Raw genomic sequence first — 113,281 nt, 5'->3', positions numbered from 1 at the left:
ATATACACGCCAACACTTTGATTTATCGGTTGAAGCGGATTGAAGACATTACGGGTCGTTCCCTGACAAAAGTGGAAGATCTATTAGCCCTCCATACAGCTCTTGAATTCTTTCAAGACTCTATAGAGGCACGAATGTAAACTTGATTATATACCAAAAAGCATGCATGCCCTCGGGCACGCATGCTTTTCTTCTTTTTTATACAGAGACACGATTTAGCAGATGGACAATGATCCAGCCCGCCGCAAACGTCACTAAACTTAGCATCCATTGCAAGCCGCTTTCCGGTAACCCAGGAAATACCACAGCAAGAGAGCCTAAAACCAAACCGATGATCACAGCAAACGTAATTCCCGGTTTATGCGTGAGCAAATAACGAATAATTTTACTACTTACAATAAATCCTACTCCCACTCCGGCTCCAATGATGAGAATAAGCGGAATGTTCAACTCGGATAGTGCACGAATTGCAGTCGGATAAACGCCGATTAACAATAAGATGAATGAACCACTGATTCCAGGTAACAACATCGCCATACTCGCTAACCAACCTGAAAAGAACAGTAAGGCCATTGTCGCTGGCGATAAATTTGTGATGATATCTGCTTCAGCCGGGCGAATAAACGCCATACTTGCCACCAAAATTGTTCCAATAACAATGGCAATCCAGTACGAAGACTTGAAGCTTTCTCTAGAATCTAATTCTTTAAATAACATCGGAATTATCCCAATGATTAGTCCTAAAAAGAAAAATTGTGTAGGTGCAAAGTAATTTTCTAACAAAAAGTCAATCACTCGACTTAACGATAAGATGGTGATGACCATACCAAGACCAAGCGGAATCAAGAATAGTGCATGACGCTTCCATTCCTTACTAAAAAATCCACTAATCGCTGCAATGAGGCGATCATAAATGCCTAAAATAACAGCAATCGTCCCACCACTGACACCCGGAATTAAATCAGCAATCCCTATTGCAAAACCACGTAAAATATTTTTCCATTCCATGAAACGTACCGCTCCTTTTTTTACAACTCGCATTGTTCTAGTATAGCGGAACTCATCGAACTTGCACAATGCAAAAAGGCAATGCCTTTTGAGACATTGCCTTTTCTAGACTAATTGATAAGTTTGGCATAGACGACTAGTCGTTCCTCGCGCGTCCCCCATTCTCGGTTGTAGGTACCGGAACAAGTAATCAACACGAGTTCAGGTGAAGAGGTGTACCCGAACACTTCAGAAACATCTGCTAGGGCAAGGGGTATTGACTCTAGCTTATAAATCTCAAATGTCAGTGTCTCATCTTCCCCTGCGACTTCAATGACGTCACCTGCTTGTACATCTGCAAGATCCCAAAAGATGGCCGGACCTTCTAATCCATCTACGTGACCCGCGATGACAGCACGTCCATTTTGCCCTGGATTATATCCAGGTTCAAACCAGCTCACTTCATTGATTTCATCCGGTACTGCCATTTCACCCTTATCATTCACACCTAAGTGTTGAACAGGCGCTTCCACTCCAATAGAAGGGATGCGTATAGTTTGTGGCGATATACCTTTAGATAAAGCAGCATTTATAGGATTTTCAGTAGGTTGCACTGCTGATTTAACAGCTGGTGCCACACGCTCACTTGGAGCTTCTGCTTCAAATCCAATAGTCTCTGTTTTCACTGCCACCTCATCTACAGGCGCGCAGCCTGCAAAGAGGAGCAGTGAGAGAAGAAAAACACTAGTTTTGAAAACGACTGCGGAATGCAAATGCTCCACCCATTACTAGCACTAATCCACCAGCAAGTAATAAGTACATCATTGTGTTTTGCTCAGGAGTTCCAAGACCTGTAGCTGGCATTTCTTCAGGAGATCCAGCACCTTGGTAGTCTACTAAAGCAAGTACTTCTAAAGAGTCTGCAGTGTTGATTGCAAACACACTATATACTGTGTTAGCAGCTAATTCAGTTCCTTCTAAAGGAAGAACTTGAGTGCCATCTGGAGTGCGGATTTCAAGATCATACGTACCCGCTTCTAATTCCATGTAATCTGTGATTCCAGGGAAAGTAGCGCCAGCAAATACTGCGTCTCCACCGATTAGACCGACATCAACAGTTGGTGCATCTGGTGATAAGTGTCCTACGCGGATTTTTGTCATACCTTCAGATACTTCCATAGAATCTTCAGCTACAACGAATTCAAGAGATTCAACTAGGTTAGCAGCAGCTACAGTGTAAGCTTTACCAGCTTCAACTGTTAGGTCAGCTTGTAATACTGCGTCACCTTCCATGTATTCACTACCAGCAGCAAATACTTCCACATTGTGTGTCCCAGCAGGTACATCTAAATAGCCAGAGTCTGCTTTGAATGGTACATCTTCAAGTGTCAATTCACCGTTTACATAAACATCAACATTTGGAGCATCTGGGGATGCGTGGACAACTCGTACTTTCGCGCCTTCATGGCTATCAGCGAAAGCAGTTGCTCCTAGTGAAAATACCATGGACAAGACGACTGCAAGTGTTACCAAGATTTTTTTCATCTTCTTCTCTCCTCTGCTTGTTTAATGTTTGTACACCTTTTGTACAACTTAGTTATACCGCATATACAAAGATTGTACAAGTTAAAAGGCTACCAAAATGTCTCCAACAAGTGAAAATAAATATAATCTACTATTTAAATCATAATTACATCATTTTTTAACTAAATGTTTGACAATTGCTATACAAAAAAAGAAAAACCTTATACAAGTTGATTTGCATCGTCTTGTATAAGGTCTTCATCAAACTCTTGCTTTACGATTTTGAAAATTAACTGTTGGGTAATAAGCATCTTTGACCAGAAGATTTGGCCCGAGGCAAGAAACCGCTGGACAATGGCAATTCATAGATTGCGCTGTTTGTGTTTCTAACCAAGAATTATAAATTGCAGGTAAGGAGGATTCTAGTAGGTTTCCAACTTTCGCCGCTTCACCAAAGTCTGTAACCGCTACTTCTCCCGTAAAGATATTGATATTGAGCCGTGATCGTCCATCCGGGTCATTTCGCATGGTGACGTTCGGTTGTTTGCGAAGTTCTTTTAGCAGATCAATATCTTCTTGTACGGAACTGCAAGCATAAAACGGAAGTGTTCCAAACAACATCCAAACAGATGGGTCTCGCACATCAAGTAATCGTGAAATCGCTTGTCGGGTTTCTTCTAATGATAGAACATCCAAGTTGGAAGCAAAACTAACCGGATACATTGGATGAACTTCATGACGGCTACACTTCATTTCTTCTACAACTTGTCGATGAATTTCTTCTATATAAGAAAACGTACGTTTATTCAGCATTGTTTCTGCCGATACAAACACGCCCATTTCGGAAAGTCGACGGCTGTTTTCAATCATTACATCGTACTGTTTACGACGAACAGAAACAGGGGGCGGTGTTGGCATGTTCGCAAATCCACCTTCGATAAAGTCTTCCGGCGTTCCCCAATTGTGAGAGATGTGAAGAACATCTAAGTAGGGGGCAATTGCCTCATAGCGTTCAAACGGCATCGTAAGGTTGGAGTTGATTTGGGTGCGAACGTCTCGTGCTTTGGCATATTTTAAAAGGGGTAGAATCACTTGTTCGAGAGACTTCTTCGAGAACAAAGGTTCTCCACCTGTTAAACTGAGTGTTCGCAAGTGAGGAATCTCATCCAACTTAGCGAAGAGTTTATCCATCGCAATCGGATTTGGGTCTTTAAGTGCAAGAATGTCACCCACCGCACAATGTTCGCAACGCATGTTGCATAAGTAGGTTGTAGTCAGTTCAATACTTGATAGTGTAAGTTTCCCGTGGCGGCTGATATCAAAATAGGCTTCCCAATCGTCTTGAGTGGGTGTTTGATGCGGTGTTGTATGTAAAACCATTAGGTGTACTGCCCTCTCTCTAGTAAATTTCCATGTTCTATTGTACATGCTTTAGGCCAAAGAAAAAAGAGCAGCCTTCGCTACTCTTTACGAACTCATCAACATTCCACCGTTAACATGGATACATTGACCTGTCATATACGCGCCGTCTTCAGAAGCCAATAACACATATGCGCCGACCAAATCACGCGGTTGTCCAGGTCGGCCTAAAGGTGTCCCTACTCCAAACTCCTCCACATGCTCTTTATCAAATGTTGCAGGAATCAGTGGTGTCCAAATCGGCCCAGGAGCTACCATGTTCACCCGTATGCCTTTTGGTGCCACATTTTGAGCCAGGCTACGCGTAAAGCCGACGATTGCCCCTTTTGTTGAAGCATAATCAATCAACTCTTCGTTCCCCATATACGTTGTCACAGATGTTGTGTTTATAATTGAGCTGCCCTGTTTCAAATGAGGGAGTGCGAATTTCGATAGATAAAAAATCGGATAGATATTTGTCTTATACGTAAGATCCCATTGCTCAGCTGTTATATCTTCTAGCGACTTCTGCGGGAATTGTTTTGCCGCGTTATTCACAAGAATATCGAGCTGTCCAAACTCATCGACAGCTTTCTGAACGAGCGTCTTACAGAAGTCTTCGCTTGAAACGTCACCTTTCATAAGGAGCGCTTTTCCTCCCCGTTCTTCTACAAGTGCTTTTGTCTCTTCTGCATCTTCATCCTCATCTAAATAATTGATAATAATATGCGCACCCTCTGCCGCGAAAGCTATGGCGACGGCTTTTCCAATCCCACTGTCGCCCCCTGTAATAAGCGCGACTTTGCCTTTGAGTTTTCCAGCCCCGATATAGTCCGTCGGATGGACAGGTGCCGGATCCATTTTTGACTCTACCCCTGGTTGTGTACTTTGCGTCTGAGGTGGTTGACCATCTTGTTGACGTTCATGAATATTCATCGAATTCCTCCTCCATGTTTGCTCTTTTACTTGTTTTCCCTAGCATCGGCATTTAAAACGTTTAGTTTTCTAGTAATTGGGCATAAAACAAGTAACGAGAAGGAGGCACCAGAATGTTGACAACTACAGTAAATGATATTCAACTCACTTTCACAGAAAAAGGTTCCGGACCCGCTGTGTTGCTACTTCACGGACTAACAGGAAATCGACATATGTTTGATGAGGAAGTAAAAGTCTTACAAAAATATGTACGTGTCATCGCACCTGACCTTCGTGGACACGGCGATTCAACACGCCCCGCGACTTATACTCTTGATTCAATGATAGAGGATTGCGTGGCACTGATCGAGGAACTCGGTTTATCTCGCCTCTCTATCATCGGCGTTTCAATGGGCAGTTATATCGCACAAGCTCTTGCTATTCGATTAGGTGAAAGAGTAGAGAAACTTGTATTGGTTGCAACAAAATCTTCTGGAAAAACCTCTTCCATGCAAGCTCTATTTGAGTCTCACAGTGAGGAACTTGAGGGGTTAACCCACAACGCGAAAATCTTAAAAGCGTCCAAATACATGTACCATGATTTGCAGGCTGTTGGACAATGGAGCAAAGAAGCAGCGAAAAAGTCAGATTCCATGACAGCTGACCAGATTCAAGCTGCAAACGATGCACTTCTTGGATTTGATTTCAAAGATGAACTACAGAGAATTTCAGCAAAAACTCTCGTCATCAGTGGGGACCATGACCAATTAAATCCGGCAGAAGAAGGACGAGAGACCGCTCGACTCATCCCACATGCAACGTTTGCCGAATTCAATGAGTCTGGACATGCACCAAATGTCGAGCAGCGGCTCTTGTATTTGGACTTTATTCTCGAGTTTTTAGAAATCGAGCGTAGACAAACTCCTTAATCAAAAAGCACCTTCTTTAGATTCATACCTAAAGAAAGTGCTTTTTTTTACTACTCCAAATGCGCTGCGTATTTTTCAAATTGCTCTTTCGTTGAAATATCTCGAGCAAAAAATGGAATTCTGATTTTCCTCTGCTTCGGAAAGCGCTTGTCAATCGTCGCGAGATATGGTGCTTCTGCTTCTTTACGCTCAATCATAAACGCACCCTCCACTTCATCAGGTAACACTTTATTTACAATCAATGTGCGAACATGGATGCCATAATTGTGAAGAAGATCGACGGCTTTCTGAGTCTCTAAAATGGGCAATCGCTCAGGATTCAAAACAAAGATGTATCCTGTCATCGTCTCATCTAATAAAACCTCCCGTACCGCTTTAAATCGACGTTGCCGTTCTCGCAACACATCATAAATCGGGTCTTCTCTCGGTTTTCCGTCATTTAAAAGTTGTGCATAATTCTCATTCGTCTTTTCGCGCTTCTGTAACAACCCTTCAATCCATACACCCATTAGCTCCGGTAACGTCAGCAAGCGGATCGTATGACCTGTCGGAGCCGTATCAAAGACAATCTTGTCATAGGTCGCGCGCTCATCCAACACAATCGATACAATCTTATCGAACAGCGCGGCTTCATCTGCTCCTGGAGAAGCTTTAGCTGTATCAAGCTGTCTGTATACTTCTTGCATCATGGTCGGATTGACGGTTCCTTTTACATTCACCTTCACTTGGTCAATATATTTGGTCGTTTCGGTCTCCGGGTCAATTTCTAGCGCAAACAAGTTCGGCGAGACCTCTTTCCCTTCCCCGCCGATCTGGGTGTCAAAGATATCTCCTACATTGTGCGCGGGGTCTGTAGAGACAAGTAACGTTTTCAACCCATCAGCTGCAAACTTCCACGCAATCGCAGCCGCTGATGTCGACTTTCCAACCCCGCCTTTTCCTCCTACAAATACAATCTGCTGTGTCGTCATGGTGTATCCCCCTAACAACAACGGAATCCCGTCATTGGTGATTTATCCATCCCCATCCGGAGATGCCAGTCATGAAATTGTTCCATCATATATGGATATAATTCCAATGTGTAATAGTAGGCCGGATTTGGAATTCCAAGCATCTCGGAGTACAACATGAATAAAAACATATCGTCTTGGTCTCTGAGTTCCCGTACGATTTCAGATCGGTGTGGCATCGATAAGACCTCTTCATAAAATGCCACCAATGCCTTCATCTTCTCAAAGAGTGACATGTCTCTTCCTCCTTCATAGAAAAGAACCGCCTTGCAGCGGCCCTAGTTTTACTCGTCGAAATTGTAATTCGGATCGATTCCTTTACGGAGAGCAGATGCAGCTGTCAACAAGATCCACAGTGTGAATCCGAAAATGATAGCTCCGAATACGAACAATAGGGTATTCGGGTTACTTCCCCATATCGCCCATTGGAAGAAGACTTGTTGCGCCATCGCATACATCGTCATGAAAATCAGGAAGATCATCGGGATGAGTGCAACCCAATAATTACGGCCGAGCCATTTCAACCAGATTGTCAGAAGCAATAACGAAATTCCTGCAAGTAACTGGTTCGATGTTCCAAACAGCGGCCATAATAAGTAACCACCAGAACCAAAACCGTTTGGTCCTTCTGGAATCAAGACTAGTGCCGCAGAAGAAGCAACCGCAATACTTGTTGCAACATGCGTCTTCGTCAGAACAGGTAGGTTGTATTCTTGACCAAGTTCCGCGATGATATAGCGCATCAAACGAACAGATGTGTCAAGTGTTGTCGCTGCGAAACTAATAACAATGATGGACACAATGGTCGTCGCAATGTTTGCTGGAATGAAAAGACCTTCTGCGAGTTGGGCAGCCCCTTGTACGAAGTTTCCTAATCCACCACCACTTGCAGCGGCAAAGCTTGAATAACTCTCGCGGAACGCATCTGCAGTCGGGAAGAATGTAATGACGGCAATGATGGATACAAGTGCTAGCACACCTTCTCCAACCGCTCCGGCATACCCTACAAAGCGCGCATCTGTCTCTTTATAAAGTTGCTTAGACGATGTCCCGGAAGAAACCAGTCCGTGGAATCCAGAAATCGCGCCACATGCGATTGTGATGAAGAGTAATGGCAACCAAGAAACATCGTTTGTTTCATTCGTCATTGGTGCTGTAATCTGCGGGTTTGAGAATAACAACCCTGCATAAAGAATAAACAAACCAACAACTAATTGATGCGAGTTGATAAAGTCACGTGGCTGTAAAAGTTGCCACACCGGTAATGTGGAAGCTATGTAGACATACACCATCAAAAATACAATCCAAATAAAGAACGCTGTAGAAATAGCGCCTAATCCAAACAATCCAGCGCCTTCTTCGCCGCCCATGTAACGGACAAGGTCAATCTGCAACCAGTCAACACTACTTGCGATGACAGCTGTCGCATACATTACAACTAAAGCGATCAAACTTGGAATCAACATCTTGCCTTGCTTTTTATACACCGAATATCCGATCCAAATCGCGAGCGGAATTTGAATCATGACTGGTAAAACAGCCGCCGGGAAGGAAATAAAGAGATTCGCGATTACCCAAGCAAACACTGCGTTTACCATTAATACTAAAATTAAAATAATGAATAAGAACAAAATCTTTCCGCGCTGGCCAATTAGACGGTGAGCAAGCGTACCGACAGATTGTCCTTTATTTCGCACGGACAATACAAGTGTTCCGAAATCATGGAACCCTGCTGCAAAAACTGTACCTAAAACAACCCATAAGAAGGCTGGTAGCCATCCCCAGTAAACAGCAATTGCAGGACCTAAGATTGGTGCAGCTCCTGCTACAGATGTAAAGTGATGCCCCCATAGTACCCATTTGTTTGTCGGCACGAAGTCTACCCCATCTTCAAAACGATGAGCAGGTGTCACGTAATTCGGGTCAAGCTTGAAGATTTTCTCTGCTAAAAACTTTGAATAAAACCGGTAACCTAAAATAAAAACAAACAACCCTATCGAGGCAAGTGCAATCGCATTCATTTCCAAATCCCCTCCCATTTTCCAGTAGTGATTACTACCTCATCATAATATAAGGCAATAATTATTTCAATATTTGAAATACACTAATTATTGTGGGATATTTGGAACTTCTCTTTCTTAACGTAAGAAAAAAGGCCTGTCGCATTTTGCGAGAGGCCTTAGTAGTATCAAAATACAGAGAGGTCCCATTGTTCTGAGAGCTTTTTTAACAATTGGATTCCCTTCACGCTATTCCCTCTAGAATCAAGTGGTGGAGATAAAATACCAATCCCCATCCGGTCACTGACAACAGCTAAAATACTTCCGGAAACACCACTTTTTGCAGGAAATCCAACTTTGATGGTGAAGCGTGAAGACGCATCATACATTCCACTAAGCAGCATGTAGGCATTTGCTGTTTTCACATTGGCATCTTGCAGAATTCGTTCGTTTGAAAAAGGATCAATTCCTTTATTGGCAAGAAGCGCACCCATTCGGGCAATGTCTTCGACAGTTACAGCGATGGAACACATTTGGAAGTATAAGTCGAGCGAGTCTTCTGTATCATGGATAGATCCCGATGCCTGCAAGAAGTAAGCAATCGCTTTATTCCGAAGGGCTGTGGACTTTTCAGAGTCAAAGACTTCGACATCGACGTAGATGCCATCATCTCCTGTAAGTGTCCGAGTGAACTCCAGCATATTTCGCAAAGCTTCCGGACCTTCTTTTTCTGCAATCATCGAACTCAGCACGATGGCACCAGAATTAATCATCGGGTTGTGCACGTTCCCCTCTGATGTACTTTGAATCCCCATGATGGTGTTGAAGGGGTCCCCTGTCGGATCTAGAGTTATTCGTTCAAAGACGGCTTCCTCTCCGTAATTTTCTAAGGCATATAAGAAAATCACGACTTTTGAAATACTCTGCATCGTAAATTTGAAGTCGATGTCTCCACTCGAAATGGAACGTCCTTGTGTGTCCATAATGCTGACGGCAAAGATATCAGGGTCTACGCGTTCGAGGGCAGGTATATAAGAAGCAACCTTTCCATTGTTTTCACAGTTTCTCTCACAGTCAATGAAGAGTTCTTCTAGTTGTTTTTCATATTCTTTAAGTGTCATCGAGTCTCCTCTTTTCCTTTAAGATTCTGGTTTTAGTTTACCAGGTATCCAAGGGGGACAAAACAAGTTTTTATATGCATACAAAATAGTTCTTGCACTCTTGTTTGAAAGAGGTATAATAATCTTTGTCAGTAAAAAATAGATCCTGTAGCTCAGCCGGGAGAGCGCCACCTTGACAGGGTGGAGGTCGCTGGTTCGAACCCAGTCGGGATCATTGGGTGCCAAACCCACGTGGAAGCTGTCGGAACACGGCTTTCACATGAAAGAGTCCTAGTAGACCGTATGTCTAGGGGCTCTTTTTTTATATAAAAATAAGAATCAAACTGTACACTACTGCCCCTAAAAAGAATGCACGAAAACTACTTTCACTTTCTTCTGGCAATTCTTCCTTCATAACATTCAAAATAATTCCACCTGCCAATAAAGCGACTAAATAAGATAGAATAAATGGATGCAAATCTGTAAATGTGGCGGCTGCCCATCCTACGGCAATTGCAGTAGCAAGAAGCCATCTTCCGTAGCGCGCATAATCACGGTCATGTTGTTCATCTAAACTGATATCATTTGTGACAAAGTGAACGCCAAGCGCGATAAAAAATGCGAGCGGCCCAAGAGATTCCGTAAATTCTTCGCGAACAAGTAAATAACCAATACTGAAGTTATACAAAGTGAAAATTCCAATATGTACCCAGAATACACCTGGATTGTGTGTAAGGGAAGAACCCTCACGCCGTCCTTTATGCGAAGACTTTACATATTTCTCTAAGCCATAAAAAAGCACGAGCCCCAGTAGAGCAAGTAAATAAATATGATGTTCAATAAACCCTAAGATCCCCTCACCCTTCAAGCTCTCTTGGAAGTCTGCTAATTCAGGAAGTAAATGAAGAAATACGTAAGCAACAGAGATTCCTCCTGCTATCGATAAAAAATGACTGCGTGGTCGTTTTCGTAAAAACTTTAAATGACGCGCGAATAAATGGATAAGTACAAAACCAATCATACAAAGTACACTCGCAACAAAGCCCATAGTTTTCACCTCCTGTCCTACTATTCCCTTTTCCTATTTGATTTGAACCGCTTCCCAAACAAAAAACGAGCATACTGCAGTATGCCCGTCGCGCTAAAATTGAAAATGCTTTTTTATTTCTCGTGCTGTCTCTTCAGCAGTTTTTGTCATCGTATCTAGTCGAAGATAATTCGAGAACGAAATCTCATCAGGTAGAGAATTCAGCCGGAACCTCTCAGCCGTTGTGATGACATCGTTTCGAGACCATTCTAGATTCCGCTTAAATGGTTTGTGTTCTAAACGGTTCGGTGTGCTATTGCGTGCAAGGCGCTCTTCAAGATCTGCTTCTAATTCAACATAATAAATTTCAGCATTCTCCGCTTCGAAAGTATCCACTACATTTTGTACATAGTCCCAATCGAGTTGTTTATCAAATCGCCATACGAATGTGAAAATGAGGCCCTCTAAATCACTCTTTGCGACTTCTTCAAAGATTTGGTTTCTGAATGAATTTACAAGATCTTGCCCTTTTTTCGTACTATAATCAAAAAAATGCGAGACCAAATCAATGGTCATATGATTGTGAAACAATTTTAATTCCGTGATTTTGGCAAGTTCTTGCCCGACAGTCATCTTCCCAACAGCTTGAGGTCCAAATAGTAATACTAATTTCATTTCAACATCCCCTGACATCTATCCACTAAAGAAAGTTTTTCCTAGTGTACCATAGACAAGCTGTCAGAAAATGCATTTTATAAAATAGCACGCTCTTTATGGAGGACGGGCTGACATGCGAGCACATGATGGACTAAAAAAGTTCGTTTCGCTTGTTTCGCAGTATCCCAAATCCACATTTTTTCACCGTTCAACTTCAACACTCTGATTCGTCTTTTCGTTAATTTCCCAGCTTTGTCCATGTACACTACATCCATCAACTGATTGTATTTCATCGCTTTTACAAACTGCTCACGCATCTTTTCCGACCTCCTTTGTTCTCATTATAAACGAACACTTGTTCTTTTTACAACAAAAAAGACTCGGCATCTCTGGATTCGAAATGCCGAGAAAACTCTTTATAAAAGCCACTCAATAAACAGACCGATCGTCAGTAAAATTCCAACAAACGTATTCGTAAGAGCCGTTGATTTCATCGCGGGTCCCATCATCATCGGCTTCGTTTTTCCCAAACGGAAGCTCTTAATCGCTGTGATGGATTTTGGCACTGCGAGTAAAACTAGTAGTGCCCATGGCGTAACAATCTGTAAAACGACTAGCGCAACAATCCACACATACGACACGATAAATGCGATAGCAAGACCAGTAATTGCTCGTTCGCGTCCTAGTAAAATCGGCAATGTCTTACGCCCACCAATCGTATCTTCTTGGATATCCCGAATGTTGTTCGACATATTGATTGCCCCAACTAAGATCCCAAATGGGAAGGACAACAAAAATGCCCACATCGTCACTTCGAGCGTTTGAAGGTAATACGCAATCAAGATAAATCCAATCCCCATGAACACGCCAGCGAATAATTCACCAAATGGTGTGTAGGCAATCGGAAGAGGTCCTCCTGTATAGAAATAGCCCACAGCCATTCCCACAACGCCAATCACAATCAACCAGAAGCTTGTTGACGCCGCGATATAAATCCCAATAAACCCAGCGATTACGTATAAAATCAGAGCGACCGAAAGAACCATGCTTGGCTTTAAGCCGTGACGAACAATTCCGCCACCGATCCCAACAGACTCTGCCGTATCAAGACCTTTTTTAAAATCATAGTATTCATTAAATAAATTTGTAGCAATCTGTAAACAAAGTCCCGCTGCCATCATCGCAAGGAACAGTCCCCAGTGAATCGATGTTTCAAAAAGCGCCATCACGGTCCCTAAAATGACCGGTACAAACGTTGCCGTCAATGTATGCGGACGCGTCATCTGCCACATCAATTTACCGCGCGAAATCGGCGCAGTCGAATCAAGTGCTGTCATGATGAAAATCTCCTTTATTCCTAAACTACATAGCACTTTATTATAGCATTATTCATACAAAAGTTTGTAGACAGTCGCCACTTTCTCCGCGACATACCCACTCCCTCCATTATCTTCAACATCTTCAATCATCATGGCTATGATAAATGCTTCTGTCTCTACAGGATAGCTGACAAAGAAGCCGTTTTCTTGTCCTTCAGCATCTAGACTTACCTTCAGTTCAGCTGTCCCCGTCTTGCCAGCTACCGGTATCCCTGGAAGGTTGACAGCTTGCGCGAATCCATCGACGACCATACTGCGCATACCCGCTTGTAACTCCGTAATCGTTTCAGGAGATGCGAGTCCTTCTTTCCATACCACTTGATCTTCCTCTTCTAAAAGAAGGGTCGGTTGCCACATCGTACCGCCCGTCAAAAACGGTTGGTACGTTGTTGCGAGGTGTAAAATATTTGCGAGCATTTGTCCTTGTCCAAACGATGTATCCGCCAGTTGCCCTTCAGATGAAATCGTACCGTCATTTGATACTTGAGACGATTGCAAATTTAAAAAGAATGGAATGTCTTCACCAAATCCGAATGCCTCAAGTCCTGTGATGAACGTCTCGCGCCCCATTGCAAGTGCTTGCTGCGCGTAGTAGATATTGTCTGAGTAGACCAGTGACTTTTCTAGGTCGATTGGGTTCGGCGCTTCCGGGTGAAGGCGCGTCACACGATAGTCTCCCCACGACGCATCTTTTTGCCAAGTCGCCCCCTCAATCACAATGCCTTCGTTTGGATTTAAAGTGCCTGCTTCCATACCAATCGCCGCTGTAATCGGCTTCAATGTTGAACCTGGAGCGTAGGATGCAGCAAACCGGTTAAACAGAGGTTGGAGCGGGTCTTCGCTCAACTCTTGATAACGACTCTGCGTCATACCGAGCATGAACTCAGATGGCTCAAATCCTGGAGAACTAAGAAGTGTTAACACTTCTCCTGTTTTCGGGTCTACTGTTGCTGCTGTTCCAGGCTCCCCGTCCATTGCGTCGTACGTTACGCGTTGTAATTCTGCGTCGAGGGTCAAATCGATACGCTCCCCGTCCACTGGCGCAATTTCCGCGAGTGTCACATCTTCCGCACCCTCCGCTGCTTTATCGATAAAAATACGTTTGCCACTTTCCCCACGCAACCGCTCTTCTAAGAAACGCTCAAGTCCTTGACGCCCAATCTGATCAAACTCTGTGTAACCGTCTTCTTCACGCTCTGCCAATTGTTCCGCTGTGATAGGTCCAATATAACCCACTAGATGAGAAGTCGCGGCTCCGTATGGATACTCGCGCATTCCCGTCTCTTGGAGCAACACACCTGGAATTTCAAGTAGAGCTGCACGGCTATCATCCACTTGTGAAATTTTATCAAGTGGGACAAAGACATCATCTGTTACCCAGCTCTGTCCTAGTTGTTGATCGATGTAATCGACAGAAATTCCAAGTAGTTCTGCAAGACGGGGCTGTAAGGTGTCATCTGTAAACTTACCAGGTACAAGTCCTACTTCAAAACCGGTCCCATTGATGGCTAATGCATTTCCGTTCCGGTCATAAATTTCTCCACGTGCAAAATTCTGCGTCGTCACACGTACTTGGTCCTCTGGCTCTAGCCCTGGCAAAATAAATCCCGTATCCCATTCCGCCATCCATGTCAGTTCCTCTTCTTCAACAGGCTGCCACGTCATCTCTTGTTCCCACTCAATCGGACCTGCACTCGTCTCGACTTGAATTTGCACCCGGAAAGTTGCTGGTTCAGTCGACTCCCACTCTGTATCTTCCGATGGAGCTGTAAATGTGATGTCTCTTTCTGTAATCTCCAGCGCTTCGTCTAAAGCCACTTGACGTTCAATAAATGCTGCTTCATCAAACTGCTGTTTCGTTTCATCGGATAAAAATTCTGTATAAAGTGTTTCATAATCTCCTTCGTCCCACGCGGCTATATACGCTTCTAACCGTTCTTGTGGCGTCACTTCATCCGTACAGCCGACGAGTAACAGACCGCTCATCGCCACAACGCCAAATCCCCACTTTTTCATCTCGCCCACTCCTATCTTTTCCTAATCGTACCATATCAGTTTATAAAGCGTTTATATACAGGTTGTATCATTCAAAATGTTACCACTTCCCTTTACTACAGCTCTCGGAATTGGTATATTCGCAGTGGAAGATGACAGACCACTTCTGCACAGGAAACTAGGAGGTTCTTATGGAAAAGAAATGGAGTATTCGTTTAATACAAATCTCAGCAATTTTTGGCTTTATCGGCACGTATTTAGGCTCACATATGGCAGGTGCTATGGATTACGCACTGAGCCCTGTACACGCACACATCTTGTTAGTTGGTTGGTTATCCGTATTTGCATGGGGAATTTTTTATCAGCTGTTCGAAATCAAGTATAAAAAATTGGTCACAATCCATGGCATCACAGCAATTATTGGCGCTATCGGATTGACTGCAGGTATGTGGATGTACAATTTAAATCCGTTTAACTTGAACGAGACATTTATCCTGGTGTTCTTTATTGTCGGCGGGACGATTTTATTGATTGCGTTCTTCTTGTTTGCTGTCATTACGTTCTTCACAGTCCCATCTACTTCACGTAAATAAAAAATCAGCACCTTCTCTAGCTTTCATCTAAGAGAAGGTGCTGATTTTATTTTGATACAAGTTCAATCTCCGCAGCTACAGGAATTCCTTTTAAGGCCTGAGTTGCCAAACGATTGGCTTCGTTATTTTTATGACGTGGTATCTGATGATACTCTGGCTGTAACTTCATCTTATCAAGCTTTTGATCAACACGCCGCCCCCAAGAAGCAAGGGTCGGGTCCATAATCTCCCAGTCTTCAATCATATGCTGCAACACCACTTGGGAATCTCCGCGAATCTCAACCGGCACACCTTTCGCTCCCAAAAACTCTAGCTCCTGAAGAGCCAAATGAAGTGCTGCGAATTCCGCTTCATTATTTGATGTAAAGCCTTCGACAAATGCATTTTGACGCAGTCTGTAGGACTTTCCATTTTGTTCATAATAAATGACGCAACCAAGGCCTGCTTCCGCAGTCTCACGTTTATAGCCGCCATCAAAATAGACACGGATAGTGTGTGGTTCCACTTCCACTTCTTTCATATAGCGCTTTGCTTCTTTGACTGTCCATAACGTACCACGGCTGTCGATCAAATCGACTTGTTTCACACGTCCTGTACGCTCCATATCCTCAATAAACAATAGGGCTCTTTCGAGTGGCATTTCCCCCGATTCAAAGCGTGCTTCTTGATTTCTAGGTGTTTTATAAAGCCAACGAATCGATACATTCATCATCAAGACCCCCTAAGACAAGGATTAATTCGAGTGATGCCCGTCCAGTTCCTTGTAGGCATTCATATATTTGCCGCTATCCGCGACTTCAGAATGATACAGCGCCTTTAAAGCATGCGCCTTCCCTAAATCATGTTCTTTCATCAGACCTTTTAACTTTTTCTGCAACTCACGGTCTGATTTCACTAATTGACTCATTTGTGCTTGTAAATACTTCATCTCATTCGTCTCCTTTCTTTTCTATAGAACTAGTTCTCGGATAGGTTTGCATCTTGTTCTGCTTCACGCTTCACACGCTTAACGAATTCTTCGACGACTGGACCACCATTCTCCTGCTTCTTGCCTAACTTCAGCATCGTCTTAGCTACAAAATTGATGCCTATATTTGAACCGATATATCGGAATTCTGTTCGGTCTTCTGCAAGTTTGTGTAGTTCGAATGTTAAAGTCGTCTCAAATAACTTAGCTAAAATAAATTGTATAGCTTTCTTCTTAAACGCTGGTTCATCCACAAACTCTGTAATCGTAACATGATAACTCTCTGTACGCGTGCCTTCTCGGTAGGTTTGTTTGTACGATGAGCCTGGTAACGGGTCGTTTTGCACAATCCATTCATTGCTCTCTACTTTCGGCATAATACGCTGCGGATTTGCTTCATCAAAAAGCGCCCATACTGTTTCAATCGGGGCTTCTATCTCAATTCGTTGATCCCACTTCATTCTGGATACCTCTCTTTAACTGCTGTGACGGTCCGACGAATCATTTCACGTAAAACGGCTTCATCGATATCAGCGATTTTATTGATGTATACACAACTCTTTCCAGATTTGTGTTTCCCAAGTTTTGAAAGCAATTCTTCTCTGCGATCGTCTCCTGGATCTAAGTAAAGAGCGTGAGCGGTCTTACGAGGCGAGAAACCTGTAATCGTTGCGTCCCCCTCGTGACCTGTTGCGTATTTATAATGATACGCGCCGTATCCAATAATGCTCGGGCCCCAGAGTACAGGCTCATACCCTGTTTCTTCATAGAATATGTCCAGTAAACGATACGCGTCCTGTTTTTTGGAAGGTTTCTCGATTTGTTCGATAAATTCATTGACACTAGCATCTGTCGGCTTTGTTTTTTGTTCATACACCATCGTTTCCCAGTCCCTTCTCTAACTATTTCGCAAAGCGAATTTTTCACGTATACTGAATGAAGTGAATTGAATTAACTGAGGTGAAAACTATGAAGCATCCACTCTACCTAGTGATGGGTGGCGTATTTGCACTGTTTATCGCAATGAGTATCGGACGTTTTGCGTATACTCCTATCTTACCATTTATGCAGCTAGAAAAGGGATTTTCAACTGTTTTTGCAGGCACCCTTGCATCCGCCAATTATGCAGGGTACTTGGCCGGAGCGATAGCCGGAAGTATATTACCCATTCAAACTTATCGTCGGAAACTGTTGCTCCTAAGTTTAGCCAGTAGTATCTCGTTGACATTCGCGATGGGACTTGTAGAATCACCTACCGTATGGATTTTGTTCCGTTTTGTGTCCGGAGTGACGAGTGCATTTGTTTTCGTGTTGACATCAAGTATTATTTTGGACCGCCTCGCAGCTATTGGAAGGATTGGCTTATCCGGTGTGATGTATGCTGGGGTAGGTCTTGGCATTTTCGTGTCGGGTCTAGTAGTTGCTCCACTTGTCGAACGCTATTCTAGTGACGGCGCTTGGATCGGTCTTGGTTTTATTGCACTTCTTCTAGCTATGTATGTAGTGGCTGTCGTGAAAGAACCCGAGAGTTCACCTCCCTCTCAAGCACCCCCCTCATCCAAACGCCGATTTGAACCTTGGCTGATTTGGTTGTTAGTTGCATACGGGTTGGAAGGGCTTGGCTACATCATCACTGGCACATTCATCGTAGCGATTGCCGAGCAGTCCAGTGTATTTGCCGGGAGCGGGACGAATGTCTGGGCGATTGTCGGTCTGGCAGCAGTGCCTTCCACGATGATTTGGGCATTCGTCGGAAATCGATTCGGCTGGATGAAATCGTTCGCTGCACTCCTGACTATTCAAGCAACAGGCGTTGTATTGCCAGCTATATCGCAGAGTCCCGTCAGTTTTTATTTAAGTGCAATTTTGTTTGGCGCTACGTTTATGGGCGTGACGGTCCTCGTCGCTTCGTATGCACGGGAAAAGTTCCCACACGCGAGCGCACGGATTTTGTCTGTTTTAACAGTTACCTATGCACTTGGTCAGATGATGGGTCCTATTTTGGCTTCAGCTCTTGCGGAACAGACCGGTTCGTATTCACTGGCTCTTGTAGGAGCAGCCGCTGTCATTGCCCTCGGCGCATTGTGTACGCTCCCTATTATCTATCTAGAACGACAAAAGACATCCTGAATCGGATGTCTTTTCTTCGTCAATCGAAAAATATTCCGGAAGTCTCTTGTAAATTTCGGTTTCCGGAGTATAATTCAGGTAACGAATGATGGATGGAGAACAACTATGCTAAAAATGGATCGCCCCTATAATGAACGCATTAGTATTTATAACGGAATGGCCTCTACTATGGCCGTTAATATTACCAACACCTTTTTCCCGCTCTTTATGATTACGATTTTAGGTGCGAGCAACTACCAAGTAGGACTATTGAGCTCGCTCCCTCCTTTGATTGCTTTACTCATGACCATTCCAGCAGCTATCTTGTTGAACAAAAGTAGTACGCATAAACGAATCGTCGGTACAGCCATTATCACAGCGAGGCTGTTTTTTCTTGCCATCGTCTTTGTCGTCTATCTCCCGTTGGAGTGGCAGGCCTGGGCATTTCTTGTCATCATCGGAATGATGCATGTCCCAACTGCTCTGGCAACAATCGGCTGGCAGACGCTTATCAGTGGGTTAGTGGATGAACATCGTCGTGCACAGTTTTTCAGTGACCGGAACCGAATGTTAACAGTCGTCGGTTTATTCACGACTCTATTCGTTGGAATCGTATTGCGAGACGCGACGGAGAGTGTGATGTCGTATCAGATTTTATTCGCAGTCGCACTTTGTTTTGGTTTACTTGAAGGGTTTCTAGTATTTCGCCATAAGGAAAACGATCCCGTCGTGACAGATACGAAACCAAAATTAATGGACTGGTCCATCTTCAAAGACCAGGGCTATAGATGGTTCTTAGTGGCCGCCCTCTTCTTCAATTTTACGTGGCAAATGGCTTGGGGACTTTTTAACATCTATCACGTGCGAATTGCCGAAGCGACAATTTTTTGGTTTAGTATGTTCTCTGCAGGAAACATGTTGATGCAGTTCTTTACCTATCCCCTGTGGAAAAAGTGGTCCGAGAAGTATTCCAACACGCTCGTGTTTATTGTCTTAGCAATCGGGATGGCTTCCGCGCCATTCTTTACCGTATTGACGACAAACTTCTTTTTACTGTTCTTAGTTCAAACGACTTCTGGTTTCTTCCTGTCCGGGGTTATCTTAGTCCTCTTCAATATGCTACTCGAACATAGTCCAGCGGATAAACGTACGTATTGTATCACGACATATAACGTCTTACTTTCTCTCATGGCATTTATTGCACCGCAGATCGGGATTTTGTTTCTTGAACTGTTTGGCATTGTTGAAGCTATGCACATCAATGCGTTCTTACGACTTTCAAGCAGTCTTGTGTTCTTCGCCATGTTTTGGTTCTATTCGCGACATAAAAAGCGGCCTGAAGTTGCAGTATAACGATCAAAAAAGGTGGAGATTCGCATAAACGCGAATCTCTACCTTTTTCTTTAGAGATTAAAGTTTTCTCCCCAATCGCGCCGCTGCTTGAGCAAGCGCCTCATACGGCTTGGACAATGCTTGTTCCACCGTACATTCCCTTGACACAATGGCTTCTACATACGAAAAATGAGGAACGAGCAAACTCTTCTCCTGAGACGGAATCATACCAGACAACAACGCGACCTTTACCCCAACTCGTCGCGCACGTTCTGCCACCCCAAGAGGTGCTTTACCGGATAGAGTCTGAACATCCGACTTCCCTTCTCCCGTAATTACCAGGTCCGCTTCTCGCAAATACTGGTCATACTCGATAGCATCTAAAACTGAATCAATTCCTCGTTCGAGATGCGCTGGAAAAAAAGCAAGCAAGGCCATCCCTAAACCACCTGCTGCTCCTGCCCCTGCTCTCAAGTGATGCGCTTGTCCTGTCAATTTGTACACAACGTCTGCATACCTCTGGAGCACATTTTCAAGAATAGACGCAAGTTCAGGGGTGACACCCTTTTGTGGCCCGAAAACAGCCGTCGCTCCACGTTCGCCTAGTAGTGGATTGTCCACATCGCAAGCGATTGAAAAATCACAAGAGGCGATACGTGAATCAAAATCTGAAAGGTCAATTTCTCCTAACTGTAGATAGTCCGGCAAGTGCGTTCTGAGTTCCATACCAGAAGTATCATAAAAACGTATCCCCAGTGCTCGGAGTGCCCCAATCCCACCATCGTTTGTCGCACTTCCCCCAATTGCCACGATGAACTTGCGGCATCCCTCATCCAGTGCATGCCGAATGAGTTGACCCGTACCGAATGTCGATGCCCGAAGCGGATTGCGGTCAGTTGGGGTTATGTGCGTAATTCCAGAGGCTTCCGCCATTTCAATGACAGCTGTTACGCCGTCTCCAAGAATGCCATAGTGAGCTACGATTTCTCGACTTAAAGGATCTAAGACAGACACATCAATCAGCCGACCAGCTGTGGCATCCACTAAAGCTTCAAGTGTGCCTTCTCCTCCGTCGGCAATCGGAACAACCGTACAGTTGATGTCTGGACGAACAGATTGAATCCCTTCTCGAATAGCCATTCCTGCTTCTTTCGCGCTAAGAGTTCCTTTAAACGAATCTGGACTGATGATGATGTTCATGTTCCTCACCCCATTTCATAAACGCTTACAAAAAGCCTAGCAGGTACTCTCACCCGCTAGGCTTTCGTTTATTCTCCGCGTTTCGCTGCGTACCAGCGCGCTACCGCTTGTCGTAACACCTCTTCAGGCTTTTCTAGCGCTTGCTCTACTTCTTTCTCTGAAGTAGCAAGCACCACGACTTCATTGAAAACCTCGTTAGCTTCTTCAGCCACATCGATATCGCCACTTCCAGCAAACAATGTCACCGGCAAGCCTTTGTCCCCTGCAAATTTCGCCACGCCATGCGGTCCTTTTCCTTCTAAGAACGTATGCGCATCAAGGCGTCCTTCTCCAGTAATTACGTGTGTAACACCAGACAATGCATTTTCCCATCCTGATCGCTTCAGCACAAAATCGATCCCGTGATACCACTTGGTCGGGAAAAATGCTTGGACGGCTCCGCCTAAGCCTCCTCCAGAACCCGCTCCTGCTCGGTCATGTAGACGAACCCCGGTATGTGCCTCGATGACGTCTGCTAGCTGTTGGAGTGCCGCTTCCACTTCTTCCGACTCTTCTGCTTGCAGGCCTTTCGTCTCCCCATATAGACGCGTTGCACCTTGAGGCCCTATATATGGAATCTGTACATCACTCACTACTGCGAATGTACATTCTTGAAGACGTTTATCAAACTCTGCATCATCTAACCGATCAAGATTTTTAAGTTGTACCAAATCTCCTGACATTTCCTGACCCTCTGTGTCTAAAAACTTCAATCCAAGAGCCCGCAACATACCTGCTCCTCCGTCATTTGTTGCACTGCTCCCAATTGCCAAAATAAAATTGCGATGCCCTTCATCAAGTGCTGCACGAATCAGTTCACCGGTGCCAAACGTAGACGCGAGTCGTGGGTTCTGTTCATGCTTTTTGACATAGGAGAAACCGGAAGCTTGCGCCATCTCAATCACACATGTATGACGCGAAAGCCCTGTGACACCATACTTCGCCTCAACCGGACGACCAAGCGGGTCATGAACAGTGGCCGTTTTGTATGTGCCTCTCGTTGCATTCATAAGCGCATCCAAAGTTCCTTCCCCTCCATCTGCAATCGGGAACTCTACAATTTCAAGCGTCGGATCGACAGACTGCAAGCCTTGTGCAATAGCACGGGTTGCTTGTTTAGATGTTAACGTTGTTTTCCAAGCATCTGAGCTGATGATGAATTTCATGGCTGTTCCCCCTAAAATAGTCGTTTGACGGATGGACCGAATAAGTAGAAATGTAAATCCTGTTTCTTTTCTTCTATACTTCGTGATAGTCGCGCAATCTCCTGCTCAAGTGCTGTAATTTCTTCGATCGCCTCATCGACTCGCTGGCGAGATATCTCTTCCCCAAGCTCCAAGTAGTGCAACTGCGCTTCTAGTGCTTTGACCTGTTGATGACGCTGCATAGCCCCCGCATAGCTTTTGACTTCTTTCGTCTTTAATTCATACAACTGCTTTTCAAGTGCTTCTTTTCCCATGTGAATCGCCTCCTAAAATTGTGCCAAACAAAAAACTCTTCCCCACGAGAGAGAAGAGTTGCAAGTGCACAATTTCTCCTCATCGTTCAGGTATCCCCTGTTGGATGGAGCACCTTACCGCGCGGGCAGGTTGCTGAGACTTCGTAGGGCCAATTCCCTCCGTCTCTCTTGATAAGAAAAGAGTTCATGTTCAGTTAAGTCAAGTATAGCAGAAAGAGGGGGAATTTCCCAGCCTCATTTCGATCGGATATCATCTTCATCAGCATTTTTATGGTTATACAGTTCGTTCTCGCCATCTTTATCCGCAGGGTCTTCCCGATAGAAGAACGGATCACTATCGATTTTTTCTTCTTCAGTCAATGATTTTTCATCGCTTGGCATTGGAATCTTCCCACTATTTACTTTCTCTTTATCTTTGTCCTTTTCAAACATTGTGCATCCCTCCACTTATTCTGAATTAGTAAAGTATTCCCTCCAAGCACCTGTTTAAAACGACTCGAGCAGGGAAATAGGAATTCAAGGAGGCGATTTGAAATGCCATGGACAAAAACGGACTATCCCGATTCCATGAAAAATTTAGACGCTAGTGTACGGAATAAAGCGATTGAGATGGCAAATGCGATGGTGGATGACGGTATGGAAGAAGGCCGCGCCATTTCTATTGCAACGGCGAAAGCACGTGACTATGTTAGCGGGAGTGACAATTCTTCACGCCCTCATTATGTAGTGAAAGCACATGAAGACGACTGGATACTTATGAAACAGGACGGAGAAAGGGCCATTAAGACAGCTACTACAAAAGAATCGCTTCTTCAAGAAGCAAAAACATATGTCAATGATAAAGATGGCATTTTAAAAGTGTATAAACAAGATGGATCCGTTGAAGATACCTATTATGAATGAGGAGGAATGGTGATGAGCGAAAAATTAAAGGTAGGTATTATTTTAGGGAGTACGCGTGATGGTCGGGTCAGTCCACAAGTTGGAGAATGGCTCGTCGAAAAAGCAAAAGGTCGTGAAGACGCCAATTATGAACTGGTAGATATCAAGGATTTTGACCTTCCACTACTTGGGACAGCTGAATCAGAAGGTGTAAAACGATGGAATGAAAAGCTCGACTCCCTCGATGCCTTTGTATTTGTTGTCGCAGAATACAATCACAGCATGACGGGAGCTTTAAAAAATGCATTTGATAGTGCGAAAGAGTCATGGCACAACAAAGCAGCTGGAATTGTCAGTTACGGATCTGCAGGCGGTACACGTGCAGCTGAGCATGTTCGACAAGTATGCGCTGAGCTTATGATTGCAGATGTACGTGTACATCCTGTCTTATCCTTATTCTTAGATTTTGAAAAAGGACAAACATTTACACCTCGTGACCTTCACGACAAAAACGTCAACGACATGTTTGACCAAGTACTCGCATGGGGCGGGGCATTGAAACCACTACGTACAAACAAAGCCTGAGGAGACTTCCTCAGGCTTTTGGCATGATGGAATATGGTTCCCCTAGCCAGTCCATTAATTCGCCAAACCCATCTCGCCCACTTTTTAAGCCGAATTCATATAACGCAGACAACCGCTGTGGATTGCGTTCTGCTCGACTGATTTTAAACGTTTCTTGTGGACGAATAACAAATGCATCGCCTTGCGTTTCTAATTCATCCAGCCAATCCAGCGTTTCATTGTAATGCTTCCATCGTGTTTCCATCTGTTCGACCAAACCGGGGTATTGTTTATACATAAACTTACTGACGCCTGAAAACCGGGAAGCTGCTTTGCGATACCCCTTTGGACGTGTCAAAACGACAACGGGGCGCTCTACTCCATCCTCAAGTGCTTTCTTTAATGGAATTGGATCAGCAATGCCACCGTCCATTAACTTTAGCCCCTTATACTCAACGGGTGCAGCCATGAAAGGTAAAGAACTAGAGGCCCGAACCACCTTCAAAATCTCATCCCGAGGTGCTCCCTTTTCAAAATAGATTGGTTTTCCACTATAGCAATCAGTCGTTCCAATGACAAAACGTTCGGGAGATGCAGAAAACGTTTCGTAATCGAATGGGACGAGTTCATTCGGCAACTTATCAAAGAGCAAGTCCATCCCAAACAATTCTCGTTTTGTCACTAAATTTTTTAAAGAAATATAATCCGGATGCGTCACATAGTCAATGGATACTTTTCGATTTCTATCTCGTTGTCTAGCTGCATAGGAAGACCCGTGACATGCCCCTGCCGAAACTCCTATGACATATGGAAAATAATAGTCCTGCTCCATAAATGATTCTAAAATACCTCCAGTAAAAACGCCTCGCATGCCTCCGCCTTCTAAAATTAATCCAGCTCCGTTCATCGCGATCTCTCCTTTTTACTTCTCTCATTCTAGTATTTCGCAAAAGCAATCAGGAAGCAACTGGAATCTCGAAATTAAATCCTATCAAAGCACTTTGAATTGGAATTTAAATACCTGACTTGGTATACTGTTTGAACAAGAAACAACATGAAAGTAGGGAAAAAAATGACGATTTACCAAAGTATAACTGAATTGATAGGCGATACTCCTGCCGTCAAATTAAACCGCGTTGTCCCAGAAGGTGCAGCGGATGTTTATGTGAAACTTGAAATGCACAATCCTTCAAAAAGCGTGAAAGACCGCGCAGCGAATAATATGATCAAAGCAGCGGAAGAACAGGGTCTGATTCGTCCAGGTGACACAATTATTGAACCAACAAGTGGGAATACAGGTATAGGTCTTGCCATGGTTGCAGCAGCACGTGGGTACCGTGCACTATTAGTTCTTCCTGATAATAGTACACAGGAACGAATCAATCTCTTGAAAGCCTTTGGTGCTGAAGTGGTTCTCACACCGCAAGACGAAAAAATGCCGGGGGCGATCGGAAAAGCACTGGAATTGAAAGAATCGATTCCCAATGCATTCATTCCACAGCAATTTGAAAACTCCGCAAATGCTGATGCACATCGTGGCACTACGGCTCTTGAAATCCTAGAACAAATGGATGGTGAGTTGGATGCGTTTGTAGCGACTGCTGGAACGGGTGGTACGATCACAGGAACTGGCGAGACCCTAAAAGCTCACCTTCCAAATCTGTATATCGGCGTTGTAGAACCAAAAGGCTCACCTGTATTATCTGGAGGAAAGCCTGGTCGCCACAAGCTTGTCGGAACGAGCCCTGGATTTATTCCGCCAATTTTGAATACATCAATTTACGATGAAATTTTCCAAATTGAAGATGACCAAGCCATTGACCTCTTCCGTCGCCTTGCGCGTGAGGAAGGTATATTTGTTGGGCCTTCTGCCGGGGCCGCTGTTTATGCAGCCATTGAAATTGCAAAACGCTTAGGTCCTGGAAAAAAGGTTCTTTGCATTGCTCCGGATACAGGTGAACGCTACTTATCAATGGGACTGATTGAATAAAGAAAAAGCGGGTATATAAAAGAGGTATGTTCATATTGAAAGGAGACCAAAAGTATGTCAAAACGTATTCTAATGGTATTAACCAATCACTCCGAACTACCGAACGGAAAAAAAACTGGTGTCTGGCTATCTGAATTTGGAGAAGCTTACCTCGCCTTTCAAAAAGAAGGATATGATGTAACAGTCGCGAGTCCGAAAGGCGGCGAGATTCCGATTGACCCTACGAGTTTGGAAGGCGAAGTATCCGATGAAATGCTCGCTACTAAACAATTTATTGAAAACACCGAACACCTAGATCATCAAGATGCTAGCCAGTTCGACGGCATCTTTTTACCAGGAGGTCATGGCACGATGTTTGACCTTCCGGATAATACAAAACTACAAGAGCTGATTCGCTCTATCTATGAAGCTGATAAACCTGTCGCTGCTGTATGTCATGGTCCAGCTGGTTTAGTCGGTGTCACACTTTCAAACGGCGATCCACTCGTCAAAGGAAAAAAAGTAAGTGCGTTCACAGATGCTGAAGAGAAAGATACAGGCCTTCAAGATGACATGCCATTCTTACTAGCTTCAAAGCTTGAAGAATTGGGCGCACACCACGAAGCTGCAGATAACTGGAGCGAAAAGGTAGTACGTGACGGTTTCTTAGTTACTGGACAAAATCCACAGTCAACGGAAGCTGTTGCCCATGCATTTATCGACACATTAAAAGAGTAGGCGATTGCCTACTCTTTTCTTATGTCCAGCGCCCTTTTAAATCCAGTGCTTGGCGAATCTGATTAAAATGATACAAGTATCCCCTTTTCTCACCGGAAAACTCTCATAAAGAAGAATGCAGTGACTATGCTTTAAGATCGAGGAACATGCACGAGGATTTGATCGTCAATTAGCATAGGGGTGGAACTAGCGGATAATACTTCTGGCTTTCCAAAAAAATACCCTTGAAAATAAGCGTACCCTGAGTCTAAAGCTCGCTTATACTCCTCAAGTGTTTCAATTTTTTCAGCAATCAGCCGCTTTCCAGATCGTTTTGCTAATTGTTCTGTACATTTTTGTCGATCAAATGGTGCTTGAAAGTCAATTTTAATGAAATCTGCCACGCGAATGATTTCAGGAATACCTGCAACAGAAAGATTGCAATTAAAATCATCCAATCCAATTTGATAACCCGCCTTTTTCAAGTGTTTCAACGCTTTTAACAGTTCTTGATCAAACTCAATCGTCTCTACCACTTCAATAATCAACTGACCTGGTGCGATGTTCCATTGTTGATGTTGAATAAGCAAATCACGAGTAAAGTTTACAAAGACGGGGAGATTTTGACTAACTACATCTAATCCCATAACATGATAGGCAGTTTCGAGTACTTGTCGTGTAGCGTTATTTGGGTCTTGCGCAGTGTAGACGTTTTCTTCACTATTCCTATACAATAATTCATAAGCAATGACATGTCCGTTTCGATCCACTATAGGTTGCCTTGCAAGGTAGTGATTCAACTTTTTCACCTCCATTTATTCAGATTAATTAGTACTATTATACTCATTATTTTCTGAATAATCAAACAATAAATGACTTTTGGTTGTAAAATAAAAAGGATAAAAGTCTTGGTTTCGAATTATTTTAAATAATCCTAAGGTTATAGAGGGATTGAAAACGGATATGTCGAATAGAAAAGAAAAGGGGAGGCCACACCATGTCATACGAAGTGAAACAAATTACCGATTTAAATGAAGTTTCAGTACAACACCTTGTTGAAGAAAGCGAAAATGAAGGGTATCGATTTTTGACAAGACTGGTTAAACAATATGCAGATGGATCGGAACTATTTAAAAAGCCAGGAGAAGCTTTATATGGGGTATGGAGAGACGGACATCTTGTAGGAATCGGAGGCATTTTACAAAACTCCTATGCAGATGACCCTGCTACTGGACGACTTCGCAGATTTTATGTGACAGCTGACGAACGTCGAAACGGTGTTGGGACAATGTTGCTAGATGCTTGTCTTGAAAAAGCAAAAGAAACATTCAAGAGTGTCACGTGTCGCACAGATTCTGCGAAAGCGGATGCCTTCTATCGTCAAAATGGTTTCGTCCCTGTTCATCATTCACCTGATACAACTCACAGAATCACCTTCTAAACAGACAAAAGACTCTTCTCGCATCTCGCGAAAAGAGTCTTTTTTAGTTCTAGCACTATAGTCGTTTACGCTCTAACTGTAGTGCTTTAATTGTGGAAATCATCATCAATACCATGATGAACGAGAACGGAAGCGCGGCTATGATCAAGGCATTTTGCAAAGCTGTTAGCCCGTTAGCTGCCAGTAGAATAACCGCAATCAATGACTGTGCTACTCCCCAGATGATCTTGACAGAGTTATCTGGATTCATAGATCCACCCGTCGTCTGCATTCCTAGAACAAACGTCGCCGAGTCGGCACTTGTGATAAAGAACGTGCTGATGAGAACGATCGCAATGATTGACAGGATGGTTGCGAATGGAAGTTCGTTAAATGTTGCAAACAAAACTTCCTCTGTCGCAAGCCCTGACAAGTCGATTCCAGACTTCTGTACGTTGATTGCCGTAGAACCAAACGCTGAGAACCAGAAGAAGCTCACTAAGGATGGCAGTAACAATACACCTGTTAAGAATTCACGAATCGTACGTCCTTTGGAAACACGAGCAATGAAGATCCCAACAAATGGTGCCCATGAAATCCACCAAGCCCAGTAAAAGATCGTCCAACCATTGATCCAGTCGCGACTTTCTCCGTCGAGTGGTGCAGCGCGGAACGTCATTCGAACGATGTTCTGCAAATACGCCCCTAGGCTGTCTGTAAACATGTTGAAAATCAATAATGTCGGTCCAAGAACGACAACACCAATTAATAATGCAATCGCTAATACCATGTTCGTATTCGATAAATATTTAATCCCTTTACTTAGACCTGACCATGCCGAAGCAAGAAAGAGAACGGTTACGACCGCAATAATAATAACCTGCAGAGTATAAGAAACTTCAATTCCTAAGAGATATGCTAGTCCCCCACTAATTTGAACAGCACCGAAGCCAAGAGTAGTTGCAACACCGACAACAGTTGCAAAAACCGCAAATACGTCGACGATAACACCCCATGGTCCAGACATTTTGTCCCCAAAGATTGGCTTAAGTGTTGCAGAAATTAATCCAGGTTCGCCTTTGCGGAACTGGAAGTAAGCGAGTGCTAAAGCTACAATCGCATAAATGGCCCAAGCATGTAGTCCCCAGTGGAAAAATGTATAACGCATCGAATCGCGGAAGGCCTGGTCTGTGCCTGTCTCACCTGTTGGCGAAGAAACAGCATAATGTGATAACGGCTCAGCCGCTCCCCAAAATACAAGTCCGATCCCCATCCCTGCTGAAAATAACATCGCAAACCACGTTGGACGCGAGTATGCAGGACGATCTGTATCTTTTCCTAATCGAATCTTTCCGTACGGGCTAAAAATTAAAAATAGCGTAAAAACAACCATTAGGCCTACAATAATCAAGTAATACCAACCAAAAGTGGTTGTAATAAAGGCTTGCATATTGGCTGTTACTGACTCAAAACCTTCTGGCACAATTGCACCGAAAAGGACGGTCACAATAACGAGCGCAAGCGTAATCCAAAATACATTTGTAACTTTCTTCACATTCTCCCCTTCTTTCTTATAGTTTACACAATTCCCTACCCTACCTTAATTTTATGTAAGGGTCAAGCGATGCACGTTTCTCTCCACATGAAACTTCTCCACCTTTTATTCGTAAAGAATACAAAAAGGGGGAGTTTGATTGGGTTATTCAGATCCTGCATTCGGCTTTATGGATTCGTTCGGAACAGTGTTCATAGCTGTGGTGTTTGTTGTAATTATTTCTGTTATTATTATTGGAATTGGGGGCTCCATTAAAACGTGGTCAAAAAATAACAATTCACCTCAACTCAGTGTACCCGCTTCTGTGAAAACTAAACGCACAGAAACGTCAGGTGGCAGTGGAGAGAGCGCAGCTAACACTTGGTATTATGTAACATTTGAAGTACAAAGTGGTGACCGTATGGAACTACCAGTTCGCGGGCATGAGTTCGGGCAGCTTGCGGAAGGTGATTTAGGTTTACTAACGTTCCAAGGTACACGCTATATTAATTTTGAACGTAAGATAGAACCACAAGTATAAAATAGAATCAGCACCTTCTCTGGAGTCAGCTCAAGAGAAGGAGCTGATTTTTTTGGGTATAGCCGGGTGTTTAGTTTCCATAACATGAGGAAGTGGTGAAACTCAATAAATAACCGTCGAATCTTTCGACTTAGCCAGTGAATCTCTCCATTTATCCATCGAATCTTTCGACACAATTGCCGAACGCTCATATAAAAACGCCACTCTTTATTTAAGAGCGGCGTTCTCCACATCTAACTACTAATACACATTAAAATACCGAGCCTCCGGATGCGCAAACACCATCGCAGAAACCGATGCCTCAGGCTCCATCATGCAACCGTCCGTCAACTCCACCCCAATCCGTTCAGGCTGAAGCAATTTCCATAGCTTCTTCTGATCCTCGAGCTCCGGGCACGCTGGGTACCCGAATGAGAAGCGTTGGCCTTGGTATTTCGTTCGGAACAAATCTTGGATGGATAGTTCGACTGGATCTGGGAAGCCCCATCTCGAGCGCATCATTTCATGCATGCGTTCCGCTAAGCCTTCTGCTGTCTCAAGCGCCAAAGCCTGCAGCGCATGACTTTCTAAAAACTTCCCTTGTTCTTTCAGTTGCTGCGCCCATGTTCGGATACCTTTTCCTGCTGTTACCGTAAAGAATCCTACATAATCCATCTCCCCACCGACTGGTTTTAAATAATCGGCTAGACAAAGATGATCCGGTTTTATCTGACGTGGAAAATGGAAACGCTCAATTTCTCGCGTGTGATTTTTCGGGTCATAGATAATCACATCGTCACCGTCCGATTGCGCCGGGAAGAACTGATAAATGGCCGATGCTTGTAGAATCCCTTCGTTTACTGCCTGTTCGAACAACTGATCCGTTATTTCTTTTAATTTTATCGTTCGCTCGTCTTGTTCAGCTAGCAAGCGAGAGATTTTCCCTTTAATGCCCAAATGATGGCCAAGCAACATCTGCTGATTGATATAGGGATAGACTTGACGTAGAGAGAAGTCTCGCAAAATATGCACATCCAAATCGGCAGGAGTATAGACCTTAACATCTCGACTTACTGTAGAAGTTCCCACTGTTGCCGGCTTTCGAGGAATCTCTTTTTCGGGTGCCTCTAAGCGCTTTTTCTGATCCTCGTCGTATAAGGTCTGAATCTCTAAACGATTTTCAGGATTTTGCAAGTCATTAAAGATTTGAAGTCCGTCCATTGCATCTTTCGCGTATAGCACTAAACCATCGTATTCTTTTGCGATTTTATTTGCCGTAAATTTTCGCGTCAAGGCGGCTCCACCAACGACAACTGGCGTTTCAATGCCTGCTGCTTTCAAATCTTGTGCGGTTACGACCATCTGCTGAGCGGATTTCACAAGCAGTCCTGATAAACCGATGATATCTGGTTTATGCGTCCGTACTTGTTCAATGAGTTCTTGAGGCGTTACTTTAATTCCAAGATCTGTCACGTCATAGCCGTTGTTACTCAGGATAATATCCACTAAGTTTTTCCCGATATCATGTACGTCCCCTTTTACCGTAGCCAAAATGACCTTCCCTTTTGTCGATGACACATCTGATTGCTCCATATGCGGCTCTAAGTAAGCGACCGCTGCTTTCATGACCTCTGCACTTTGCAAAACCTCTGCAACAATCAATTGATTGTCATTGAACAAGCGTCCTACTTCTGCCATACCTGCCATCAGGGGTCCATTGATCACATCTAGCGGTGCGTCATAGCTTGCAAGAGCAGCGTCTAAATCTGGCAGTAACCCTTCTTTCGTCCCTTCGACAATATAGTAGGCCAAGCGTTCTTCTACCGTTTCCGGTAGTGCGATCACTTTCTCTTCTTTTTTCATTCCTCTGTAGAATTCCGTGAACTTCGCGAGGGTCTCATCTGTCGTATCAAACAATAGTTCTTCGGCGAGTTTTACCTCCTCTTCCGGAATCGAAGCAAAACGCTCAAGTTTTTCCGTGTTGACGATGGCGTAATCAAGACCTGCTTGCACGCAGTGATACAAGAACACAGCATTTAGCACTTCGCGACCAACAGGCGGAAGTCCAAATGAGACATTACTCACACCAAGGATCTGCGGACAGTGCGGGAAGCGTTCTTTGATAGCGCGAATCCCCTCAACAGTGGCTTTCGCCGAACCGATATACTGTTCATCTCCCGTGCCGACAGGAAAGACCAGTGCATCAAAAATAATGTCTGATGGCGCTATGCCGTATTTTTCAGTCAACAAGTGATAGGAGCGTTCTGCAATGGCGATTTTTCGTTCTGCAGAGACACCCATTCCCTTTTCGTCGATGGTTCCGACAACTACGGCTGCTCCGAACTGGTGCACAAGCGGCGCTATGGCTTCAAAACGTTCCTCCCCGTCTTCTAAATTGATGGAGTTAATGATGACTTTTCCTTGTGAATAACGCAGGGCCACTTCTAATACCTTTTCATCTGTTGAATCAATCATTAATGGGACCTTCACTTTTTTCACAACTTGTTGGATGAATTGATCCATATCTTCTACTTCTTCACGGTCCGGGTCAGCGAGGCAAATATCGATGATTTGCGCCCCATTTTTAACTTGTGCACGCGCAATTTCAGATGCCTCTTCTAATTTGCCCTCTTGAATGAGACGCTTAAATTTTCGAGACCCAATGACGTTCGTGCGTTCCCCGACTAAGATCGGACGAGTAGACGGGTCGTCGTAAACGAACGGCTCGATACCGGAAACTTTGTGCTCATCATGTGTTGTCGCCGTGCGCGGTTGATACTTTTCAGCAACTGCTGCAAGGGCACGAATATGGTCTGGTGTCGTCCCGCAACACCCTCCTAGTAAGTTCAGCCATCCTTTTTCTAAGAATCCCTCCATTTTGGTAGCGAGGGACTCGGGTGTCTCGTTGTAATTTCCTTCTTCGTCTGGAAGCCCAGCGTTCGGATAACAACTGACGTAGCTAGACGCTAACGTCGATAGAGAACGCAAATGGTCGCGCATAAATTCAGGACCCGTCGCGCAGTTCAGGCCCACAACAAGCGGATTCATATGCTCTAGCGAAATGTAAAACGCCTCGATAGACTGACCAGCAAGTGTGGTTCCCATTGGTTCAATTGTTCCGGAAACGAGAATCGGCAGTTCACGACCGCGGCTTTTGAATGCGTTTTGAATACCTAAGTTCGCCGCTTTCACATTTAGCGCATCTTGGCTTGTTTCAACAAGCAGTACGTCTACGTCACCATCTAGTAATCCTTCTGCCTGTACTTGATAATCCTGAACGAGTGCATCAAACGAGATTCCCCCTGTAACCGATAACGTTTTTGTGGTCGGTCCCATTGCCCCTGCTACAAAACGAGGTCTTTCATCTGTTGCGAATTCCGAGGCGACACGCTTTGCAATTTCTGCTGCTTCTTTGTTCAATTCATACGCTAAGTGGCCAAGGTCATACTCGTCCAACACGACTGGTGTAGCTCCAAATGTGTTGGTCTCTACAATGTCAGCCCCAGCTTCAAAGTAAGCAGCATGAATTGATTCGACGACATCGGGTCGTGTACGAACTAAGTACTCGTTACACCCTTCGTATTCTTCCCCACCAAAGTCTTCAGCCGATAGGTCTGCTTGTTGGATCATGGTTCCCATCGCCCCGTCTAAGACGAGAATTTTCTTCTGGAGTTGCTGTTCAAATGTGGAGCTGGTCATACGATTCCTCCTTGTTGCGTGTCTTGATAAAGTCAATCAATTCAAGTGAGAGCTCATAACGGAGAAATGGTGTAATCAGATAGATTCCGTTAAATAACTTGACCGCTTCTTCTAGCAGTTCTTTTGTAATCGTCATGCCGACTTCAAGTGCTGTTGCAGGGTCTTCTCCCGCTTCTCGCATACGCTGTCTTGTCACTTCTGGAAGACGAATCCCTGGAACTTCGTGATGCAGAAACTCTGCGTTGCGCGACGATAATAAAGGCATGATGCCGACGAAAAACGGTTTATCGACTTGTTTTGCTGCTTCTGCAAGTGCATGTAGCTGATCGATTCCAAAAACCGGTTGCGTAATAAAATAATCCGCTCCTGCTGCGACTTTCTTTTCAAGCCGCTTGATCGAGGCATCCATATGGCGGTAATTCGGATTAAATGCTGCCCCCACCGAAAACCGTGTCGGTCTCTCCAGTGATTTCCCCGAAAATGATAATCCACGATTGTTCTGCTTGATAAGCTCGATTAGTTCTAAACTTGATAAGTCGTAGACAGATGCTGCTCCCGGAAAGTCCCCAATTTTGGCAGGATCTCCTGTGATGGCGAGCAGGTCTTGTACACCAAGCTCATGGAGACCCATTAAGTGCGATTGGAGACCAATCAAATTTCGATCACGGCATGTTAAATGAACAAGTGGCGTGGCATCGTATCGTTCTTTGATGATGGCTGCCACTGCATCATTCCCGACTCTCGGAGAAGCTAGAGGATTGTCAGCGAGTGTTAGTGCATCGGCACCAGCTTCATGGAGAGCTTGAATTCCTTCGTAGAATCGGTCGGTATTTAAATGCTTTGGTGGGTCAAGTTCCACGAGAATTGTCGTTTCCTTCCGCACTTTTTGAAGTAGTGGGGACTCGGCTGAAACTTGCTCGATTTGTGGGTCAGATTTTTTTGCCGTGATTTGTTTGGTCGAAATTGGCGTGCGGTCGCCTAGAGTTTCTGCGATCGCTTGGATATGGCCAGGCGTCGTTCCACAACAGCCTCCGATCAAGTGGACACCTTGCTGTCTCAGCTCCTCCGCAATTTCTGCAAAATAGTGAAACTCTTCTGCGTACGAATAGCGACCTTCTTCCACTTGAGGAAGACTCGCATTCGGATAGACAGAGAGCAGCGCCTTGTTGGGAATCGGAACTTGCTTGAGAGCACTCAGCATGTGGAATGGACCCATTCGACAATTGACACCAATAACATCGGCTCCTGCAGCTTCCAACTCTTCAAATGCTTGTGCAAGTGAATAGCCGTTTTGCAATACACCCACTTCATGCATCGACACTTCTGCGATAATCGGTAACTCACACTCTGCCTTTGCGATTTGCACAACGGCTTTTAGTTCTTCAAAATCGTAGTACGTTTCGAGTAACAGTGCGTCGACGCCTTCCATTAAAAATATATAGAGCTGTTCTCTAAAACTGCGTTTGATTTCATCGAGTGGAATGTCTTGTTTGATTCCACGCAATCCTCCAAATGTTCCAAGGACGTATACCTCGTCCCCCGCAGCTTGTTTGGCAAGTTTTACTGCCGCTGTATTGATGGCTTTCACTTGTTCTTGCAAACCATAACGTGCGAGTTTCACGTAATTCGCTGCGTAGGTGTTTGTCTGAATCACTTCCGCTCCTGCTGCAATATACTGTTCATGTACACGCAGAACGTCTTCCGGGTGAGAAAGGTTTAGCTCTTCATTGCAGTGATCGACGCCGTACGAGTAAAGCAGTGTGCCCATTGCCCCGTCCGCCACTAAAACACGGTCTTGCAGTTGTTCCAAAAACGGTCGTTTCATTCGGCTTCACCTACTAACCCATCTAAAATATGTTGCAGTTCTGCTTTCAAATCGTCCACATGTTCAATGCCTACAGAAAAACGAAGAAGTCTTCCGCAGATTCCGACTCGTTCACGCTCCGCTACCGGAATATCGGCATGGGTTTGTGTTGTCGGGTAGGTGATGAAGCTTTCAACTCCACCAAGACTTTCTGCAAATGCAATGAGTGTAAGACGCTCGAGGAATTGTGGTACCCACTCTTCTTTCTGTAACCGAAACGATAACATTCCGCCTTTCCCTGGATACAAGACGGAATCGATTGCTACGTGTTGTGTTAAGAACTCTGCAAGTTTCTGTGCATTTTGTTGTTGGCGCTCGACTCGGAGACCCAACGTTTTAAGACTTCTCACTAATAGCCAACAGTCTAACGGACTAGGTACGGCCCCGATTGAATTTTGAATGATTGTGAGTTGCTCACCAAGTGCCTGTCCTTTTGTAATAACAGCACCTGCTAACACATCATTGTGGCCACCCAAATACTTCGTCGCACTATGAATGACAATGTCTGCTCCTAGCGTGATCGGTTGCTGCAGAATTGGTGTATAGAAAGTGTTATCGACGATCAGCAGGATTTCGTGTCCTTTTGCCAGTTCGGCAACAGCTTGAATATCTGTTTCTTTCATCAATGGATTCGTTGGAGATTCGATGAACACTGCTTTTGTGCGCTCAGTGATGGCAGCCTCGATTGACTGAAGCTTTGAAGTGTCTACATAACGGAAGTGTAAACCCGTCCGTTCTTCTAACTGATGGAATAACCGGTAGCTCCCTCCGTATAAGTCTTCGGATACCACTAGCTCATCACCCAACTTAAATAACTGAAGTACGGCGTGAACAGCCGCCATTCCTGAACTGAAGGCAAAACCATGATCACCTCTTTCAAGGTCCGCCAGTGTTAGCTCGAGGGCAGTTCGCGTAGGATTAGCAGTTCGCGAGTAATCATACCCCGTTGATTGCCCGATTCCTGGGTGGATGTAGGCTGTTGAGAGATGAATAGGAAGGCTCACTGCTCCGGTTGCTGAGTCACTTCGGTTCCCGGCTTGTGCGAGTTTGGTTTCTAGTTGATGTGTCATATTTACTCCTCCTAAGTAGTGGAGGGCATAGAAAAACGCCCTCTTATTAAAAATAAGAAGGCGTGTAATCAATTCTATCCCTCTTATCTATCAGAACACAATGGTTCTGCTGGAATTAGCACCATACTGCTTTGCAGCTGGTTGCTGAGGTGTCGTAGGGCCAGTCCCTCTACCTCTCGCGATAAGAAATTGCGTATTTAGTTCGGTCTTCAAAGCTTTTTACCACTTTAACGCATTGAAGGAAGATGTGTCAATAGAATTTCAAGGTTTTAGTTGACTTCCCATTTCTCACACAGTAGACTGTAATTAACTACTTTGCATTACCAAGTAGCTATTTTTTCACCCCGCTATCTTGCATTACAAACTAGCAAGGAGGAGCGCTATGACAGTTCGCAGTCAACTACTGAAAGGTTTTCTTGACGGATGTGTTCTTGCAGTTATCGATAAACAGACTGTGTATGGATATGAATTATCCAGGAAGTTACAGGATTCCGGTCTTCCCGATGTCCCAGAAGGCACCATTTATCCGGTCTTGTTACGGTTGCAAAAACAGGGCTTGATCGTCAGTGAAATGCGTCCATCTGAGTCTGGACCAAATCGCAAATACTATTCCATCACACAAAGTGGACAAGCCACATTGGCAACCATTCGCAACGAGTGGCAATTGCTGTCTGTCCCACTACATGCATTATTAAAGGAGGAAAGCGAATGAAAGCACATGAGTTAATCAAACTGAACAATGAAAAACGCGAGTTATTACATGTTCCAAATAAAGTGTATTACGAGCAATTGATGGTTTATATCCGAACGAAGCTTCTATTGTCCGAGCAAAAGAGTGAAGAAGTCTTGATGGATATGCTTGATCACTTGCTTGAAGCACAAGAAGACGGAAAATCTGCAAAAGATGTATTTGGAGAGGATCCAAAGGCTTACGCTGATGACGTCATCGAACAAATTCCGCAAGAAGAGAAACGCGACATGGTGAAGTTTTGGGGACGCATGGCGTTCCAGTTGCTTGCATACTACTTTATCGCGCGCGGGGTTATTATGGCTGCGATTGCCTACTTCGATGAAATGCCAGATGATCGTATATACTTGATTCCATCGTTGATTCAAGTTGGGTTGATGGTGTTCATTGTGTGGCTCTTGATTCGCTTAGTGTTCCGTCAATTGCACAAAACCGCATTTGAAGAGGCAAGCTTGAAATCTCGTTGGAAAGAATATGTCTGCCCAGGTGTTCTAGGCGCTCTTGCCATGGCAGCAATTGGTCTCTCGAATTATTTCTTACCTTATTTCGGACCGTATGCACCCTTTCCACCAGCGTCTTCTATCGGTGTTGGGGCGATTTTCTTGTTAACATCGTGGATATTGAAGCGAACGGAGTGGGGTTCGTAAAGAGTTTGGGTGGGTGAGCGGGCGTTCATCGGACGTAACTAAGATTTATTCTACCCAAATCACGATTTGTTCTACCCAAACCGCAATTTATTCTACCGAAGTCGTATTATGGAAACTAATCACGCACTATACAGCAAAAAAACAGGGTTCGCTCCTCGGAGCGGACCCTGTCCAATTAGCTTTTCTTCAACTTCCCGACCAAAACCGTCAAATCCACAGTAACTGATGGTAACGCCAGTTCGATAAACTCGTTCACTTGCTCAGGTGGTGCATTCCAAGTAAGAGGCGTCATCGCAATGAGGTCGCGCCACTGCTCATCGGTCAACTCGACACTATAGTTCTGTCGACTGACATGAACAGTCTCCAACGTCTTCTCAAACTGCTCTTTTGCGCCTTCGTTTTCATACGTTTCTTTGTCAGTTCCCGCATAAAAGAACTTCCTGAGTTCCTCTAAGTACTGTGCATTTGGAATCACCTTCACCACGTACCCACCAGCTTTCAGTATACGTCTAAACTCTTGATGGTTTGCTGGAGAAAGAATATTCAATACGACATCCACGGAGTGCTCTTGAACAGGAGATTTAGCCAAATCCGCAACGAGCCAGAGTGCATCGACGTCGTGATTCGTTGCTAATTGAATTCCTTCTTTCGCAAGATCTATTCCAATACCCCGACCACTTTTTACTTGTTCTAGAATACCTGCCAGATGTGTCCCTTCCCCGCAGCCCATGTCTACGAGTAGAGGTGATGACAAAGAGGACTCACCTTCTATCCACGTTGCAATCTCAGAAATCACCGGATTGAAAAATCTCGTTTCTGAAAGTAGTGCCTGTCTAGCTCTAAACAATTCTTTTGTGTAACGACTCTTCGCCACAGTCCCCGCCAAGTGAAGGTAGCCTTGTTTGGCCACATCAAACGTATGATGATTCTCACATGTCATACCGGTATCGGTAGCCTGAGCTGCCTTCTGACAATGCGGGCATCGAAGCACAAAGTCTAAACTCTGTAGTTGCGTTAACGCTCGTTGTTTTTTTGAAATCATCTAGTTCTTCCTTCCTGAAGTAATTGGTAACGTTCATTAAAGAGTGTTGGATAGGAAAGGAAACCTTGTGCAATGCTGGTCACTGCAGCAGTCGTTAAAATTAAGAACACGATTAACAACTGGAATTGCACAGCTTGAATCGAGTCTGCCCCTGCAATGATCTGCCCACTCATCATTCCAGGAAGTTGCACGAGACCCATCGTTTTTTGACTTTCAATCGTCGGTATCATACTTGTCTTGATTGCTTGAATCAAACGTGTGTGTATCGCTTGTTTCGGTGTTCCTCCTAAAGATAAAATGAGTTCAATTTGATCTTCGTGACTTTCAATCTCTGAAGTGAATCGGTTCAAAAACAGAATAGCCAGCACCATCGAGTTTCCGATGACCATTCCACTGATAGGAATGACGTACTGAGGAGTGGCTGGTGTGATGGAAAAGCCGATTAAGATTCCCTGCGTTAGTACCTCTACGAAAATAAGCGTCACTGCTACTTTCCACGTGATGCCCGGAATCGACTTTCCTTTTTTCCGAACATTTAGCGTCGCTGCCACAATCATGAGCGCAACCATAAGGAGTATATAAATAAAGCTTTCGGAGTCGAATACGAACTTTAAAATATACCCAATCGCGATTAGTTGAACAATAGAACGGACAGTAGCAATCAACGTATCTCGTTCTAAATCCAAACGTAAGGTTTTGGATAATACTAACGGGATCAAAACAAAAATTAAAGTGAGCGCGAGTGTTCCATATGTCATAAATTAATGCCCCTTACAAATTGCTGTACAGCTGGATCTGTGGATTCGTTTAACAATGAACTCTCGCCTTGTTCGATGAGCTGACCGTCAATCATTACCCATGTATAGTGACCGATTCGTTCTGCTTGCTCTAAGTTGTGCGTAATCCAAATAATCGTTGTACCAAACGTTTTATGAATATGCGCGATCAACTCTTCCACTTCCTGACGAGATACGCGGTCGAGAGCTGATGTGATTTCATCTAACAACAAGATTTCCGGTTCCATCAGAAGTGTCCGTGCAATGGAAACTTTCTGACGCTGACCACCGGAAAGGTCGCGGCTATCGCGCTGCAAATAATCTGGATCAAGACCCACCTCTTGAATCACTTTACGCATCTTTTCAACATCAACTTCTGCTCCTTGCAATGCATAAGGAAGTGTCAAATTCTCCTCGACAGTTCCACTGATCATCGGCGCACTTTGAAGAGCCATGCTGGCACGCGTGCGCAATTCGACTGGTTCCCATTCTTCGACGTTCTTTCCAAGAACAAGAATTTCGCCAGTATTCGGACTAAGTAAACCATTGCACAACTTCAATAAAGTTGATTTTCCAGCACCGGACGGACCTACAAGTGTTGTGATTTTTCCTTTTGGGAAATAGCCGGTAACGCCTTTTAAAACTTCTTGTTCTCCTCGTTTCATGGATACACCTGTAAATTCAATGGCTGCTTCTCGCTCCATAAATTTCCCTTCTTTCCTAAGTCGTTTCTATTAGTCTAGAGGGTCATGCGAATTAATGCCACTCCGGAAACCTTCATGGTATAGTAAGAAAAAATCACTTCGACAGGGGGAACATCGGATGTGCCTGATCGCCTTCCATCTTCAGCAACATCCAACCTATTCACTGATTTTAGCTGCAAACCGAGATGAATTTTATGACCGTCCAACTAAGCCTGCTCGCTTTTGGGAAGAGCATCCTGAACTTCTAGCCGGAAAAGATCTCCATGCCGGAGGGACCTGGCTTGGCGTTACAAAAACAGGACGACTTGCAGCACTGACAAATTATAGAGACCCATTAAGTGTGCAACAGGATTTAATTTCACGTGGTGAGATAGTGAAAGATTTTTTAACGTCTACGGAACACGCTTCAACGTTTATTGATAAACTAGAGGCACAAAAAACGTGTTACAATGGGTTCAACTTGCTCGCAGGAACCATAGACGAACTGCACTACTATAGCAACATGCTTCCTTCAGGACACCCTATTGAAGAAGGCACACATGCTCTTAGCAACAAGTTCTTAAACACACCTTGGCCGAAAGTGGACAAAGCTCGTACACACCTAAACGAATATGTGTCATCTACAACTCTCCTAGACCCTTCTGTGCTTTTTGAGTTGATGCGAACGTCTGAACAGGCACCTGACCATAAACTTCCGGACACTGGAGTCGGCCTTGACCTTGAACGCAAGTTGTCTCCCGCTTTCATTCATATGCCAAATTACGGCACACGTTGTACGACGGTAATCCTCGTAGCGCACGACGGTAACGTCCATTTTGAAGAGCGAACCTATAGCGTTGGTGAATTGACAACAACTGCTATCCATGTATTTCAGCTCCACTAAAAAAGCCACACTGTGCGACCATCGTCACAGTGTGGCTTTTCATCTAATTTTGATAGGCTGTGCCTTTAAAACCTGATACATCATCTTCTAAGATGAATTCAGTTCCCCGTTTCTTATTAGCGTAAAAGAAGAACGCGACTGTGATTAAAATAGCAGCAATCGCTCCTGCACTATACGAAACAGCCAAAGACTGGCCAAAGCCCATGGTTGGCTCGTATACAATATAAACGAATACCATAGCAGTCATGAAAATAGCAGGTACTGTTGCAATCCAGTGATTCTTGTACTGCAAGAACAGATACATTGCTCCTATCCATAATGCGATGACTGCCGTCACTTGGTTTGCCCAAGAGAAATAGCGCCACAACAAGTTGAAATCAATTTGTGTCAACGCATACGAAATCACAAATAGTGGGATGGCAATCCATAAACGCTTTAAAATTTTCGCCTGACCAATTTTGAAATAATCAGCGATGATCATTCGAGCTGCACGGAAAGCTGTATCGCCCGACGTGATCGGTAAGATGATGACACCTAAAATTGCAAGTGTCCCCCCGATTGTTCCCATCATCAGAAGAGAAACTTCACTTACTACTGCTGCTGGTCCACCTGCTGCAAGCATTGCAGATAGGCCACCATAACCATTGAACAGAGCCATTGCCGCTGCCGCCCAGATCATAGCAATGATTCCTTCAGCAATCATCATACCGTAGAAAATTTTACGACCTTGCTTTTCATTTTGTGTCGTACGAGAGATGATTGGTGACTGCGTTGCATGAAATCCAGATAATGCCCCACACGTTATTGTAAAGAACAATAACGGGAAGATTGGTAAGTTATTCGGGTGCATGTTTTGAAGCGTCAGTTCCGGTATCGGTGCACCCGTAACGACCATTCCAATTCCTACTCCTAGCGCTGATATGACCAGAAGAGCTCCGAAAAATGGATAGAAGCGACCAATGATTTTATCAACCGGCAACAGTGTTGCGAGTATATAATAGGCAAAGATCACGAATGTAATAATGACGATACTGAACCGAGCATCCATCAAGTTATAGAGAAGCATAGCAGGTGATGTAACAAATACGGTACCTACTAAGACTAATAATAAAAGTGCGAAAACGTTTACAATATGGCGCATATGTTTTCCTAAAAAACGACTTGCGAGTTCTGGCAAGTGTGCCCCCCGATTTCGAATACTGATCATACCCGTCAAATAATCATGAACAGCACCAGCAAAAATGCAGCCGATGACAATCCAAATAAATGCCACAGGTCCATAGAGGGCTCCTGCAATCGGTCCAAATACTGGGCCTACTCCAGCAATATTTAAAAGTTGGATTAAAGAGTTTCTTGGAGTTGACATGGGAACGTAATCTACCCCATCTGCATTGACATATGCGGGTGTTGGCCGCTCTTCTTTCTCTCCAAAAACTTTCTCGACGTATTTACCATATGTAAAATAGCCGACAATTAATAAAAGAATAGCGACAAAAAATGTTATCATTCTACTCCTCCTTCTATTTTTTTGAACAATTTGAATTCTATCATTTTTTAATCTTCTCTTCATGGTCCTTTAGACCCTTTATAACTATTTACTTAGTACTACTTTGATTTAAATGGTGTAACTACTGTTTGTCGGAACAGTCTGAAGAAACCAAATCTCTTAAATAACAGCTATTTTCTGCTATACTAGACGGAAAATGATTTTACAAGGAGCGTTTAGGTTTGTCACAGACTCGCTATGTTCTAAGCTACGGAGATGCATTTATCGACTACATCGCCAGAAGCCATGAAAATAAAGAATTCGATTTGTACCTTGGAGGGGCAACAGTGAATGTTGCAGCAGGTGCTAGTCGCCTCGGACTTCCTTCACGTTTTATTACGATTACAGGAGACGACGAGGTGTCGGATTTTGTACGTGCTCAGATGGATGAAGAAGGTGTTGACCTTCAACATGCAGTATTTGCTCCTGAGAAACGTGCCACTTCGGTCTATGTTCATTTAACAGAAGAGTCGGATCGGATTTTTGCAAACTATATTGATCCAACTCCAGATATACAAGTAAAACCCGAGCATTTGCAGGAAGAAGCGTTTGAACAGGCCGTCACATTCCACTTTTGTTCAGGCACAATGTTTCATCCAGTAGCTCTGGAAACGACTCGCCGTGCGGTTGAACTGGCACGTGATAAAGGCGTTTTATTGTCCTTTGACGTCAATGTACGTCCACTTCGCTGGGAGTCTGAAGAGCGTTGCCGCGAGACAATCATTGAGTTTATGAATCGTTCTCATATGGTGAAGATGACACGTGAAGAGATGTACTTCTTGATGGAGACAGAGGACTTTGAAGAAGGGATCGAGCGTCTTCAAAAGTATTCGATTCCACTCGTATTTTTAACAGATGGTGAGAATGGAACGATTTGTTTAGTGGATGGGCAACAGATCCATGCACCGGTAACACCAGTAGTCCCTGTTGATACAACAGGCGCTGGGGATGCGTTTATTGCAGGAGTCCTATATCATGTTTTCCACTATGGGTTTCCAGAAACGCACGCGGATGTGTTAGAATGCGCAATGTTTGGAAATAAACTTGGGGCTTTATGCGCAACGAAGCAAGGTGCTTTGACCGCTATGCCTCGACTCGAAGAAATCGAAGACTTGTAAGAATTTGACCCCTGGGGCTGCCTCAATGCCAAGTTCACTTGGTTAGCGAGACAACCCCAGGGGTCAAAAACTCGTTATAGTACTTTCTCTAAGAAATCACGTGCACGGGCAGATTTTGGTGCCGAGAAGAATTCTGCTGGTGCTGCTTCTTCTACTAGTTGCCCATGATCTAGGAATACGATGCGATCCGCTACTTCTCGAGCGAATCCCATCTCATGCGTCACTATGACCATCGTCATTCCCGTATGTGCAAGATCCTTCATTACCATCAATACCTCTTTTACCATCTCTGGATCTAGTGCAGAGGTAGGTTCATCAAACAGCATGACCTCTGGTTCCATAGCCAAGGCACGTGCAATCGCTACACGTTGCTTCTGACCACCTGATAACTGAGACGGATAGGCCTTTTCTTTTTCACTAAGACCGACTTGTTTCAGTAATGCGCGTCCCTTTTCTTCCGCCGCGGCTTTTGAAAGCTTCTTCACTTGCATCGGTGCATACGTCAGATTCTCTAGTACTGTCATATGCGGGAACAAGTGAAAGTGCTGAAATACCATACCGATTTTCGCACGAACAGCGGAAAGATTCTTCGTCTTGGCAAGAGATTCTCCTTTGTATGTGATATCTCCTTCCGAAGGCTTTTCTAACAAGTTGATACAACGAAGAAGCGTCGACTTCCCTGATCCTGAAGGTCCAATTACTGCCACCACTTCTCCGGGCTGAATCATTGTCGAGATGTTGGTCAATACTTGATTCGACCCAAATTTTTTCGAAACGGATTGTATATTAATCACCTTGTCTCAACCTCTTTTCTAGCTTCTTGCCGATTAGTGTAAGGCCCATTACGAGCATGTAGTAAATGAGTCCAACAAATAATAAGGGCTCAAAGTTACGGTAAATATCCGACCCAACAACTTGTGCACGACGCATCAAGTCCATATAACTGATTGTCGAAACAAGCGCTGACTCCTTCGTCAACGTGATGAATTCATTCATAAGAGCCGGGAGAATATTTTTCATCGCTTGCGGAAGAATCAAGTCTTTCATCGCCGGCTTGTACGGAATTCCTAAAGCCATTGCTGCTTCCATCTGTCCTTTATCGACGGCTTGAATACCTGCACGAATGATTTCAGAAATGTAGGCAGCTGAGTTTAAACCAAATGCAAGAACTGCCGCTAGAAATGTCGGAATATCATAGCCCGTCAACTGCGGGACAGCGAAATAAATAATCATTAATTGAAGGATTAAAGGCGTTCCACGGAACACCGATGTATACGCATCTGCCAAAAAGCGCAAGAAGCGATTGTTCATAATTTTTACGAGGGCAATCAATGTCCCTAAAATAAATCCAAAAATAAGTGCAACAATAACGAGTTGCAACGTGACCCATATTCCTTGTAGCATAAAAGGAATATAAGGCACGATTTGGCTAAAGTCCAAATTCATGCCTTACCCCGCCTTTCTATTCTTCTGACAACCACTTGTCTTTTAATTCTTGTAATGTGCCGTTCTCTTCAAGAGTAGCAAGTGCTGCATTTACCTCTTCAACAAGCTCGCTTCCTTTTGGGAAAGCTGCAGCCATTCCTGGTGATGCAGATGTTGGATCATCAAATCCGGCAAGGTCCTGCTCTTTCTGATAGCCAACCCCTACTGCCTTGTCGATATAGATCGCATCCACACGGTTTGAAAGAAGTTCTTGAATCATGATGGATGAGCTATCAATTGGCTTGATTTCAAATCCATACTCTTCTTGGATTTTACGAGCACCTTGTTCTTGGATCGTTCCAAGTTGAACCCCTAACGTTTTTCCTTCTAAATCTTCGATGCTTTCAATCCCAGCGTCTTTCAAAGATAAGAACATTTCACCCGAGCGATGATATTCTGTTGAGAAATCAACGTTTTCTTTACGCTCGTCTGTAGCGGACATCCCTGACATAACAAAGTCGATACGGTCTGATTGAAGAGCACCGATTAATCCGTCAAACTTCATATCGCGTACTTCAAGTTCAACACCAAGTTCTTCTGCGATTGCATTTGCTAGATCAATATCAAATCCAATGATTTCACCTGAAGCATCTACGGATTCAAATGGTGGAAAGTCTGCTGATGTTCCCATTACTAATTTTGTTGTTTCTTCTGAAGAGCCTTCTGAACTTGTAGCCCCCTCTTCTGTTGAACCACATGCTGCTAAAAACAGGACTAAAAGAAGTGCTATACCTGTAAGTATCTTTTTCATAATCTTCATCTCCTAATTTATAATGTATAGTTATTCGATAAAATGTATAATAACACGGTATTTTGCATTTGTATACAGTCCTGTTGAAGTTTTATTATTCAGACTATTCGTCATAAAAAATAGCCTGATACACAATGTATCAGACAGTAGAGATTTTTATTTTTGTGCGAACTCCGCTTTCACTTGGCGCATCAATTCAGCATCTGACAATAAGTCAAACCCTGTCAACGCCATGGATAGTGCTCCGCGACTCAAGACGTGATGAGAGTTATCGGTGATTGTTAAGTCAGCTAGTTCCTGTGTGTGGAATACAAGTCCAGGAGAATCAAGACCGATATACGGATGAATAGACGGGCAGACATGACTGACATTCCCCATATCGAGTGAGCCGTATGAATCTTTCGCCGGATGAACTGTTTCAGTTCCCACTGCTAGTAAATTCTGTGTAAATCGTTTCGATAAAGTATGATTTGTTTGCATATCATCATAGCTCAATTCATAATTATGCATTTCGAGTGTAGCGCCCGTCATTTGTGCAGCACCGTGTGCAATTGCTTTTACCTTTTCTACGACTTCATTTAAATACGCTCGTTCAGATGCGCGAACATAAAACTGAGCAGATGCAAATTCCGGTACAACGTTTGCCGCTTTTCCACCTTCTGTGATAATCCCATGAATGCGTACATCTGATTGTACATGTTGACGGAGTGCGTTGATTCCATTAAACAATTGAAGGACTGCGTCTAATGCGTTAATCCCTTTTTCCGGGGATGCTGCAGCGTGACTTGGACGGCCTGTGTAATCGAACTGAATCGCATCCATTGCAAGAGAGTCGCCACTTTCATAAGATTCATCAGCAGGGTGAAGCATCATTGCTGCATCAATATCTTCAAAGACCCCTTGTTCCGCCATATCGACTTTAGCACCGTTTGTTTCTTCTGCTGGAGTCCCGAGAACATAGATCTTCCCACCCGTATCAGCTACTACTTTGGAGAGCAAAACTCCAGCGCCGACACCCATTGTTCCAATCATATTGTGCCCGCACCCGTGACCAATTCCCGGAAGAGCGTCGTACTCTGCCAAAAATGCAATCGTCGGTCCTGGAAGGCCACTGTCGTAGGTCGCTTTAAAGGCGGTCGGACGGTTGACGATTCCTTTTTCAACTTGGAAATCATGGCGCGCTAAAAAATCAGTTAGTAGTGTCATTGATTCAAATTCTTGATCACCAAGTTCTGGGTTGTGGTACAAGTGGTCGCTCATGCTCCATAGATCTTGTTGGATTTCTTCTAGATGACGTTGCAATTGTTCTTTCATTGTCTGATACTCCTTTTTCTATCATTTCCTGCCGCTACTATAACGGAATTCGAAATAAATCGCAATGCCCAATTAATTCACTGGGGTCTCAGGCTCTTTATTTTGTAAGACTGCCAACAAATTCCGTACAGTTAAGTCGGCCATTTCCATACGGGTTGCAATCGTAGAGCTCCCTATATGCGGAGCCACTTCTACATTTGGAAGTGTGAGAAGAGGATGATCGGTTGGCACAGGCTCTTGCTCAAATACATCAAGCGCTGCTGCACCAAGCTTTCCGTTCTTCAAGGCTTCATATAATGCAGCTTCATCCACTAAGCCCCCACGTGCCGTATTCACAACAATGGCATCTTCTTTCATCAAAGCAAGTTCTTCTGCACCAATTAAATACTTTAATTCCGGTGCAAATGGCAGCATGATGACCAGAAAATCGGCTTGCTTCAGTACGTCTTTGAGTTCATGATAGGTTGCCCCAATGGCTTGTTCCGCTTCTGGCTTCTTAGACCGGTTCCAGTAAATGACGTCCATGTCAAACCCTTTTGCTCGACGTGCCACGGCTTGTCCAATTCGTCCGAATCCTAAAATACCGATCGTCGAACCGCTGAGCTCTTTTCCTGCAAGCTGTAAAAGCGACCAAGACTTCCACTCTCCTTCACGGACCTCTTTACTCGCTGCACTTAACTTTCGTGCAGCTGCAAGTAATAACGCAAACGTCAAATCCGCCGTCGCGTTTGTTAATACGTCAGGTGTGTTCGTGACACGGATACTGCGCTTTGTCGCTTCCTCCACATCGATATTGTTAAAGCCGACTGCAAGCTGGCTGATCACCTTTACGTTTGGTGCCGATTCAAGCACCTCTTTATCTAATGGATCGGACAATACACTGATGATGCCATCTACATCCTTTACAGCATCGACTATTTGCTCTTTCGTCATCGGCTGTTCTGCTGAATGCCACTCGTTGTACTCCACGTGTTGTTCCAACTTCTTCACTATCTCTTCAGGAAGCTTTCTTGTTGCAAATACCTTCATCTCTCCTCACCCTTTCTGCTAAATTCTACTATTTAGCATACCAAACTTCTCGAAATAGAGACAATCAAACAAAAAAACGGACTTCTCCTAAGAGAAATCCGATCCTTCTTATTTCTTTACGATATTCTTACCATAGAAGATTTCATCCATTTCCATCTTCAGCTGGGCTTCGATTTTCTGCTGCTCTTCTGCAGTCAGATCTTCTTTCTTCTTCCCGAACAAGTAATTGTTCAAGTCAAAGTCTTTTAGTTTCGCTTTTGTATGGAAGATGTTTTCTTGGAAGATGTTCACATCAATCATGTTGAACTGCTCCTGTATATCTTCCGGAATATAATTCTGAATCGAATTGATTTCGTGATCGATGAACAATTTGTGCCCCGTTTTGTCACGCGTAAATCCACGGACACGGTAGTCGATCGTCATAATATCTGTATCAAATGAATGAATCATATAGTTCAGCGCTTTTAATGGCGAAATTTCCCCACATGTCGACACATCAATGTCTGCGCGGAACGTACTAATCCCTTCATTCGGGTGGTATTCCGGATACGTATGCACAGTCACGTGAGACTTATCCAAGTGCATAACTACTGTTTCTGGAATCGGTCCTGGCGACTCTTCGAACTGCTCTTTAGGCGCCGATTCAACCGGTCCTTCTGAAACGAGCATCGTCACACTAGCACCTTGCGGAATGTAATCTTGTTTTGCGACGTTCAACACGTGCGCTCCAATGATTTCTGTAACTTTTGTCAAGATCGCTGTTAAACGGTCTGCGTTGTATTGTTCATCGATATACTGGATGTAGCGTTCACGTTCTTCTTTTGTGCCCGTATAACAGATATCGTACATATTAAAACTGAGTGACTTTGTTAAGTTGTTAAATTCATGCAGCTCAATGCGCTGCTCGGGAGTTAACGACACGTTTCCTCATCCCTTCGCGTAAAAAATAAACTTCGGTTACAACTATACCTTTACCCCTGTTATTTGACAAGCAAACGAAGGATTCACAGGGCTTTTGGCGCAAAAAAAGAGAGGAACCAGTCCTCCCTCCTAATTAAGCGTGTTGTGCAATCAAACGTTGTGCGACTGCTTGTACGCGTGTTAGACCTTCTGCAATAATTGCTTCTGCTTGTTGCGGGTTTGCATTGTGTCCTTCGATGATCACGTTCTCGATGATTTCCATACCGAAGACGCCGTTAAAGACGTTTTGCATATAGTTATACGACATTTCCATCGGTGCCATCTCAGGTGCAGAATATAGACCACCGCGTGCGTTCAATAGAATGACTTTCTTCTCTGGCATCAATTGAACAAGATTGCCGGTTGCATCATATTTGAATGTAAATCCTGCAGAGTAGACATAATCAATAAATGTTTGAAGTGCTGCTGGAATCGTTAAGTTCCATAGTGGGAAAGCAAATACTAATACGTCTGCTTCTGACACAGCATCCATTGCTTTTTGCTTTGCAGCTAAAATACGACGCTCAACATCTGACAGCTCTTCTTCATTTTGCATCTTTCCAAATGCGTTGAACAGGTCCTGACCGAAGTACGGCATATCCTCTTCAAATACATCGAATACACGGACGTTCATCTCGTTAGTATCTTTAATCGACTCCATGAACGTGTTATACATTTTAGTTGAAATCCCGTCTGGGCGATTGTTAGCTTTTACAAGTAATACGTTTGTCATACAAGTTCCTCCTAGGTTACAAAAAATAATCACAAAAGCCATCCTACCATGCGTGTAGTTCGAGTTCAAGATATTCGCTCACCGGAAACGAGGATTTGCTATACTGAAGAAAACTCTTGAAGGAGTGCTTGGATGAAGACTCTATTTATTGCCGGTCACGCGCGACTACCTGCTGGGATGGCTGCGCAAAACCTATACGAAACATTAACGATTACTGCAGAAATCGATTCGAAATATAGCGTAATCGTAGCAGCTTCCTGTACCCTCGCCACGCAACACGGGCAAGATTTCGTTCATCATTTGCTACGGGGTCACAGTTTGCGAGACGGTATTGACGAGCCTCTTCGCGCTATCCAGACGCAGTATCTCGGGAAAGCTGGAAGCGCCCTGCAGTCTGCTTTGAAAGATCTTTACAAGCATTCTGAACAGTATCAAACAAAATTGTCAGAGTAGTTCGTTTTTTCATTTACAATCCGGTACGCGTCCGGTAAAGTGAAAGTAATGAGCGCCGAGTCACTCGCCAGTGACCATTCACGCTCTACGGAACACAAACCAATTACAATCTGCCGAATCTGACACCATTCATTCCCGAATGTTTCCTCAGATCATCCGCCAGTCTAGAGAACCTGTACGAGGTTTTTTGGACTGGCTTTTTTTATGGCAAGAAAGGAGTGTCTATGCAAGGAGCTTTAGCAGGTCTTCGCATCCTTGATTTAAGTCGTGTTCTCGCGGGTCCATACTGCACCATGATTTTCGGCGATCTAGGTGCGGAAGTCATCAAAGTGGAAGCACCAGGTGGATCTGATGAGACGCGGCACTGGGGTCCTCCGTTTCAGAACGGGGTCAGTGCCTATTACTTGAGTGCCAATCGCAACAAGGAAAGTATCACACTCGACCTTCGAACGACCGAAGACCAGGAACAGTTCAAAAAACTTGTCGCAACAAGTGACGTCGTCGTGCATAACTTTAAAACGGGTACGATGGAAAAGTTCGGCCTCGACTACGATACACTGACGACGCTCAACCCAAGACTTGTATACTGCAGTATCACTGGATTTGGTGAGACAGGGCCTCTAAAAGACCTACCTGGCTATGATTTTATCTTGCAAGGGATGAGTGGCTTGATGCAGATCACTGGTACGGAAGAATCTGGACCGCAAAAGATGGGTGTCGCGATTGTCGATATACTCACTGGACTTTATGCGTGCATCGGGATTCAAGCAGCACTCCTCGAACGCTCGACTTCCGGCCGTGGGCAACGGCTTGATCTGTCACTCTATGATTGTGCTGTCAGTAGTCTCGTCAATATCGGCAGCAGTTATTTGATGACAGGAGTTGAGCCAAAACGACGAGGCAATACGCATGCCCAAATTGCGCCTTATCAAATGTTCGACACAAAGGATGGCTCAGTCATCGTTGCAGTGGGCACAAACGCACAATTCACAGCTCTTTGTTCACTTGTAAACTGGTCGCCCCCTGAAGAATTTGAAACAAATGCCGGACGGGTAGAAAATCGAGATACTCTCACTGCCGTTCTTTCTTTGTACATGAAAGAGCGAACGACGGCTGCATGGGTCGATGCACTGCGAGAAGTAGGCATTCCCTGCGGCCCCGTTCAGACATTCGAACAACTGACGAACGATCCACAACTTCACGCACGGGACATGTGGATCACTCAACATCACAAACAAGCTGGAACAATCCAGCAAATTGGTAGTCCACTCAAATTGTCGCGCACCCCTGTCACCTACCGCCTTGCTCCACCCGAACCAGGCGACCACCAAACTAAATGGATTCAAAGGAGAGAAAACGGATGAACTTTCATTTTTCAGAAGAACAAAAAATGCTTCGCAAAACTGTACGGGATTTTGTAGACAAAGAAATCATTCCCCATATTCGTGATTGGGACCGCCAAGGGAAATTCGATCCTGCCATCATTCAGCGCCTTTCTGACCTGGGCTTGATGGGGGTTTGTATTCCTGAACAATACGGCGGAAGTGGAATGGATTACAACTCACTTGCAATCGTGTGTGAGGAGTTGGAGCGCGGCGACACAGCGTTCCGTACGGCTGTCTCTGTGCACACTGGCCTCAACAGTATGACAATTCTTCAATGGGGAACGGAAGAGCAAAAGCAAAAATATCTTGTACCACAAGCAAAAGGTGAAAAAATCGGAGCATTCGGTTTGACAGAGCCTGCTGCAGGTTCTGACGTAGCGGCACTTGAAACAACAGCAAAACTTGACGGGGATCATTATATTTTAAATGGACAAAAAGCGTGGATCTCGCTCTGCGATATCGCAGACCACTTCCTCATTTTCGCCTACACAGGAAATAAAGAAGACAAACATAAAGCCATTTCAGCATTTATCGTAGAACGCACGTGGGAAGGTTTCTCGTCGCAAGCGGTGAAAGGAAAGCTTGGCATTCGCGCAGGAAATACTGGAGAGTTGTTCTTTGAAGATGTGAAAGTACCGAAAGAGAACTTGCTCGGCAAAGAAGGCGAAGGGTTTAAAATCGCAATGGCTGCACTCGACAACGGCCGCTTTACAGTGGCTGCTGGAGCAGTCGGACTGATCCAAGCCTGCTTAGAAGCCAGTGTTGACTATTGCCACACACGTGAGACGTTCGGTAAACCAATCGGTCGTCACCAGCTCGTCCAGCAGATGCTTGCGAACATGGAAGCAGGTTATCAAATGAGTCGTTTACTTGTATACCGTGCGGGTCAATTGAAAAACGAAGGTAAGCGCAATACACGTGAAACATCTCTTGCAAAGTGGCAAGCCTGTGATTTTGCGAATAAAGCAGCAGATGATGCTGTACAAATTTTCGGTGCAAACGGCTACTCGGATGAATACCCAGTAGAGCGCTTCTTGCGGAATTCAAAGGCACCTGTAATTTATGAAGGTACACGCGAAATCCACACGTTGATGCAAGCAGACTATGTACTCGGCTATCGGGAAGATAAGACACTTTCACAGATGTTACCTGCTTGGGAAGGTCAAGAATAATCGAAGAGTACACAAAAACCCGCGATGCTTAGTCGCGGGTTTTATAGTTTTTCAGGCTTTCTTCGTGTACTTCTTCACAGCTGGCAAAATCTCGCTTCCAATCAACTCGATGTTGCGCTCGAGATCTTCAAACGGCACACCCCCGAAGTCCATCTGTGCAATATAGCGCTGGTGTCCAAACAACTCGTGCTGATACAAAATCTTCTCTATCACCTGTTGCGGGCTTCCGACATTCAACACGTCTTTTGGATCCTGTGCACTCTGTTCAAATGCAAATTTCGGATACCCGCGTCCATTGCTCTTCATCATACCTTTATCTACATACGTATGATACGTATCTATCGCTTCTTGAGACGTAGGAGCAGTAAAGAACATGCCTGCTGTTGCAATTGGTAATTCGTCTGGATTGTGGCCAGCTTGGCGAGCAGACTGTCTGTACGCTTCAACAGAATATTGGAAGTTTACAGCTTGTCCCCCTAGCATCGCAAGCATCATCGGTACTCCAGCAGCGCCTGCTTTCACTGCACTGGCAGGAGGTCCTCCGACAGCACGCCAGATTGGTAACTTACCATCAACAGGTCGTGGTAACACTTCCGCATCACGGAGTGGCGCACGAAAATCGCCGTCCCACGTGATCCGCTCTTTGTCATTGATTTGCAAAAGCAGATCAAACTTCTCTTCATACAATTCTTCGTAATAGCGAATATCATACCCGAGCAACTCAAATAAGCCAATACGTGAGGCACGACCTGCCACGATTTCGGCGCGTCCTCCTGAAATCAAATCAATCGTTGCAAAATTTTCATAGACGCGGACGGGATCAGACGTGCTGACAATCGTTGACGAGCTACCAATCTTCATCGTGTTTGTCGCTTGGGCGATTGCTGCGAGCACAACTGCATGTGCTTGTGTTGCAAAGTATTCCTGATGACTTTCCCCGACACTGAAAAAATCCATTCCCGCTTGTTCGGCCAATTGCGCCAGTCGGATGATTTCGTCGATGCGCTGTTTTGCGGAGATTCGGTCTCCTGTGTGCGGATTTGGCATGTGGTCACCTAGTGTATAAAGGCCAAACTCAAGGCCGTTGTCTCGTTGAATTCGATACTGTTCCATAAATTCTTCTTCCTCTCTTCCGGTTTCCTGCTTCTCAGTATACGCAGTTCAAGAGTCGTCAGAAAGCACAAACACTTCGAATTCGAGATTTTCAGACTTATGACCGAAATTCTGCTACACTAAAACAGGAAAGGGGCGTCTACTTTGAAATTCTTTCAATACCTTGCAATGTTTCTTGCTGGAACATTATTTCTATACATTTATGCACAAGTCATGCCGCGAGAGGGCCCTGTCTGGTCAGTTCTCTATTTTGTGATTGGGATACCTGCCCTTATCTTTTTGATTTACGGAATCCAAAGCCTATTCAAACGCGCAGCAGGCAATTAAAAAAACCGTTTCCTTGTAGGAATTACCCTACACAGGAAACGGTTTTTATTTGACTCTCTTCTGGAGAGAACCCAAGCAACAAATCGGACTTCTTCGTTTTTGTGTACAGTTGGTTCAGTACACCCGCCCAAACTAGTTGATGCCAATCATACGCGTAATCCCAGGACTCATCGTCTCCGAAGCCTCTGTGGAACAATTTCACACACGTCGTACCATCTAAATTTTGCTTAAAGCGCAGATTCACTGTTGTTTGGGGGACCGGAGCATTCATCAGCTCTGCAAATTGACTTGGCCCCTTCCAAGTAAAGGTAAGATCTTTTTGAGGTGTCATGTGAACAATATGACACCCTTCCGTGTTCTTATTTTGGAGGTTACTAGGCACAAAGAATAATTCATATTGCCCACCTATTTTGGGTTCGATACGTGCAATCGGTGCGAACCACTTTTCTACTTCTGACGCAACCGTCCAGAGCTCCCAAACACGCTCAAGCGGTGCTGGAACAGAAAGTTGATGATAAATCACACGTGTCATGACTCCACCTCCTCATAATTGGTTATTTCCTAGTATATACCAGAAACGACCATTTCCACAATAGGGAATATGAGGGAATCTATAGTTTTACTTTTGAACCGTATGATAAATGGATTCGAAGTCTTTCCGACTCATAATAACGGGAACTGGATAGAGAGGATTTGCCTCTTTGTACGCTTTTTTTGCCATCGCTTTTATATCCTTTTCCTCAATCCCGTCAATTTTTTGTGGGATATCCATCTGCTCATTCATCTTTTCAATTGCATTGACAAACATTACAGCCTTCTCATGAACAGACTGCCCCGGCTGCGCTACTCCTGCAAAGTCCGCCAAATCAGCTAGTCGCTCTTCAGCTGCCGCACCATAAAACTTCAACAGAATCGGCAATAACACCGCGTTCGCCAAACCATGCGGAACGTTGTAATAACCACCTAGCGTATGCGCCACTGCATGAACATTTCCAACATATGCTCGCGTAAAAGCAAGACCCGCGAGATAGGAAGCCTTTTGCATAGCACGACGAGCTTCCATATTATGACCGTCTGCATACGCAATAGGCAACCACTTGAAAATCAACTCCACCGCTTCCTTGCTATAGGCTTCTGTTTCCGGTGTATTGCTTTGGCCTATATATGCTTCTACTGCGTGGGTCAACGCATCCATGCCAGTCGTTGCAGTCAAAGCAGCTGGTAATCCCACAGTCAGCTCTGGATCTAGTACGGCGACGTCCGGAATCAATATCGTATCATTTACCGCATATTTCTCTTTTGATTCAGGATTGGAAATAACTGCAGCGACTGTCCCTTCACTTCCTGTACCAGCAGTTGTAGGGATGGCCATTAAAAATGGAGTCTTCTTACGCACTTTCAACTGTCCCCTCATATCTGGAATCAATTTATTTGGCTGAGCAACACGTGCCGCTACACCTTTTGCACAGTCAATCACAGATCCACCACCAAATGCCACGATTGCTTGACAGTTTTGGTCTTGGAAGAGAGCAAAGGCTTGCTCGATATTGGTGATAGTTGGGTTGGGAACAGTTTGATCATATAGGATGGCTTCTATGTGAAGCTCTGCCGCTTTTTCTATAAATGGCATATACAAACCCAAATTCGACATCGCTTGATCTGTCACTAATAGGAAGCGCGTGATGTTGCGGTGCTTTAACTCGTCTACACTTGTCACAACACTTCCTTCTCCTGCAACAAGTAAAGGCGTGCGCCATGGCACTAGTTTTGAAACGCCTCGGTACGCAGCTTGGTAGGTGCGGGCATACAATTTATTCATAGTAGTTCCTCCCATCTTTCACATTCTCTCCGTGCCTATTTCGCCATGTAACCGGCAAGTTCCTGCTTTTGACTTTCCCCGCTACATAGCGTATGATAAGTCATGCGATGAGCTGCTCTGTGTAAGTCGGACAGACACTCCTTCGGGAACACGTTGTGGAGCGTGGTCTGGCCCGCCTCAGATGAGAGACTAGCATAGGCTAGTCCCACCCCTTTCCTTTCATGGAAAGGGGTTTTTTCTATACAACTTGAAAGGAACGATATCTATGATTCGAAAAGCAACTCCTCAATACGCACCCCATCTAGCTCCTCTTTTATACGATGCCATTCATGAAATCGCCTATACTCTAACGGGTGCATCTTCAACTGCAGAGGCCCTTCCGCTTCTTGACTATTGGATCGCCCAACCTGCAAATCGACTAAGCTATCAAAACATTTGGGTCGAAGAACGTGACAGTTTACCCATCGGCTTGATTTTACTCTATGTGGGTGAGCAGGCTGAAGAACTGGACCACCCCTTACAACAAGCACTGCGTCAACAAAGAAAATCGGATTCATTTGATGTAGAGACAGAAGGAAATGTGCTGTATATCGACACAGTTTCGGTTCGTTCTGATTATGGCGGACAAGGAATCGGTACAAATCTCTTACAAGTGGCGTTTGACGAAGCCAAGCGAAGAGAGGTTGAGGCTGTGACGCTCAATGTAGATTTGACGAATGTTCGTGCTCGCAAGCTGTATGAACGTCTCGGGTTTAAAGAACTCTCGCTACGCACAATTTCTCATGCTGAGTTTGCATATATGGGGAAACAAATGCTTTAAATCCGGAAAATTCGTAACGCACGAAGACCTTTATCACTTCAGGTCTTACTAGTAAGTTCTTGGGTCGCCGAGGTTTTGTGCCCTGAGCGCATGACTTTGTGACCTGCTGAGCTTCTTTTGTGCCTCGAGCAGGTGGTTTTGTGCCCTGAAAACTTCCGTTTATGCCCTCGGTCATATTATGGAAACTAATTACATGATGTGCAGAACGCTACTCAAAAAAACCCCCGTCATAAGTTCGACGGGGGAGCATTACGCTTCAATACATGATTTAATTTTTTCGGGATGATCGATTTTGCCATCATGGACAGACACCTGATGCAATTCATTGCCATCCATGAACTTGAAAATACCATTGTTAAAATCCGTACCTACTTCTTTAAAGAAGATTCCTTCAAGCTGACACTCTTTGCGTTGTGTGAAACTCAGCACATACGAGTCGCCTTCTTTGATCAAGTAGCAACGAACGCCTCGCTCAAACAACTCATCTTCAGAAGCACGGATTGTTCGTGCAACAGACACGACATGCAAATCTACAAAAGGTAGTTCGCGCAATAAAGAATTGATGAAAGACCCTTTAGTGATCTCTTCCCAACGACTTTTGGCGGTTTGGCCGATAATGATTTGCGTCACATCAAAATGATTCGCCACTTCGGCAATCACTTTCGCTGCAGGACGCTTCTCATCATCACGAATTACAAACTCTTCAGCACCGACTTCTTTCGTCAGCTCTTTCCATCTATCTATATAAGCCGTTTTGTCGGCATCAAACTCATCAAAAGGCAGAGGATCTACAGTCAAAATATATAAGGGGCATCCCAACATACTTGACAGTTGATGACCGCGACGAATTAAACGCTCCCCGTTCGGACCATAAAACACACATACCAAAATACGTTCATCCATTTTCCCTCGGATTGCTCCCATTTCTGCAAACCTCCAATAATTCTTGTACTTCCAATTTAAACCTCAAAAGTATATAACACTTTCCTCTACTGTGCAACATTCCTTATCATTTTACAAGTTATCTGCTAGCAGGTAGTATTATAGATGAAGAATTCCGTGTTTTTTTAGGAGGATTTTTGCCCATGCTCTTTTTTTACATAGTGCTCCCTCTCTTTGTGGCAGTTGGGATTACACTCATTTCATCAAAAATTAGGAGGGACTTAATCGGCTGGGTCGCATTTAGTGTCCCGGTGATTTTATTCGCTCTATTTGCGCGTCATATTCCATCGATTGCTTCGTCGGAATCAATTCAGACGACATTTTCTTGGATTCCTACTTACGGCATCGACCTCACGTTTATCTTAGACGGTTTAAGTCTCATCTTTGTACTACTCATCACAGGTGTTGGCGCCCTCGTCATTTTATATTCCATCTTTTATCTGTCTCCTACAGATTCGTTCACTCATTTCTATACATACTTGTTGCTCTTCATGACCGCAATGCTTGGTGTCGTATTGTCTGACAGCATCATCGTTCTGTATGTATTTTGGGAACTCACAAGTATTTCCTCCTTCTTATTGATCGCTTTCTGGTTCCACCGCAAAAATTCACGAAACGGGGCAATCAAATCTTTATTAATTACAATGACTGGCGGATTTGCTATGCTTGCCGGTTTCTTGATGTTGCATGTGATGACGGGGTCATTTAGTGTTCGAACAATCCTCACTGAGCTCCCACAACTGACAGAACACGCTCTGTTCTACCCGGCAATGGCACTCGTTTTACTTGGAGCCTTTACGAAATCTGCGCAATTCCCCTTCCACATCTGGCTTCCGGATGCGATGGAAGCACCGACTCCTGTTAGTGCATATTTGCACTCTGCAACAATGGTCAAAGCAGGAATCTATTTGATTGCACGTTTTACTCCTGGATTTGGTGGCGACATGTATTGGTTCTGGGTAATCACTGCAGTCGGACTTGTCACGCTCTTCTGGGGTTCATTCAATGCCGTTCGTCAAAATGATTTAAAAGCATTACTCGCCTTCTCGACCATCAGCCAGCTTGGTCTCATCATGACTTTATTAGGCATTGGCTCTGCTGCTGCAAACGTGACAGGCGAGGCGAAAGCGCTCTACACCTTTGCACTTTTCACTGCTCTTTTCCATTTAGTGAATCACTCGACATTCAAAGGTGCATTGTTTATGGTCGTCGGAATCGTCGATCACCAGGTCGGTACGCGAGATTTACGTCGCCTCGGTGGCTTGATGCGCTTCTTACCTATCACATTTGGACTTGCGATCATTGGAAGTTTTTCGATGGCAGGCTTGCCTCTGTTCAACGGGTTCTTGAGCAAAGAGATGTTCTTAACGGCTGTGTTGTCTGTCAGTGAACTGCCGATCCCAGGTGGTGCACAGCTAGGTTGGTTCATCGTATTGGTTGCTTGGGCAGCCAGCTTGTTCACATTTGTCTATAGTATGATTTTGGTCTTCCGTACGTTTACTGGCCGACCAATCATCGACGAAGAATACAAGATCCCACAAGAGGCCTCTGTTGGAATGCTAATTCCACCAAGCATTTTAGCTACGCTGGTGATCGGCTTATTCTTTTTCCCAACAATTCTCAGTGACTACTTGCTAAAGCCTGCCATCGATGTGTTAGTCGACGGTGGCTCTGCACTCGCACCTGACATTTACGCCTGGCACGGGTTTAATACTGAACTTTACTTAACAGTTGCTATTATCGCTCTTGGAAGTCTTGCATATTTCTTACTGAAGAAATGGCGACCGTATTATCAGTACATCCCATCAGAATGGTCATTCAACAACTTGTTCCGTAAAACACTTTCAGGGTATGAACGATTAGGAGAACGCGTTACAACACGCTATATGAATGGCAACTTGCCATCGTACTTCCTATATATTTTCAGCTTCTTTATCATCGCTGTAGGAGTAACGTGGTTTGTGGTCGATCCAATCGCCGTCACATTTGATAGCCCCTCTTCTATCACTGTTTATGAAGGGTTGTTAGCTGTGGTTATGGCAGCTGCTGCTGTTGCGATTCTTTTCGCTCAATCTCGATTGACTGCTATTTTATTAAATGGTGTTCTTGGGTTTTCAATCGCTATTTTCTTCGTGTTCTTCCGAGCGCCAGACTTAGCGCTTACTCAGCTGGTCATTGAAGCCGTCACGACTGTGTTGTTTCTCGTCTGTTTCAATTACTTGCCTGAGTGGAAAGTGGAAAAGCTTTCGGTCACGAAAAAAGTGCGCAACGGTCTCATTGCAATTTTGGGAGGCCTCACGGTGACCATTGTTGGTTTAGCCGTAAACAATTATTCAAAATTTGAAAGCATCTCCAGCTATTATGAAGGTTCGTATGAACTTGCTGGAGGACGCAATATCGTCAATGCGATTCTTGGCGATTTCCGAGCATTCGATACGATGCTGGAAGGGCTCGTTCTATTCATTGCGGGGATTGGCGTCTTTACGCTGATTCGTATGCGTCAAAAGAAAGGAGCGGAACCACGTGAAAATCAATGATGTGATTTTGAAAACGGTCGTCAAAGGCGTCGTATTGATCATCTTGACGCTCAGTATCTACTTGTTCCTTTCTGGTCACCACACGCCTGGTGGTGGCTTCATCGGCGGACTCGTCATGGCCTCTGCATTCGTTCTTCTGTTTTTGACGTATGACGTCGAGACAGTCAGTGAAGGGATTCCGATTTCATTTAAAAAGATGTCGGCTGTCGGAGTATTGATTTCTGTCAGTAGTGCTACATTTCCGATTTTTCTTGGACAGCCTTTCTTGAGCCAAAGTTTTGGCTACTTTGATTTACCCATCTTTGGAAAGACGGAACTTGCTACAGTTACCATCTTTGAAGCTGGAATTGCACTGACTGTGGTTGGTGTAGTTGTAAACATTATCTTAAGTATTAGTGAGGGGTCGAATAAATGGAAAGCATAATTATTGTACTTGTCGGCATTTTGACCTCTGTCGCTATTTATCTATTACTAAGTAAAAATCTTATTCGTATCATCCTAGGAACGGCCATCCTTTCTCACGCTGTCCACTTATTGATTCTTACAATGGGCGGTCTTAAATCAGGTACCGTTCCACTTCTCGGAGAAAATGCTGAACGCTATATCGATGCGTTGCCACAAGCACTAATTTTGACGGCTATTGTTATTAGTTTTGCTGTTACAGCATTTGTCCTAGTGCTCGCTTACCGGGTTTACCAAGAATACGGGACAGATCGAATGGATGAGTTAAGGGGGTCCAATGATGAGCAATAGCTTAGTGCTCTTTATGGTGATTCCTATCATCGTCGGAATCATCTTGATTTTCTTCCGTGAAAGCCCAAAACTACAAAGTTGGTTTAGTATCGGTGTATTGACTGGATTGTTTGGTTTAGGTATATACATTTTGCACTACGTCACGAACATTGGAATTCTTCGTCTTGATTTTGGTGGCTGGGAACCCCCTTTTGGAATTCTATTTGTCGCGGACACTTTCTCACTGTTACTTAGTTTGACAACTCTTTTGGTAACAATTATTTGTCTACTTTATGTAGCGCTATCTCCGCGTGACCGAATGATTAATTATTACTTCTACCCACTCGTCTTATTTTTGAATGCAGGAATCATTGGCTCATACATGACAGGTGACATTTTCAATTTATTTGTTTGCTTTGAAGTCATGCTTCTCTCTTCTTACGTACTAATCACACTTGGAGGAAATCGCATTCAATTAAGAGAAGCCATGAAGTATGTCACAATCAACATTGTGTCTTCGTGGTTCTTCCTAGTTGGAATTGCGTTTTTATATGGTTCTGTCGGGACCTTGAACTTTGCACAAATCGCAGAGCGTGTTGCCGAGACAGGAGTCGATCCGCTGTTAACAGTGATCAGCATTGTCTTTTTAACAGTATTCAGCTTAAAAGCCGGTTTACTTCTGTACGTTTGGCTACCAGGCTCGTATAGTTCTACACCGACTGTAACTTCTGCTCTATTCGGTGCACTTTTAACAAAAGTAGGCGTCTATGCATTGTTTCGCGTCTTTACTCTCATCTTCCACGAAGGGGATGTCGTGCCAACGTTTATTGCTGTCATGGCAGGGCTCACATTAATTGGAGGAAGCCTTGGAGCAGTCGCTTATACAGATATTCGAAAGATTGCTGCGTACAACGTGGTCATCGCTGTCGGATTTATGCTTGCTGGACTTGCTATCGGTAACACACTCGCTATTGAAGGAACCATTTATTACATCATTCATGATATGTTTGCGAAAGCTCTGTTGTTCTTGCTCATTGGAACGATGATCTTCTTGACCAATAAAGTACATATCCACGAGATGAGTGGATTATTGAAAAACTACCCTGTCCTTGGCTGGTCATTTTTCATTGTTATTTTATCACTTGCTGGAATTCCCCCTTTCAGTGGATTTATGGGGAAAATTCTCGTGATGGAAGGGGCTCTCGAGAATGGGTCCTACATTCTTCTATTCTTAGCTGTTGCTTCAAGTTTAGCTGTTTTGTATTCTCTGTTACGCATTTTCACACAATGTTTCTGGGGAGAAACCATCATCGGTTCTGATGAACAACGCCCACTACCGGCTATGCGTTTACTGCCTATCCTTGTGTTAGCTGGTATTACACTGGCCCTTGGTCTCGGTGTTGAAGTCCTTGCACCTTATGTGCAAACGGCCGCTACCCTGCTAGACCCTTCTATCTATATAGAGGCTGTATTAGGAGGAAACGAATGATTTTAGAAAGGTGTGACGTCAGTTGCCCGCTCAATTTATATCAAACTTACTAATTGCCGTCTTGTGGACCTTTTTAATGGATGAAGATGCGTTCTACTTCCCAACCTTTTTGACTGGCTATATATTCGGGGCTATCATTGTATTCTTTATGCACCGTTTCTTTGGAAGTAAGTTCTATTTGTTGCGAGTGTATGCACTTATCAAACTTATTTTCATCTTCATTTCTGAATTGTTCCAATCCAGCATCATTGTATTGAAACAAATTTTGAGTCCAACACTAAAGATCAAGCCTGGAATTTTCACTTACGACCACAATATGCAAGGAGATTATGAACTGACAGCGTTAGCCCTATTGTTAACGCTAACTCCCGGCTCTGTTGTGATGGAAGTTTCACCAGATGGGAAAACGTTTTTCATTCATGCAATGGATATGGAAGTCTCACGAGACGCTGTCCTAAAATCCATTCAAACTTTTGAAAAGGCGATTATGGAGGTGACGCGCGCATGATGATTCTGTTGAGCATTTCACTCATTCTTTTCACGTGCGCCATCTTCATTGCACTCTATCGCATTATCGTCGGGCCATCTATGCCGGACCGTGTTGTAGCTCTTGATATGATTGGTGTTAACCTCGTGTCACTAGTCGCGGTATTTTCCATCGTGCTTCACACGCATGCGTACCTTGAAGTTATTCTGATTGTAGGAATTCTAGCCTTCATCAGTACGGTAGGTCTTGCACGATTTGTAGAGAGAGGAGAGATTGTTGAGCATGAGCACGATGATCGAATGGATTAGTGTCATTTTAATTTTTATTGGGAGCATTATGGCTGTAATCAGCGCCTTCGGGATTCTTCGTTTACCCGATGTCTATACGCGCTCACATGCCGCTACAAAAAGCTCAACTCTCGCAGTTCTTTTGTCTCTACTCGGTGCATTTATCTTTTTTTGGGTAGATGAAGGGTTTATTAGTATACGGTTACTTCTTGGTATTATCTTTGTCTTCATCACGGCACCTGTAGCCGGTCATATTATCACGCGTGCAGCTTACCGTTCGAAGGTGAAGTTAGCGGATGCATCTGCAGAAGATGCACTCAAACCATTTCTTGAAAAGACTTCAAAAGAAGACTAAACAAAACCACTTCCTCATGTACAGGAAGTGGTTTTTTGACGACATAGTCAGTCCAGCAAAGTGACATCGATGATATCTTCAAGCGAATAAGCGGTTGTATCGAATGGATCTTCCACATACAAAAGACGTCGCGTCGCATCGACACGCTTGATCTTTCCGCCTCGAATGTGAAATTCCCCATCCCGCCAACACTTGAGTTTGATGTCTGCATTTTGTGCAAGTGCAAGGCCTATCGACTCTTCTAGTTGGCGCAGGTCCCATTCATCGAGTACAGGTCTTTCCACCTTGCCATCGTTTGCGATGTACTCACGAATCATCGCTACATGCTCTGGTAACATCATCGCCGTCCATTTGATCTTTCCCCGATCGCGAATTCGGGAAGGGTCGGGTCTTTCCATCCTCGTCACCTCCTCCAGCATTCACAATCAGTATAGAACAAACGTTCTATTTTATGCAATGGTTATTTTTTCTTGCGCGGGCTTGTTCGAGTTTTCAAGAACCCTTCTACCGTATCCAGTGTAGCAATAACAATGAAGGTGATCAGCAATGTCCACACTGCCCAATTTTTCATGGACTCTGTCTCTGCTTCTGTCTGACCCAGTACCTGCCCAAACTGCAAAAGCGCTTCTTGAGAAAACAGGTCTGGATGGGTTAAGAACAAAATCGTTCCAATCACCCAAAACAAATTAAAGACGAGGTTCCAAAGCGCCATCGGAACCGCCCAATAACTCTTCACCCATTTATAAATCCCAAAACCGACTTCAATGGCAGCGAGCGCAATGACAGCGGGTAGGAAAAACCGTAATGCTTCCTCGTTCAATAACGGCATGGACTGATCTTCCCAATAGAGTCTCAATAAATTGGAGGCATTCAAATAGATACCGACCCAGATGGCTGTCCAAACAAACCCTCCAACAACTGAAGCACGAGAAATTTGACGCTTTGGCGTGGTGAGCGGCTTAAGTTGCGTCGGATCCCACTTAGATAGCGGAAGAGAATCTCGAGATGAACTGTAGCGTTCAATCAAGGCGAAGACTAACCCTACCCAAAATACGGATTGAATGCCAGCTGCCAGCATGGAACCGACTACTTGTAGAATTCCCTGAATGACGGCTTGTCCCCAAGAAAATTCTTCCGAGAAACTCACTAGTACTCCAAGGAGTGCTGTGATTCCGCTGACTAGTAGTGCAATCGGAACAACAATTTTCAATATGGACAAAAATGTTGGATAGAGCGCTGGTCCAATCAAGTGAAGCGGACGCTCTAAATAACGTGAGGCTAAAATAACCGGATCTCCGAGTTGACGCAAGGCATCGAACAGTTCTTCTTGGGACGGGTTATCCGAGGTCATATCAGCAATCGTTGATTCTAGTTCAAGGGCAACATCTTCACGCATGGTCTGTGGCAGCCTTTTTGTGACTTCTGCAATATAGGCGTCTCGGTATATCATACCCCTTCTCCTCCTTCGAGTAAGTTCTGTAAGTTCTCCGACATCTGTTTCCATTCTTGATAAAGCTGTTCAAGTACTTCTTCTCCTAATGCGGTGAGGACATAATATTTGCGTGGTCGGCTTTCTGTTGTATCCCATGTACTAGTGACAAGTTGTTGTTTTTCAAGTCGGCGTAGGAGCGGATAAAGTGTACTTTGATCAATGGAGACGGACGATTGCTCGAGTGCTTGCACGAGTGAATAACCGTATTGCGGGACTTTGAGCTGGCTGAGAACGGCTAATGTCAGTGTTCCCCGGCGCAATTCGGTGAGAAGTGGGCTGACTCTGTCTGTCATCGAATTCCCTCCTTTTGTTTATACTGTATATCATACACTATAGTTCGATGTACATCATTTGTCAATCTAGAAATCATCTAAGAACTTACTAGCAAGATCTTGAGTAATAAAGAAGTTAGCATGTTTGATTAGTTTCCATAAAACGACTTCAGCTCTACAAATAGATTTACTTGTCGTAGAAAGTGAGTTTCTTGGTCTATAAATCGAATCACTTGTTCCAGAACGACCGCTCCCCGCGTACAACTAAAAAAACCGGCACCCACAAAAGAGAAATCTCTTTTGTAAGTGCCGGAGTTTCTGAACAGTCGGCTCCACATCTAAATGGAATCGAGTTGCACCCACAAAGGCTGAAGTACGCCTTCATGGGCACGTCTGATTTCCTCGGAGTTTCTAGAGCGGCGTTCTACACATCTAGAGTCACCTAATATTCTTCACAGTAACACGGTTCCGCCCCTCTTCTTTCGACTGATAGAGTGCTTGGTCTGCACGTTCAATCAATTCTGATTCATTTTCATAGAGACCTGGGACCATCGTGGATACCCCCACACTCACTGTTAGCTTACAAAGAGGATTGTAGCCGGAATGGTCAATCCCTAATGCTAAAACTTCTTTACGAATTTCTTCAGCGAGCTCGCGTGCTTCAGCTGCTGACTCGACCGGCATGACCACCGCGAATTCTTCTCCCCCATAGCGCGCAGGAAGGGCTGGTTCTTTAACTAGTCGTCGCAGCACTTGGGCTACATTTCGCAGACAGGCATCTCCATGCAAATGACCATACGTATCGTTAAACGCTTTGAACGCATCAATATCTACCAAAATAAGAGAAAGTGGCTTGTTCAACTGTCTCGCTTCTCTCCACGCTTCTTCGAGTCGTTCATCGAATGCACGACGGTTTGGAATACCTGTTAGCGCATCATGTAACGACTTATAAATAAGCGCCTTTTGACTTCGCTCGACACGGAAACTGTGAACGAGCGCAAAGAAAATCAAGAATGTTAATGCCGATACAATCAAAATGACCCATCTTGCTGAATTCGCAGCTGCTTCACTTTGCTCAAAAGCCTCTAAAATGATAGCTTGATTGTCTTCTTGGATTTTATCGTTAACAAATCGTAGAATATTTAAATTGGAGCGCTGACTATTCCGTAGTTCATTCGCTTCGTCTACACGCCCCGATTGGATACGTCCAATCTGCTGGCGATGAAACTGTTCCATCTCAGCTATTAAAGGAAGGGCTTCTTCTTCGATGATTTGATTCATAATGGGATGCGAATGATCCAACTCTTCAATTTCGCTTACAACGTCATGCATCCTTATGTTGGCAAGTTCATATTGTTGCAAGGAAGATTCATCCTGCAAATAAACATAATAGCGTATGGAGAGCTCTTGATCGAGCATCAATGGATAGATTTGGCTCGCTGTATTTGAAAGCGGAATGGCTTCATTTGCCACTTTCTCGTTTTGCTGTTCGATATTTAAAAAAGCCGTATAGCTCCAGACACTTGTGAACAAGAGGGCACCCAAAGCAATCAATAAATAGAGTTGTAGTTTTGATAGCTGCCATTTCATACCCTCACGCCCCTTCAAGTAGTCTTGGTCAATTTTATAGTATGAAATTTGTCGAGCTTTGTCAGTCCACAAATTTTACTTTTCTTACTATTCTGACATCTAGAACTATATGAGTTGAGTAGTGATGAGAAAATTCACGTCAAAAGACCAATTCCCACCTCACTGAAAGTATTTTCGCAATAGTCATCGTTTAAAATACCTAAACGAAGTATTTCTATCTACATTAAATAAATTTCATTAATACTTTAGAACTATCTACCCTGTATAAACTTGATCATATGCAAAACGATAATGCCTATTTTTAGGTCGGGCTAGTAAATAAAATAATGTCAGAGGCCCAATTCTTCCTATAAACATTGCAGCACATAGCAATACTTTACCTGTATCTGATAGATCTGCTGTAATTCCCATAGACAAGCCCACTGTACCAAATGCTGAAACTACTTCAAAAATGAGTGGTACTAATTCACTTTTTTCAATCACTGTCATGAAAAACAAGAGAAACCCTATGAGCAGTGAGCTGATTACAGTAATGGCAAATGAACGCATGACCACTTCTTTTTTGATGGTTCTCCCAAAAATAAAGGGCTCTTCATCATTTCGAAAAAACGCTAAAGTGGCGAGAATGAGAACAATAAAAGTTGTCAACTTAATTCCTGATGCCGTTGAGGCTGTTCCTCCTCCAATAAACATAAGAATCACAGTCAATAACAGAGACGAGTCTGTCATTACTGAGTAATCCAAGGTATTGAAGCCTGCTGTTCTTGGAGTGACAGCTGCAAAGTAAGCATTCGTCCATTGGTGTACGGGTGCCAAGTTGGCGAGCGTCTGCGGATTATGAAACTCCAATAGAAAAAAGAGAACCATCGCAAGAGCATTGACAACTAATGTCCCACTGATCATTAGTTTTGTATGGAGACTCCACTCCCGGAATCGTTTCTTCTGAACAACTTCTAACACGACAATAAACCCTATTCCACCAATGATAAACAAGTTGCTAATCAAGAAAAGTGTGAAAGGGTCCTGCTGGAAACCTATCAGATTGTCGGAAAACAGAGAGAACCCTGCATTGTTAAAAGCAGAAATAACGTGAAATGCAGCGAAGTACGCGGCATCTCCTAACTCAAAGCGTTGATTCCAATGCAGCGTCAATAAAACAAACGCTAACGATTGAACACTCACTACAAATAATAAAATAGCTTTTGTGAGTTTTACTAATCCACCAACCGATGCTTGATTATAGGAATCTCGTAAATAAAGGCGTTGCTTCAAGCTAATCTTTTTCTTCAATAAAATTAGAATAGCTACTGAGAACGTCATCAAACCTATTCCACCAAATTGCATCAAAAACATTAACACGACCTCACCAAACGTGGTGAATGTTGTAGCAGTATCTGCTACGCCGAGCCCTGTTACTGTCGTGGCAGACGTAGCAAAGAAAAATGCGTCTATAACGCTTAACTCCCCTATATGTGCAATCGGCAAATTTAACAAAGCAGTGCCTGTAAAAATAGTAACTAAAAAACTCAACGCTATAATAGCCGCAGGTGAATAATTTTCAGGGTTGATATAGTGCCATTTTTTCATGAGATTCGCCTTCTTCTATAGGTTATGAACCGCCCTCATCAAAGTTCTCAATATCATCGTTGTTCCCGATGACCACAATTAAATCGCCTCGTTGCACTTCCTCGTCTTCTGTAAAACTAAGAATTGTTTGTTGTCCGCGTTGGATGGCCACCAAATTTACATTAAATCGTTTTTGCAAGTCAAGCTCCGATAACTTTTTGCCGATAGAACGCTCGGTTACTTTAATTTCGGCAATACTAAACGAATTGGAAAGTTCGATAAAATCGATAATTTTTGACGAATGCAAGTTATGCGTAATTCGTTTGGCCATATCACGCTCTGGGTGAATGACACGATCTGCACCGATTTTCTCAAGAATTTTGCCATGATTTTCATCATGTGCCTTTGCCCATACTTTGGGTACGCCAAGTTCTTTTAATACCATCGTCGTGAGCACGCTCGCTTGGATATCTTCCCCGAACGACACAAATGCATGATCAATATTTCGTACACCAAATGCCCGCAATGTTTTTTCATCGTACCCACTAGCCACCACAGCTTGCGTAGCGTATTGCGAGTAGTAATCGACTCTCTCCGGATTTAAATCGACAGCGAGTATCTCTTGCTTCATTTCTGCAAGTTCTTTCACGAGACTGCCACCAAAACTGCCAAGTCCAAACACAGCAAATGTTAAATCTCTATCCTTCATACCAATTCACCCTCGCTCTTTGAATAGGAATAACGTACTCCTCCAAGTATTCTTTGTCAATCAAAAAAACATTCCTCACAAATGCGAGAAATGTCTAATTTATGCGTAATGTTGTTGTTCTGAGATTTTTGGTCGAACGCGACTATATACTTCGATTCGTTTGTTGTCCCCAGCAATTGTATAGCGTTCAAATAAGGTCGGAAGCTGGTCGTACATCTCCGTCATGATCCAATGATTTTGCATTGTATCATAGATGGTTTCAAGTTTTGTTCCCCGAGTCCCTACAAAATAAGTTCCACCTGGCATTTCGTGAAGGCTGAACTCCTTGTTTACAGGAAAACGGTGAGGCACATGGTACCCAATAATCCACTCTTGATTTAGAGAAGTCAGGGGTGACACAGGACACAATGCAATAATTTCCTCAGTCCCTTGTATCGTCAAATATCTTTGCAAAGAAACGAGTCGCTTCATGACAGTTTTATTAAGTTTAATAGTCTGATTAGTTGAGCGAGGAATCGATACGGAAATTCCCACCATGTAGCTACGTTCACACTTTACTAAACGGGCTTGCATCGAATCACTCCTTCTACAGCGACTTTCGACAAGTTACGATTTTATTTTACCATAAAAAGGAGGTGTCAACCATTAATTACTCTCAGGGCCACCCAATTCGCGCACTGGCAAATTCCAGTTACAACGTTGGGAGAGTAAACGTAGAGCTAATATGCCGGCAAACACTAAATAGAGCCCTATGTCTGAAGTAATCCAGTCCATTCCGATAATAAAGCCTGCCACAATCGCCCATAGTAAATAGACTTCTTTCGTAAACACGCTAGGCCGCTTCTGCGCAAGGACGTCCCGAATAATTCCTCCACCAGCACCAGTAATGGATGCGGCAAACATCACAGCAAGCAAGGGCATATCCATTGATTGAGCAGCCATAGCACCTTGTACAGCAAAAGCCGACAAGCCTATTGCGTCAAATATCGACCATTCTTTCATGTGGAAGATGAAACTCTTCGGCAATAAAATGAACAGGGTCATTGCCACGAGTGCGATAATGAAGAGGGGCGTCTGTTGCCATACATCTGCTACTGGAAGTCCAATCATCAGATTGCGCACAGCTCCCCCGCCAAACGCTGTAATCAACCCTAAAATGTAGATGCCCATGATGTCATATTTTACTTCCATTGCGACAAGTGCTCCACTTATACAAAAGGCTAAAGTGCCAATAACATTTAATACATCCCAAACCACTGGGCATTACTCCTCTATATATCCATTTGCGAATAGGTCAGACCTTTGAATTCACTCGTGTTATCATAGCATAATTTTTTTGATAAAAGAATTGCAGTGTTTCAAATGTCATAAAGACATATCATAGGAAAATCGTTTGAATTTCGTAACTTGCTTAGGAAATTCTTCTATGAAATACTGAAAGCAGATAAAGAAAGAAGGGTTTTAGGTGTTCCAAAATAAACAGTATCTCCCGATTCGTCTATTCCGTTTTTTCGGATTGGTTGATGGAGTATCCTTACTTATCCTATTGGGCATTGCGGTGCCATTAAAATATCTTGCCGACCTGCCGCTCGCAGTGACCTATGTGGGCTCGATTCATGGTGCCATTTTCATTGCATATGTTATGAGCATCGTCATTGTACAAGTGACTGTCGGATGGAAGATCTACTGGAGCTTGCTGGGTATCGGAGCAGCTTTTATTCCATTTGCTAATTTTGTACTTGACCGGGCTGTGAAAAAGCGAGAAGCTGCATTTAAGACACGCGCGTTCCCGGTACTTTGGCTCGTGTATGCCATCATCTTCTTTTCATTCATGGATTTGTTTGCTCAACTCCCTATTATGAGCACGTTTGCCACAAGCTTAGGCGCCTCTACCTTCGTTGCTGGAATCGCTGTAGGGATGTACTCATTTTCTAATACGGGTGGCAATTTACTGGCAGGTCTTTTAACAGATCGCTTTGGACCTTATAGACTTCTTGTGATTGGTCTTACAGGTACATCGATACTACTTGGTACATATTCATTTGTTGACACGCCAGAAGCCTTGTTGATTGTCCGTTTCTTCCACGGATTTATCGGAGGGTTCATCGTTCCAGCAGCATTCACATTTGTAGCAAATCAAAGTAAAGAGGGGCGGGCCGGCAGTGAGAATGCTATTACCGGTGCGTTTGTAGGAGCTGCAGCTATTATCGGCCCGGCGTTTAGTGGGATCATGGCGGCTCAGACGTCCGCTCCTTTTGTGTTGCGAACGGTCGGTTTATTTGGTGGGTTTCTCTTACTTGCCGCTTTTGTGGTTTTGCGAGGGCAATTGTTTAATCGAAGTACCACTCGACCCGCCAGACTTCCCTTTCATCCTGCTCTAGTTGGAGCGTTCGGTGGTGCATTTTTGATGATGTTTTCGCAAGGCGCACTTGCCTATCTACTTCCACTTCGTGTAGAAGAACTTGGATTCAGCTCCAGTGTTAGCGGAACATTATTAAGTGTATTCGGATTGACCGCTGTTTTGATTTTTATTTCACCTGCGCGTCGCCTATTCGATCAATGGCCCGCACTTACAAATTTCCGAATTGGATTGGTGTTAATCGGTGCCGCACAGTTTGCTCTTGGCATGGCGGAATCTCTTGCGGTCTTCTATGGAATTCTTTTCGTTTACGGGATTGGATTTGCTTTTACATTTCCTTCTATTAATGTATTCCTATATAAAGGTACAAGTGAAGGAAATCGTGGTCGGGCGTATGGTTATTTTTATGCCTTTTTCTCATTAGGTGTCGTATTGGGTTCGTCTGGACTCGCATTTATCAGTTCGAACCTGTCGACACTATATACTGTAACGGCTGTTGTTCTTACAGCAGGAGCCGTGTTCAGTGGCTTACTTTCAACCACTAGAAAAGAGCGTTCCGAGTAGGAGCGCTCTTTTTTGTATTTGAAAAAAGCTTGTTGTTTTAAATTTCATATGCTAAGATAGAACAAATGTTCTTATGGAGGAGTGATGACTTTGTTGTACTCAACCGAGCGTGTACACAACCCTGCATTGAAACCCATTGCTCAAGAGCTTCGCCAACTCGCCAACCTATTTGAAAGTTATGCCTATGAAGAATCCCATTTCTCATCCTCCACTTTCCAATGGACAGTCAGTGAAAAAACAAAAGAACTTGCTTTATTGATTCGCCAAGGAACAGATCCTGTCCTCTACGCAGGAGAGGTCGTGCGTGGGTCTGATGGCCGTCTCTACGTGGAAGACACGCCATTTTGTTTAGAGTCTGGGCAATCTCTTGCCTATTGGTCAGAGCATGAACAGCGCCATATCAACTCACGTCTTGCCTATTACAACCGCTTATTTTTAGTGGATCGCCCCCAACTTCAAATAGAAGGATTGCATATCATCATTCGGGAGTAGCTGTACCCTCTTCAGTAAACTTCCAACGATAGTGACCGGCAATCGGTTGTTTATACGAAGACAATTTGATTTCTGCGGCAAACGGCGGCGTATTGTGAATCATATACGGCGTTCCGTCCTTTGCACGACGATCTGAAATAATGCCTGCGTGATCTGTTCCATCCAAGAAGATCACAATATCTCCAGGTTGCCACTCCGCTAGATTATCTAGATCACCCGGTATCAATTCTGTCGTCAAAGATTCTGCGTGACGTTCTAAAAATGCATATTGATTCGGCACACGTCGAAAGTCGATATTAGGGTCAGGCTTACCTTCTGTTCTAGGATACGCCTCTACATTTGCTGCAATATCCGTATCCATTTCATCTTTTAAGCTGATATCTGCACCCAGTAAACCGCGCCAAATAACGTCCGTACAGACTCCTTCATCTTCTGGGGGATAGCCACCGCCATAATAGGCACTTTTATACGTAGTCCGATTCTCCACTTCAACTCGAGCTGCTGCCACGATGTCTAACTGGTCTGCGATACCATTGCCGTTCCGGTCACTCCAAACTGTCCGGTCCTCCACTTCGACAGTTGGTGCAAACGGATTCTCCCATGTAATCCCTAACGTCTGCAAAATCACCCCACCACGAAACACGATGGAAAATACTATACCGGCAACAAGTACACTCATTACTATCCATCTCTTTTTCATCTTTTCACCTCTTAGTAACTAAAACGTTATAACAGTTAAAAAGATAGCAAAAACCGCCAGGAAATTAACAATTCCCAGGCGGCGTCTCTTTAACGTGGTGTATTTTGTTGTTTAAGTAAATCCCGAATCTCAATGAGTAACTCTTCTTTTGAATCAATCGTCGGGCCTTCTTCCGGCTTCACTTCTTCTTTTCGCTTAAAGCGACCAAGCAGACGAACAAACATAAAGATGGCAAATGCAACGATTACGAAATCGATAATCGATTGAATAAACACACCATATTTAACATTTGCGTCACCCACAGAGATTGCAAGACCTGAGAAGTCTACACCGCCCATAATCAATCCGATGATTGGGGTAATGATGTTCTCAACAAGTGAAGACACGATTTTCCCAAATGCCGCTCCAATTACAACTGCAATCGCAAGTTCTAACACGTTGCCTTTAAACGCAAACGCTTTAAAATCATTCCACATCCAAATCCCTACCTTTCACAACCATTTCTTTTGATTATACAAAAGCAGAAAACAAATTGATAGCAACTTTTTCGAATAAAAAAGCAGCCCCTGGAGAGACTGCTCTACTATCCTTACGCTTCTGCCATTTTCTTTTCAATCATCGTAACAAACTTCTTTCTTTGCCATGCTTCGTAACGCTGCTTACTCAACTTCTCACGATTCATACAGCCAATCAACTTTTTCAGTTGTTCGTCGGATTCAATTAACTCTCGCGACTGTTCATCATTCCAATACATTTGAAACCAAATTTTGTTGCGCAGAGCATTTATATTTCTTCGAACTTCTCGGTCCGAAGTATCTTTTAACAATGAAACTGCCACGATCGAAACCAAACTAGCCACATGGACTAAGGTCACCATTGTTTTCACTCCTTTCAGATGCAGAGCCGACTGTTCAGAAATTGTGCGAGATGACAGCGTGGGCTGTGAAGCGCTCTTTGCTTCATAGACCGCGATGGCTTCTTGCGGGATTTCTAGGAGGTGCAACTCGATTTCATTCTAGATGTGTAGAACGCTATTTGTTTCTGCTTTTCTTATAATACTTTGGACGTATGTCCAATTGAAAAGGTTTCATACTTTCTTTTCCTTCTTATATATAAGCTACGTTCTACTGTACGGACAATTTTGAATATGGTAAAGTAGTCTTAATTTGAAAAAATGGGAGGTGCTCTACTTGGGAAGGATATTTTCCGTTCTGGTAAAATGGCGAAATTAACGAATTTGTCTCTTTACCACTCACAAACACACGGCCCCCTTTCAACAGACACCTGCTGTTTACGCACGCAACGCTAGGCGCTGGATTACATAGTTGAAAGAGCCACATTACAACATACATTTACGGAGGTGTCACCCTTTTAGGGGACCTATTGGACAGTAGTATATTATGGCTTAACTTAGGATTGGTAGCTTTATTGATTGCACTCACAGCTTTTTTCGTAGGATCTGAGTTCGCAGTCGTTAAAGTGCGTATGTCACGATTGGATCAATTAATTTCAGAAGGCAATCAAACAGCTGCACTCGCAAAGCGGATTACAACAGACTTGGATTATTATTTGTCTGCATGTCGGCTGGGTATCACCGTCACGGCACTCGGTTTAGGATGGCTCGGGGAACCAACTGTTGAAAAATTGTTGCACCCTACATTTGAAAGTCTCGGTATCGGCGATCCATTCGTTTCTGTACTTTCATTCGGTATCGCTTTTAGCTCAGTAACATTTTTATACGTTGTTATAGGAGAACTAGCACCGAAGACACTCGCTATTCAATTCGCAGAACCGATGACCTTACTTCTTGCAAAACCGCTGTATTGGTTCGGAAAAATCATGTTCCCGTTCATTTGGACGTTAAACGGATCAGCTCGTCTTTTACTTCGTCTATTCGGCGTAAAACCTTCTGCACAAGAACTGGCCCACTCTCAAGAAGAGTTAAAGATTATTATGACCCACAGTTATCAAAGTGGGGAGATCAATCAAACGGAGCTTGCGTTCATGCAAAATGTGTTTTCGTTCGATTCACGCGTTGCAAAAGATTTAATGATTCCACGTACAAAGATTGAAACGGTCTCACTTGAATCCACACGCCAAGAATTAATCGATTTTTTCAGTGAACACCAATTTACTCGTTACCCTGTAACAGAAAATCTCGACAAAGACCATATCATTGGGTATATCAATGTAAAAGAAATGCTCACAGCTCTTGCAACAAAAAAAGAGCATGGGCTTCAACATTTTATTAAAGAAATCCCTGTCATCGTGGAAACGACACCATTAGTTGAAATCTTTGAATTGATGAAGACAAGACAATCTCATATCGCCCTAGTTGTCGATGAATTCGGTGGTACTGCCGGTATCGTGACACTTGAAGATTTACTTGAAGAAATCGTGGGAGAGATACGAGATGAATTTGATGAAGATGAAGTAGATGATATTCAGGAAATTGGCGACAACACTTATATCGTGCAGGGCCGCGTGTTGTTAGATGAGTTGCAAGAAAAATTCAATCTTCAGTTCGAGGACTCTGAAAACATCGATACCCTCTCTGGGTGGATGCAGACACAAAAACTTGAACTCGAGACAGGTGATACTGTAGCGACTGAAACATTTTCAGTAGAAGCTGTTGAAGTAGAGCAACACCATATGGAGTCTGCTCGATTGCAAATCATTCCAAAATTACCTGAGCTATCAGAAGAACTTTAATTTACTCAATTTAATGGAGGTGTCACCCTTTTAGGGGACCATTTGGACATAGAAATAGCATTTAATTTATTTATGATTGTGTTTTTAATTGCAGCAACCGCCTTTTTTGTAGGCTCTGAATTCGCTGTAGTTAAAGTACGTTCATCTCGACTCGACCAGTTGATTGCAGAAGGAAATCAAAGTGCTGTACTTGCAAAAAAAGTGACGTCTGACTTAGATTACTATCTATCTGCCTGCCAGTTAGGTATAACAGTTACCGCTCTTGGCCTTGGATTTTTAGGAAAACCGACTGTAGAATTACTTCTTTACCCAGTGTTTCAACAGTATGATTTGCCAGCTTCTGTGATCTCGGTACTATCATTTCTGCTAGCGTTCTCACTTGTGACATTTTTACACGTTGTAGTAGGTGAACTAGCACCGAAAACGTTGGCTATCCAATTTGCAGAACGCATGACTTTATTGCTATCGCGCCCGCTCTATTGGTTCGGAAAAATCATGTTCCCCTTCATCTGGTTCTTGAATGGATCTGGTCGTCTTTTATTGAGTCTGTTTGGTGTAAAGCCAGCAGGACATGATACAGCACACTCTGAAGAAGAGTTAAAGATTCTCATGGCACGGAGTTTTAAAAGTGGAGAATTGAACCAAACCGAGATTGCTTTTATGCATAATATCTTTGCATTTGATGAGCATGTCGCACGTGATTTGATGGTGCCCCGCACAAAAATGGAAACCATTGATATCACAACAACCCATGAAGAAATGCTTCAAGAATTTGAAGAGCATCAATTTACACGATATGCGATTACAGAAGACTACGACAAAGACAAAATTATTGGGTACATCAATGCGAAAGAAATCTTACTTGAGATCGCTGCAGAAACCCTTCAAGATTTTGCGTCTTATGTGAAGCCTCTTCCTGTTGTCTCTGAAACGACACAGCTTGATAAAACCTTTGCAACAATGAAAGCCAACCATGCGCACATGGTATTGGTTGTCGATGAATACGGTGGTACTGCCGGGATGTTGACACTTGAAGACGTCCTTGAAGAGATTGTCGGAGAAATTCGTGATGAGTTTGATACGGATGAAGTCGATGATATCCATGAGATCGGCCCACGTCAATATGAAGTCGACGGGCGTGTTCTATTGTCCGACTTGACGGAACGTTTCTCTATTCACTTCGAAGAATCTGAAGATATCGAGACGATTGCCGGTTGGATCCATGCACGTTCACTCGATGTCCAACAAGGCGATTCGTTTTCAGAACACAACTTCCAATTACGCGTTATTGAATTCGAGCAAAATCATGTAGAGCGCGTTTTATTAACGCTCCCGGATTTGCCGGAGACATCTAACTCTTTATCTGAAGAAGAATAAAAGAGGCTGTGACAAAACCCAGCAAAGGGAGTTTTTCGTCATGAGAAACTCCCTTTTTGTATGTTCTATTGGGTGTAGGGGAAGCGTTCCGCGGGCGCGGGCTGAGCCTCGGTCTCAGCTTCCGCTTATAATCCCGCTGGAGTCACTCCTACACACTTTTCATTTTGTTATCTTTAACTTCATTTGTGGAATTAACTGAGTTATGTCCCTGCCTCTTTTTGTATAAGGCATCGTAAACGTGCTACACTAATTGTATGAAAAATGCCAAGCTATGAAGATGTTTGGAATAAATAGGTTTGCTATACTAAAAGCACCCTAGTTTAAAGGAAGCGATTTAAAATGACGCAACACGTAAAGAAACAAACGTCTGATAGCTGCGAAGTGGAATGTACGCACCCTGAAGTAGTCGAACGTGTCACACCACTCATCCACCAAGTAGAGGGTGTCGAAACTATATTTAAAGCTTTGTCAGATGCCACACGGATGAAGATCATCTATGCTTTGACACAAGAAGATGAACTATGTGTTTGTGATGTAGCAGCCATTATTGGTACGTCAACCGCAACAGCTTCGCATCACCTGCGCTTGCTACGTACAATGGGGATTGCAAAAAACCGTAAACAAGGCAAGCTTGTCTATTATTCGGTAAAAGACCACCACATCACCGATTTAGTAAAAATCGCAATCGAACATCATAATGAATAATTTCATCTCTAGTTCGCAATGAACTAGAGATTTTTTCATTCAAATGTTTATTTGAATATCATTGACACATCCTAGTAACGAGCATATACTAAAATCAATCAAACGTTCATTTGAATGTAAAGGAAGTGAATGACATGCCTACACAACCTCATATCTACCGATTAGAAGGCTTGTCGTGTACAAACTGCGCGGCTAAATTCGAAAAAAATATCAAAGAAATCGAGACTGTTAAAGACCTCCAATTAAATTTTGGTGCTTCCAAACTCACAATCACTGGAGATGTCACGATTGAGCAGCTTGAAAAAGCAGGTGCTTTTGACGGAATCCGAGTGTATGAGGACTCTAAACGACCTGTACAACGTGAGAAACGTTCTTTTTGGGCTTCATCTGAAAACCGAGCCACAGTTTTTTCATTGTTCTTTTTACTAGCTGCTCTTTTTGTAGACTACGGAACGCCAGCACCGGACTGGACAGCAATCGGACTCTACATCACTGCAATTGTGGTTGGCGGGCTATCTTTGTTCCGTATAGGCTTTTCAAATCTCGTACGCTTTGAGTTTGATATGAAGACATTGATGACGATTGCCATCATTGGGGCAGCCCTCATTGGTGAATGGCAAGAAGGTGCCGTTGTCGTATTACTTTTTGCTTTTAGTGAAGCACTAGAAGGATATTCGATGGATAGAGCTCGTCAGTCCATACGCAGTCTGATGGACATTGCACCAAGCGAAGCAATCATACGACGCAAGGATCAACTGCTCACTTTAGATGTAAACGACATTCAAATTGGGGATACTCTGCTTGTGAAGCCTGGTCAGAAAATTGCGATGGACGGAATTGTAGCGTCTGGTGAATCTGCTATCAATGAAGCGGCCATTACTGGGGAATCTATGCCGAAGTTCAAACAAGTTGGCGATGAAGTCTTTGCAGGCTCTTTAAATGAAGAAGGATTCTTAGAAGTAACCGTAACAAAACGCGTCGAAGATACAACAATTGCTAAGATTATTCATCTCGTAGAAGAAGCACAAGCTGCAAAAGCACCTTCCCAACAGTTTGTCGATCGCTTCGCTGCATATTATACACCCGCAATAGTACTGATCGCGCTCTTTGTTGCCGTCCTCCCTCCTCTTGCATTTTCAGGAGATTGGTCGGAATGGATTTATCGAGGGCTAACAGTTTTAGTCGTAGGATGTCCTTGTGCACTTGTCGTTTCTACTCCCGTTGCAATCGTCACAGCTATTGGCAATGCTGCAAAGAACGGTGTATTGATTAAAGGTGGCGTCTATTTAGAAGAGCTCGGGCGTATTCGTGCTATCGCATTTGATAAGACAGGCACTTTATCGGAAGGGCGCCCTGCCGTGACAGACATTATTCCTTTTCACTCGTATACATCTGAGCAAGTCATTGCACTTGCGGCTGGAATCGAACAGTTTTCGCAGCATCCACTAGCTTCTGCGATTGTACGGTACGGGGAATCTCAAGGAATTCCTGCAGTTCAGGTATCCGAATTTCGTTCTCTAACAGGAAAAGGTGCCCAAGGTATGATTGAAGGGCAACTCGTTCAAATCGGAAGTCCAGAATTATTTATAGACCACAAAGAGTTTACACCTGAACTCGAATGGACTATAGGAAACTTACAACAAAACGGAAAAACGGTGATGGTTCTCGGAGACGATTCACAACTACTTGGTCTAGTAGCTGTAGCCGACCCACTCCGGAGTGTCAGCCCATCAGTCATTGAACGCTTGAAAGAAATTGGTATTGAAAAGCTTGTCATGTTGACTGGAGACAATGCGATCACTGCTAATGCAATCAATCAAAAACTAGGACTTGATGCTGTTGAAGCAAGCTTACTACCCGAGCAAAAGCTTGAAAAAATTCGCGAGCTTCAAGCGAAACATGGTTCTGTCGCAATGGTCGGTGATGGCGTGAATGATGCACCCGCTCTTGCCAGTGCGACCGTTGGAATTGCCATGGGGGGCGCTGGAACAGACACAGCCCTTGAAACCGCAGACATCGCTCTACTTGCAGATGATTTGACGAAGCTCCCTTATACGATGGGACTCAGTCGCAAAACTCTTGCAGTTATCAAACAAAATATCGGATTTGCCCTTGCTATCAAAGTGCTCGCCTTGTTGTTGATCATCCCAGGCTGGTTAACACTCTGGATGGCCGTGTTGGCAGACGTGGGTTCAACTGTACTAGTCGTACTGAACTCCATGCGTCTGTTACGCGTGAAGGAATAAGTACAAAGACCCGAACCAGTTGTGGTTCGGGCCTTTTTATGCTCCTTATTTAGCGACGATTAATTCCATACGTACAGTCTTCAATACATGACCATCAAAATCCTCTTCAAATTCGCGGACTACCTCAAAACCTTTAGCTGCATAGAATGAAAGTCCAGACCAATTCTCTTTCTCTACATTGATCCATACGGACCGCACGCCCGAAAGTTCTTCGATTCCACGCTTTAGTAGAGACGAGCCTATTCCTTTCCCTTGATACTGAGGGTGTAGATAGATCGCTGCGAGTTCGGCGGACCCGTCTTCTTTCACGGTCGAATAGTTTGCAAAACCGACAATGCGCTCCCCTTCTTCCGCCACTAAAAATAACGAATGCTCTAGGCGACGCTGTAATTGCTCAGAGTTATACGCCATCTTCAAAAAGTTTGCCTGAACGTCAAGGGGAATAATATCTTCATATGTGCTGTTCCAAGAGGTTCTCGCCACATCTTGAACACTTTCCACATCGTCTTCTCTCATATGCCGGATTGTAAGTGTCATCGCCATCTGCCTTTCTGCTCATCGGTGCCTTTGTTGTTTAATTATACCATTTCGAGAAAACTAGTTGAGAAGAAAAATAAATCTCGATTTCCGACCTTCTCGCTTCATTTCTGAAGTCTTATTTAGTATAATTATAAAGTGAGAATGATTCTCTTAGGGTCATTCGAATGCAAACCATTTTTCACGATCTGAATTAAAGGAGGAGAATTGAGAATGGAAAACAACAATCAAAACCCAGGACACACAGCTGCTGGTGACGGACAATGCCCGGTTACAGGTATGGGTGCAGGCCATAAAGACAGCGCAATCACGACATCTAAGAAACCTGGTGGCACAAACAACAAAGACTGGTGGCCAAATATGCTCAACCTGAACATTTTGCGCCAGCACGATACGAAAGCAAATCCGTTCGGGACTGACTTCGATTATAAAGAGGAGTTCTCTAAGCTCGATTATGATGCGTTAAAAGAGGATCTTCGCAAACTCATGACAGATAGCCAAGACTGGTGGCCAGCAGATTATGGTCATTACGGCGGTCTATTCATTCGTATGTCATGGCACGCAGCGGGTACATACCGCACTTTCGACGGCCGTGGCGGTGGGAACACAGGAAACCAACGTTTCGCTCCACTAAACAGCTGGCCAGATAACGTCAACTTAGACAAAGCACGTCGTCTACTTTGGCCTATCAAACAAAAGTACGGAAACAAGATCTCTTGGGCTGACCTTCTAGTACTTACTGGAAACGTGGCACTTGAGTCTATGGGCTTCAAAACATTCGGTTTCGCAGCAGGACGCGAAGATATTTGGCATCCAGAAGAAGATGTGTACTGGGGGAACGAAAAAGAGTGGTTGGCAGACAACCGTTACTCCGGTGACCGTGAACTTGAAAATCCACTAGCTGCGGTTCAAATGGGTCTGATCTACGTAAACCCAGAAGGACCAAACGGAAAACCAGATCCACTCGCATCTGCTAAAGACATCCGTGATACATTCGCGCGTATGGGAATGAACGATGAAGAAACAGTTGCACTTATTGCAGGTGGTCACACATTCGGTAAAACGCACGGTGCTGGTGATCCATCTCAAGTTGGAGATGACCCTGAAGCAGCAGATATCGAAAACCTAGGTTTAGGTTGGTTGAGTAGCCATAAGTCTGGTAAGGGACGCGACACGATTTCTTCAGGTCTTGAAGGCGCTTGGACAGCAAACCCTACACAATGGGACAACGGGTTCTGGGTACAACTCTTTGAATACGATTGGGAATTAACAAAAAGCCCAGCCGGTGCATACCAGTGGATTGCGAAAGACTTAAAAGACGAAGACAAAGCTCCAGATGCAGAAGATTCTAGCAAAAAAGTACCGACGATGATGTCAACTGCTGATATGGCTCTAAAAATCGATCCAGATTACGAGAAAATCTCTCGCCGCTTCTACGAAGACCATGCAGCATTCGAAGATGCATTTGCACGCGCTTGGTTCAAACTTCTTCACCGCGACATGGGACCTAAAGATCGTTACTGGGGACCTGAAGTACCAAAAGAGGAATTGATTTGGCAAGATCCAGTTCCAACAGTAGACTATACATTGTCTAACGAAGAAATTGCGGATTTAAAAGAAAAAATCTTGGCTACAGACCTAACAGTAAGCGAACTTGTAAAAGTAGCTTGGGCTTCTGCAAGCACATTCCGCCACACAGATATGCGCGGAGGCGCGAACGGTGCGCGTATCCGTTTTGCTCCACAACGCAGCTGGGAAGCAAACGAGCCACAACTTCTTGAGAAGGCTTTGAAGATCTACGAAGACCTACAAGCTGGACTTGAAAAACATGTGAGCTTGGCTGACCTAATCGTTCTTGGTGGAACAGCAGCAGTTGAAAAAGCAGCACGTGATGCTGGCTTTGATATTGTCGTTCCATTCTCACCAGGCCGCGGTGATGCAACGGAAGAACAAACAGACGCAGAAAGCTTCGAAGTACTCGAGCCAATCTCTGATGGTTTCCGTAACTATCAGAAAGCAGAGTACCCAACAAGCCCTGAAGAAATGCTAGTCGACAAAGCGCATCTACTTGGTCTAACAGCTCCTGAAATGACAGTTCTTGTAGGTGGACTACGTGCTCTTGGTGCAAACCATGGAGATACGAAACACGGCGTATTCGGTGAACAAACTGGCAAGTTGACGAACGACTTCTTCGTAAACTTACTAGATATGAACATCGAATGGAAACCAGCAGGCTTCAACCAATACGAAGGCCGCAACCGTAAGTCTGGCGAAGTAAAACACACAGCTACGCGCTTCGACCTAGTATTCGGTTCAAACTCAATCCTTCGCGCACTTGCAGAAGTGTATGCACAAGACGACAACAAACAGAAATTTGTTAACGACTTTGCAAAAGCTTGGGTAAAAGTGATGGATGCTGACCGTTTCGACTTAAAAAACTAAATGAATGAAAAGAAGCACGTGACTTCCATTTCGGAGGTCACGTGCTTTTTATAATGGAAATTTTAATGTAATGGTCGTTCCTTTTTGAACTTCACTAGTTATGGAGAACGTCCCTTCTAGCTCTCGGACAAGTTGTTGCGTCACACGAAGCCCCTGCCCTGCAATTGAACTGCCCGATCCATAAGTAAGATCCATCAGTCCGACAAGCTGATCTTGAGCAATCCCAATTCCACTGTCATCCACATAGATGTACAGCCAGTTACGCTTGATCATCGCTGAGAGCGTCACTTGTCCTCCTTTAGGAGTGGCATCTAGTGCGTTTTTGACGAGATTGATCAGTACTTGTTTCACTTGTACATATTGAACCTCTACTTCTTCTAATAGATCGATATCCACTGTCATCCGCACACCTTTTTGTTCCGCGTAAGGTCTCAGACTGTCTACCACTTCCTCAGTAAGTATGCTTAGTGATTTTTTATCCGTCCCCATCAAAGCATCTTGTCCCGAGGTGTAGTGATTCAGTGCTTGATTCAATTGTTCTAGCTCCACTTCAATTGCTTCTAATTTCGCATTGTCTGCGGAACTGAATTTTCCTTTTAGCTCTCTCAAGTGTTTTTCCGCCTGCTCAATGTGACCCGTTAATTGATTACCAAGCAACTCGCCCACCTCAGTAATGTAGTTCACCTTCTCTGTCGTCAATGCCTCATTTTTCAGTGTAGTATAGTGACGCATATTTTCGGAGAAATAAATAAACGATACACTCGAGACAATATAAAGGATGAACATGCTGCTAAACACCGGAAACGCAATTTCTCGCAGCTCGGCAACTTGTCCGTTCAGTGTAAAGTGTGTGACGATGCCACCGATCGCCATCCCCCAAGCAATGATGCCTAGTCCTCCACTCGCCAAAATACGGAGCTGGAAAGAGAGCCGTAAAAATCCACGACGTACGAATAAAAATACAAGGATTAACGCTGCGGCTACCCCTACGACAATCAATGCACCTTGAAATCCTCCGAGTGAGAAGCGGAAGAGAATGATCAGCGTAGCTGTGATGCCTCCACTTAAAATTCCTCCGTATACAATCGAAATCAGGAGCGCCACCCACCTCAGGTCCCATAAGAACCCATCTCCTGAAACCATCGGAAAGAGCATACAGAGAATAGCGGCGAGTCCAAGAAGGACACCTAAAAATACACGCGCACCAATGGAATTATAGTTCGAGATAATGAACTGGAAAAAGTAAAGGGGTGTAAGAATCAATAAAAAGTTTAATAAGACATCTGCAAAAAGGACTTCCATGACACCCTCCTATACTTTCAAGATGAAGAGGGTTTGGTCATCTTCCACGGGCAGTGGTTCGAGAGCATTGACTCGATTCAATATGACTTTCGCAAGTTCCGCTGCCGACTGTGAAAAGTCTGCCTCTTCAAGTGCTCGCCGTAAATGTTCCCCATCATCTGATTTATTTTTCTTTCGTTCTGTTAAGCCATCTGTGAATAATACGAGGATATCGCCTTCTTCAAGCTCCAATCGCTTTTCTTGAAAGGTAGCATCTTCTAAAATACCGAGTAGTGGACCGGTAGGCATTAATTCTCGATAAGTCTTTGTTTTATAGTTGTAGAGAATTCCAGGTTCGTGACCCGCAGATCCGTAGCATAAAACACGGGTCTGCTGATTGTAGGAACCTTTGAACATGGTGATAAACCGACTCGCCTCCATGTACGTATGCGAAAATGAATTAATTTTAGACAACACAGCTGCTGGTGACTCACGTAGTTCCATCGCAAATTGCATCATCGTCATCTGAATGGCAGCTGGAATCCCTTTTCCTGAGACATCTGCAACCCCAAACACTATTTCTTCACCGTGCGGAATGACTGTGTAAAAATCCCCGTTCAATTCCTTAAATGCTTTACTTACAACACCCATGTCGAGTGGCAATGCAGTGCGCTCCATGGCGTCGAATAAATCTTGTTGCACTTTTGCGGCAAGACCAATCTCAACTTGAACGGCTTGGTGTTCGCGTTCAAGCGCTCGGAGTTTCAGAGGTTCTGTAATGTCTTTGAATGTGACGAGCACCCCTTGCGTTGCGCCGCGTTCGACGACAGGTTGAACAAAGTATTCAATGGGAAACGATTTACCATCTTTGCGCCAAAACTGATCTTCCGCCACAAAGGAGTATTCTGCAGTTTCTAGAGAGAGATAGATAGGACTGTCTTCCATATAATGAGGTCTACCATTCTTTTTGGTGTGATGGATAATAGGATGAATCAATCGACCAACCAATTCATCTCTTCGGAATCCAAGCATTTTCGAAGCTGCGTCATTGATGAATGTCAGTCTCCCTTGCAAGTCGACTCCGAAAATCCCTTCACCAACGGTATTCAAAAAGCGCTCGTAAGTCTCAGATAATTGTTCAATCTCGCGGTACGGTTTTTCACCAAACTGGATATACAGCAAGATAAATAGATAGACAAGCGCTCCCATTTTCATAAGATGTGCCCCGATATAGGTAATGTGACCGGGCGCTCCCGATAAGAGTACAAGATAGAAAAACATATAGTAGATGGCAATCGGTAAGATGAACGAATTCTCAAATGTCGTCAATTTGAGTTCTTTTCGTCCAAACTTCAACCATAGTACTACACCAATATGACCGACAGCTAAAAGAAACAGTCCAATGCGGATGTAGTAACGTGTCTCCACCTGTTCAGGCAAGACAGCTTGAAGTACGAAAATGAGACTAACAACTGACACAATATAGAAAATCGTGACAAGAATACTTGCTCCTTTAAAGTTTTGCAGTTGAATCGGTTGTCGTCGTTGCAGAATCAAGAGCAACAGCATACCTAGCTCGGTGACTCGAGCAATAAACCAAAAATCTCTGGACATCTCAGGAGTTGTAAAAAAGGATGCTGGCATTCCAGGGAACGTCAGTAGATGAAACAGATCGAAGAGGCCGATTGCCAAGAAAATTCCAGCTAAAATTATATTGTTGTAGGAATCACCAATACGCGTATACAACCATGCCTGTACAGCTATCATTAAAGCAATAAAGGAGCTTGTGACTGTCAAAATGATATAGACAACCAAATATATGGGTGCCTCTGTATTCGAATCTGGAATGCCCAGTAGTGTTTTACCTATAACTACAGCTACAAGCAAAAGACCAAAAAGGAATGCCCCTCGTGCGTGATGGATCAATGGTTGGATAGGTCATTCCTCCTTCGTAAAAAACTTTATACTATGTATTATCACAGATTTGACAAAGATTGTACAACAAGAACTGACAAAATTTGTTTTGAGACAATCCCTGGGTTATCTCAAAACCAAAGATAACTTAAAAAGTGAGACAACCCCTGGGGTTGTCTCACTATTGAAAATAAGCACCTAATTTATCAATCATCACTTGTGCATCCATTGAAAGGTCATGGAACAAGACATGTCCATCTGGGCGTAAGATGAGTGTACTTCCTTTTTCCATACCAATACCAAGATCTAGATGGCGGTGGACATCATAAATGATTGGCAAAGCCTCTTCTTCTAAATGGAGCGTACCGCCACGAGCGACGACAAACACTTTCATCATTCCTGGATACACAGACTCTACCAGTTTCTTGAATGTTTGCGCATAGTCAATCAGCTCGCGTTCATAGCAGTCAATGTAAATCAGGCAAACAAATTCATGTTTTTGTACGAACGGATACAATCGCGCCGTTGATTTGCCTTCAAAGAACAATTTTTGGTCAGGCACACGCTGTCCAGCTTGTATGGCCTTGCGTGACAATCGTTTATCTCTAAACTCTTTGTTACGCTTCACTTTATGGTATTCATGATGAATATGCGAGTAGTAGTTTGCCACGAGTGGCTGTACCCAATTTTGACTGAGTACGGCTTTTCCTGCCCAGTTCCGAAGCTTTCCGATGACCCCAGTCTGTTCAATGGCTTTCAATTCAAGTGTTGTATCCCGAATAACTTCTTTTGCAATCGGATAACGTTCTTCATTGTAACTCGCTAAGAAGGAATCTTTTGCATACCCCTTCAATACGAGATCCATCTTCCAACAAATATTTGAAGCGTCTTCAAGCCCTAGATTCATCCCTTGACCACCAAGTGGATTGTTGACATGCGCAGCATCGCCTAGGAAAAACACGTTGCCAACACGGTAATCGGGTACTTGACGGTGAGCTGTCTCAAATGTACGGATCCACTGTGGGACTTCGACACGATAGGGAACATCGAGAATGCGATCGAGACTTTCTTGCAAGGCTTCGAGTGGCATTTCTTTTGGCGCATTCTTCCCTTGGCGAGCCCGGTCCATCCCTACAACGCGATACGTACCGTCTTTGTATGGGAATAAGGCCACAGCACCTCGATCATTCAAATGCATATTGATGAAAATTTCATTCAGCCCTGGAATCTCGACGTCAGAAGTGAAGAATGTGTATCCTTCATCCGCTCCAATAAAGGGAAAATCCAAGTAGTGACGTACTTGGCTTCGGACGCCATCACAAGCTAACGCATATTTCGCAAAATAACGTTTTTCAACACCATGGTGAATGGCGGTCACAAAGACACCGTCATCGTTCTGTTTGATGTCGACGACTTCATGCTCCATATAAATTTCTGCATCTTGCGCCGCAAGATTCGCCACAAACAGTTCTTCAATTTCATTTTGCGGCAAAATAAAAAGATACGGATAGCGACTCTTAATATGGTTTAGCTCGACGTAAGAGGGATTTCTCCCTGCCAAGTGCATTTTCATTCCTGGTCCCGGGTAGCCTCTTCGTAAAAAGAGTTCGTGGATCCCTAAAAATTCTAATAGCTCGACAGACCGTGCTTGGATGCCGAGTGCTTTGGATAATTGGGTCGGACCGGAGCGTTTTTCTAAGCAGATAAAGTCCACGTTTCGTTTCTGGAACTCATTCGCTGCCATCAGCCCTGCTGGCCCTGCTCCGATAATCAGTACGTCTGTTTTGATCACATCTGTCATGTGCGCCGCTCCTCTCTCGTCCAGTCACTTCTAGTATAGTCGCAACACCGCTCCAAATGCGACTTACGTGTTTCCTATAGTGTACCCATTCTGAGAAAGGACTAACGCATTGGCGTCTGAGAAGTTGTGACGAGTCTTTGACGAACTTACCGTCACAGAGGTATTTTCTGCATATTTATCGCACTACTCTGACAATAATCCTACTATTTTACACGGAATAAGGCGTGGTCTATAATTAGAGGCGTTGTGTAGAAGTATACATACATTTGATAGGAGCATGGAACATGATTGATGTACAGCACATCACAAAGCGTTATGGCGCATTTATAGCGATAGACGACGTGACGCTCACGATTCCAAAAGGAGCCATTTACGGAATCATCGGAGCGAGTGGTGCCGGGAAGTCGACACTATTACGGATGATGAATCTTTTGGAGAAGCCTGATAGTGGTCGTGTGAACGTGGGAGGTCAGAATCTCACTGCACTTTCTAGCAAAGGTCTTCGGGAAGTACGGAAATCCATTGGGATGATTTTTCAACACTTTCATCTTGTGGCGAATAAGACGGTCCGCGACAATGTTCGTGTCGCGCTCGAACTTGCGCGTTATCCAAAACGGGATCAACTCGCTCGTGTTCAGGAATGCCTACAATTTGTAGGTCTTCAGGAGATGGCAGATAAGTACCCTGCTGAACTGAGTGGTGGACAGAAGCAGCGTGTGGCGATTGCACGAGCTCTTGCAACAAACCCATCTGTCCTACTTTGTGACGAACCGACCTCTTCACTTGACCCTCAAACGACAGCAGAAGTGTTGGCCGTCTTAAAGGATATCAACGAGCGCCTGGGGATCACGATTGTGATTGTCAGCCATGAGATGGACGTCATCAAAAGTATTTGTACAGCTGTGACAGTACTTGAGAACGGGCATATTTATGAGTCGTTTACACATGAACCACATGGTATCAAGACGCCTGGAAGCTCGTCTGCATATTTTGTAGAGCAGTTGAAAGGAGTTCCTCGCGATGCCTGATGTTCTTGTGCAGTACCAAGGAGAAATTATCCAGTCAATTGGCGAGACGTTTTATATGGTCGGTGTTTCGATTCTTTTCGCTGTTTTGATCGGACTTCCAGTCGGGACATTCTTATTTTTATGTCGCAAAGGCCAGTTGCTTGAAAACCAAGCGGTGTTCTCGACGCTGAACTTGCTCGTGAATAGTACGCGTTCCTTCCCGTTCTTATTACTCGTCGTCTTTTTGATTCCGTTCACGCGACTCATCATCGGCACAGCTATTGGTACAACGGCGGCAACGGTCCCTCTCGCTATCATTGCGATCGCGCATTACTCGCGGTTAGTAGAGCAATCGTTGCTCGATGTTCCGCGCGGCGTATTAGAAGCGGCGGTTTCAATGGGCGCATCTGTTCGGGAAATCATCACGAAATTCCTGTATGTGGAAGCACGGTCTAGCCTTGTGATGGGGCTCACGACATCCATCATCAGTTTTATCTCGTATTCGACCATCATGGGCGTCGTCGGTGGTGGCGGTATCGGAGACTTTGCAATCCGCTACGGCTACCAACAATTCAAGACAGACCTTATGACGTATATGATCATCATTATGGTCATTCTCGTCCAGCTCATCCAGTTCAGTGGTATGACGCTTGCGAGATGGCTTGATAAACGCTAAATCACCTTAGGAGGAAACACACATGAAGAAATTACTCGCTTTAGTAGCAATCCTTGTACTGTTTCTAGCAGCTTGTGGAAACAATGATGAAGCAGCTCCAGCAGAAGACGCTACAGAAACGAACGAGACTACTACTTTAAAAGTAGCTTCTCTAATCCCGCCAATGACAGAAATCTTAGAACTTGTGAAACCAACACTTGCTGAAGAAGGCATTGAGTTAGAAGTTGTTGTCCTTGGGGACAACGTACAACCAAATGCAGCGCTTGCAGCTGAGGAAGTAGACGCTAACTTCTTCCAACACGTGCCGTACATGGAAGAGTTCAACCGTTCGAATGATGCAAACCTTGTACCGATCACACCGATCTATTTCGCAAACTACGGTGTCTATTCAAAAGAGTTTGCCTCTATTGAAGAATTACCAAAAGGTGCAACTGTAACAATTGCCAATGATATCTCAAATATCGACCGTTCATTGTCACTTCTTGCACAACATGGTGTAATCACGCTTGGTGAGAAGCAAGATAACTACTATACACAAGCAGATATCACTGAAAACCCAAAGAATTTAGTGTTCGAGGAAGTCGATCTCTTGATGCTTGCGCGCACTTATGATGATGCAGATGCTGTTGTGATGACGCCAGCTTATGCAGCACCACTGGGCTTGACACCGAAATCTGATGCGCTTCTAACAGAAGGTACAGATAACGATTTTGCTATCACATTGGTTGCACGTGAAGACAACAAAGAAGACGAAGCAATCCAAAAGCTTGCGGAAGTCATGACAAGCGATGCCGTTCGTGAATTCTTAGAAGAAAACTATGACGAGACGGCGATTCCAGCTTTCGAATAAGACAGCAAAGCACCCAGATCCAGATGGATGGATTGGGTGCTTTTTTTATCTGTCCACTAAGCCTTTTAGTGCTTTGTGGTGTGCTTTTAACTCTTCTTCAAGAAGTATATTGAAATCAGCAGAATTAACGTTTTGTTGGTTCTCATGATTAGAGACTTTACTTATAATCACCTGATCATTTTCTTGAATAATTCGTACTGTTGTCCCTTCTGTCCATTGAAGTTCTTTTAATACATTTGAAGGAATGTTAACTCCTAGAGATTCTCCGATTTTTTCAATACGATGGTGCTTAGAAAACATGATTCATACTCCCTCTCCAAAGTTATTTAATTTCTGGAATAGAATAAAATTGAATGCTGTTTTCAATTAATTGAGTGATTCAAAATACTGTTCAGGATCTGTGATTTTCTTCTCAATAAAGATTTTGGACCAAGTAACAATCTGTTCAATATAGGACTCTTCATCAACATCGGGTAATACATCAAGTACCTTTCGAAGAGATCCTTCTTTATTGACCTGATATATATCCAAATCTGTCACTACTGTCATTTGAACTTCACCATCTAACAAAATCTTTGCAGTGACTTGATTCTTGCCTAAATCAACATGTGTATACTTAATTTTTATACCAGTAGGTTTGAAAGTAGTATATCCTTGATTTTGATCCATTGAGTCATCTCCAAGCGATTTTTTCGTTCTCTATACTGCTATTTATTCTCAAACTAATTGCTAGACACATGAAATGGAAACAACCCCCAAGAGGTACCTGGTACCCAAACAATTCCAACACAATTTATATTTATCCACTTTCTAACGTAAGAATGCGGGTTCAGATTGCATATTCTGTGAATAGTCATGAATGTCTGAATTGTTTTTGGGACAGGTACTTTTGAAGTTACTGAAGAGGTCCATATATATCGAGCAATTTTCCAGAATGTGCATCCATTACCACAGTGATTTCCATAGCGTTATCTATCACCGTAATTTCCCATTCTTTTTTATTCCGGCTTTTGTTCAAGCCGCCGTTGCTTTCAATTAGAGCGAGTTTTATATCTCCACCAAAGTCTTCATCAAACCCTACAAATGAAAAGGAGTTCTCCCATTCTGGCGGAGGAGATTACAGATATTTCTCTGCATACTTGATAGCTTCGTGACTAGTAAGTATGTTTGATTCATAAAGTACACTTCCAAACCCCCATGCCCCGACTACTAAAATCCCTATGATCAATACTAGTTTTTTCAAATAAACCACTCTCCTCCTGTATCCAAATCTTCCATATGCATCTTATACTTGCAATTATTTTAAATCTTAGTCTTGAAATTTCTTATGATAAAATAAGTTGAAAAGTGGTGCACATATTCAAATTTTATGTAGTTTAGCTACTTTTAAAGGAGCATACATATGATCACACTACTCCATACTTGTCCTTGCTGCGGCTATAAGACTTTGGAAGAGCCGCCAGGAAATTTTGAGATTTGCCCAATCTGTTATTGGGAAGATGATACTCTTCAGCGAGAAGATCCATTTTATACAGGTGGTGCAAATGAGGAATCTTTATACGAAGCGCAACAAAACTTCTTAAAGTTTGGGGCTTCATGCGAAAAGTACATAGCATCTGTTCGAAAACCTAATTTTAACGATAGTAAAGATATGAGCTTTCGACTTATTGAGAAAGACAACACGTGAAGAAATAGTTTGTGCGGATGTTTCTTCACGTTTTTTTATCTGTAATCAACTTAGTTATTTCACTACGCCTGTCAAAATCATCGTGCATTTTATTTTGAAGCAGCGAACCAACTTTAGATAAATAACTTCCGTGCATCTTCAAGGCTATGTTCATCCATCCACTCCTGATGCTTTTCATACAGCGGTCGCAGTGTTTCACGATTTGCTGCAATCACTTCGCAACCTCGGTCGTCATAAATGAAGAAGAGTGCATTTCTCGTAAGGTTAACGAAAAACACATCTGGATAATTCCGTCTCTTGCTTGAACGAAAATTCGGCTTTAGTGGAAAATCTTCGTTGCATGCAGCTTGAATGAGATAATCAGAATTCAAATCTCGCGTTCTACATTTCAGATGATACTGAGCGATGTACATTTCATCTTCCTCTTCCTCATCAAGTAAATATGGAAGGTTCTTCACAGTAAGATGATAGAGTAATTCTTTGTTTTTCAACCCTCTTTTGTAAACTTTAAACGGCCTATTCTTATCCTTCGAATCTTTAAGTTTATAGACATTCGTGACCAGCACCATGTCATCTTCTCTCGAGAAAATTTCATTAAAAATGGTATTTGCTTGCGTGTAAACTGTCTCAAAACGAAGCCTATTCAATCTTCCGTTTTGATCAAACTGATAGATGTCTTCCCCAAGTTCAAAATGAAGTCTTGTTTCCCATTGAAAATAAAGGCTCGGTCGCAATTGCAACCCTGGAAACGTCTTCTGCATGTATTTATCTAAATCAAACAGGTCTTTCACTCCCTCAAATTAATGATACTCTTAAAGAATGGAAGCCGCTCCCAAAAGGTACCTGGTACCCAAACAACTTCAACACAATTTATTTTCATCCACTTTCTGACGTAAGAATGCGGGTTCAGATTGCATACTCAGTGAATAGTCATGAATGTCTGAATTGTTTTTGGGACAGGTACTTTCTAAATCCTTTTCGTTTAGACTTAAAGCTTACTCACTTACTAAGGCGTTCCGCTTCACTTTGATTACCACACTGAGTAAAATACCCATCGACAACAGTCCAATAAAACCAAATAGCGCAGTAAACAATTTGAATCCAGGTGTCGGGGAATTACCTAGTAAAAAGAATACAATGAATGAAATGGATGCTAAAACAACTGTTGTTGCTAGTAGCGCATTTCGATTTCTTTTTACTAGTGGATACACGCTTACTAAAATGAAAGCCAAGAATGACACAACCATTAGTAGCGGGAATAACGGCTGGAACTTAGCTGCATAAATAAAGTGATCGAGCATTACAATTTGACCTTCTGTAGTGATTGGATAGCCATTTAAATAGTTTGAGACAAGTGCCGTATTGCCCCATTCCCACGGATTGTCATAGATTTGTGCCCCTTCATACCAGGCGATGAAAGTGGAAACTACTAGAGCTGTGAGGCTTGTAGCCAGAATTACAAAACGTTTTGTACTCACAATGAACCCCTCCATTCTTCATTTGTTACTCTATAAAAACTCACTCTTTCTCTAATACCAATTCCTCTTCTTGCCCATCCCACATAATTGTTAATACAGCATTTTGATTTTTGTCTGGAATAGCGCAATTTTGACAGGAAGAATTACCGAGGTTTACTCTATTCTCATACACATAGCCATCCCCTTCACTAGTAGAAGTCAATCCATGCTGAAGTTTGTAATAGATGATCTCAGGAGGTTCCCCTTCACCAATCCACGCTATGTAGCCAGACATCTGCATATCCCTTTGATTTTGGATATTCAAAACATACTCTGCCTTCCAATTAGAACTCTCTGCGCGTAGAATTCTTTCTTCCAACCCCATACACCCACCTAGTAGTAGTGCTGTAAGAATCACCAGTAAGATCCTCTTCATTCTCCCAACCCCTTTTCCTCCATTTTACAACACCTATAACCAATTATGTAAATTTTTAGAATACTGCTATGGTATAGTAGACGTACTACATTCCAGAGGAGTTTCCACTATGAAAAATATATGGCAAGAAAATAATGAATTTGAGGAGTTGCCACCTTTAACCGACAAAATGATCAAGCAGGCAGAAAAAAAGCTAAAGGTAAAGTTGCCCGAGACATATATCCAACTTCTCAAACAACAAAATGGAGGCTATATCCTCTTTAATGCGTATCCTACTACTGCACCGACCTCTTGGGCAGAGGATCACGTTCAAGTCGACCATCTGCTCGGCATCGATGAAGGGCAAGGAATCCTGCAAAGCGAGTATTTGATTAAAGAGTGGGGATTGCCGAACGATATTGTTTTATTTTCAGGAGATGGCCATGCTTGGGTTGCGTTTGACTACCGAAACACAGAAGAAAATCCGCCAATCATCTATGTCGACCCGGATGCTGAAAAAGTCATAGAGTTAGCACCTGACTTTGATGCCTTCCTCGACGGGCTCTACGTAGAAGATCGAGAAAGTGAAGATACTTATACTGATTTTGATGATGAAATGAAAGAATGGACTCTTGAGGAAATTGAGGAGGCCATTGCTTCTAACAACGAATATGAAGTACAGCTTGGGTTAGAGTATATTCATCAGCACACTAAAGGAAACGAACAGTTCCTTGAACAAAAGCTTATTCAACTCCTCCAAAGTCCTTCGCTTGATTTGAGACAAGTTGCTGCGAATTTAGCTTATCATTTCAATGAAGCTGGAACGCTCTCTACTGAGGCTATAAAGACCATGGTGGCCATCATTCGAAAAGACGAAGAAATTGAGTATTATGCCGATATGTATTTTAGCGGCTATTGAAATAGGCCTATAAGATTAATTACTAAAAAACGGATTGACCCTTTCGCTGCGGTTCAATCCGTTTTCTTATTTCTTCTTCCATCCTACAAACTCTGCGGCCTTAAAGTTATACAGCGGTTTCAAAATATCTTGTACTTCGATGGTGTCTTGCGTGTTCTGGATGATTTCGTGCATCGGCTTGTACGCAAACGGGGACTCATCAATCGTATCTGCGTTTACACTCGTCGTATACACGTCTTTCATCGTCGACTTGAAATCCTCTAACTGGAGCTGTTGCTTTGCTTTTGTACGAGAGAGGATGCGACCTGCACCATGCGGGCCCGATTGGTTCCAATCCTCATTTCCTTTTCCTTTCGCAAGTAAAGAGCCGTCTCGCATATTGATTGGGATCAACACAAGCTCGTCTTTGCGCGCAGAGATTGCGCCTTTTCGGAGAATCATGTGCTCCAGATCAATATAGTTGTGCACGGTATCGATTCGTCCGATTTCTGTAAAGCCCATCGCCTTCATGATTTCATCAACCATCGCTGCCCGGTTCCATTTCGCAAACTCTTGCGCAATCTTCAAATCATGGAAGTAATCCTCCATGCTTGTACCTGTAAGGTAGGACAAGTCTTTCGGTACTGCCGGTTCTTCACTCTTGAATGTTTTGATGGCTTGCTGGATCTCAGATTGTCTTCCTTGCGCTTTTAAAGTGGCAATCAGTTCATCCAAGCGGTCTTTGTCTGTGCTCAAATTTTCAATCGCTTTTTTCTGATGATAGTTCGCTACTTTCACACCTAAGTGACGACTTCCGGAATGCACCACTAAAAACAGCCGGCCGTCTTCTGCTTGGTTGAGTTCGATAAAATGGTTGCCACCACCAAGTGTTCCCATAGACAGCATCGCTTTATTTAAACTGAATCCTGCTTGTACCTGGTCAAAAGCAATATGTTGCGTAAAATCATGGGCATTTGTGCGAAGATCTATTCCGGATGGCACAGTTGATCGAATAGCCTGATCGAGCTTACTGAAATCGACGGCGTCACTTTTTACTTCTACACAAAGCATGCCGCACCCTATATCAACGCCGACAAGGTTCGGAATGACACGGTCTGTCACTTTCATCGTCGTACCGATAACCGCGCCCTTGCCTGCATGACAGTCAGGCATGATCCGAACATTGGCGTTTTTTGTGACTTGTTCATTCAAGAAGCCTTCAATTTGCGCAATTGTCATGTCATCTATGTTTGAGGTGAAGACTTTGGCTTCTCCGTATTTTCCTTTAAGTTGCTTTGTCATTGTTGCCTCTCCTCTCTAAAAGGTCTATCCCATATTTATTGACTTAGAATATTTAATTATTTATATTTGATATATATTTATCGATATTCAATAAATAATTAGAGGTGTTTCGTATGGATATTTCACTCACACAAACGAAAACTACCAATTCGTTGCTGTTTTTTGTCATCCAGCAAGTGCGCGCAGCTATTTTCCCGCTGTTTATCTTTTTCATTCTTGGAATCACTTTAGTTATCGATTTACCTATTCTCGCTAGATACGATTGGCTCCTACTGTTTTGCGTCGCAATGCAGTTCTTTATGGTCAAGACGAACCTAGAAAGTGTGGATGAGTTAAAAGTGATCACGGTCTTCCATTTCATTGGTCTCGTGATGGAAATTTTCAAAGTGAACATGGGCTCTTAGAGTTATCCAGAGGAAGGGATTTTCAAAGTGTTCAATGTGCCTTTGTTTAGTGGCTTTATGTATGCAAGTGTGGCAAGTTATCTCTGTCAGTTTTGGCGGATTTTCGATGTCAGGCTGATTCAGTGGCCTTCATTGAAAATTGCAGTTCCACTTGCTGCCATGATTTATTTAAACTTTTTCACGCATCATTATATCTGGGATTTCCGTTGGATACTGTTTGGTGCCGTGGCAGTCGTTTTTTTCAGAGCCAAGCTTTCCTTTCGTATACGGCAATCTCTCATCCAGATTCCGATTATCGCGTACTTTTTCTTGATTGGTCTGTTGATATGGATAGGTGAAAACATCGCAACTTTGCTCGGCGCTTGGCATTATCCGAATCAATCGAACGGGTGGGAATTGGTCCACATAGGAAAAATCAGTTCTTGGTTGTTACTAGTGATTGTCAGCTTTTTGATTGTGGCGAATTTAAAAGTCGTGAAGGATAGTTGGAACAGCTCATATCCTAGCTCCTCTAGCAACCAACCCCAAAACTCTGTTGATCGTTTTAAATCCGATACGTAAAGCTCTACATGGTGCAGTATTCCTTTGGACATGGTTTTGCCTCCTATTAATTTGCTTATATCGCTATACTAACAAACGTATCCAGGGAATCTTTTTCCGACTCGTTCATCATGTGATAGAGTGATGTGGCTAGTGTGTGGAACTGTGTCGAATCCCTAGAAAAATCACGATAAACTTCTGATGCATAGTCAATTTCCCACTGACCATCTTGTAAATAGGAAGAAGAAATCACGCCTTCTTTTTGAATCGAAAATCCTGCTGCTTCAAGTAAGCTTCTAATTTCTTGTCGACTAAACACATGCTGGATATTGCCGTCATTTTCTGTGAGTGCTGAATGCAACGCAAGTACTGTCACCGCGCAGAAATGGCCACGTTGCGATGTTTGTGTATAGTGAACATCCCACTCCGCAAACAAGAGTTTAGAACTAATCTTTCGAATCTTTTTAAAGTAGCTGTTCAAAATCTCCGGTGAGTGAAAGTACCAACTGGAATGTGCAAATACTACGCAGTCGTACTGTTCTTCTACTGGAAATGTAAGAAAATCTGTCTCGAGATGAAAACTGATGCGCTCACCAAGTTTCGTCCGTTGAATCTTTTCGTGTGCCTGGCTCAGCGTCAGTGGAGCACCGTACTCGCCGCTCGCCACATCAATCGCTGTGACATGTCCGCTTGCTCCTACTTGATCCGCGAGCACCACCGTCATATCGCCTTGACCGCAACCGATTTCTAAAACGCGCATGCCTTCTTTTAATTCAAATGCTTGTGCTAGATTGAAGCGGTGTTCTAATTGAACCTTTTGAATAGCATTCTCTTCAAATAGCTGATACTGTTTGCAAAATTCTTCTACACGTTCTTTCATGGTTTTCCTGCTTTCTTATTCGGAGTCCTCTAGCACTTCAACCTTAACCGCATTGCCGTACGCCGGAAGTGAGTCCTGCATGACATCATAAGACGCTCTGACTACCGCGTTCACCTTCAGTTCATCTAGTTTTTCATACGTAGCCCAAATGCCATCCTCATATTTTTCAATTATTTCTACTGGTTCGAGAGTCTCTATGTCTTGTTCAGTCGCATCTTTCACCAAGAGAAACCTGCTATCTTCAATAGCAACGATTCTTCCTACTTCAGTATAGAACTGTGATTCATCTGTGGTTTGTTGACAGGCTGTGAGTAAGATTACTAATAGAGATACAAGATAGAGGACGTACTTCTTTTTCATACTATCTACTCCTAACTCAAGTTGTTAGTACTGGAATTAATGCTTACTCACTAGCGTCATAAAACTCATCTTTGATCCGTTGCATGTAGTCATTCGTTGTCTCATCTGCCCCTTGCGGATACTGTTCCATCAATGCTGAAATCAACTTCTCCCATAAAACATCCATTACATAAAAGTCTCGGTCGAAATAATAATCTAACGCATCGACGGATATTCCTAAAGCCTCTGCATAGATCTGTTTATCTTCAATTTCTACGGAAGCTACATTTTCATTAATATAATCTGTGACTTCATCTTGGTAGACTTCTACATCATAAAGAGAAGATGCTTTTTCTAAAGCTTCAACAGAGTTCCTCACAGATTCCTCTGCCATTTGCTCGATTTCTGATTCCTCTAGTTCATGGCTAAACAGCTTATTTTCCAGTTTCAGTCGAAACTTCGCTTTCTCGACACTTAATAAATTCTTAGCATCACTGGTCTCTACTAGTTCTTCGTCAATTACCAGTCCCGTACCTTCTTCATTTACATCTATACCTTCTCCAAGAGAGTTGTTTGCCATTTCTAGTAGGACCTCATCTACGCTAGTCGCAACATTTGCTGTATCATATTCGACAGGTTCTACCGGTTCCTCTTTCGTCACAAGATCTATACCAATTGTTACCGCAGCAGCGGTGACTGCCAGTAATAATAAAACTATCCAGTATCTTTTTTTCATTTCATCCTCCTTATTCCACCGTCTTCGCCGGACACCCAACTAAATGATCATCAATCATCCCGACCGCTTGCATATATGTATAGATAATTACGGGCCCTACAAATGTAAAGCCACGTTTCTTTAGGTCTTTGCTGAGTCGCTTCGAAAGCGCGTCATCTGTCAGAACATCCGAGTCTTTCTCAGGTGTATGGATAACTGGTGTGTGGTCCACATAACTCCAGAGAAACTCAGAGAACGAGCCAAACTCGTCTTGTATCCGTTGGACGGCCTGTGCATTTGTGCGAACGGATTTGATTTTCAGTTTGTTGCGTACGATTTCATAACCTGTTCGAATACTTTCCAAATCTTCATCTGAGAGATTCGCACAAGCCGCAATATCAAAATCATGGAAAGCTTCTTTATACGCTTCACGCTTTTTCAAGATTGTGATCCAAGACAGACCTGCTTGCGCCCCTTCTAAAGAGAGCATTTCAAACAAGTAGCGGTCGTCGCCTTTAGAGGGCTTACCCCACTCCCCGTCGTGATACTCTTGCATCAATTCACTCGTCCCGGGCCATGTACATGCTGGCATATAGTCATCTCCTTGTTTGATGTTTTTTCTACAGTATATGGTAAAATGAAAGAAAATGGGAGGCGTCAGTATGTCACAACCACCGATTCGCAAAGATCAATCGAAATCTCTTTGGGTCAATCTCGTCGACATCGTTCTCGCACTACCTCGTGCAATCGCACAACTGATTCGTATCATTTTTGATTAAGTAGTGGAACCTTCTTCTGACCGACAACGTTTTGTCTAATGAAGGAGTTGATGACCATGGGCTTTTGGTACATGCTTGGCCTACTCATCGGAATTGGTTTATTACTATACGGAATCATGCAATCCTCTAAAAAAACACCGTTCCGCAAAATTTCAGTCTTGATGGCTGGCACGATTTTAATTGGAATCTCACTTTATATGTTCACACCAGATAGCGCCGACACTGTCTCTACTTTGTTTGGTTTATAAAAAAGGACCATGGGATTCCATGGTCACTTTGCGTTTTAGAGTTTTAAATAAGGTTTTTTACTAAGTTTAATTTTAAACGGTACGATAATCAAAAGTGCCAAACTGATATACCCGAGCGTCAATAGGCCCTGTGTCTCTTCAGAAAGGTATTGTTTCTCTCCACAGTTGCTACAGCGTTTCCCTTCTTTCGACCAGCCAAGTTTCCAAATCTCACGTACTGTCCACTTCTGTCCGCAATTCGTACATTTCGGCATCAATTCATCGCTCGTTTCTGAAGTAGACGCTCTACCACAAAACCAGATGCGATTCCGATCAAAAGTGGAATCATCGAGCCACCGGTTTCTACTTCAAAGCCACCAGCCGTTGAAACGGTCTGCTCATAATAAAAACGCAGCCATGAGATTTCGAGTGCATTACCTAGATTATAGAGCGCAATTGATACGACGATCGCAACGACTGCAGGTGCGAGGATATGGGATAGTTTTGATTTCATTGCCAGTCACTCCTTTGCTATCTAATTCTACGATGTTCTTTGCAAAAAGTTTCAGACGACCTGACTCTTCTCAATTCATTGTGTCACACTCGTCTTCACTGTGCAGTGTCTTTTCAGTCGTTTCGTCTACATATACGTTCGGCTCTTCCAATACACCTTTTTCACAAAACTGCACGACATCCTTTCCCCACTTTTTCACACCGTACCGGTATTCAATCGTAGGTTCATCTTTAAACAGGACGATAAATTGTGGTTGGTAATACTCATTGTTTACATGATGTTTTGGAATGACGCGTGTTGAATAGACAAAATCCTCTTCTTCAAATCCCATCTGCTCAATCCCCTTTTTTTGTATATTCACAATAACGTTGGGAGAGAGAGGAAGGTTTCTCTATTTCTTCAACACACCAATCACTTTTCCATTGATGCGGACATCCTCACTACGCATGAGAATTGGCTCATAGTTTGGGTTTTCAGCCATCAGTAACACATCGTTGCCCATTGGCATATATTTTTTCATCGTGGCCTCATCATCAATCACTGCAATGATAATGTCGTTCGGCTGCGCAGATGTCTGCTGATGGACGATGACGGTATCACCTTTATGAATTTCTGCACCTATCATACTATCGCCTGTAACGGTCAAAGCAAATGATTCCTTCACTGAAAACACCCAGTCTTTCGGAACAACAACGCGTGCATCATACTCTTCAATTGCGAGTGTGGGAATGCCCGCTGCCACATTGCCAATCATCGGAACAGTCGCTTTTTCATGCACTTGCAAATAAACTTCCGAATGTTCTTCTCGTATCTCGATTTGCTCCTCATCATCAAGAGCAGTTGCATACGAATACGTACGGCCATTCTTTAAGTTTAAGTAGCGTTTAGTATTCTTCGTCTCAGGCAAGAACTGCGGACGACACCTTGGAATGTCTTGTACTTCTTCCCCGTTTCGATCGATGATTTTAATCTCTAATCCGTCCGTCACCAATCCGTAACGTACAGTAGTATTTGCTTCTAAATAGCTTTTCAATTGCTTTAGACCTTCTTCAATTCCAGCCCCGAACTGTTTCACTTCGATAAAGAGCAACGGCATTGCTTCTTCCCCGGAGTATATCGTCACTGCGATATCACAATAGCCACGTTGTGAAAACTTCTGAACGGGGTATTCCAGCTCCAACAGTTCATACGGATATCCGTATGTTTCATGAAGCTCGCGCAACATCCACTGACGCACGACTTCTTCTCGTGAATGGAGATCACTCAATTGATCTGTAAACTGATAATGGCTCATACTAATAGATTCAAATGGTCGCAGTGCACAGTCTTTCTTCATACGTAAATGCTTTCGCTCAATTTCTTTAATAAACTTCGATGGCTTCTTAACAGATGACATATATAAAAGCTCATTTGCTCGCGTCATACCAACATAAAGAAGCTTTCGCTCGTCGGAATCGACCGTTTTTTGATCTTCCACATCTGTATACCGATCATTTGGAATGACACCTTGATTCAAGTCGACGAGAAAAATGACTTTGAACTCCAACCCTTTGATGGAATGCATCGTGACAAGTTTGACCCTATCCGATTCAAAGTTCGGCTCGCTGTTTTGGAGAACTTCTGTTGGTATACCTGCTGCTTCTAGCCCAGTTGCTAGACTTTCTAGTAAGCGGTTGCTCCGCGCAACCAAACAAATTTCGCGCAGGTCATAATCATTTTGTAACGTTTGAATTTCCTCTACTAAGAATGCGAGTTGCTTTTGCGGTGTCGTGAAAAATCGATAAATCGGTGGATGTCCATGGCGATCAATCAATGCTGGCTTCACAAAATCCACATTCGAACGAATCGTCTCGTCCGCTTCAATCAAATCAAATGCAGCAGTAGAAATTTCTGTCGTCGTCCGGTAATTCTTACTTAACGCTCGTGCCTTTCCACTCATATCGTAGCCGATTGTTGTATACGGTCTACCTTTTCCAAGCCATGAATGGGCATAAATACTTTGGGTGTTATCTGCGACAAAGAGTAGTGAGGAATAAGGTTTCTCTTTATAGAGCGCTTTTAAAAACTCAAGTTGTACGCGTGTCAAATCTTGGCTTTCGTCAATAATGACATGTGTATAGCGTTTAGAATTCACTTCGTGGACTTGGCGAAGCGCAAGTACATTCATACGTTTGAACGTAACAAATCCTTTTTTCTCCATTTTGTCCGTGAACACGCGCCAGAGTTCAAAAATAGCTTCTCGCAACTCTGAATTTTTAAGTAGTTTTTGGGGTGTAGAACTATCACCGGAAGCGCGTCCAATTCGGTCTACATTTTGATACGCTTCGATATCTTCAATGAGACACGACTCCATCCACAACACTTCATCCAGAAGAAACGCACTGTTTTTAGGCGACAGCACTTTTACATTCGGATACGATTTCTTCACTTCATGAATAGCATCAATGAGTAGTTGACGCTCCATCTGCTTGTCTGCAATTTGCAGTCTCTTTCGCGTTCGGCGATTGTAATCTACAAATGCTTTAAACATTAGCGCATCAATTGTTGAAATTTCCACGTTTGCATTTGATGCGAAGAATTGTTGGAAGTCCTCTTCTTCAGCATCCGCAAGTCGTTCATATTGAAACTTGATATAATTTAGTAGTGTTTTGTTATACGTGACCAACAAAATCTGGTCATCTGCTTCATGACAATAATTTGTTTTTAGAAAGTTGATACGGCGAATAGCTACCGTCGTCTTTCCAGACCCTGCAACGCCCTTGACTAACATTTGTCCCGTTGGCTCTAGCTCGACAATTCTCCGTTGTTCGACATTTAATTTCATAAGTTCTCTCCGTTCATCTGTTGAGTTTCCTTAATTTTATGAATGTTTGGGAGGAATGGCAAGGGAATATAGGAAAATGATCCCTTTTTTCAAAAAACACTTGTCGATCGCTATAGTTGATCGCTATAGTATCACTATCCAATTGGGATCTTTTCCCTTCCGTCAGATTATCAAATGAGAAATGTATGGCGAGTCGCCACTACACGTCGAACGTAAGCAATACTGTATTCACCAGTCATCATCAGAAGTCGAAATAGGAATTTGCGACTTCTTTGATCATGACTGTGACCTTCGTCCTTGTTGATCATAAACGATCAACCTTGTTGTTCATTAACGATCAACGTGCGCGAATTAAGTGATGGAAGGGGACCGGTTGGATAAAAGGAGGGCTAGTATGAAATTAAATCATAATCCAGCAACCTTAACTGTTCAGGATTTACTTACTCTTTTTCAACTCTCAGAAAAAAACCTATATAAATTCACGAACCGTCCAAAGCACTATTACCGAACATTTTCGATTCCCAAACGCACAGGAGGCTTTCGAACAATAGAAGCACCAACTCCATTACTAAAGAAAATTCAGCATCAAATCTTAGAAAACTTTTTAGCACCTCATCCCGTCAGTCGCTTTGCAAAAGCTTATAAAAAAGGAGCCACTTTAAAAGAAATGGCCCGTTTTCATGTAAATCAACAAATGGTGGTTCGCATAGACCTCACTGACTTTTTTGGAAGTTTAAAAGAAGCTTCTGTCTTCCGTTTCTTTCGTCAACAAGGGTACTCGGAAACTGTTACAGTCATCTTAACGAAGTTAGTAACTTATAGGGGTGGGTTGCCTCAAGGTGCTCCGACAAGCCCCACTTTGTCGAACATTCTCATGCGGAAAATTGATGAGCGGATCGCTCGATATTGTTCGGAGAAGAAAATTCGCTATACTCGCTATGCAGATGATCTTGTGTTTTCTGGTGATTTTTCCATTAAACGCTTATTAGCCAAACTACACAATATTTTGGCTCCTCAACGACTTCTAATTAACAATAAGAAAACACGCGTCATGCGCAGACACTCGACACAAATGGTCACTGGTTTAGTTGTGAATGACAGACTAGGAATTGCGAGGAATACGCGGAGAAAATTGCGGCAGGAACTTTATTATAGTGAGAAATTTGGGATTAAGAGTCACACGGAGGCAATTGGAGAAAGTCGCTCTCCAGAAATATACATTCAAGTTTTAGAGGGTAGAAAGCATTATATCGAAACTTATCATCCTCAACCAAAATGAAATTGTCACGATTTTACAAAAACTATGGCCCCTACTTCGTTTGGCTGCTAGACTTAAGAAAAAGTAGCTAATGAGGTGGAATCATGAAAAAACACGTGAATGTTGTTGGAGCTGTACTAGTGAATGAAACGAATCAAATCTTCTGTGCACTTCGTTCTCCACAAATGAGCCTTCCAAACTTATGGGAGTTTCCAGGAGGGAAGATTGAACCTGGAGAATCTCCCAAAGAGACACTAAAGCGTGAGTTAATGGAAGAACTAAAAATCGAGGTAACTGTTGGAGAAGAAGTTGAGAGTACTTATTATGAGTATGATTCGTTTACAATTCAACTTACCACCTTTTACTCTACGATTCACTCTGGCATACCAGTTTTAACAGAACATGCTGACTATAAGTGGCTCTCTGCTGATGAGCTTTCTAATCTAGAATGGGCACCCGCAGATATTCCTGCAGTTCAAAAAATCCAGAAGCAGTTTAATTCTAAAGGTGTTCAAGTATGAGTTATTCAAATGAGCAACTTAAGCAGTCATTAGAAAAAGGATTTATTAATCATCAAATTGCAGCCCATGACACTCTAAAACCACAGTTACTTTTAAACCAAACAAGTGGTGGAGAGGCAGTCTTAACAACACTTTTAGAAGATCTACAAATTTGTAAATCATTCTTCTTTTCAGTAGCTTTCATTACAGAATCCGGGTTGGCCACATTAAAAGCTGCCCTTCATGATTTACATTTAAAAGGAATCTCAGGGAAGATCCTCACGTCTACTTTCTTAGAATTTAATAAACCCAAAGTGTTCCAGGAGCTTTTGAACATTCCAAATGTAGAAGTTCGCCTAACATCTTTAAAAGGGTTTCATGCGAAAGGCTATATTTTTGAACATGAATATACATATTCTATGATTGTTGGAAGTTCAAATTTAACGGCCAATGCATTAAAAGTAAATTATGAATGGAACATCCGGCTAACTTCTAATGAAAACGGAGACTTAATTCGTCATTTCATACATCAATTTAAAGACGTATGGGATACAGCAGCACCGCTCTCTACAGAATGGATTCAAAGATACACCGAAAGGTATATTGAAACAGTTGAACGTCAAAAATTACTTACCGCCATTGAACCTGATGAAAGAATTTATAAAACGAACCCATTAGAAGTAGCTGCACAAATCGAACCAAACAAAATGCAAACTCGCGCTCTTGAAAGCCTTGCTAGTATGAGACAACAAGAAAATCGTGCATTAGTAGTATCTGCAACTGGTACAGGAAAGACATATCTTTCTGCATTTGACGTGCGGGCTGCTGCTCCCAAACGCATGTTATTTATCGTGCATCGAGAACAAATCTTAAAACAAGCAAAAGCTGATTTCATGCGTGTGCTTGGTGCACATGATGAGCAATTTGGATTTTTAACCGGTTCTGAGAAAAATACAGATGCAAAATACGTCTTTGCCACGGTTCAAACTCTATCCAAACCAAACGTATTTAATCAAATAGACAAGAACCACTTTGACTACATAATCATCGACGAAGTTCACCGTGCAGGTGCCGAATCATATCAACGTGTGATCGATTATTTCACGCCAGATTTCTTACTTGGAATGACAGCTACCCCAGAGCGAACAGATGCGTGGAATATTTTCGAACTCTTCCAGTACAATGTAGCCTATGAAATTCGACTTCAAGAAGCATTAGAAGAAGATTTATTAAGTACCTTCCATTATTTCGGCGTAACAGACATTGAATTAGATGGACAGCTACTCGATGAAGATGTTTCATTCAATGCACTAATTTCCAATGCAAGGATTGATCACCTGATCGAGAAGATCAGTTATTACGGGTATGCAGGTGATTCTGTTCGGGGGCTCATGTTCTGCAGTCGAATTGAGGAAGCAAAAGAACTGTCTAAGCAATTAAATCTCCGTGGTTACCGGACAAAAGCTTTAGCTGGCTCGGACTCCATGGAACAGCGATTGGCAACAGTTGATGAACTCGAGACTGGGCAACTAGATTATATTATTACTGTCGATATTTTCAATGAAGGAATCGACATTCCGAGCATTAACCAAGTCGTGATGCTGCGCCAGACACAATCGAGCATTATTTTCATTCAACAATTAGGACGTGGGCTTCGCAAGCATCCTTCGAAAGACTATGTAACTATCATTGATTTCATTGGAAATTATAAAAATAACTATCTCATTCCGATGGCGTTATCAGGTGATTCTTCTTTAAATAAAGATACGATTCGTCGCTCTGTTGCCGACACTAGTTATATTAAAGGTGCATCAACAGTTCTATTTGAACAGATTGCAAAAGAACAAATTTACAGGTCAATTAATACTGCTCGGATTGATCATTTTAAAAATCTTAAAGAGTATTATTTAAATCTAGAAAATCGCCTAGGAAGAACTCCAGATTTATTTGATTTCCTAGAACAAAACTCTTTAGATCCTGAAACGATTCTTGAACATTTCTCTCATTATGATGCTTTTTTAGCAAAAGTAACTGGAACCCCCTCTTTATTAAGCGAGCAAGAACAAGCACTACTTTCGTTTATCTCACAAGAGTTACTCAATGGAAAAAGAAAGCATGAGTTATATGTACTTCAACATTTAGCGGAACAGGGATCGATTGAATTGAAACAATTAGCGGATAATCTCGCAAACGATGATTTGTTGCATTCATCTACTACTATTCAGTCTGTAATGGATGTGCTGACTCTTTCATTTTTCACATCTGCTAGCAAAAAACGATATGGGCACTCGCCTTTAATCGAATTAGAGAATCAAACGATTACCACTAGCTATGCTCTTAGAAAAGCTTTGAAACAGCCTTTATTCAGACATCGCTATTTTGATTTGATCAAAACAGGTCTTCGTAAAGCGGAGAGGTATGATACTTCACGCACATTGACGCTTTATAAAAAATACACGCGAAAAGATGCAGCGCGTTTATTGAACTGGCAGCAAGATGAATCTTCTACGATGTATGGGTATAAGCATAAACACAATACTTGTCCTATCTTCGTCACGTATCACAAATCTGATGAAATTGACTCAACGATTGCATATGGTGATGAATTTATTGATGTTGCACATTTTAAGTGGTTTTCACGGAGCAATCGTAAACTGACATCCAATGAAATTCAAAAGTTACTCACAGGTTATAAACAGGGCGATGAACTTCATTTCTTTATCAAAAAGGATAATGATGAAGGAAAAGACTTTTATTATCTTGGCAAAGTAGATATTCTGCTAGATACGCTAGAGCAAGAATATATGACAGATAAGAACGGTCAACCAACTCCGGTTGTGACGATGACTATGAAGTTTGAGCAGCCTGTGGAGTTTAATTTGTATCATTATTTGACGCATGAATGAATTTTACTTCAAACTCGAACTGCAGTAGCAGTTCGAGTCTTTTTTTGAGTATTATTAGAATTCTACTCATATTTGCCGAAATCCACCACCCAAAATAACGTATAGTAGTAATAAGATGGTAAAAATTCGCAAAGGATGATAACTATGGATTTCGCAAATGCAGCCGTTACATTTCTCTGGTCTATAGCCGCAGTGCTTTTTCTAAAACTGGTTAGTTCATTTTTCTTCAAGTCAAAACAAAATTTGATTTCTGTTTTGACTACGCTTGGATTACTTGGAGTTCTCGGTTACTTTATAGCTACACAATTTAGCTATATGCAGACGAACTTTCCTGCCCAGCTAGCGATTGTAAGTGTTGTAGTTCTAATTCTAGTAGTTGCGTTGATTAGAGATGTCCGCAACTATGTAAAAGAAATAAAGCACAACCAAACAACAATTGAGTAAATCGTTTAGGAGTGAACTGAATGAAATTAGGCTTGGAGAATAATGAAGTACGATTGGTAGAGTATACAACAGAGTGGCAAGAGGAATTCGCACGTGTGAAAGAACAACTTCTGCAAGCCACATCTCTTCTCCCTCACCAGATTGAACATGTTGGAAGCACAGCAATAAATAGAATGGCAGCTAAACCCATTTTAGATATGGTGGTCGGGGTAGACTCTATTGAATCGGTTGATCGTGAGTTTTTCAAGGCGCTGCAGTCTGCAGGTTTCCTGCGCTTGCGTGTGGAACGTCCGAATGAGATTGTGCTCGCGAAGTTTGCGGATGACACGTATGCCGTGAAGACGCATTATATTCATCTTGTCGACTTCGACGGTGAAATCTGGCGAAATTTGCTTTTCTTCCGTGATTATTTAAATACTAATGAAGAAGCTCGACAACAGTATTTGGCTATAAAGCTAGATTATTTAGAGACAGCTTCTTCCGGGATTCAAGAATATACAGAGTTTAAAGAGACGTTTGTGAAAGAGATCTTTGAAAAGCGAGATCTTGTTTAATCACCTTAATAGGATTTACTACTGGAAGATATAGTTTGTTGCTGTACTTTGACTGTTTACTGCTGTACTTTCTTAGGGATGTGTTGTGATTTTGAACTTAAGTGTTTTGAAGTGAATCGTTTGCAGGGGACAGGCATCGCCACAATTCTATCGCGGCTTTGATACAGCCACAATTGTTCGGCTTTGCCTCCAATGGTGTCTGTCCCAAATCCAGAATGGTGTCGCTGTCTGTCCCCGGAATGAGGAACGGGGCTGCGGCGGGCTATCGCCCACCTTGCCCCTCCGCATCATTAATACGACTGCACTCCTCTAATCTAGAAAAAGAACCTGTTCTTGTGTAAGACAGATTAAAGATGCCTGGTACGTGCAGAAACTAGAGATGGAAACGACTCCCAAAAGGTACCTGGACCCCACACAACTTCAACATTATTTATGTTTATCCGCTTTCCAACGCAGGAATGCGGGTTCTTTTTGCATATCCGATGAATAGTCTTGATTGTCCGAATTGTTTTTGGGACAGGTACCTTTTCGTCTCATTAATGTACTGGCCTACAACTGATTTATTTATACCATCTCTCACAGCTGTATAAATCACAAAATGTAAAACTAAAAGTCCTAAAATCCATAGAATAATTGTTCCGAAAATCTCTGCTCCCACTCACCTCACCTCATTTTCATTCATCTGAATAACATTGAAGGATTTCCCATAGTTGTTAACGAATATAGCATTATGAATAACTTTATCACAAACTAGTTTAAGGAAGTGCTGCATGAAAAAATTAAGTTTGTTTGGAATGTTTCTGTTGATACTTTTAGCAGGCTGCCAGTTTGAGAATATTCCGGATGTAATCGAGCACCAAGGTGGTAACTTTGAAAATGACGAGTATTTTGGGGCATTCATTAAAAATATAGAAGCTGGTATCTCTGACCAGGTAGACTATGTACGTTATGGGGAAGAAGGCGAAGAAATCGTCACGAAATTGCGATTCAATGGATCTGAAATTCATGTGGGTACATATGTAGGCTGGCGAACGATTGAAAAATTCACTTGTCTGTCTGCTGAACAACAAGGTTTTGAGGAGAGTATTTCATTTCTGTTGAAAGACTGCTCTGGAGATATCACTGGCCATTTGGAGTTAGCATCTTATCCACTATCTTCTGAGGAGGAAAATCAATGAAACTAAGCATCTCATCTTTCATTATCAGCATCCTCGGTCTCTTCATTGCCTATATGATTTTTCCGCCATTTAACATCGACTATTTAGGACCACATTCGATGCTTTGGATCCCAATTGGGTTTTTCATCTATCTCATCGGGATGAGTTTGGCTGTCTATGCGTTCGTCAAAAAAGAGCCGGGATTCATGAAATACGTCGCTTTATCACCATTGGTCCTTGGCGGGCTATTTCTTGCTTTTTTAACGTATTTATTTGGAGGAGAGATTTGAGACCTATGAAATCCTAGGCTATTAAAAGAATTGACTAGAAAGAGTGAGTTAAGATGCCTATAATTCATCACGAAATTTTTATTCATGCACCAATTACAGTTTGTTTTGACCTTGCTCGAAACATCGATGTACATATACAAACTACTGGCAAAACCAATGAACGAGCAGTAGCTGGAGTTACAAGCGGCCTCATTGAAAAAGGACAGACAGTTACTTGGGAAGCTACACATCTCGGAGTACGACAACAGTTGACGGCTAAAATCACTGAGATGGATAGGCCTTATCGATTCGTAGATGCTATGGTCAAAGGCGCATTCCACTCATTTACTCATATACATGAATTTGTAGAAAGCGGCACTGGTACCATAATGAAAGATACTTTTTCTTACAAATCGCCTTTGGGAGTAGTAGGCATTGTAGCTGATAAGTTATTTTTAGAAAGATATATGCGGGAATTTATAGTGAGTCGTGCTGAAGGGTTGAAGAAAATTGCCGAAGAAAATATATAAATAAACATACAGTTCTTTTATATCTTCCCTTCCTTGATCCAAGACCTAATGGGAAAACTACCGAAAATTGCTACTGCTAGTAATAGCATCAGATACACAACCCAGATACCCATGCGATTGATTTCTCGTAAGCCATCCGCATTAACGACGACAAAAGTGGTCACTCCAATGAACAGTAGGTATAGAAAGATATTTGGGAGAATCCAGATGGCTCTCAGCGTGGTATTTTTCATAGTGAATCCTCCAATAGCTTGGATTTATTAAGAGTCATTGTTAGTGGGGACAGGCATCGCCACAATTCTATCGCGGCTTTGATACAGTCACAATTGTTCGGCTTCGCCTCCAATGGTGTCTGCCCCAAATCCAGAATGGTGTCGCTGTCTGTCCCCGGAATGAGGAACGGGGCTGCGGTGGGCTATCGCCCACCTTGCCCCTCCGCATAATAAGTTCGAATGCACGCATCTAATCTAGAAAAAGAACCCGTTCTGGCGTAAGACAGATCGGGTTTTGGCATTTCAAGCAGAATGCTATCGCTTCAATACTTTATAGGATTCTTTGTTTAGTAGTCGTCCTCAGTCTTCTTCCGGCATATCAGGAAATACGATAGTTTTATCGGCAAATCGAATTTTTGGTCGAAGGGCATAGCCACTTTCAATGAAATTCACTTCATTGTCGTCAAATTCGATTAATGCAATTAAGCTATTGTCATAGTCAATCACTGCAATTCTATTCGAATTCAAGTAAATATCATTACCTTCGTACATTTCTATGTACCAACTGTAAATGCTGATTAAAAACGTCAATTTGTTGACGGTATTGTTTGTCCAGGAATTGACGGATATAATGTCCTTAACAAACCTGAAGAAAGGAAAAGACG

The 113,281-nt window shown here is 43.2% G+C and carries 123 protein-coding genes, 1 tRNA gene, 2 pseudogenes and 2 riboswitches (1 of these 128 cut by a window edge); of the genes and pseudogenes, 50 read left to right on the top strand and 76 right to left on the bottom strand.

The annotated features are described in order from the left end of the window. Window positions 1-140, top strand: partial view of a helix-turn-helix domain-containing protein gene (locus JOD03_RS03830; RefSeq protein WP_204589508.1) — the 3' end only. The gene continues 1,606 nt to the left of window position 1, outside the view; 140 of the gene's 1,746 nt are visible here — the last part of the coding sequence; the start codon falls outside the window, past its left edge; it ends in the stop codon at window positions 138-140. 58 nt (window positions 141-198) lie between these two features. Here JOD03_RS03830 and JOD03_RS03825 read toward each other — a convergent pair whose 3' ends face one another. The 5 genes from JOD03_RS03825 to JOD03_RS03805 form a co-directional block, all read right to left on the bottom strand. Next, entirely contained in the window at window positions 199-1,008 is an 810-nt protein-coding gene (locus tag JOD03_RS03825) for a DUF368 domain-containing protein (protein WP_204589507.1), read from the bottom strand. A 110-nt stretch (window positions 1,009-1,118) separates the two neighbouring features. Further along, window positions 1,119-1,673 (bottom strand): class F sortase, encoded by a 555-nt coding sequence (locus tag JOD03_RS03820; protein ID WP_338032426.1) that lies wholly within the window; start codon window positions 1,671-1,673, stop codon window positions 1,119-1,121. Between the two features lie 58 nt (window positions 1,674-1,731). Next, a complete protein-coding gene (locus tag JOD03_RS03815; RefSeq protein WP_204589505.1) occupies window positions 1,732-2,532 on the bottom strand; it encodes a DUF4397 domain-containing protein in 801 nt (266 codons plus the stop codon). A gap of 240 nt (window positions 2,533-2,772) precedes the next feature. Continuing rightward, complete coding sequence (gene yfkAB / locus JOD03_RS03810; protein ID WP_239584815.1) at window positions 2,773-3,891, bottom strand: radical SAM/CxCxxxxC motif protein YfkAB; 1,119 nt, start codon at window positions 3,889-3,891, stop codon at window positions 2,773-2,775. An 87-nt stretch (window positions 3,892-3,978) separates the two neighbouring features. Beyond that, complete coding sequence (locus JOD03_RS03805) at window positions 3,979-4,845, bottom strand: SDR family oxidoreductase (protein WP_204589503.1); 867 nt, start codon at window positions 4,843-4,845, stop codon at window positions 3,979-3,981. A gap of 113 nt (window positions 4,846-4,958) precedes the next feature. Between JOD03_RS03805 and JOD03_RS03800 the strand changes: the two genes are divergently transcribed. Continuing rightward, a complete protein-coding gene (locus tag JOD03_RS03800) occupies window positions 4,959-5,753 on the top strand; it encodes an alpha/beta fold hydrolase (RefSeq protein WP_204589502.1) in 795 nt (264 codons plus the stop codon). 50 nt (window positions 5,754-5,803) lie between these two features. Here JOD03_RS03800 and JOD03_RS03795 read toward each other — a convergent pair whose 3' ends face one another. The 4 genes from JOD03_RS03795 to glsA form a co-directional block, all read right to left on the bottom strand. Next, window positions 5,804-6,724, bottom strand: coding sequence for an ArsA family ATPase (locus JOD03_RS03795; protein WP_204589501.1), 921 nt, complete (start codon window positions 6,722-6,724; stop codon window positions 5,804-5,806). An 11-nt stretch (window positions 6,725-6,735) separates the two neighbouring features. After that, window positions 6,736-6,999, bottom strand: a complete 264-nt coding sequence (locus JOD03_RS03790) for a cory-CC-star protein (RefSeq protein ID WP_204589500.1) — start codon at window positions 6,997-6,999, stop codon at window positions 6,736-6,738. Window positions 7,000-7,047: 48 nt separating this feature from the next. After that, the gene (locus JOD03_RS03785) at window positions 7,048-8,784 is read right to left on the bottom strand and encodes a carbon starvation CstA family protein (RefSeq protein WP_204589499.1); all 1,737 of its coding nucleotides are present in this window, start codon (window positions 8,782-8,784) and stop codon (window positions 7,048-7,050) included. 167 nt (window positions 8,785-8,951) lie between these two features. Further along, window positions 8,952-9,884 (bottom strand): glutaminase A, encoded by a 933-nt coding sequence (glsA, locus tag JOD03_RS03780; RefSeq protein WP_204589498.1) that lies wholly within the window; start codon window positions 9,882-9,884, stop codon window positions 8,952-8,954. A gap of 141 nt (window positions 9,885-10,025) precedes the next feature. On the opposite strand from glsA, the gene JOD03_RS03775 reads away from it, so the two are divergent. Next, window positions 10,026-10,098 (top strand) — tRNA-Val (locus JOD03_RS03775). 87 nt (window positions 10,099-10,185) lie between these two features. Here the strand turns inward: JOD03_RS03775 and JOD03_RS03770 are convergent. The 5 genes from JOD03_RS03770 to JOD03_RS03750 all read right to left on the bottom strand — a co-directional run bounded on the left by JOD03_RS03770 (window position 10,186) and on the right by JOD03_RS03750 (window position 14,942). After that, window positions 10,186-10,911 (bottom strand): hypothetical protein, encoded by a 726-nt coding sequence (locus JOD03_RS03770; RefSeq protein ID WP_204589497.1) that lies wholly within the window; start codon window positions 10,909-10,911, stop codon window positions 10,186-10,188. Between the two features lie 93 nt (window positions 10,912-11,004). Continuing rightward, on the bottom strand, window positions 11,005-11,565 hold the full coding sequence (locus JOD03_RS03765; protein ID WP_204589496.1) for a DEAD/DEAH box helicase family protein: 561 nt from the start codon (window positions 11,563-11,565) through the stop codon (window positions 11,005-11,007). Between the two features lie 77 nt (window positions 11,566-11,642). After that, the gene (locus tag JOD03_RS03760; protein ID WP_204589495.1) at window positions 11,643-11,864 is read right to left on the bottom strand and encodes a transcriptional regulator; all 222 of its coding nucleotides are present in this window, start codon (window positions 11,862-11,864) and stop codon (window positions 11,643-11,645) included. Between the two features lie 99 nt (window positions 11,865-11,963). Further along, window positions 11,964-12,884, bottom strand: coding sequence for a 1,4-dihydroxy-2-naphthoate polyprenyltransferase (locus JOD03_RS03755; protein WP_204589494.1), 921 nt, complete (start codon window positions 12,882-12,884; stop codon window positions 11,964-11,966). A 48-nt stretch (window positions 12,885-12,932) separates the two neighbouring features. Then, window positions 12,933-14,942, bottom strand: a complete 2,010-nt coding sequence (locus JOD03_RS03750; RefSeq protein WP_204589493.1) for a penicillin-binding transpeptidase domain-containing protein — start codon at window positions 14,940-14,942, stop codon at window positions 12,933-12,935. Window positions 14,943-15,112: 170 nt separating this feature from the next. Here JOD03_RS03750 and JOD03_RS03745 point away from each other — a divergent pair, with 170 nt between their 5' ends. Further along, a complete protein-coding gene (locus JOD03_RS03745; RefSeq protein ID WP_204589492.1) occupies window positions 15,113-15,514 on the top strand; it encodes a hypothetical protein in 402 nt (133 codons plus the stop codon). 46 nt (window positions 15,515-15,560) lie between these two features. Here the strand turns inward: JOD03_RS03745 and JOD03_RS03740 are convergent, their stop codons facing one another. Genes JOD03_RS03740 through JOD03_RS03725 form a run of 4 tightly spaced genes read right to left on the bottom strand, consistent with a single transcriptional unit; the run spans window position 15,561 to window position 17,358 of the window. After that, the gene (locus tag JOD03_RS03740; protein WP_338032425.1) at window positions 15,561-16,226 is read right to left on the bottom strand and encodes an RNase H family protein; all 666 of its coding nucleotides are present in this window, start codon (window positions 16,224-16,226) and stop codon (window positions 15,561-15,563) included. A 21-nt stretch (window positions 16,227-16,247) separates the two neighbouring features. Further along, a complete protein-coding gene (locus JOD03_RS03735; protein WP_204589491.1) occupies window positions 16,248-16,442 on the bottom strand; it encodes a hypothetical protein in 195 nt (64 codons plus the stop codon). A gap of 29 nt (window positions 16,443-16,471) precedes the next feature. Then, entirely contained in the window at window positions 16,472-16,942 is a 471-nt protein-coding gene (locus tag JOD03_RS03730) for an SRPBCC family protein (RefSeq protein WP_204589490.1), read from the bottom strand. Then, window positions 16,939-17,358 carry a DUF1801 domain-containing protein gene (locus JOD03_RS03725; RefSeq protein ID WP_204589578.1) on the bottom strand — a complete coding sequence of 140 codons (420 nt, stop codon included), beginning with the start codon at window positions 17,356-17,358 and terminating at the stop codon, window positions 16,939-16,941. Before JOD03_RS03725 ends, JOD03_RS03730 begins: the two co-directional genes overlap by 4 nt. Before the next feature lie 92 nt (window positions 17,359-17,450). On the opposite strand from JOD03_RS03725, the gene JOD03_RS03720 reads away from it, so the two are divergent. Continuing rightward, on the top strand, window positions 17,451-18,611 hold the full coding sequence (locus JOD03_RS03720; RefSeq protein WP_204589489.1) for a YbfB/YjiJ family MFS transporter: 1,161 nt from the start codon (window positions 17,451-17,453) through the stop codon (window positions 18,609-18,611). 105 nt (window positions 18,612-18,716) lie between these two features. Further along, window positions 18,717-19,943: an MFS transporter gene (locus JOD03_RS03715; RefSeq protein ID WP_239584813.1), complete on the top strand. Its 1,227-nt coding sequence runs from the start codon at window positions 18,717-18,719 to the stop codon at window positions 19,941-19,943. 57 nt (window positions 19,944-20,000) lie between these two features. Here JOD03_RS03715 and JOD03_RS03710 read toward each other — a convergent pair whose 3' ends face one another. The 4 genes from JOD03_RS03710 to JOD03_RS03695 form a co-directional block, all read right to left on the bottom strand. Further along, entirely contained in the window at window positions 20,001-21,122 is a 1,122-nt protein-coding gene (locus JOD03_RS03710; protein ID WP_204589488.1) for a glycerate kinase, read from the bottom strand. A 68-nt stretch (window positions 21,123-21,190) separates the two neighbouring features. Beyond that, window positions 21,191-22,327 carry a glycerate kinase gene (locus JOD03_RS03705; RefSeq protein ID WP_204589487.1) on the bottom strand — a complete coding sequence of 379 codons (1,137 nt, stop codon included), beginning with the start codon at window positions 22,325-22,327 and terminating at the stop codon, window positions 21,191-21,193. An 11-nt stretch (window positions 22,328-22,338) separates the two neighbouring features. Beyond that, on the bottom strand, window positions 22,339-22,620 hold the full coding sequence (locus JOD03_RS03700; RefSeq protein WP_204589486.1) for a hypothetical protein: 282 nt from the start codon (window positions 22,618-22,620) through the stop codon (window positions 22,339-22,341). 76 nt (window positions 22,621-22,696) lie between these two features. Next, a riboswitch (SAM riboswitch) is annotated at window positions 22,697-22,798 on the bottom strand. A 56-nt stretch (window positions 22,799-22,854) separates the two neighbouring features. Continuing rightward, window positions 22,855-23,052: a hypothetical protein gene (locus tag JOD03_RS03695; protein ID WP_204589485.1), complete on the bottom strand. Its 198-nt coding sequence runs from the start codon at window positions 23,050-23,052 to the stop codon at window positions 22,855-22,857. Between the two features lie 102 nt (window positions 23,053-23,154). On the opposite strand from JOD03_RS03695, the gene JOD03_RS03690 reads away from it, so the two are divergent. Then, complete coding sequence (locus JOD03_RS03690) at window positions 23,155-23,523, top strand: DUF2188 domain-containing protein (protein WP_204589484.1); 369 nt, start codon at window positions 23,155-23,157, stop codon at window positions 23,521-23,523. A gap of 12 nt (window positions 23,524-23,535) precedes the next feature. After that, a complete protein-coding gene (locus tag JOD03_RS03685; RefSeq protein WP_204589483.1) occupies window positions 23,536-24,087 on the top strand; it encodes an NADPH-dependent FMN reductase in 552 nt (183 codons plus the stop codon). Between the two features lie 10 nt (window positions 24,088-24,097). On the opposite strand, the gene JOD03_RS03680 is transcribed toward JOD03_RS03685, so the two are convergent. Next, on the bottom strand, window positions 24,098-24,973 hold the full coding sequence (locus JOD03_RS03680) for a patatin-like phospholipase family protein (protein WP_204589482.1): 876 nt from the start codon (window positions 24,971-24,973) through the stop codon (window positions 24,098-24,100). Window positions 24,974-25,138: 165 nt separating this feature from the next. Here JOD03_RS03680 and cysK point away from each other — a divergent pair, with 165 nt between their 5' ends. After that, window positions 25,139-26,056, top strand: coding sequence for a cysteine synthase A (gene cysK, locus JOD03_RS03675; RefSeq protein WP_204589481.1), 918 nt, complete (start codon window positions 25,139-25,141; stop codon window positions 26,054-26,056). Window positions 26,057-26,110: 54 nt separating this feature from the next. Then, window positions 26,111-26,773, top strand: coding sequence for a type 1 glutamine amidotransferase domain-containing protein (locus JOD03_RS03670; protein WP_204589480.1), 663 nt, complete (start codon window positions 26,111-26,113; stop codon window positions 26,771-26,773). Between the two features lie 131 nt (window positions 26,774-26,904). Here the strand turns inward: JOD03_RS03670 and JOD03_RS03665 are convergent, their stop codons facing one another. After that, on the bottom strand, window positions 26,905-27,552 hold the full coding sequence (locus tag JOD03_RS03665) for an EAL and HDOD domain-containing protein (protein WP_204589479.1): 648 nt from the start codon (window positions 27,550-27,552) through the stop codon (window positions 26,905-26,907). 197 nt (window positions 27,553-27,749) lie between these two features. Here JOD03_RS03665 and JOD03_RS03660 point away from each other — a divergent pair, with 197 nt between their 5' ends. Continuing rightward, on the top strand, window positions 27,750-28,193 hold the full coding sequence (locus tag JOD03_RS03660; RefSeq protein WP_204589478.1) for a GNAT family N-acetyltransferase: 444 nt from the start codon (window positions 27,750-27,752) through the stop codon (window positions 28,191-28,193). 55 nt (window positions 28,194-28,248) lie between these two features. Here the strand turns inward: JOD03_RS03660 and JOD03_RS03655 are convergent, their stop codons facing one another. After that, entirely contained in the window at window positions 28,249-29,727 is a 1,479-nt protein-coding gene (locus tag JOD03_RS03655) for a glycine betaine uptake BCCT transporter (RefSeq protein WP_204589477.1), read from the bottom strand. Between the two features lie 139 nt (window positions 29,728-29,866). On the opposite strand from JOD03_RS03655, the gene JOD03_RS03650 reads away from it, so the two are divergent. After that, window positions 29,867-30,247 carry a DUF2500 domain-containing protein gene (locus JOD03_RS03650; RefSeq protein ID WP_239584812.1) on the top strand — a complete coding sequence of 127 codons (381 nt, stop codon included), beginning with the start codon at window positions 29,867-29,869 and terminating at the stop codon, window positions 30,245-30,247. 240 nt (window positions 30,248-30,487) lie between these two features. On the opposite strand, the gene metH is transcribed toward JOD03_RS03650, so the two are convergent. Genes metH through JOD03_RS03635 form a run of 3 tightly spaced genes read right to left on the bottom strand, consistent with a single transcriptional unit; the run spans window position 30,488 to window position 36,859 of the window. After that, the gene (gene metH, locus JOD03_RS03645; RefSeq protein WP_204589476.1) at window positions 30,488-33,925 is read right to left on the bottom strand and encodes a methionine synthase; all 3,438 of its coding nucleotides are present in this window, start codon (window positions 33,923-33,925) and stop codon (window positions 30,488-30,490) included. Beyond that, on the bottom strand, window positions 33,906-35,750 hold the full coding sequence (locus JOD03_RS03640; protein WP_204589475.1) for a bifunctional homocysteine S-methyltransferase/methylenetetrahydrofolate reductase: 1,845 nt from the start codon (window positions 35,748-35,750) through the stop codon (window positions 33,906-33,908). The genes metH and JOD03_RS03640 overlap by 20 nt, the downstream gene beginning before the upstream one ends. Further along, window positions 35,747-36,859, bottom strand: a complete 1,113-nt coding sequence (locus JOD03_RS03635; protein WP_204589474.1) for a methionine biosynthesis PLP-dependent protein — start codon at window positions 36,857-36,859, stop codon at window positions 35,747-35,749. Before JOD03_RS03635 ends, JOD03_RS03640 begins: the two co-directional genes overlap by 4 nt. Window positions 36,860-36,939: 80 nt before the next feature. Next, a riboswitch (SAM riboswitch) is annotated at window positions 36,940-37,047 on the bottom strand. Window positions 37,048-37,241: 194 nt separating this feature from the next. On the opposite strand from JOD03_RS03635, the gene JOD03_RS03630 reads away from it, so the two are divergent. After that, window positions 37,242-37,571, top strand: coding sequence for a PadR family transcriptional regulator (locus JOD03_RS03630; protein ID WP_204589473.1), 330 nt, complete (start codon window positions 37,242-37,244; stop codon window positions 37,569-37,571). Beyond that, window positions 37,568-38,254 (top strand): DUF1129 family protein, encoded by a 687-nt coding sequence (locus JOD03_RS03625; protein ID WP_204589472.1) that lies wholly within the window; start codon window positions 37,568-37,570, stop codon window positions 38,252-38,254. Before JOD03_RS03630 ends, JOD03_RS03625 begins: the two co-directional genes overlap by 4 nt. 175 nt (window positions 38,255-38,429) lie before the next feature. Here JOD03_RS03625 and JOD03_RS03620 read toward each other — a convergent pair whose 3' ends face one another. From JOD03_RS03620 to JOD03_RS03610, 3 genes are read right to left on the bottom strand one after another with little or no spacing between them, the layout of a single operon-like run. Continuing rightward, a complete protein-coding gene (locus tag JOD03_RS03620) occupies window positions 38,430-39,296 on the bottom strand; it encodes a putative RNA methyltransferase (protein WP_204589471.1) in 867 nt (288 codons plus the stop codon). Beyond that, on the bottom strand, window positions 39,293-40,054 hold the full coding sequence (locus JOD03_RS03615; RefSeq protein WP_204589470.1) for an ABC transporter permease: 762 nt from the start codon (window positions 40,052-40,054) through the stop codon (window positions 39,293-39,295). The genes JOD03_RS03620 and JOD03_RS03615 overlap by 4 nt, the downstream gene beginning before the upstream one ends. Continuing rightward, a complete protein-coding gene (locus JOD03_RS03610) occupies window positions 40,051-40,776 on the bottom strand; it encodes an ABC transporter ATP-binding protein (protein ID WP_204589469.1) in 726 nt (241 codons plus the stop codon). Before JOD03_RS03610 ends, JOD03_RS03615 begins: the two co-directional genes overlap by 4 nt. Before the next feature lie 118 nt (window positions 40,777-40,894). Here JOD03_RS03610 and JOD03_RS03605 point away from each other — a divergent pair, with 118 nt between their 5' ends. Continuing rightward, complete coding sequence (locus JOD03_RS03605; protein ID WP_204589468.1) at window positions 40,895-41,659, top strand: NRDE family protein; 765 nt, start codon at window positions 40,895-40,897, stop codon at window positions 41,657-41,659. A 43-nt stretch (window positions 41,660-41,702) separates the two neighbouring features. On the opposite strand, the gene JOD03_RS03600 is transcribed toward JOD03_RS03605, so the two are convergent. Continuing rightward, window positions 41,703-43,166: a carbon starvation CstA family protein gene (locus tag JOD03_RS03600; RefSeq protein ID WP_204589467.1), complete on the bottom strand. Its 1,464-nt coding sequence runs from the start codon at window positions 43,164-43,166 to the stop codon at window positions 41,703-41,705. A gap of 221 nt (window positions 43,167-43,387) precedes the next feature. Here JOD03_RS03600 and JOD03_RS03595 point away from each other — a divergent pair, with 221 nt between their 5' ends. Further along, complete coding sequence (locus JOD03_RS03595) at window positions 43,388-44,323, top strand: carbohydrate kinase family protein (RefSeq protein ID WP_204589466.1); 936 nt, start codon at window positions 43,388-43,390, stop codon at window positions 44,321-44,323. 74 nt (window positions 44,324-44,397) lie between these two features. Here JOD03_RS03595 and JOD03_RS03590 read toward each other — a convergent pair whose 3' ends face one another. From JOD03_RS03590 to JOD03_RS03560, 7 genes are all read right to left on the bottom strand, one after another. Further along, window positions 44,398-45,117: an ATP-binding cassette domain-containing protein gene (locus JOD03_RS03590; protein WP_204589465.1), complete on the bottom strand. Its 720-nt coding sequence runs from the start codon at window positions 45,115-45,117 to the stop codon at window positions 44,398-44,400. Further along, window positions 45,110-45,769, bottom strand: coding sequence for an amino acid ABC transporter permease (locus JOD03_RS03585; RefSeq protein ID WP_204589464.1), 660 nt, complete (start codon window positions 45,767-45,769; stop codon window positions 45,110-45,112). The genes JOD03_RS03590 and JOD03_RS03585 overlap by 8 nt, the downstream gene beginning before the upstream one ends. 16 nt (window positions 45,770-45,785) lie before the next feature. Next, window positions 45,786-46,559 carry an ABC transporter substrate-binding protein gene (locus tag JOD03_RS03580; protein ID WP_204589463.1) on the bottom strand — a complete coding sequence of 258 codons (774 nt, stop codon included), beginning with the start codon at window positions 46,557-46,559 and terminating at the stop codon, window positions 45,786-45,788. 156 nt (window positions 46,560-46,715) lie between these two features. After that, complete coding sequence (locus tag JOD03_RS03575) at window positions 46,716-47,873, bottom strand: M20 family metallopeptidase (RefSeq protein ID WP_204589462.1); 1,158 nt, start codon at window positions 47,871-47,873, stop codon at window positions 46,716-46,718. Window positions 47,874-47,945: 72 nt separating this feature from the next. Then, the gene (locus tag JOD03_RS03570; RefSeq protein ID WP_204589461.1) at window positions 47,946-48,902 is read right to left on the bottom strand and encodes a 2-hydroxyacid dehydrogenase; all 957 of its coding nucleotides are present in this window, start codon (window positions 48,900-48,902) and stop codon (window positions 47,946-47,948) included. Between the two features lie 108 nt (window positions 48,903-49,010). Further along, window positions 49,011-49,823, bottom strand: a complete 813-nt coding sequence (speD, locus tag JOD03_RS03565) for an adenosylmethionine decarboxylase (protein WP_204589460.1) — start codon at window positions 49,821-49,823, stop codon at window positions 49,011-49,013. A gap of 133 nt (window positions 49,824-49,956) precedes the next feature. Then, window positions 49,957-50,595, bottom strand: a complete 639-nt coding sequence (locus JOD03_RS03560; protein ID WP_204589459.1) for an FMN-dependent NADH-azoreductase — start codon at window positions 50,593-50,595, stop codon at window positions 49,957-49,959. Between the two features lie 132 nt (window positions 50,596-50,727). On the opposite strand from JOD03_RS03560, the gene JOD03_RS03555 reads away from it, so the two are divergent. From JOD03_RS03555 to JOD03_RS03545, 3 genes are all read left to right on the top strand, one after another. Then, on the top strand, window positions 50,728-51,048 hold the full coding sequence (locus tag JOD03_RS03555; protein WP_204589458.1) for a DUF3870 domain-containing protein: 321 nt from the start codon (window positions 50,728-50,730) through the stop codon (window positions 51,046-51,048). Window positions 51,049-51,272: 224 nt separating this feature from the next. Continuing rightward, window positions 51,273-52,412 (top strand): CaiB/BaiF CoA transferase family protein, encoded by a 1,140-nt coding sequence (locus JOD03_RS03550; RefSeq protein WP_204589457.1) that lies wholly within the window; start codon window positions 51,273-51,275, stop codon window positions 52,410-52,412. Next, window positions 52,409-53,605: an acyl-CoA dehydrogenase family protein gene (locus tag JOD03_RS03545; RefSeq protein WP_204589456.1), complete on the top strand. Its 1,197-nt coding sequence runs from the start codon at window positions 52,409-52,411 to the stop codon at window positions 53,603-53,605. Before JOD03_RS03550 ends, JOD03_RS03545 begins: the two co-directional genes overlap by 4 nt. A gap of 51 nt (window positions 53,606-53,656) precedes the next feature. Here the strand turns inward: JOD03_RS03545 and JOD03_RS03540 are convergent, their stop codons facing one another. Then, window positions 53,657-54,718, bottom strand: a complete 1,062-nt coding sequence (locus JOD03_RS03540) for an LLM class flavin-dependent oxidoreductase (RefSeq protein ID WP_204589455.1) — start codon at window positions 54,716-54,718, stop codon at window positions 53,657-53,659. Between the two features lie 144 nt (window positions 54,719-54,862). On the opposite strand from JOD03_RS03540, the gene JOD03_RS03535 reads away from it, so the two are divergent. Next, a complete protein-coding gene (locus JOD03_RS03535) occupies window positions 54,863-55,045 on the top strand; it encodes a hypothetical protein (RefSeq protein WP_204589454.1) in 183 nt (60 codons plus the stop codon). 22 nt (window positions 55,046-55,067) lie between these two features. Here JOD03_RS03535 and JOD03_RS03530 read toward each other — a convergent pair whose 3' ends face one another. Both JOD03_RS03530 and JOD03_RS03525 read right to left on the bottom strand, forming a co-directional pair. Further along, on the bottom strand, window positions 55,068-55,577 hold the full coding sequence (locus tag JOD03_RS03530) for an SRPBCC family protein (RefSeq protein WP_204589453.1): 510 nt from the start codon (window positions 55,575-55,577) through the stop codon (window positions 55,068-55,070). 87 nt (window positions 55,578-55,664) lie between these two features. Beyond that, the gene (locus JOD03_RS03525; RefSeq protein WP_204589452.1) at window positions 55,665-56,864 is read right to left on the bottom strand and encodes an iron-containing alcohol dehydrogenase; all 1,200 of its coding nucleotides are present in this window, start codon (window positions 56,862-56,864) and stop codon (window positions 55,665-55,667) included. Between the two features lie 265 nt (window positions 56,865-57,129). Between JOD03_RS03525 and JOD03_RS03520 the strand changes: the two genes are divergently transcribed. Beyond that, window positions 57,130-57,684, top strand: a complete 555-nt coding sequence (locus JOD03_RS03520; RefSeq protein ID WP_204589451.1) for a GNAT family N-acetyltransferase — start codon at window positions 57,130-57,132, stop codon at window positions 57,682-57,684. Between the two features lie 249 nt (window positions 57,685-57,933). Here JOD03_RS03520 and JOD03_RS03515 read toward each other — a convergent pair whose 3' ends face one another. Beyond that, window positions 57,934-58,608 (bottom strand): universal stress protein, encoded by a 675-nt coding sequence (locus JOD03_RS03515; protein WP_204589450.1) that lies wholly within the window; start codon window positions 58,606-58,608, stop codon window positions 57,934-57,936. 161 nt (window positions 58,609-58,769) lie between these two features. On the opposite strand from JOD03_RS03515, the gene JOD03_RS03510 reads away from it, so the two are divergent. From JOD03_RS03510 to JOD03_RS03480, 7 genes are read left to right on the top strand one after another with little or no spacing between them, the layout of a single operon-like run. Then, on the top strand, window positions 58,770-61,163 hold the full coding sequence (locus JOD03_RS03510; RefSeq protein WP_204589449.1) for a Na+/H+ antiporter subunit A: 2,394 nt from the start codon (window positions 58,770-58,772) through the stop codon (window positions 61,161-61,163). Continuing rightward, entirely contained in the window at window positions 61,150-61,587 is a 438-nt protein-coding gene (locus JOD03_RS03505) for a Na(+)/H(+) antiporter subunit B (protein WP_204589448.1), read from the top strand. The genes JOD03_RS03510 and JOD03_RS03505 overlap by 14 nt, the downstream gene beginning before the upstream one ends. After that, window positions 61,575-61,916, top strand: coding sequence for a Na(+)/H(+) antiporter subunit C (locus JOD03_RS03500; RefSeq protein ID WP_204589447.1), 342 nt, complete (start codon window positions 61,575-61,577; stop codon window positions 61,914-61,916). Before JOD03_RS03505 ends, JOD03_RS03500 begins: the two co-directional genes overlap by 13 nt. Further along, window positions 61,906-63,384: a Na+/H+ antiporter subunit D gene (locus tag JOD03_RS03495; protein ID WP_204589446.1), complete on the top strand. Its 1,479-nt coding sequence runs from the start codon at window positions 61,906-61,908 to the stop codon at window positions 63,382-63,384. The genes JOD03_RS03500 and JOD03_RS03495 overlap by 11 nt, the downstream gene beginning before the upstream one ends. A 22-nt stretch (window positions 63,385-63,406) precedes the next feature. After that, window positions 63,407-63,892, top strand: coding sequence for a Na+/H+ antiporter subunit E (locus JOD03_RS03490; protein ID WP_204589445.1), 486 nt, complete (start codon window positions 63,407-63,409; stop codon window positions 63,890-63,892). Then, complete coding sequence (locus tag JOD03_RS03485; RefSeq protein ID WP_420837246.1) at window positions 63,889-64,179, top strand: Na(+)/H(+) antiporter subunit F1; 291 nt, start codon at window positions 63,889-63,891, stop codon at window positions 64,177-64,179. The genes JOD03_RS03490 and JOD03_RS03485 overlap by 4 nt, the downstream gene beginning before the upstream one ends. Continuing rightward, complete coding sequence (locus JOD03_RS03480) at window positions 64,163-64,513, top strand: Na+/H+ antiporter subunit G (RefSeq protein ID WP_392456777.1); 351 nt, start codon at window positions 64,163-64,165, stop codon at window positions 64,511-64,513. Before JOD03_RS03485 ends, JOD03_RS03480 begins: the two co-directional genes overlap by 17 nt. Before the next feature lie 47 nt (window positions 64,514-64,560). On the opposite strand, the gene JOD03_RS03475 is transcribed toward JOD03_RS03480, so the two are convergent. The 8 genes from JOD03_RS03475 to JOD03_RS03440 form a co-directional block, all read right to left on the bottom strand. Beyond that, window positions 64,561-64,911, bottom strand: a complete 351-nt coding sequence (locus JOD03_RS03475; protein WP_204589441.1) for a YolD-like family protein — start codon at window positions 64,909-64,911, stop codon at window positions 64,561-64,563. A 62-nt stretch (window positions 64,912-64,973) separates the two neighbouring features. Next, on the bottom strand, window positions 64,974-65,963 hold the full coding sequence (locus JOD03_RS03470) for an HAAS signaling domain-containing protein (protein WP_204589439.1): 990 nt from the start codon (window positions 65,961-65,963) through the stop codon (window positions 64,974-64,976). Beyond that, window positions 65,960-66,298, bottom strand: coding sequence for a PadR family transcriptional regulator (locus tag JOD03_RS03465; protein ID WP_204589438.1), 339 nt, complete (start codon window positions 66,296-66,298; stop codon window positions 65,960-65,962). The genes JOD03_RS03470 and JOD03_RS03465 overlap by 4 nt, the downstream gene beginning before the upstream one ends. 417 nt (window positions 66,299-66,715) lie before the next feature. Continuing rightward, complete coding sequence (locus JOD03_RS03460) at window positions 66,716-67,867, bottom strand: sensor domain-containing diguanylate cyclase (protein WP_204589437.1); 1,152 nt, start codon at window positions 67,865-67,867, stop codon at window positions 66,716-66,718. Window positions 67,868-68,122: 255 nt separating this feature from the next. Further along, window positions 68,123-69,454: a TrkH family potassium uptake protein gene (locus JOD03_RS03455; protein WP_204589436.1), complete on the bottom strand. Its 1,332-nt coding sequence runs from the start codon at window positions 69,452-69,454 to the stop codon at window positions 68,123-68,125. A gap of 22 nt (window positions 69,455-69,476) precedes the next feature. Further along, the gene (locus JOD03_RS03450; RefSeq protein ID WP_204589435.1) at window positions 69,477-70,142 is read right to left on the bottom strand and encodes a potassium channel family protein; all 666 of its coding nucleotides are present in this window, start codon (window positions 70,140-70,142) and stop codon (window positions 69,477-69,479) included. Window positions 70,143-70,241: 99 nt separating this feature from the next. After that, window positions 70,242-70,715, bottom strand: a complete 474-nt coding sequence (locus JOD03_RS03445) for a GyrI-like domain-containing protein (RefSeq protein WP_204589434.1) — start codon at window positions 70,713-70,715, stop codon at window positions 70,242-70,244. A 72-nt stretch (window positions 70,716-70,787) separates the two neighbouring features. After that, window positions 70,788-71,399, bottom strand: coding sequence for a TRIC cation channel family protein (locus JOD03_RS03440; protein ID WP_204589433.1), 612 nt, complete (start codon window positions 71,397-71,399; stop codon window positions 70,788-70,790). Between the two features lie 208 nt (window positions 71,400-71,607). On the opposite strand from JOD03_RS03440, the gene JOD03_RS13880 reads away from it, so the two are divergent. Continuing rightward, complete coding sequence (locus JOD03_RS13880) at window positions 71,608-73,065, top strand: MFS transporter (RefSeq protein ID WP_204589432.1); 1,458 nt, start codon at window positions 71,608-71,610, stop codon at window positions 73,063-73,065. 90 nt (window positions 73,066-73,155) lie between these two features. Continuing rightward, a complete protein-coding gene (locus JOD03_RS03430; RefSeq protein ID WP_204589431.1) occupies window positions 73,156-73,557 on the top strand; it encodes a hypothetical protein in 402 nt (133 codons plus the stop codon). Here JOD03_RS03430 and JOD03_RS03425 read toward each other — a convergent pair. The 3 genes from JOD03_RS03425 to JOD03_RS03415 all read right to left on the bottom strand — a co-directional run bounded on the left by JOD03_RS03425 (window position 73,544) and on the right by JOD03_RS03415 (window position 75,134). After that, on the bottom strand, window positions 73,544-74,257 hold the full coding sequence (locus JOD03_RS03425) for a DUF1287 domain-containing protein (RefSeq protein WP_204589430.1): 714 nt from the start codon (window positions 74,255-74,257) through the stop codon (window positions 73,544-73,546). The genes JOD03_RS03430 and JOD03_RS03425 overlap by 14 nt on opposite strands. 89 nt (window positions 74,258-74,346) lie before the next feature. Further along, window positions 74,347-74,733: a large conductance mechanosensitive channel protein MscL gene (mscL, locus tag JOD03_RS03420; RefSeq protein ID WP_204589429.1), complete on the bottom strand. Its 387-nt coding sequence runs from the start codon at window positions 74,731-74,733 to the stop codon at window positions 74,347-74,349. Between the two features lie 113 nt (window positions 74,734-74,846). Further along, complete coding sequence (locus JOD03_RS03415) at window positions 74,847-75,134, bottom strand: hypothetical protein (protein WP_204589428.1); 288 nt, start codon at window positions 75,132-75,134, stop codon at window positions 74,847-74,849. A 506-nt stretch (window positions 75,135-75,640) separates the two neighbouring features. Here JOD03_RS03415 and JOD03_RS03410 point away from each other — a divergent pair. The 4 genes from JOD03_RS03410 (at window position 75,641) to JOD03_RS03395 (ending at window position 81,297) form a co-directional block, all read left to right on the top strand. Then, on the top strand, window positions 75,641-76,969 hold the full coding sequence (locus tag JOD03_RS03410) for a hemolysin family protein (RefSeq protein WP_204589427.1): 1,329 nt from the start codon (window positions 75,641-75,643) through the stop codon (window positions 76,967-76,969). A gap of 42 nt (window positions 76,970-77,011) precedes the next feature. Beyond that, window positions 77,012-78,346, top strand: coding sequence for a hemolysin family protein (locus JOD03_RS03405; protein WP_239584811.1), 1,335 nt, complete (start codon window positions 77,012-77,014; stop codon window positions 78,344-78,346). A gap of 339 nt (window positions 78,347-78,685) precedes the next feature. Next, window positions 78,686-79,051, top strand: coding sequence for an ArsR/SmtB family transcription factor (locus JOD03_RS03400; protein ID WP_204589426.1), 366 nt, complete (start codon window positions 78,686-78,688; stop codon window positions 79,049-79,051). 134 nt (window positions 79,052-79,185) lie between these two features. Next, window positions 79,186-81,297 carry a heavy metal translocating P-type ATPase gene (locus JOD03_RS03395; protein WP_204589425.1) on the top strand — a complete coding sequence of 704 codons (2,112 nt, stop codon included), beginning with the start codon at window positions 79,186-79,188 and terminating at the stop codon, window positions 81,295-81,297. Between the two features lie 45 nt (window positions 81,298-81,342). On the opposite strand, the gene JOD03_RS03390 is transcribed toward JOD03_RS03395, so the two are convergent. Beyond that, the gene (locus JOD03_RS03390) at window positions 81,343-81,834 is read right to left on the bottom strand and encodes a GNAT family N-acetyltransferase (protein ID WP_204589573.1); all 492 of its coding nucleotides are present in this window, start codon (window positions 81,832-81,834) and stop codon (window positions 81,343-81,345) included. A gap of 213 nt (window positions 81,835-82,047) precedes the next feature. Between JOD03_RS03390 and katG the strand changes: the two genes are divergently transcribed. Then, on the top strand, window positions 82,048-84,276 hold the full coding sequence (gene katG, locus JOD03_RS03385; RefSeq protein ID WP_204589424.1) for a catalase/peroxidase HPI: 2,229 nt from the start codon (window positions 82,048-82,050) through the stop codon (window positions 84,274-84,276). A 48-nt stretch (window positions 84,277-84,324) separates the two neighbouring features. On the opposite strand, the gene JOD03_RS03380 is transcribed toward katG, so the two are convergent. The 3 genes from JOD03_RS03380 to JOD03_RS03370 all read right to left on the bottom strand — a co-directional run bounded on the left by JOD03_RS03380 (window position 84,325) and on the right by JOD03_RS03370 (window position 89,272). Continuing rightward, window positions 84,325-85,578: an ATP-binding protein gene (locus JOD03_RS03380; protein ID WP_204589423.1), complete on the bottom strand. Its 1,254-nt coding sequence runs from the start codon at window positions 85,576-85,578 to the stop codon at window positions 84,325-84,327. A gap of 9 nt (window positions 85,579-85,587) precedes the next feature. Further along, entirely contained in the window at window positions 85,588-87,483 is a 1,896-nt protein-coding gene (locus JOD03_RS03375) for a SpoIIE family protein phosphatase (protein WP_204589422.1), read from the bottom strand. Between the two features lie 169 nt (window positions 87,484-87,652). Then, window positions 87,653-89,272: an FAD-dependent monooxygenase gene (locus JOD03_RS03370; protein ID WP_204589421.1), complete on the bottom strand. Its 1,620-nt coding sequence runs from the start codon at window positions 89,270-89,272 to the stop codon at window positions 87,653-87,655. 284 nt (window positions 89,273-89,556) lie between these two features. Here JOD03_RS03370 and JOD03_RS03365 point away from each other — a divergent pair, with 284 nt between their 5' ends. Genes JOD03_RS03365 through JOD03_RS03355 form a run of 3 tightly spaced genes read left to right on the top strand, consistent with a single transcriptional unit; the run spans window position 89,557 to window position 91,805 of the window. Beyond that, complete coding sequence (locus tag JOD03_RS03365; protein WP_204589420.1) at window positions 89,557-90,300, top strand: methionine ABC transporter ATP-binding protein; 744 nt, start codon at window positions 89,557-89,559, stop codon at window positions 90,298-90,300. Continuing rightward, entirely contained in the window at window positions 90,293-90,955 is a 663-nt protein-coding gene (locus JOD03_RS03360; protein ID WP_204589419.1) for a methionine ABC transporter permease, read from the top strand. Before JOD03_RS03365 ends, JOD03_RS03360 begins: the two co-directional genes overlap by 8 nt. Window positions 90,956-90,977: 22 nt before the next feature. Further along, a complete protein-coding gene (locus JOD03_RS03355) occupies window positions 90,978-91,805 on the top strand; it encodes a MetQ/NlpA family ABC transporter substrate-binding protein (RefSeq protein ID WP_204589418.1) in 828 nt (275 codons plus the stop codon). Between the two features lie 45 nt (window positions 91,806-91,850). Here JOD03_RS03355 and JOD03_RS03350 read toward each other — a convergent pair whose 3' ends face one another. From JOD03_RS03350 to JOD03_RS13830, 3 genes are all read right to left on the bottom strand, one after another. Further along, complete coding sequence (locus JOD03_RS03350; RefSeq protein WP_204589417.1) at window positions 91,851-92,105, bottom strand: AbrB/MazE/SpoVT family DNA-binding domain-containing protein; 255 nt, start codon at window positions 92,103-92,105, stop codon at window positions 91,851-91,853. Between the two features lie 66 nt (window positions 92,106-92,171). Next, on the bottom strand, window positions 92,172-92,474 hold the full coding sequence (locus JOD03_RS03345; RefSeq protein WP_204589416.1) for a hypothetical protein: 303 nt from the start codon (window positions 92,472-92,474) through the stop codon (window positions 92,172-92,174). A gap of 448 nt (window positions 92,475-92,922) precedes the next feature. Further along, window positions 92,923-93,048 carry a hypothetical protein gene (locus JOD03_RS13830; protein WP_275580363.1) on the bottom strand — a complete coding sequence of 42 codons (126 nt, stop codon included), beginning with the start codon at window positions 93,046-93,048 and terminating at the stop codon, window positions 92,923-92,925. A gap of 159 nt (window positions 93,049-93,207) precedes the next feature. On the opposite strand from JOD03_RS13830, the gene JOD03_RS03340 reads away from it, so the two are divergent. After that, window positions 93,208-93,492, top strand: coding sequence for a CPCC family cysteine-rich protein (locus JOD03_RS03340; protein ID WP_204589415.1), 285 nt, complete (start codon window positions 93,208-93,210; stop codon window positions 93,490-93,492). Window positions 93,493-93,605: 113 nt separating this feature from the next. Here the strand turns inward: JOD03_RS03340 and JOD03_RS03335 are convergent, their stop codons facing one another. From JOD03_RS03335 to JOD03_RS03325, 3 genes are all read right to left on the bottom strand, one after another. Then, entirely contained in the window at window positions 93,606-94,253 is a 648-nt protein-coding gene (locus JOD03_RS03335; protein ID WP_204589414.1) for a DUF3885 domain-containing protein, read from the bottom strand. A gap of 234 nt (window positions 94,254-94,487) precedes the next feature. Further along, window positions 94,488-94,970 carry a DUF4306 domain-containing protein gene (locus JOD03_RS03330; RefSeq protein WP_204589413.1) on the bottom strand — a complete coding sequence of 161 codons (483 nt, stop codon included), beginning with the start codon at window positions 94,968-94,970 and terminating at the stop codon, window positions 94,488-94,490. A 40-nt stretch (window positions 94,971-95,010) separates the two neighbouring features. Next, entirely contained in the window at window positions 95,011-95,385 is a 375-nt protein-coding gene (locus tag JOD03_RS03325; RefSeq protein WP_204589412.1) for a hypothetical protein, read from the bottom strand. 109 nt (window positions 95,386-95,494) lie between these two features. Between JOD03_RS03325 and JOD03_RS03320 the strand changes: the two genes are divergently transcribed. Next, window positions 95,495-96,283 (top strand): SMI1/KNR4 family protein, encoded by a 789-nt coding sequence (locus JOD03_RS03320; protein WP_204589411.1) that lies wholly within the window; start codon window positions 95,495-95,497, stop codon window positions 96,281-96,283. A 66-nt stretch (window positions 96,284-96,349) separates the two neighbouring features. Here the strand turns inward: JOD03_RS03320 and JOD03_RS03315 are convergent, their stop codons facing one another. Beyond that, window positions 96,350-97,564 carry an RtcB family protein gene (locus JOD03_RS03315; protein ID WP_204589410.1) on the bottom strand — a complete coding sequence of 405 codons (1,215 nt, stop codon included), beginning with the start codon at window positions 97,562-97,564 and terminating at the stop codon, window positions 96,350-96,352. A gap of 113 nt (window positions 97,565-97,677) precedes the next feature. Between JOD03_RS03315 and JOD03_RS03310 the strand changes: the two are divergent. Then, window positions 97,678-98,451 (top strand): annotated as a pseudogene (locus JOD03_RS03310) (DUF817 domain-containing protein); the annotation flags it as partial. A 2-nt stretch (window positions 98,452-98,453) separates the two neighbouring features. On the opposite strand, the pseudogene JOD03_RS13965 reads toward JOD03_RS03310, so the two are convergent. The 5 genes and pseudogenes from JOD03_RS13965 to JOD03_RS03290 all read right to left on the bottom strand — a co-directional run. Beyond that, window positions 98,454-98,561: pseudogene (locus tag JOD03_RS13965) on the bottom strand (VOC family protein); the annotation flags it as partial. Between the two features lie 23 nt (window positions 98,562-98,584). Continuing rightward, on the bottom strand, window positions 98,585-99,388 hold the full coding sequence (locus JOD03_RS03305; protein ID WP_204589409.1) for an SAM-dependent methyltransferase: 804 nt from the start codon (window positions 99,386-99,388) through the stop codon (window positions 98,585-98,587). A gap of 15 nt (window positions 99,389-99,403) precedes the next feature. Next, a complete protein-coding gene (locus JOD03_RS03300) occupies window positions 99,404-99,748 on the bottom strand; it encodes a DUF3221 domain-containing protein (protein ID WP_204589408.1) in 345 nt (114 codons plus the stop codon). Between the two features lie 43 nt (window positions 99,749-99,791). Continuing rightward, window positions 99,792-100,463, bottom strand: a complete 672-nt coding sequence (locus JOD03_RS03295) for a hypothetical protein (RefSeq protein WP_204589407.1) — start codon at window positions 100,461-100,463, stop codon at window positions 99,792-99,794. Between the two features lie 10 nt (window positions 100,464-100,473). Next, on the bottom strand, window positions 100,474-101,034 hold the full coding sequence (locus JOD03_RS03290; RefSeq protein ID WP_204589406.1) for a DNA-3-methyladenine glycosylase I: 561 nt from the start codon (window positions 101,032-101,034) through the stop codon (window positions 100,474-100,476). 243 nt (window positions 101,035-101,277) lie between these two features. Here JOD03_RS03290 and JOD03_RS03285 point away from each other — a divergent pair, with 243 nt between their 5' ends. Beyond that, the gene (locus JOD03_RS03285) at window positions 101,278-101,469 is read left to right on the top strand and encodes a hypothetical protein (protein ID WP_204589405.1); all 192 of its coding nucleotides are present in this window, start codon (window positions 101,278-101,280) and stop codon (window positions 101,467-101,469) included. A gap of 35 nt (window positions 101,470-101,504) precedes the next feature. On the opposite strand, the gene JOD03_RS03280 is transcribed toward JOD03_RS03285, so the two are convergent. The 4 genes from JOD03_RS03280 to lexA form a co-directional block, all read right to left on the bottom strand. Then, window positions 101,505-101,723 (bottom strand): hypothetical protein, encoded by a 219-nt coding sequence (locus tag JOD03_RS03280; protein WP_204589404.1) that lies wholly within the window; start codon window positions 101,721-101,723, stop codon window positions 101,505-101,507. Continuing rightward, complete coding sequence (locus tag JOD03_RS03275) at window positions 101,723-101,962, bottom strand: hypothetical protein (protein WP_204589403.1); 240 nt, start codon at window positions 101,960-101,962, stop codon at window positions 101,723-101,725. Before JOD03_RS03275 ends, JOD03_RS03280 begins: the two co-directional genes overlap by 1 nt. A 70-nt stretch (window positions 101,963-102,032) precedes the next feature. After that, the gene (locus tag JOD03_RS03270) at window positions 102,033-102,293 is read right to left on the bottom strand and encodes a hypothetical protein (protein ID WP_204589402.1); all 261 of its coding nucleotides are present in this window, start codon (window positions 102,291-102,293) and stop codon (window positions 102,033-102,035) included. A gap of 60 nt (window positions 102,294-102,353) precedes the next feature. After that, window positions 102,354-104,786, bottom strand: a complete 2,433-nt coding sequence (gene lexA, locus JOD03_RS03265) for a transcriptional repressor LexA (RefSeq protein WP_204589401.1) — start codon at window positions 104,784-104,786, stop codon at window positions 102,354-102,356. Window positions 104,787-105,180: 394 nt separating this feature from the next. Here lexA and JOD03_RS03260 point away from each other — a divergent pair, with 394 nt between their 5' ends. The 5 genes from JOD03_RS03260 (at window position 105,181) to JOD03_RS03240 (ending at window position 110,448) form a co-directional block, all read left to right on the top strand. Continuing rightward, window positions 105,181-106,065, top strand: a complete 885-nt coding sequence (locus JOD03_RS03260) for a retron St85 family RNA-directed DNA polymerase (protein WP_204589400.1) — start codon at window positions 105,181-105,183, stop codon at window positions 106,063-106,065. A gap of 83 nt (window positions 106,066-106,148) precedes the next feature. Beyond that, window positions 106,149-106,565 carry a (deoxy)nucleoside triphosphate pyrophosphohydrolase gene (locus JOD03_RS03255; RefSeq protein WP_204589399.1) on the top strand — a complete coding sequence of 139 codons (417 nt, stop codon included), beginning with the start codon at window positions 106,149-106,151 and terminating at the stop codon, window positions 106,563-106,565. Then, on the top strand, window positions 106,562-109,450 hold the full coding sequence (locus JOD03_RS03250; protein WP_204589398.1) for a DEAD/DEAH box helicase: 2,889 nt from the start codon (window positions 106,562-106,564) through the stop codon (window positions 109,448-109,450). Before JOD03_RS03255 ends, JOD03_RS03250 begins: the two co-directional genes overlap by 4 nt. A 144-nt stretch (window positions 109,451-109,594) precedes the next feature. Further along, the gene (locus tag JOD03_RS03245) at window positions 109,595-109,894 is read left to right on the top strand and encodes a hypothetical protein (protein WP_204589397.1); all 300 of its coding nucleotides are present in this window, start codon (window positions 109,595-109,597) and stop codon (window positions 109,892-109,894) included. 20 nt (window positions 109,895-109,914) lie between these two features. Continuing rightward, window positions 109,915-110,448, top strand: a complete 534-nt coding sequence (locus JOD03_RS03240; protein WP_204589396.1) for a GrpB family protein — start codon at window positions 109,915-109,917, stop codon at window positions 110,446-110,448. Between the two features lie 436 nt (window positions 110,449-110,884). Here JOD03_RS03240 and JOD03_RS03235 read toward each other — a convergent pair whose 3' ends face one another. After that, on the bottom strand, window positions 110,885-111,106 hold the full coding sequence (locus tag JOD03_RS03235) for a hypothetical protein (protein ID WP_204589395.1): 222 nt from the start codon (window positions 111,104-111,106) through the stop codon (window positions 110,885-110,887). A gap of 112 nt (window positions 111,107-111,218) precedes the next feature. Between JOD03_RS03235 and JOD03_RS03230 the strand changes: the two genes are divergently transcribed. The 3 genes from JOD03_RS03230 to JOD03_RS03220 are packed head-to-tail and all read left to right on the top strand — an operon-like array spanning window position 111,219 to window position 112,404. After that, the gene (locus JOD03_RS03230; RefSeq protein ID WP_204589394.1) at window positions 111,219-111,626 is read left to right on the top strand and encodes a DUF4362 domain-containing protein; all 408 of its coding nucleotides are present in this window, start codon (window positions 111,219-111,221) and stop codon (window positions 111,624-111,626) included. Continuing rightward, the gene (locus JOD03_RS03225; protein WP_204589393.1) at window positions 111,623-111,895 is read left to right on the top strand and encodes a hypothetical protein; all 273 of its coding nucleotides are present in this window, start codon (window positions 111,623-111,625) and stop codon (window positions 111,893-111,895) included. The genes JOD03_RS03230 and JOD03_RS03225 overlap by 4 nt, the downstream gene beginning before the upstream one ends. Window positions 111,896-111,948: 53 nt before the next feature. Further along, window positions 111,949-112,404 (top strand): SRPBCC family protein, encoded by a 456-nt coding sequence (locus JOD03_RS03220; RefSeq protein WP_204589392.1) that lies wholly within the window; start codon window positions 111,949-111,951, stop codon window positions 112,402-112,404. 572 nt (window positions 112,405-112,976) lie between these two features. On the opposite strand, the gene JOD03_RS03215 is transcribed toward JOD03_RS03220, so the two are convergent. Next, a partial coding sequence (locus JOD03_RS03215; RefSeq protein WP_204589391.1) for a hypothetical protein occupies window positions 112,977-113,281 on the bottom strand: 305 nt, incomplete at its 5' end.

The organism is Chryseomicrobium aureum, from assembly GCF_016909155.1.
Taxonomy (GTDB): Bacteria; Bacillota; Bacilli; order Bacillales_A; family Planococcaceae; genus Chryseomicrobium; species Chryseomicrobium aureum.
Note: the sequence above shows the minus strand (reverse complement) of the source record. Positions and strands in the feature narration are given on the sequence as shown.

Excerpts from the sequence above, each read along its gene's own strand:
- JOD03_RS03825 (WP_204589507.1), bottom strand. The coding sequence starts at position 1,008 with ATGGAATGGAAAAATATTTTACGTGGTTTTGCAATAGGGATTGCTGAT.
- JOD03_RS03815 (WP_204589505.1), bottom strand. The coding sequence starts at position 2,532 with ATGAAAAAAATCTTGGTAACACTTGCAGTCGTCTTGTCCATGGTATTT.
- yfkAB (WP_239584815.1), bottom strand. The coding sequence starts at position 3,891 with ATGGTTTTACATACAACACCGCATCAAACACCCACTCAAGACGATTGG.
- JOD03_RS03805 (WP_204589503.1), bottom strand. The coding sequence starts at position 4,845 with ATGAATATTCATGAACGTCAACAAGATGGTCAACCACCTCAGACGCAA.
- JOD03_RS03800 (WP_204589502.1), top strand. The coding sequence starts at position 4,959 with ATGTTGACAACTACAGTAAATGATATTCAACTCACTTTCACAGAAAAA.
- JOD03_RS03795 (WP_204589501.1), bottom strand. The coding sequence starts at position 6,724 with ATGACGACACAGCAGATTGTATTTGTAGGAGGAAAAGGCGGGGTTGGA.
- JOD03_RS03790 (WP_204589500.1), bottom strand. The coding sequence starts at position 6,999 with ATGTCACTCTTTGAGAAGATGAAGGCATTGGTGGCATTTTATGAAGAG.
- JOD03_RS03785 (WP_204589499.1), bottom strand. The coding sequence starts at position 8,784 with ATGAATGCGATTGCACTTGCCTCGATAGGGTTGTTTGTTTTTATTTTA.
- glsA (WP_204589498.1), bottom strand. The coding sequence starts at position 9,884 with ATGACACTTAAAGAATATGAAAAACAACTAGAAGAACTCTTCATTGAC.
- JOD03_RS03770 (WP_204589497.1), bottom strand. The coding sequence starts at position 10,911 with ATGGGCTTTGTTGCGAGTGTACTTTGTATGATTGGTTTTGTACTTATC.
- JOD03_RS03765 (WP_204589496.1), bottom strand. The coding sequence starts at position 11,565 with ATGAAATTAGTATTACTATTTGGACCTCAAGCTGTTGGGAAGATGACT.
- JOD03_RS03760 (WP_204589495.1), bottom strand. The coding sequence starts at position 11,864 with ATGCGTGAGCAGTTTGTAAAAGCGATGAAATACAATCAGTTGATGGAT.
- JOD03_RS03755 (WP_204589494.1), bottom strand. The coding sequence starts at position 12,884 with ATGACAGCACTTGATTCGACTGCGCCGATTTCGCGCGGTAAATTGATG.
- JOD03_RS03750 (WP_204589493.1), bottom strand. The coding sequence starts at position 14,942 with ATGAAAAAGTGGGGATTTGGCGTTGTGGCGATGAGCGGTCTGTTACTC.
- JOD03_RS03745 (WP_204589492.1), top strand. The coding sequence starts at position 15,113 with ATGGAAAAGAAATGGAGTATTCGTTTAATACAAATCTCAGCAATTTTT.
- JOD03_RS03740 (WP_338032425.1), bottom strand. The coding sequence starts at position 16,226 with ATGATGAATGTATCGATTCGTTGGCTTTATAAAACACCTAGAAATCAA.
- JOD03_RS03735 (WP_204589491.1), bottom strand. The coding sequence starts at position 16,442 with ATGAAGTATTTACAAGCACAAATGAGTCAATTAGTGAAATCAGACCGT.
- JOD03_RS03730 (WP_204589490.1), bottom strand. The coding sequence starts at position 16,942 with ATGAAGTGGGATCAACGAATTGAGATAGAAGCCCCGATTGAAACAGTA.
- JOD03_RS03720 (WP_204589489.1), top strand. The coding sequence starts at position 17,451 with ATGAAGCATCCACTCTACCTAGTGATGGGTGGCGTATTTGCACTGTTT.
- JOD03_RS03715 (WP_239584813.1), top strand. The coding sequence starts at position 18,717 with ATGCTAAAAATGGATCGCCCCTATAATGAACGCATTAGTATTTATAAC.
- JOD03_RS03710 (WP_204589488.1), bottom strand. The coding sequence starts at position 21,122 with ATGAACATCATCATCAGTCCAGATTCGTTTAAAGGAACTCTTAGCGCG.
- JOD03_RS03705 (WP_204589487.1), bottom strand. The coding sequence starts at position 22,327 with ATGAAATTCATCATCAGCTCAGATGCTTGGAAAACAACGTTAACATCT.
- JOD03_RS03700 (WP_204589486.1), bottom strand. The coding sequence starts at position 22,620 with ATGGGAAAAGAAGCACTTGAAAAGCAGTTGTATGAATTAAAGACGAAA.
- JOD03_RS03695 (WP_204589485.1), bottom strand. The coding sequence starts at position 23,052 with ATGTTTGAAAAGGACAAAGATAAAGAGAAAGTAAATAGTGGGAAGATT.
- JOD03_RS03690 (WP_204589484.1), top strand. The coding sequence starts at position 23,155 with ATGCCATGGACAAAAACGGACTATCCCGATTCCATGAAAAATTTAGAC.
- JOD03_RS03685 (WP_204589483.1), top strand. The coding sequence starts at position 23,536 with ATGAGCGAAAAATTAAAGGTAGGTATTATTTTAGGGAGTACGCGTGAT.
- JOD03_RS03680 (WP_204589482.1), bottom strand. The coding sequence starts at position 24,973 with ATGAACGGAGCTGGATTAATTTTAGAAGGCGGAGGCATGCGAGGCGTT.
- cysK (WP_204589481.1), top strand. The coding sequence starts at position 25,139 with ATGACGATTTACCAAAGTATAACTGAATTGATAGGCGATACTCCTGCC.
- JOD03_RS03670 (WP_204589480.1), top strand. The coding sequence starts at position 26,111 with ATGTCAAAACGTATTCTAATGGTATTAACCAATCACTCCGAACTACCG.
- JOD03_RS03660 (WP_204589478.1), top strand. The coding sequence starts at position 27,750 with ATGTCATACGAAGTGAAACAAATTACCGATTTAAATGAAGTTTCAGTA.
- metH (WP_204589476.1), bottom strand. The coding sequence starts at position 33,925 with ATGACCAGCTCCACATTTGAACAGCAACTCCAGAAGAAAATTCTCGTC.
- JOD03_RS03640 (WP_204589475.1), bottom strand. The coding sequence starts at position 35,750 with ATGAAACGACCGTTTTTGGAACAACTGCAAGACCGTGTTTTAGTGGCG.
- JOD03_RS03635 (WP_204589474.1), bottom strand. The coding sequence starts at position 36,859 with ATGACACATCAACTAGAAACCAAACTCGCACAAGCCGGGAACCGAAGT.
- JOD03_RS03630 (WP_204589473.1), top strand. The coding sequence starts at position 37,242 with ATGACAGTTCGCAGTCAACTACTGAAAGGTTTTCTTGACGGATGTGTT.
- JOD03_RS03625 (WP_204589472.1), top strand. The coding sequence starts at position 37,568 with ATGAAAGCACATGAGTTAATCAAACTGAACAATGAAAAACGCGAGTTA.
- JOD03_RS03620 (WP_204589471.1), bottom strand. The coding sequence starts at position 39,296 with ATGATTTCAAAAAAACAACGAGCGTTAACGCAACTACAGAGTTTAGAC.
- JOD03_RS03615 (WP_204589470.1), bottom strand. The coding sequence starts at position 40,054 with ATGACATATGGAACACTCGCGCTCACTTTAATTTTTGTTTTGATCCCG.
- JOD03_RS03610 (WP_204589469.1), bottom strand. The coding sequence starts at position 40,776 with ATGGAGCGAGAAGCAGCCATTGAATTTACAGGTGTATCCATGAAACGA.
- JOD03_RS03605 (WP_204589468.1), top strand. The coding sequence starts at position 40,895 with ATGTGCCTGATCGCCTTCCATCTTCAGCAACATCCAACCTATTCACTG.
- JOD03_RS03600 (WP_204589467.1), bottom strand. The coding sequence starts at position 43,166 with ATGATAACATTTTTTGTCGCTATTCTTTTATTAATTGTCGGCTATTTT.
- JOD03_RS03585 (WP_204589464.1), bottom strand. The coding sequence starts at position 45,769 with ATGAATTTGGACTTTAGCCAAATCGTGCCTTATATTCCTTTTATGCTA.
- JOD03_RS03580 (WP_204589463.1), bottom strand. The coding sequence starts at position 46,559 with ATGAAAAAGATACTTACAGGTATAGCACTTCTTTTAGTCCTGTTTTTA.
- JOD03_RS03575 (WP_204589462.1), bottom strand. The coding sequence starts at position 47,873 with ATGAAAGAACAATTGCAACGTCATCTAGAAGAAATCCAACAAGATCTA.
- JOD03_RS03570 (WP_204589461.1), bottom strand. The coding sequence starts at position 48,902 with ATGAAGGTATTTGCAACAAGAAAGCTTCCTGAAGAGATAGTGAAGAAG.
- JOD03_RS03560 (WP_204589459.1), bottom strand. The coding sequence starts at position 50,595 with ATGACAAACGTATTACTTGTAAAAGCTAACAATCGCCCAGACGGGATT.
- JOD03_RS03555 (WP_204589458.1), top strand. The coding sequence starts at position 50,728 with ATGAAGACTCTATTTATTGCCGGTCACGCGCGACTACCTGCTGGGATG.
- JOD03_RS03550 (WP_204589457.1), top strand. The coding sequence starts at position 51,273 with ATGCAAGGAGCTTTAGCAGGTCTTCGCATCCTTGATTTAAGTCGTGTT.
- JOD03_RS03545 (WP_204589456.1), top strand. The coding sequence starts at position 52,409 with ATGAACTTTCATTTTTCAGAAGAACAAAAAATGCTTCGCAAAACTGTA.
- JOD03_RS03540 (WP_204589455.1), bottom strand. The coding sequence starts at position 54,718 with ATGGAACAGTATCGAATTCAACGAGACAACGGCCTTGAGTTTGGCCTT.
- JOD03_RS03530 (WP_204589453.1), bottom strand. The coding sequence starts at position 55,577 with ATGACACGTGTGATTTATCATCAACTTTCTGTTCCAGCACCGCTTGAG.
- JOD03_RS03525 (WP_204589452.1), bottom strand. The coding sequence starts at position 56,864 with ATGAATAAATTGTATGCCCGCACCTACCAAGCTGCGTACCGAGGCGTT.
- JOD03_RS03520 (WP_204589451.1), top strand. The coding sequence starts at position 57,130 with ATGATTCGAAAAGCAACTCCTCAATACGCACCCCATCTAGCTCCTCTT.
- JOD03_RS03515 (WP_204589450.1), bottom strand. The coding sequence starts at position 58,608 with ATGGGAGCAATCCGAGGGAAAATGGATGAACGTATTTTGGTATGTGTG.
- JOD03_RS03510 (WP_204589449.1), top strand. The coding sequence starts at position 58,770 with ATGCTCTTTTTTTACATAGTGCTCCCTCTCTTTGTGGCAGTTGGGATT.
- JOD03_RS03500 (WP_204589447.1), top strand. The coding sequence starts at position 61,575 with ATGGAAAGCATAATTATTGTACTTGTCGGCATTTTGACCTCTGTCGCT.
- JOD03_RS03495 (WP_204589446.1), top strand. The coding sequence starts at position 61,906 with ATGAGCAATAGCTTAGTGCTCTTTATGGTGATTCCTATCATCGTCGGA.
- JOD03_RS03485 (WP_420837246.1), top strand. The coding sequence starts at position 63,889 with ATGATGATTCTGTTGAGCATTTCACTCATTCTTTTCACGTGCGCCATC.
- JOD03_RS03480 (WP_392456777.1), top strand. The coding sequence starts at position 64,163 with ATGATCGAATGGATTAGTGTCATTTTAATTTTTATTGGGAGCATTATG.
- JOD03_RS03475 (WP_204589441.1), bottom strand. The coding sequence starts at position 64,911 with ATGGAAAGACCCGACCCTTCCCGAATTCGCGATCGGGGAAAGATCAAA.
- JOD03_RS03470 (WP_204589439.1), bottom strand. The coding sequence starts at position 65,963 with ATGATATACCGAGACGCCTATATTGCAGAAGTCACAAAAAGGCTGCCA.
- JOD03_RS03465 (WP_204589438.1), bottom strand. The coding sequence starts at position 66,298 with ATGACAGACAGAGTCAGCCCACTTCTCACCGAATTGCGCCGGGGAACA.
- JOD03_RS03460 (WP_204589437.1), bottom strand. The coding sequence starts at position 67,867 with ATGAAATGGCAGCTATCAAAACTACAACTCTATTTATTGATTGCTTTG.
- JOD03_RS03455 (WP_204589436.1), bottom strand. The coding sequence starts at position 69,454 with ATGAAAAAATGGCACTATATCAACCCTGAAAATTATTCACCTGCGGCT.
- JOD03_RS03450 (WP_204589435.1), bottom strand. The coding sequence starts at position 70,142 with ATGAAGGATAGAGATTTAACATTTGCTGTGTTTGGACTTGGCAGTTTT.
- JOD03_RS03445 (WP_204589434.1), bottom strand. The coding sequence starts at position 70,715 with ATGCAAGCCCGTTTAGTAAAGTGTGAACGTAGCTACATGGTGGGAATT.
- JOD03_RS03425 (WP_204589430.1), bottom strand. The coding sequence starts at position 74,257 with ATGAAAAAGAGATGGATAGTAATGAGTGTACTTGTTGCCGGTATAGTA.
- mscL (WP_204589429.1), bottom strand. The coding sequence starts at position 74,733 with ATGTGGAATGATTTTAAAGCGTTTGCGTTTAAAGGCAACGTGTTAGAA.
- JOD03_RS03415 (WP_204589428.1), bottom strand. The coding sequence starts at position 75,134 with ATGGTGACCTTAGTCCATGTGGCTAGTTTGGTTTCGATCGTGGCAGTT.
- JOD03_RS03400 (WP_204589426.1), top strand. The coding sequence starts at position 78,686 with ATGACGCAACACGTAAAGAAACAAACGTCTGATAGCTGCGAAGTGGAA.
- JOD03_RS03395 (WP_204589425.1), top strand. The coding sequence starts at position 79,186 with ATGCCTACACAACCTCATATCTACCGATTAGAAGGCTTGTCGTGTACA.
- JOD03_RS03390 (WP_204589573.1), bottom strand. The coding sequence starts at position 81,834 with ATGACACTTACAATCCGGCATATGAGAGAAGACGATGTGGAAAGTGTT.
- katG (WP_204589424.1), top strand. The coding sequence starts at position 82,048 with ATGGAAAACAACAATCAAAACCCAGGACACACAGCTGCTGGTGACGGA.
- JOD03_RS03380 (WP_204589423.1), bottom strand. The coding sequence starts at position 85,578 with ATGGAAGTCCTTTTTGCAGATGTCTTATTAAACTTTTTATTGATTCTT.
- JOD03_RS03370 (WP_204589421.1), bottom strand. The coding sequence starts at position 89,272 with ATGACAGATGTGATCAAAACAGACGTACTGATTATCGGAGCAGGGCCA.
- JOD03_RS03365 (WP_204589420.1), top strand. The coding sequence starts at position 89,557 with ATGATTGATGTACAGCACATCACAAAGCGTTATGGCGCATTTATAGCG.
- JOD03_RS03360 (WP_204589419.1), top strand. The coding sequence starts at position 90,293 with ATGCCTGATGTTCTTGTGCAGTACCAAGGAGAAATTATCCAGTCAATT.
- JOD03_RS03355 (WP_204589418.1), top strand. The coding sequence starts at position 90,978 with ATGAAGAAATTACTCGCTTTAGTAGCAATCCTTGTACTGTTTCTAGCA.
- JOD03_RS03350 (WP_204589417.1), bottom strand. The coding sequence starts at position 92,105 with ATGTTTTCTAAGCACCATCGTATTGAAAAAATCGGAGAATCTCTAGGA.
- JOD03_RS03345 (WP_204589416.1), bottom strand. The coding sequence starts at position 92,474 with ATGGATCAAAATCAAGGATATACTACTTTCAAACCTACTGGTATAAAA.
- JOD03_RS03340 (WP_204589415.1), top strand. The coding sequence starts at position 93,208 with ATGATCACACTACTCCATACTTGTCCTTGCTGCGGCTATAAGACTTTG.
- JOD03_RS03335 (WP_204589414.1), bottom strand. The coding sequence starts at position 94,253 with ATGCAGAAGACGTTTCCAGGGTTGCAATTGCGACCGAGCCTTTATTTT.
- JOD03_RS03325 (WP_204589412.1), bottom strand. The coding sequence starts at position 95,385 with ATGAAGAGGATCTTACTGGTGATTCTTACAGCACTACTACTAGGTGGG.
- JOD03_RS03320 (WP_204589411.1), top strand. The coding sequence starts at position 95,495 with ATGAAAAATATATGGCAAGAAAATAATGAATTTGAGGAGTTGCCACCT.
- JOD03_RS03315 (WP_204589410.1), bottom strand. The coding sequence starts at position 97,564 with ATGACAAAGCAACTTAAAGGAAAATACGGAGAAGCCAAAGTCTTCACC.
- JOD03_RS03305 (WP_204589409.1), bottom strand. The coding sequence starts at position 99,388 with ATGAAAGAACGTGTAGAAGAATTTTGCAAACAGTATCAGCTATTTGAA.
- JOD03_RS03300 (WP_204589408.1), bottom strand. The coding sequence starts at position 99,748 with ATGAAAAAGAAGTACGTCCTCTATCTTGTATCTCTATTAGTAATCTTA.
- JOD03_RS03295 (WP_204589407.1), bottom strand. The coding sequence starts at position 100,463 with ATGAAAAAAAGATACTGGATAGTTTTATTATTACTGGCAGTCACCGCT.
- JOD03_RS03290 (WP_204589406.1), bottom strand. The coding sequence starts at position 101,034 with ATGCCAGCATGTACATGGCCCGGGACGAGTGAATTGATGCAAGAGTAT.
- JOD03_RS03285 (WP_204589405.1), top strand. The coding sequence starts at position 101,278 with ATGGGCTTTTGGTACATGCTTGGCCTACTCATCGGAATTGGTTTATTA.
- JOD03_RS03280 (WP_204589404.1), bottom strand. The coding sequence starts at position 101,723 with ATGCCGAAATGTACGAATTGCGGACAGAAGTGGACAGTACGTGAGATT.
- JOD03_RS03275 (WP_204589403.1), bottom strand. The coding sequence starts at position 101,962 with ATGAAATCAAAACTATCCCATATCCTCGCACCTGCAGTCGTTGCGATC.
- JOD03_RS03270 (WP_204589402.1), bottom strand. The coding sequence starts at position 102,293 with ATGGGATTTGAAGAAGAGGATTTTGTCTATTCAACACGCGTCATTCCA.
- lexA (WP_204589401.1), bottom strand. The coding sequence starts at position 104,786 with ATGAAATTAAATGTCGAACAACGGAGAATTGTCGAGCTAGAGCCAACG.
- JOD03_RS03260 (WP_204589400.1), top strand. The coding sequence starts at position 105,181 with ATGAAATTAAATCATAATCCAGCAACCTTAACTGTTCAGGATTTACTT.
- JOD03_RS03255 (WP_204589399.1), top strand. The coding sequence starts at position 106,149 with ATGAAAAAACACGTGAATGTTGTTGGAGCTGTACTAGTGAATGAAACG.
- JOD03_RS03250 (WP_204589398.1), top strand. The coding sequence starts at position 106,562 with ATGAGTTATTCAAATGAGCAACTTAAGCAGTCATTAGAAAAAGGATTT.
- JOD03_RS03245 (WP_204589397.1), top strand. The coding sequence starts at position 109,595 with ATGGATTTCGCAAATGCAGCCGTTACATTTCTCTGGTCTATAGCCGCA.
- JOD03_RS03240 (WP_204589396.1), top strand. The coding sequence starts at position 109,915 with ATGAAATTAGGCTTGGAGAATAATGAAGTACGATTGGTAGAGTATACA.
- JOD03_RS03230 (WP_204589394.1), top strand. The coding sequence starts at position 111,219 with ATGAAAAAATTAAGTTTGTTTGGAATGTTTCTGTTGATACTTTTAGCA.
- JOD03_RS03225 (WP_204589393.1), top strand. The coding sequence starts at position 111,623 with ATGAAACTAAGCATCTCATCTTTCATTATCAGCATCCTCGGTCTCTTC.
- JOD03_RS03220 (WP_204589392.1), top strand. The coding sequence starts at position 111,949 with ATGCCTATAATTCATCACGAAATTTTTATTCATGCACCAATTACAGTT.